Origin of the sequence: Stenotrophomonas sp. SMYL11 (genome assembly GCF_036320005.1) — a bacterium.
GTDB lineage: Bacteria > Pseudomonadota > Gammaproteobacteria > Xanthomonadales > Xanthomonadaceae > Stenotrophomonas > Stenotrophomonas maltophilia_A.
This window is the reverse complement of sequence record NZ_JAWIRS010000008.1, coordinates 25,862-140,701: the sequence shown is the minus strand read 5'-3', so window position 1 is coordinate 140,701 and position 114,840 is coordinate 25,862. Positions and strand designations below refer to the sequence as shown.

99 protein-coding genes, 1 tRNA gene and 1 pseudogene (1 of these 101 running past the window's edge) are annotated in these 114,840 nt (G+C 64.1%); 50 read left to right on the top strand and 51 right to left on the bottom strand.

Annotation, left to right across the window (positions count from 1 at the left end; translation table 11 throughout):
• The 5 genes from V3B46_RS13055 to guaA all read left to right on the top strand — a co-directional run.
• Positions 1-1,407 carry the 3' portion of a monovalent cation:proton antiporter-2 (CPA2) family protein gene (locus tag V3B46_RS13055; protein WP_329892092.1) on the top strand. 426 nt of this gene lie to the left of the window's left edge, so 1,407 of the gene's 1,833 nt are visible here — the last part of the coding sequence; its start codon lies beyond the left edge, outside the window; it ends in the stop codon at positions 1,405-1,407.
• 213 nt (positions 1,408-1,620) lie between these two features.
• Positions 1,621-2,499: a bifunctional methylenetetrahydrofolate dehydrogenase/methenyltetrahydrofolate cyclohydrolase FolD gene (gene folD / locus V3B46_RS13050; RefSeq protein ID WP_014036908.1), complete on the top strand. Its 879-nt coding sequence runs from the start codon at positions 1,621-1,623 to the stop codon at positions 2,497-2,499.
• 486 nt (positions 2,500-2,985) lie between these two features.
• The gene (gene guaB, locus V3B46_RS13045) at positions 2,986-4,443 is read left to right on the top strand and encodes an IMP dehydrogenase (RefSeq protein ID WP_005409308.1); all 1,458 of its coding nucleotides are present in this window, start codon (positions 2,986-2,988) and stop codon (positions 4,441-4,443) included.
• 107 nt (positions 4,444-4,550) lie between these two features.
• Positions 4,551-5,027: a hypothetical protein gene (locus tag V3B46_RS13040; RefSeq protein WP_329892091.1), complete on the top strand. Its 477-nt coding sequence runs from the start codon at positions 4,551-4,553 to the stop codon at positions 5,025-5,027.
• Positions 5,024-6,589: a glutamine-hydrolyzing GMP synthase gene (gene guaA / locus V3B46_RS13035; RefSeq protein WP_099474709.1), complete on the top strand. Its 1,566-nt coding sequence runs from the start codon at positions 5,024-5,026 to the stop codon at positions 6,587-6,589. Before V3B46_RS13040 ends, guaA begins: the two co-directional genes overlap by 4 nt.
• A gap of 1,124 nt (positions 6,590-7,713) precedes the next feature.
• Here the strand turns inward: guaA and V3B46_RS13030 are convergent.
• The 5 genes from V3B46_RS13030 to V3B46_RS13010 form a co-directional block, all read right to left on the bottom strand.
• The gene (locus V3B46_RS13030; RefSeq protein WP_329892090.1) at positions 7,714-9,306 is read right to left on the bottom strand and encodes an AAA family ATPase; all 1,593 of its coding nucleotides are present in this window, start codon (positions 9,304-9,306) and stop codon (positions 7,714-7,716) included.
• Positions 9,307-9,683: 377 nt separating this feature from the next.
• Positions 9,684-10,859, bottom strand: coding sequence for a hypothetical protein (locus V3B46_RS13025; RefSeq protein WP_329892089.1), 1,176 nt, complete (start codon positions 10,857-10,859; stop codon positions 9,684-9,686).
• Entirely contained in the window at positions 10,846-12,108 is a 1,263-nt protein-coding gene (locus V3B46_RS13020; protein WP_329892088.1) for a hypothetical protein, read from the bottom strand. Before V3B46_RS13020 ends, V3B46_RS13025 begins: the two co-directional genes overlap by 14 nt.
• Before the next feature lie 59 nt (positions 12,109-12,167).
• Positions 12,168-12,443 (bottom strand): hypothetical protein, encoded by a 276-nt coding sequence (locus V3B46_RS13015; protein WP_329892087.1) that lies wholly within the window; start codon positions 12,441-12,443, stop codon positions 12,168-12,170.
• Between the two features lie 27 nt (positions 12,444-12,470).
• Positions 12,471-13,094, bottom strand: a complete 624-nt coding sequence (locus tag V3B46_RS13010; protein WP_329892086.1) for a hypothetical protein — start codon at positions 13,092-13,094, stop codon at positions 12,471-12,473.
• Positions 13,095-13,120: 26 nt separating this feature from the next.
• Between V3B46_RS13010 and V3B46_RS13005 the strand changes: the two genes are divergently transcribed.
• The gene (locus tag V3B46_RS13005) at positions 13,121-13,273 is read left to right on the top strand and encodes a hypothetical protein (RefSeq protein ID WP_182474450.1); all 153 of its coding nucleotides are present in this window, start codon (positions 13,121-13,123) and stop codon (positions 13,271-13,273) included.
• Positions 13,274-14,388: 1,115 nt separating this feature from the next.
• On the opposite strand, the gene V3B46_RS13000 is transcribed toward V3B46_RS13005, so the two are convergent.
• Both V3B46_RS13000 and V3B46_RS12995 read right to left on the bottom strand, forming a co-directional pair.
• On the bottom strand, positions 14,389-14,745 hold the full coding sequence (locus tag V3B46_RS13000; protein ID WP_119007842.1) for a hypothetical protein: 357 nt from the start codon (positions 14,743-14,745) through the stop codon (positions 14,389-14,391).
• A 549-nt stretch (positions 14,746-15,294) separates the two neighbouring features.
• Complete coding sequence (locus V3B46_RS12995; RefSeq protein WP_329892085.1) at positions 15,295-16,212, bottom strand: LysR family transcriptional regulator; 918 nt, start codon at positions 16,210-16,212, stop codon at positions 15,295-15,297.
• 96 nt (positions 16,213-16,308) lie between these two features.
• Between V3B46_RS12995 and V3B46_RS12990 the strand changes: the two genes are divergently transcribed.
• The 3 genes from V3B46_RS12990 to V3B46_RS12980 all read left to right on the top strand — a co-directional run bounded on the left by V3B46_RS12990 (position 16,309) and on the right by V3B46_RS12980 (position 19,150).
• Positions 16,309-17,148 carry a type 1 glutamine amidotransferase domain-containing protein gene (locus tag V3B46_RS12990; protein ID WP_329892084.1) on the top strand — a complete coding sequence of 280 codons (840 nt, stop codon included), beginning with the start codon at positions 16,309-16,311 and terminating at the stop codon, positions 17,146-17,148.
• Between the two features lie 98 nt (positions 17,149-17,246).
• On the top strand, positions 17,247-17,978 hold the full coding sequence (locus tag V3B46_RS12985) for a hypothetical protein (protein ID WP_329892083.1): 732 nt from the start codon (positions 17,247-17,249) through the stop codon (positions 17,976-17,978).
• A 317-nt stretch (positions 17,979-18,295) separates the two neighbouring features.
• Complete coding sequence (locus V3B46_RS12980; RefSeq protein ID WP_329892082.1) at positions 18,296-19,150, top strand: S1 family serine peptidase; 855 nt, start codon at positions 18,296-18,298, stop codon at positions 19,148-19,150.
• A gap of 227 nt (positions 19,151-19,377) precedes the next feature.
• Here the strand turns inward: V3B46_RS12980 and V3B46_RS12975 are convergent, their stop codons facing one another.
• On the bottom strand, positions 19,378-20,721 hold the full coding sequence (locus tag V3B46_RS12975) for a hypothetical protein (protein ID WP_329892081.1): 1,344 nt from the start codon (positions 20,719-20,721) through the stop codon (positions 19,378-19,380).
• A gap of 159 nt (positions 20,722-20,880) precedes the next feature.
• On the opposite strand from V3B46_RS12975, the gene V3B46_RS12970 reads away from it, so the two are divergent.
• On the top strand, positions 20,881-21,663 hold the full coding sequence (locus V3B46_RS12970) for a 3-hydroxybutyrate dehydrogenase (protein WP_329892113.1): 783 nt from the start codon (positions 20,881-20,883) through the stop codon (positions 21,661-21,663).
• On the opposite strand, the gene V3B46_RS12965 is transcribed toward V3B46_RS12970, so the two are convergent.
• From V3B46_RS12965 to V3B46_RS12950, 4 genes are all read right to left on the bottom strand, one after another.
• The gene (locus tag V3B46_RS12965) at positions 21,660-22,424 is read right to left on the bottom strand and encodes a COG4705 family protein (protein WP_329892080.1); all 765 of its coding nucleotides are present in this window, start codon (positions 22,422-22,424) and stop codon (positions 21,660-21,662) included. The two genes, V3B46_RS12970 and V3B46_RS12965, sit on opposite strands and share 4 nt — an antisense overlap.
• A gap of 101 nt (positions 22,425-22,525) precedes the next feature.
• Positions 22,526-22,993, bottom strand: a complete 468-nt coding sequence (locus V3B46_RS12960) for an SRPBCC family protein (protein ID WP_329892079.1) — start codon at positions 22,991-22,993, stop codon at positions 22,526-22,528.
• 2 nt (positions 22,994-22,995) lie between these two features.
• A complete protein-coding gene (locus V3B46_RS12955) occupies positions 22,996-23,310 on the bottom strand; it encodes an ArsR/SmtB family transcription factor (protein WP_182267662.1) in 315 nt (104 codons plus the stop codon).
• An 11-nt stretch (positions 23,311-23,321) separates the two neighbouring features.
• The gene (locus V3B46_RS12950) at positions 23,322-23,777 is read right to left on the bottom strand and encodes an SRPBCC family protein (RefSeq protein ID WP_197615299.1); all 456 of its coding nucleotides are present in this window, start codon (positions 23,775-23,777) and stop codon (positions 23,322-23,324) included.
• A 165-nt stretch (positions 23,778-23,942) separates the two neighbouring features.
• Here V3B46_RS12950 and V3B46_RS12945 point away from each other — a divergent pair, with 165 nt between their 5' ends.
• Complete coding sequence (locus V3B46_RS12945; RefSeq protein WP_329892078.1) at positions 23,943-24,467, top strand: GNAT family N-acetyltransferase; 525 nt, start codon at positions 23,943-23,945, stop codon at positions 24,465-24,467.
• Positions 24,468-24,608: 141 nt separating this feature from the next.
• The gene (locus V3B46_RS12940) at positions 24,609-26,378 is read left to right on the top strand and encodes an oleate hydratase (RefSeq protein WP_329892077.1); all 1,770 of its coding nucleotides are present in this window, start codon (positions 24,609-24,611) and stop codon (positions 26,376-26,378) included.
• Between the two features lie 43 nt (positions 26,379-26,421).
• Here V3B46_RS12940 and V3B46_RS12935 read toward each other — a convergent pair whose 3' ends face one another.
• A complete protein-coding gene (locus V3B46_RS12935; RefSeq protein WP_329892076.1) occupies positions 26,422-27,666 on the bottom strand; it encodes a hypothetical protein in 1,245 nt (414 codons plus the stop codon).
• Positions 27,667-27,789: 123 nt separating this feature from the next.
• Positions 27,790-28,791, bottom strand: coding sequence for a helix-turn-helix domain-containing protein (locus V3B46_RS12930; RefSeq protein ID WP_329892075.1), 1,002 nt, complete (start codon positions 28,789-28,791; stop codon positions 27,790-27,792).
• A 261-nt stretch (positions 28,792-29,052) separates the two neighbouring features.
• On the opposite strand from V3B46_RS12930, the gene V3B46_RS12925 reads away from it, so the two are divergent.
• The 9 genes from V3B46_RS12925 (at position 29,053) to V3B46_RS12885 (ending at position 39,643) form a co-directional block, all read left to right on the top strand.
• The gene (locus V3B46_RS12925) at positions 29,053-31,629 is read left to right on the top strand and encodes a TonB-dependent receptor plug domain-containing protein (RefSeq protein WP_329892074.1); all 2,577 of its coding nucleotides are present in this window, start codon (positions 29,053-29,055) and stop codon (positions 31,627-31,629) included.
• 52 nt (positions 31,630-31,681) lie between these two features.
• A complete protein-coding gene (gene msuE, locus V3B46_RS12920) occupies positions 31,682-32,263 on the top strand; it encodes an FMN reductase (RefSeq protein WP_329892073.1) in 582 nt (193 codons plus the stop codon).
• A 157-nt stretch (positions 32,264-32,420) separates the two neighbouring features.
• Entirely contained in the window at positions 32,421-32,783 is a 363-nt protein-coding gene (locus V3B46_RS12915) for a DUF3088 family protein (RefSeq protein ID WP_154263306.1), read from the top strand.
• A gap of 14 nt (positions 32,784-32,797) precedes the next feature.
• Entirely contained in the window at positions 32,798-33,775 is a 978-nt protein-coding gene (locus tag V3B46_RS12910; protein ID WP_329892072.1) for an MsnO8 family LLM class oxidoreductase, read from the top strand.
• An 18-nt stretch (positions 33,776-33,793) separates the two neighbouring features.
• Complete coding sequence (locus V3B46_RS12905; RefSeq protein ID WP_329892071.1) at positions 33,794-35,137, top strand: LLM class flavin-dependent oxidoreductase; 1,344 nt, start codon at positions 33,794-33,796, stop codon at positions 35,135-35,137.
• 4 nt (positions 35,138-35,141) lie between these two features.
• Positions 35,142-36,362 carry a M20 aminoacylase family protein gene (locus V3B46_RS12900; protein WP_329892070.1) on the top strand — a complete coding sequence of 407 codons (1,221 nt, stop codon included), beginning with the start codon at positions 35,142-35,144 and terminating at the stop codon, positions 36,360-36,362.
• Positions 36,359-36,910: a GNAT family N-acetyltransferase gene (locus tag V3B46_RS12895; RefSeq protein WP_329892069.1), complete on the top strand. Its 552-nt coding sequence runs from the start codon at positions 36,359-36,361 to the stop codon at positions 36,908-36,910. The genes V3B46_RS12900 and V3B46_RS12895 overlap by 4 nt, the downstream gene beginning before the upstream one ends.
• Positions 36,907-38,652, top strand: a complete 1,746-nt coding sequence (locus V3B46_RS12890; RefSeq protein ID WP_329892068.1) for an amino acid ABC transporter permease/ATP-binding protein — start codon at positions 36,907-36,909, stop codon at positions 38,650-38,652. Before V3B46_RS12895 ends, V3B46_RS12890 begins: the two co-directional genes overlap by 4 nt.
• A gap of 16 nt (positions 38,653-38,668) precedes the next feature.
• The gene (locus V3B46_RS12885) at positions 38,669-39,643 is read left to right on the top strand and encodes an ABC transporter substrate-binding protein (protein WP_329892067.1); all 975 of its coding nucleotides are present in this window, start codon (positions 38,669-38,671) and stop codon (positions 39,641-39,643) included.
• 175 nt (positions 39,644-39,818) lie between these two features.
• On the opposite strand, the gene V3B46_RS12880 is transcribed toward V3B46_RS12885, so the two are convergent.
• A complete protein-coding gene (locus tag V3B46_RS12880) occupies positions 39,819-42,938 on the bottom strand; it encodes a discoidin domain-containing protein (protein ID WP_329892066.1) in 3,120 nt (1,039 codons plus the stop codon).
• A 198-nt stretch (positions 42,939-43,136) separates the two neighbouring features.
• Between V3B46_RS12880 and V3B46_RS12875 the strand changes: the two genes are divergently transcribed.
• Complete coding sequence (locus tag V3B46_RS12875) at positions 43,137-43,433, top strand: hypothetical protein (RefSeq protein ID WP_329892065.1); 297 nt, start codon at positions 43,137-43,139, stop codon at positions 43,431-43,433.
• A gap of 80 nt (positions 43,434-43,513) precedes the next feature.
• Here V3B46_RS12875 and V3B46_RS12870 read toward each other — a convergent pair whose 3' ends face one another.
• Positions 43,514-44,590, bottom strand: coding sequence for an MBL fold metallo-hydrolase (locus V3B46_RS12870; RefSeq protein ID WP_329892064.1), 1,077 nt, complete (start codon positions 44,588-44,590; stop codon positions 43,514-43,516).
• Positions 44,591-44,694: 104 nt separating this feature from the next.
• Between V3B46_RS12870 and V3B46_RS12865 the strand changes: the two genes are divergently transcribed.
• Positions 44,695-45,306, top strand: coding sequence for a TetR/AcrR family transcriptional regulator (locus V3B46_RS12865; protein WP_134951095.1), 612 nt, complete (start codon positions 44,695-44,697; stop codon positions 45,304-45,306).
• Here V3B46_RS12865 and V3B46_RS12860 read toward each other — a convergent pair.
• Positions 45,303-47,249, bottom strand: a complete 1,947-nt coding sequence (locus V3B46_RS12860; protein ID WP_049398556.1) for an EAL domain-containing protein — start codon at positions 47,247-47,249, stop codon at positions 45,303-45,305. The two genes, V3B46_RS12865 and V3B46_RS12860, sit on opposite strands and share 4 nt — an antisense overlap.
• A 63-nt stretch (positions 47,250-47,312) precedes the next feature.
• Entirely contained in the window at positions 47,313-48,215 is a 903-nt protein-coding gene (locus V3B46_RS12855; RefSeq protein WP_329892063.1) for a LysR substrate-binding domain-containing protein, read from the bottom strand.
• Between the two features lie 120 nt (positions 48,216-48,335).
• Between V3B46_RS12855 and V3B46_RS12850 the strand changes: the two genes are divergently transcribed.
• A complete protein-coding gene (locus V3B46_RS12850) occupies positions 48,336-49,847 on the top strand; it encodes an MFS transporter (protein WP_329892062.1) in 1,512 nt (503 codons plus the stop codon).
• Here the strand turns inward: V3B46_RS12850 and V3B46_RS12845 are convergent.
• The 3 genes from V3B46_RS12845 to V3B46_RS12835 are packed head-to-tail and all read right to left on the bottom strand — an operon-like array spanning position 49,841 to position 51,994.
• The gene (locus V3B46_RS12845) at positions 49,841-50,557 is read right to left on the bottom strand and encodes an SDR family NAD(P)-dependent oxidoreductase (protein WP_329892061.1); all 717 of its coding nucleotides are present in this window, start codon (positions 50,555-50,557) and stop codon (positions 49,841-49,843) included. The two genes, V3B46_RS12850 and V3B46_RS12845, sit on opposite strands and share 7 nt — an antisense overlap.
• A gap of 28 nt (positions 50,558-50,585) precedes the next feature.
• On the bottom strand, positions 50,586-51,314 hold the full coding sequence (locus V3B46_RS12840) for a GNAT family N-acetyltransferase (protein ID WP_329892060.1): 729 nt from the start codon (positions 51,312-51,314) through the stop codon (positions 50,586-50,588).
• Positions 51,315-51,328: 14 nt separating this feature from the next.
• Entirely contained in the window at positions 51,329-51,994 is a 666-nt protein-coding gene (locus V3B46_RS12835) for an ArsR/SmtB family transcription factor (protein WP_032129739.1), read from the bottom strand.
• Between the two features lie 55 nt (positions 51,995-52,049).
• Between V3B46_RS12835 and V3B46_RS12830 the strand changes: the two genes are divergently transcribed.
• Both V3B46_RS12830 and V3B46_RS12825 read left to right on the top strand, forming a co-directional pair.
• Complete coding sequence (locus tag V3B46_RS12830) at positions 52,050-52,553, top strand: DUF2938 domain-containing protein (RefSeq protein WP_329892112.1); 504 nt, start codon at positions 52,050-52,052, stop codon at positions 52,551-52,553.
• A 41-nt stretch (positions 52,554-52,594) separates the two neighbouring features.
• Positions 52,595-53,398 carry an APH(3')-II family aminoglycoside O-phosphotransferase gene (locus V3B46_RS12825; RefSeq protein WP_329892059.1) on the top strand — a complete coding sequence of 268 codons (804 nt, stop codon included), beginning with the start codon at positions 52,595-52,597 and terminating at the stop codon, positions 53,396-53,398.
• On the opposite strand, the gene V3B46_RS12820 is transcribed toward V3B46_RS12825, so the two are convergent.
• Entirely contained in the window at positions 53,371-53,796 is a 426-nt protein-coding gene (locus V3B46_RS12820) for a DoxX family protein (protein ID WP_329892058.1), read from the bottom strand. The genes V3B46_RS12825 and V3B46_RS12820 overlap by 28 nt on opposite strands.
• 143 nt (positions 53,797-53,939) lie before the next feature.
• Here V3B46_RS12820 and V3B46_RS12815 point away from each other — a divergent pair, with 143 nt between their 5' ends.
• The 3 genes from V3B46_RS12815 to V3B46_RS12805 all read left to right on the top strand — a co-directional run bounded on the left by V3B46_RS12815 (position 53,940) and on the right by V3B46_RS12805 (position 56,668).
• Complete coding sequence (locus V3B46_RS12815; protein WP_049398548.1) at positions 53,940-54,530, top strand: TetR/AcrR family transcriptional regulator; 591 nt, start codon at positions 53,940-53,942, stop codon at positions 54,528-54,530.
• Positions 54,527-55,561, top strand: coding sequence for a DUF418 domain-containing protein (locus tag V3B46_RS12810; RefSeq protein WP_329892057.1), 1,035 nt, complete (start codon positions 54,527-54,529; stop codon positions 55,559-55,561). The genes V3B46_RS12815 and V3B46_RS12810 overlap by 4 nt, the downstream gene beginning before the upstream one ends.
• A 99-nt stretch (positions 55,562-55,660) precedes the next feature.
• Positions 55,661-56,668: an aminoglycoside phosphotransferase family protein gene (locus V3B46_RS12805; protein ID WP_329892056.1), complete on the top strand. Its 1,008-nt coding sequence runs from the start codon at positions 55,661-55,663 to the stop codon at positions 56,666-56,668.
• 142 nt (positions 56,669-56,810) lie between these two features.
• On the opposite strand, the gene V3B46_RS12800 is transcribed toward V3B46_RS12805, so the two are convergent.
• The 15 genes from V3B46_RS12800 to V3B46_RS12730 all read right to left on the bottom strand — a co-directional run bounded on the left by V3B46_RS12800 (position 56,811) and on the right by V3B46_RS12730 (position 72,724).
• Positions 56,811-57,698 (bottom strand): DMT family transporter, encoded by an 888-nt coding sequence (locus V3B46_RS12800; RefSeq protein ID WP_329892111.1) that lies wholly within the window; start codon positions 57,696-57,698, stop codon positions 56,811-56,813.
• Positions 57,699-57,730: 32 nt separating this feature from the next.
• Positions 57,731-58,792: a UDP-N-acetylmuramate dehydrogenase gene (gene murB / locus V3B46_RS12795; RefSeq protein ID WP_329892055.1), complete on the bottom strand. Its 1,062-nt coding sequence runs from the start codon at positions 58,790-58,792 to the stop codon at positions 57,731-57,733.
• 8 nt (positions 58,793-58,800) lie between these two features.
• A complete protein-coding gene (locus V3B46_RS12790; protein WP_032127499.1) occupies positions 58,801-59,856 on the bottom strand; it encodes a quinone-dependent dihydroorotate dehydrogenase in 1,056 nt (351 codons plus the stop codon).
• Between the two features lie 8 nt (positions 59,857-59,864).
• The gene (locus tag V3B46_RS12785; protein WP_329892054.1) at positions 59,865-60,635 is read right to left on the bottom strand and encodes a class I SAM-dependent methyltransferase; all 771 of its coding nucleotides are present in this window, start codon (positions 60,633-60,635) and stop codon (positions 59,865-59,867) included.
• A gap of 5 nt (positions 60,636-60,640) precedes the next feature.
• A complete protein-coding gene (locus tag V3B46_RS12780) occupies positions 60,641-60,925 on the bottom strand; it encodes a DUF4190 domain-containing protein (RefSeq protein ID WP_010484694.1) in 285 nt (94 codons plus the stop codon).
• Between the two features lie 343 nt (positions 60,926-61,268).
• Complete coding sequence (locus V3B46_RS12775; protein ID WP_329892053.1) at positions 61,269-62,078, bottom strand: SDR family NAD(P)-dependent oxidoreductase; 810 nt, start codon at positions 62,076-62,078, stop codon at positions 61,269-61,271.
• 40 nt (positions 62,079-62,118) lie between these two features.
• Positions 62,119-63,651 (bottom strand): L-piperidine-6-carboxylate dehydrogenase, encoded by a 1,533-nt coding sequence (amaB, locus tag V3B46_RS12770; protein ID WP_329892052.1) that lies wholly within the window; start codon positions 63,649-63,651, stop codon positions 62,119-62,121.
• Between the two features lie 157 nt (positions 63,652-63,808).
• Positions 63,809-64,846: a UDP-glucose 4-epimerase GalE gene (galE, locus tag V3B46_RS12765; protein ID WP_329892051.1), complete on the bottom strand. Its 1,038-nt coding sequence runs from the start codon at positions 64,844-64,846 to the stop codon at positions 63,809-63,811.
• Positions 64,847-64,909: 63 nt separating this feature from the next.
• Entirely contained in the window at positions 64,910-65,458 is a 549-nt protein-coding gene (locus V3B46_RS12760; RefSeq protein ID WP_154263331.1) for an acyltransferase, read from the bottom strand.
• A 10-nt stretch (positions 65,459-65,468) separates the two neighbouring features.
• Positions 65,469-66,605: an EpsG family protein gene (locus V3B46_RS12755; RefSeq protein WP_329892050.1), complete on the bottom strand. Its 1,137-nt coding sequence runs from the start codon at positions 66,603-66,605 to the stop codon at positions 65,469-65,471.
• Positions 66,595-67,704 (bottom strand): glycosyltransferase, encoded by a 1,110-nt coding sequence (locus V3B46_RS12750; protein WP_164171466.1) that lies wholly within the window; start codon positions 67,702-67,704, stop codon positions 66,595-66,597. The genes V3B46_RS12755 and V3B46_RS12750 overlap by 11 nt, the downstream gene beginning before the upstream one ends.
• A 2-nt stretch (positions 67,705-67,706) precedes the next feature.
• Entirely contained in the window at positions 67,707-69,017 is a 1,311-nt protein-coding gene (locus V3B46_RS12745; protein WP_329892049.1) for a polysaccharide pyruvyl transferase family protein, read from the bottom strand.
• A complete protein-coding gene (locus V3B46_RS12740) occupies positions 69,014-69,835 on the bottom strand; it encodes a glycosyltransferase (protein ID WP_154263335.1) in 822 nt (273 codons plus the stop codon). The genes V3B46_RS12745 and V3B46_RS12740 overlap by 4 nt, the downstream gene beginning before the upstream one ends.
• 33 nt (positions 69,836-69,868) lie before the next feature.
• Complete coding sequence (locus tag V3B46_RS12735) at positions 69,869-71,203, bottom strand: oligosaccharide flippase family protein (protein WP_329892048.1); 1,335 nt, start codon at positions 71,201-71,203, stop codon at positions 69,869-69,871.
• Between the two features lie 99 nt (positions 71,204-71,302).
• Positions 71,303-72,724: an undecaprenyl-phosphate glucose phosphotransferase gene (locus V3B46_RS12730; RefSeq protein ID WP_154263337.1), complete on the bottom strand. Its 1,422-nt coding sequence runs from the start codon at positions 72,722-72,724 to the stop codon at positions 71,303-71,305.
• 310 nt (positions 72,725-73,034) lie between these two features.
• Here V3B46_RS12730 and V3B46_RS12725 point away from each other — a divergent pair, with 310 nt between their 5' ends.
• Both V3B46_RS12725 and V3B46_RS12720 read left to right on the top strand, forming a co-directional pair.
• Entirely contained in the window at positions 73,035-73,475 is a 441-nt protein-coding gene (locus V3B46_RS12725; RefSeq protein WP_049421330.1) for a low molecular weight protein-tyrosine-phosphatase, read from the top strand.
• Between the two features lie 38 nt (positions 73,476-73,513).
• Entirely contained in the window at positions 73,514-75,742 is a 2,229-nt protein-coding gene (locus V3B46_RS12720) for a polysaccharide biosynthesis tyrosine autokinase (protein ID WP_329892047.1), read from the top strand.
• Positions 75,743-75,925: 183 nt separating this feature from the next.
• Here V3B46_RS12720 and V3B46_RS12715 read toward each other — a convergent pair whose 3' ends face one another.
• From V3B46_RS12715 to V3B46_RS12690, 6 genes are all read right to left on the bottom strand, one after another.
• Positions 75,926-78,046: a YjbH domain-containing protein gene (locus V3B46_RS12715; protein WP_329892046.1), complete on the bottom strand. Its 2,121-nt coding sequence runs from the start codon at positions 78,044-78,046 to the stop codon at positions 75,926-75,928.
• Positions 78,046-78,819, bottom strand: a complete 774-nt coding sequence (locus tag V3B46_RS12710) for a capsule biosynthesis GfcC family protein (RefSeq protein WP_329892045.1) — start codon at positions 78,817-78,819, stop codon at positions 78,046-78,048. The genes V3B46_RS12715 and V3B46_RS12710 overlap by 1 nt, the downstream gene beginning before the upstream one ends.
• Positions 78,816-79,508 (bottom strand): YjbF family lipoprotein, encoded by a 693-nt coding sequence (locus V3B46_RS12705; protein WP_329892044.1) that lies wholly within the window; start codon positions 79,506-79,508, stop codon positions 78,816-78,818. The genes V3B46_RS12710 and V3B46_RS12705 overlap by 4 nt, the downstream gene beginning before the upstream one ends.
• A gap of 13 nt (positions 79,509-79,521) precedes the next feature.
• The gene (locus V3B46_RS12700; RefSeq protein ID WP_480981965.1) at positions 79,522-80,571 is read right to left on the bottom strand and encodes a polysaccharide biosynthesis/export family protein; all 1,050 of its coding nucleotides are present in this window, start codon (positions 80,569-80,571) and stop codon (positions 79,522-79,524) included.
• A 145-nt stretch (positions 80,572-80,716) separates the two neighbouring features.
• A complete protein-coding gene (locus V3B46_RS12695) occupies positions 80,717-81,025 on the bottom strand; it encodes a hypothetical protein (protein ID WP_049421333.1) in 309 nt (102 codons plus the stop codon).
• 109 nt (positions 81,026-81,134) lie between these two features.
• On the bottom strand, positions 81,135-81,725 hold the full coding sequence (locus V3B46_RS12690; protein WP_329892043.1) for a phosphatase PAP2 family protein: 591 nt from the start codon (positions 81,723-81,725) through the stop codon (positions 81,135-81,137).
• Positions 81,726-81,834: 109 nt separating this feature from the next.
• Here V3B46_RS12690 and V3B46_RS12685 point away from each other — a divergent pair.
• Positions 81,835-81,911, top strand: a tRNA-Arg gene (locus V3B46_RS12685).
• 36 nt (positions 81,912-81,947) lie between these two features.
• Here the strand turns inward: V3B46_RS12685 and V3B46_RS12680 are convergent.
• On the bottom strand, positions 81,948-82,838 hold the full coding sequence (locus V3B46_RS12680) for a dihydrodipicolinate synthase family protein (protein ID WP_329892110.1): 891 nt from the start codon (positions 82,836-82,838) through the stop codon (positions 81,948-81,950).
• Positions 82,839-82,945: 107 nt separating this feature from the next.
• On the opposite strand from V3B46_RS12680, the gene V3B46_RS12675 reads away from it, so the two are divergent.
• A complete protein-coding gene (locus tag V3B46_RS12675; RefSeq protein WP_329892042.1) occupies positions 82,946-83,419 on the top strand; it encodes a GNAT family N-acetyltransferase in 474 nt (157 codons plus the stop codon).
• Between the two features lie 7 nt (positions 83,420-83,426).
• Here V3B46_RS12675 and V3B46_RS12670 read toward each other — a convergent pair whose 3' ends face one another.
• Entirely contained in the window at positions 83,427-83,984 is a 558-nt protein-coding gene (locus V3B46_RS12670; protein ID WP_329892041.1) for a GNAT family N-acetyltransferase, read from the bottom strand.
• Between the two features lie 146 nt (positions 83,985-84,130).
• Here V3B46_RS12670 and V3B46_RS12665 point away from each other — a divergent pair, with 146 nt between their 5' ends.
• Complete coding sequence (locus tag V3B46_RS12665; RefSeq protein ID WP_329892040.1) at positions 84,131-85,024, top strand: helix-turn-helix domain-containing protein; 894 nt, start codon at positions 84,131-84,133, stop codon at positions 85,022-85,024.
• Here V3B46_RS12665 and V3B46_RS12660 read toward each other — a convergent pair.
• The gene (locus V3B46_RS12660) at positions 84,972-85,802 is read right to left on the bottom strand and encodes a universal stress protein (protein WP_329892039.1); all 831 of its coding nucleotides are present in this window, start codon (positions 85,800-85,802) and stop codon (positions 84,972-84,974) included. The two genes, V3B46_RS12665 and V3B46_RS12660, sit on opposite strands and share 53 nt — an antisense overlap.
• A 171-nt stretch (positions 85,803-85,973) precedes the next feature.
• Between V3B46_RS12660 and V3B46_RS12655 the strand changes: the two genes are divergently transcribed.
• The 3 genes from V3B46_RS12655 to V3B46_RS12645 all read left to right on the top strand — a co-directional run bounded on the left by V3B46_RS12655 (position 85,974) and on the right by V3B46_RS12645 (position 96,769).
• A complete protein-coding gene (locus V3B46_RS12655) occupies positions 85,974-86,540 on the top strand; it encodes a TetR/AcrR family transcriptional regulator (protein ID WP_329892038.1) in 567 nt (188 codons plus the stop codon).
• Positions 86,541-87,014: 474 nt separating this feature from the next.
• Positions 87,015-93,083, top strand: coding sequence for a CshA/CshB family fibrillar adhesin-related protein (locus V3B46_RS12650; RefSeq protein ID WP_329892037.1), 6,069 nt, complete (start codon positions 87,015-87,017; stop codon positions 93,081-93,083).
• The gene (locus tag V3B46_RS12645; RefSeq protein WP_329892036.1) at positions 93,080-96,769 is read left to right on the top strand and encodes a TonB-dependent receptor; all 3,690 of its coding nucleotides are present in this window, start codon (positions 93,080-93,082) and stop codon (positions 96,767-96,769) included. The genes V3B46_RS12650 and V3B46_RS12645 overlap by 4 nt, the downstream gene beginning before the upstream one ends.
• A 65-nt stretch (positions 96,770-96,834) precedes the next feature.
• Here V3B46_RS12645 and V3B46_RS12640 read toward each other — a convergent pair whose 3' ends face one another.
• Both V3B46_RS12640 and V3B46_RS12635 read right to left on the bottom strand, forming a co-directional pair.
• The gene (locus V3B46_RS12640; RefSeq protein WP_088025785.1) at positions 96,835-97,194 is read right to left on the bottom strand and encodes a response regulator; all 360 of its coding nucleotides are present in this window, start codon (positions 97,192-97,194) and stop codon (positions 96,835-96,837) included.
• Positions 97,184-98,347, bottom strand: coding sequence for a two-component system sensor histidine kinase NtrB (locus V3B46_RS12635; RefSeq protein WP_428999760.1), 1,164 nt, complete (start codon positions 98,345-98,347; stop codon positions 97,184-97,186). Before V3B46_RS12635 ends, V3B46_RS12640 begins: the two co-directional genes overlap by 11 nt.
• A 151-nt stretch (positions 98,348-98,498) precedes the next feature.
• On the opposite strand from V3B46_RS12635, the gene V3B46_RS12630 reads away from it, so the two are divergent.
• From V3B46_RS12630 to V3B46_RS12610, 5 genes are all read left to right on the top strand, one after another.
• Entirely contained in the window at positions 98,499-101,600 is a 3,102-nt protein-coding gene (locus tag V3B46_RS12630; RefSeq protein WP_154263352.1) for a response regulator, read from the top strand.
• Positions 101,597-102,421 (top strand): CheR family methyltransferase, encoded by an 825-nt coding sequence (locus V3B46_RS12625; RefSeq protein WP_032127427.1) that lies wholly within the window; start codon positions 101,597-101,599, stop codon positions 102,419-102,421. Before V3B46_RS12630 ends, V3B46_RS12625 begins: the two co-directional genes overlap by 4 nt.
• Positions 102,421-102,996 carry a chemotaxis protein CheB gene (locus V3B46_RS12620; RefSeq protein WP_329892035.1) on the top strand — a complete coding sequence of 192 codons (576 nt, stop codon included), beginning with the start codon at positions 102,421-102,423 and terminating at the stop codon, positions 102,994-102,996. Before V3B46_RS12625 ends, V3B46_RS12620 begins: the two co-directional genes overlap by 1 nt.
• Positions 102,993-104,126 (top strand): hybrid sensor histidine kinase/response regulator, encoded by a 1,134-nt coding sequence (locus V3B46_RS12615; protein WP_329892034.1) that lies wholly within the window; start codon positions 102,993-102,995, stop codon positions 104,124-104,126. The genes V3B46_RS12620 and V3B46_RS12615 overlap by 4 nt, the downstream gene beginning before the upstream one ends.
• 83 nt (positions 104,127-104,209) lie before the next feature.
• Positions 104,210-104,638 (top strand): BLUF domain-containing protein, encoded by a 429-nt coding sequence (locus V3B46_RS12610; protein WP_329892033.1) that lies wholly within the window; start codon positions 104,210-104,212, stop codon positions 104,636-104,638.
• Positions 104,639-104,641: 3 nt separating this feature from the next.
• On the opposite strand, the gene V3B46_RS12605 is transcribed toward V3B46_RS12610, so the two are convergent.
• Entirely contained in the window at positions 104,642-104,962 is a 321-nt protein-coding gene (locus V3B46_RS12605) for an ArsR/SmtB family transcription factor (protein WP_154263356.1), read from the bottom strand.
• A 44-nt stretch (positions 104,963-105,006) separates the two neighbouring features.
• Between V3B46_RS12605 and V3B46_RS12600 the strand changes: the two genes are divergently transcribed.
• From V3B46_RS12600 to V3B46_RS12590, 3 genes are all read left to right on the top strand, one after another.
• Positions 105,007-105,486: a YeeE/YedE family protein gene (locus V3B46_RS12600; RefSeq protein WP_489686291.1), complete on the top strand. Its 480-nt coding sequence runs from the start codon at positions 105,007-105,009 to the stop codon at positions 105,484-105,486.
• The gene (locus V3B46_RS12595; protein ID WP_154263358.1) at positions 105,483-105,896 is read left to right on the top strand and encodes a DUF6691 family protein; all 414 of its coding nucleotides are present in this window, start codon (positions 105,483-105,485) and stop codon (positions 105,894-105,896) included. The genes V3B46_RS12600 and V3B46_RS12595 overlap by 4 nt, the downstream gene beginning before the upstream one ends.
• A gap of 67 nt (positions 105,897-105,963) precedes the next feature.
• Complete coding sequence (locus V3B46_RS12590) at positions 105,964-107,016, top strand: linear amide C-N hydrolase (protein ID WP_329892031.1); 1,053 nt, start codon at positions 105,964-105,966, stop codon at positions 107,014-107,016.
• Here V3B46_RS12590 and V3B46_RS12585 read toward each other — a convergent pair.
• Positions 107,013-107,792 carry a DUF6491 family protein gene (locus V3B46_RS12585; RefSeq protein ID WP_329892030.1) on the bottom strand — a complete coding sequence of 260 codons (780 nt, stop codon included), beginning with the start codon at positions 107,790-107,792 and terminating at the stop codon, positions 107,013-107,015. The genes V3B46_RS12590 and V3B46_RS12585 overlap by 4 nt on opposite strands.
• An 81-nt stretch (positions 107,793-107,873) precedes the next feature.
• On the opposite strand from V3B46_RS12585, the gene V3B46_RS12580 reads away from it, so the two are divergent.
• Both V3B46_RS12580 and V3B46_RS12575 read left to right on the top strand, forming a co-directional pair.
• A complete protein-coding gene (locus V3B46_RS12580) occupies positions 107,874-108,572 on the top strand; it encodes a helix-turn-helix domain-containing protein (RefSeq protein ID WP_329892029.1) in 699 nt (232 codons plus the stop codon).
• Between the two features lie 156 nt (positions 108,573-108,728).
• Positions 108,729-109,678: pseudogene (locus V3B46_RS12575) on the top strand (DMT family transporter).
• Positions 109,679-109,687: 9 nt separating this feature from the next.
• Here V3B46_RS12575 and V3B46_RS12570 read toward each other — a convergent pair.
• Positions 109,688-110,008: a hypothetical protein gene (locus V3B46_RS12570; protein WP_329892028.1), complete on the bottom strand. Its 321-nt coding sequence runs from the start codon at positions 110,006-110,008 to the stop codon at positions 109,688-109,690.
• A gap of 27 nt (positions 110,009-110,035) precedes the next feature.
• On the opposite strand from V3B46_RS12570, the gene thrA reads away from it, so the two are divergent.
• The 3 genes from thrA to thrC are packed head-to-tail and all read left to right on the top strand — an operon-like array spanning position 110,036 to position 114,767.
• Positions 110,036-112,540 (top strand): bifunctional aspartate kinase/homoserine dehydrogenase I, encoded by a 2,505-nt coding sequence (thrA, locus tag V3B46_RS12565; protein WP_329892027.1) that lies wholly within the window; start codon positions 110,036-110,038, stop codon positions 112,538-112,540.
• The gene (locus V3B46_RS12560) at positions 112,537-113,451 is read left to right on the top strand and encodes a homoserine kinase (protein ID WP_154263363.1); all 915 of its coding nucleotides are present in this window, start codon (positions 112,537-112,539) and stop codon (positions 113,449-113,451) included. The genes thrA and V3B46_RS12560 overlap by 4 nt, the downstream gene beginning before the upstream one ends.
• A gap of 29 nt (positions 113,452-113,480) precedes the next feature.
• Positions 113,481-114,767, top strand: coding sequence for a threonine synthase (gene thrC, locus V3B46_RS12555; protein WP_329892026.1), 1,287 nt, complete (start codon positions 113,481-113,483; stop codon positions 114,765-114,767).
• Positions 114,768-114,840 lie beyond the last annotated feature (73 nt).

Sequence of the window (114,840 nt, the reverse complement as noted above, 5' to 3'; positions counted from 1 at the left end):
GACATCGCGCTGCCGTCGGGGCAGAAGATCGTCTCCATTCTGCTGTTTGAAGACCTGCTGATCGTACCGTTGCTGGCGCTGGTGGCGTGGATGGGCCCGAGCGCGGGCAGTGCCGACGGCGAGGGTTCTCGCTGGCTGTCGGTGGCGATCGGTGTCGGTGCCATCGTCGGCCTGGTGCTGGTCGGCCGCTTCCTGCTCAACCCGCTGTTCCGCGTGCTGGCCGAATCGAAGGCGCGCGAAGTGATGACCGCCGCCGCGTTGCTGGTGGTGCTGGGAGCGGCGCTGCTGATGCAGCTGTCCGGCCTGTCGATGGCGATGGGCGCGTTCCTGGCCGGCGTGCTGCTGAGCGAGTCGACTTTCCGCCACCAGATTGAAGCGGACATCGAGCCGTTCCGCGGCATCCTGCTCGGCCTGTTCTTCCTCAGCGTGGGCATGGCGCTGGACCTGAGCGTGGTGGCCGCGAACTGGCAGCTGATCCTTGGCCTGGTGCTGGCGTTGATGGCGGCCAAGGCGCTGTGCATCTACGTGGTCGCACGCATCATGGGTAGCGACCACGCGCAGGCGCTGGATCGCGGCGTGCTGATGGCGCAGGGTGGCGAGTTCGCCTTCGTGCTGTTCTCGGCCGCGGCATCGGCCGGCGTGATCAACCTGGAGATCAATGCCAACTTCACCGCCGTGGTGGTGCTGTCGATGGCGCTGACCCCGCTGGTGGTGCTGGTCTACAAGCGCATCGCGCCGAAGCCGACGGTGAACATGGACGGCGTGGACGAGGCCGATGGCCTGTCCGGCAGCGTGCTGCTGATCGGCTTCGGCCGCTTCGGCCAGGTCGCCAGCCAGTCGCTGCTGGCGCGCGACGTGGACGTGACCATCATCGACAACGATGTGGAGATGATCCAGAGCGCTGCGCGGTTCGGCTTCAAGATCTATTACGGGGACGGCACGCGACTGGATGTGCTGCATGCCTCCGGCGCTGCCACCGCACGTGCGATTGCGGTGTGCGTGGACAAGGCCGAGGCCGCCGACCGCATCGTTGAACTGGTGGCGCATGAGTTCCCGCAGGCCAAGCTGATGGTGCGTTCGTTCGACCGCGAGCATTCGCTGCGGCTGATCCATGCCGGTGTCGATTTCCAGATTCGCGAGACCTTCGAATCGGCGGTTTTGTTCGGCCAGGCCGCGCTGGTGGAACTGGGTGCGGACGAAGACGATGCGGTGGAGATTGCCGAGCAGATCCGCCGTCGCGATGCCGAGCGCTTCGAGCTGGAAATTGCCGGTGGTGGCTTGAATGCCGGTGCGCGGATGATCTATGGCAACAGCCCGCAGGGCGTGCCGACGCCGACGCCGTTCACCGCGCCCAAGCGGGAGAGCAAGACGCTGAACCCGCAGGATGTGCCGGAAGAGGAAGAATAAAGCCCGGTAGTGCCGGCCGCTGGCCGGCAACCTCAGCGCACCATCCGTCGGTAGTGCCGGCCGCTGGCCGGCAAATACGGAAACGTCCCGACGTCATGAGGTTGCCGGCCAGCGGCCGGCATTACCAGGTGGGGAATTACCCAAACCGTAGCGGTGGGCGAGGGGGCCTGAATCGGGGACAATAGCGTCCCCGCCGCCCCACGCCCGCTCCCGATGACCGATTCCGCCCCCCAGCTTCCTGCCCGCATCCTTGATGGCCGCCGTATCGCCGAGGACCTGCTCGACAGCCTGAAGGTGCGCGTCGACGCCCGCGTGGCCGCCGGTGGCAGCCGTCCGGGCCTGGCCGTGGTGCTGGTGGGTGGCGACCCGGCCTCGACCGTGTACGTGCGCAACAAGCGCCGCGCCGCCGAGAAGGTCGGCATCGAGGCACATGACTACGACCTGCCGGCCGGTACCACCGAAGCCGAGCTGCTCGACCTGATCGACCAGCTCAACGCCGACCCGAAGATCAACGGCATCCTGATCCAGCTGCCGCTGCCGGGCATCCCCGACGCGCGCCGGCTGATCCAGCGCATCGACCCGCGCAAGGACGTGGACGGGTTCCACCCGGAAAACGTCGGCCACCTGGCCCTGCGCGAGTTCGGCCTGCGTCCGTGCACCCCGCGCGGCATCACCACGCTGCTGGGCCACACCGACCAGCCGGTGCGCGGCCGCAACGCCACCATCGTGGGCGTCAGCAACCACGTCGGCCGCCCGATGGGCCTGGAGCTGCTGATTGCCGGCTGCACCGTGACCAGCTGCCACAAGTTCACCCCCAAGGACGTGCTGGAACAGGCCGTGCGCAACGCCGACATCCTGGTGGTGGCGGTGGGCCGCCCGGGCATCGTGCCGGGCGAGTGGGTGAAGCCGGGCGCGGTGGTGATTGACGTCGGCATCAACCGCCTGGATGACGGCCGGCTGGTGGGCGATGTGGGCTTTGAGGCCGCCGCCCAGCGGGCGAGCTGGATCACCCCGGTGCCGGGGGGCGTCGGCCCGATGACCGTGGCCACGTTGATGCAGAACACCCTGGAAGCGGCGGAAGCGCTGAGCTGACGACCGGCTCCTGGTGGGTGCCGACCGTTGGTCGGCACAATGCCGGCAGGCCGATGACCCGCTTCTGGTAGGTGCCAACCTTGGTTGGCACGATCCGTCCGGCGCCTGTGCCCCAGATGGGGTGAAGGCCGCTCCCTGTTTGTGCCAACCAAGGTTGGCACCTACCAAAGGCGGTTCCGAGGCGGTTCCATGTCCGTGGCGGTTCCGTGGGTGCCAACCTTGGTTGGCACGATCCGTCCGGCATCTGGACCCCAGATGGGATGACGGCCTCTTCCTGTTTGTGCCAACCAAGGTTGGCACCTACCAAAGGCGGTTCCGAGGCGGTTCCATGTCCATGGCGGTTCCGTGGGTACCAACCAAGGTTGGCACCCACCCAGGCCCCCTGAACCAATCACCGCCCGCGCGACACTGCGTCGCATCTACCCCCTGCCACACGGCGCGAAAACAGGGTAAAATGTCGCGCTTCCCCACATCTCGGGTATGCCGATGCTGCGCATCCAGGCTGAAGCACTCACTTACGACGACGTCTCGCTCGTCCCCGCCCATTCGACCATCCTGCCCAAGGACGTCAACCTCGAAACGCGGTTGACTCGCGACCTGAAGCTCAAGCTTCCGATCCTGTCCGCAGCCATGGATACCGTCACCGAAGCCCGCCTGGCCATCGCCATGGCCCAGCTCGGCGGCATGGGCATCATCCACAAGAATCTCAGCCTGGAACAGCAGGCCGCGGAAGTGGCCAAGGTCAAGAAGTTCGAGGCCGGTGTCATCCGCGACCCGATCACCGTCGGCCCGGAAACCACCATCCGCGACGTACTGGCCCTGACCCAGGCGCACAACATCTCCGGCGTGCCGGTGGTGGGCAGCGACGGCCTGCTGGCCGGCATCGTGACCCATCGCGACATGCGCTTCGAGACCGAGCTGGACGATCCGGTCCGCCACATCATGACCAAGAAGGATCGCCTGATCACGGTCAAGGAAGGCGCCGCGTCTGACGAAGTGCTGCAGCTGCTGCACCGCAACCGCATCGAAAAGGTGCTGGTGGTCAATGATTCGTTCGAACTGCGTGGCCTGATCACCGTCAAGGACATCCAGAAGAACACCGACTTCCCGAACGCTGCCAAGGATCTGTCGACCCGCCTGCTGGTCGGCGCTGCCGTCGGCGTGGGTGGCGATACCGATCGCCGCGTGGAAGCGCTGGTCGCCGCCGGCGTGGACGTGATCGTGGTCGATACCGCGCACGGCCACTCGCAGGGCGTGCTGGACCGCGTCAGCTGGGTCAAGAAGAACTTCCCGAACGTGCAGGTCATCGGTGGCAACATCTGCACCGGCGAAGCCGCACTGGCGCTGCTGGACAGCGGCGCGGACGCCGTGAAGGTCGGCATCGGCCCGGGCTCGATCTGCACCACCCGCGTCGTCGCCGGCGTCGGCGTGCCGCAGGTCACCGCCATTGACCTGGTGGCCGAAGCGCTGCAGGACCGCATCCCGCTGATCGCCGACGGTGGCATCCGCTACTCGGGCGACATCGGCAAGGCGCTGGCCGCCGGTGCCTCGACCATCATGGTCGGCGGCCTGCTGGCCGGTACCGAGGAATCACCGGGCGAGACCGAGCTGTACCAGGGCCGTTCGTACAAGAGCTACCGCGGCATGGGTTCGCTGGCCGCCATGGAGAAGGGGTCGAAGGACCGCTACTTCCAGGACGCCGCTACCGCCGACAAGCTGGTGCCGGAAGGCATCGAAGGCCGCGTGCCGTACCGCGGCCCGGTGGGCGGCATCATCCACCAGCTGATGGGCGGCCTGCGCGCCACCATGGGCTACGTGGGCTGCGCCACCATCGAAGACATGCGCAGCAAGCCCAAGTTCGTGAAGATCAGCGGCGCCGGCCAGCGTGAGAGCCACGTCCACGACGTGACGATCACCAAAGAGCCGCCGAACTACCGCGCCTGATGCGCTTGCGAACTGCTCTTGCGATTACGGGCAGCCTGCTGATGGCAGGCTGTTCGTTGTCCGAACCGCCGCCGCGCTCCGGGTCTCCGGGCGCGGCGGTTTCGCAATTGCAGGACGTGCCGGCGTGCCAGAACGCATTCTCGCTGCCGAAGGGCTGGCAGGTGCAAGCCGCCGGCGAGCAGCGCTGGCTGCTGAAAGGTACTGGCGAGCGCCCGCTGCAGGTCACCCTGCAATGCATTTCCGAGCTGCTGCACGGGCCGGATGATCCGGTGCTGACGCCGGTGTTGGGCGCGCTGGAGCCCGCACGGATGAGTGTGCGCTGGGCATCCTGGGGTGCTGCGGATTCGGGCGTCTCGATGGCGGCGCTGCAACGGCGCATCGTGCCCGGCACCGAAGTGCAGGAAATCGCCGAGCTGCCGCGCGCCGACCGCGCCAACCCCAATGCACCACACGGCCTGCTGATGCTGCGCTGGGACGAGGAAGACACCTCACATATTCAACAACGCGAGGCGTTCATCGCCACGCTGACGCAGAGCCTTGAAGCGCCGGGCGCTGCGAAAAACACCACTGGAACGGCACCATGACCAACATCCATAACGACAAGATCCTCATCCTCGATTTCGGCGCGCAGTACACGCAGCTGATCGCCCGCCGCATCCGCGAGCTGGGCGTCTACTGCGAAATCTGGGCGTGGGACCACAACCCGGCCGAGATCGCGGCGTTTGGCGCCAAGGGCATCATCCTGTCCGGTGGCCCGGAATCGACCACGCTGCCGGGTGCGCCGGCCGCGCCGCAGGAAGTGTTCGACAGCGGCCTGCCGATCTTCGGTATCTGCTACGGCATGCAGACCCTGGCCGCGCAGCTGGGCGGTGCTACCGAAGCCGCTGACCAGCGCGAGTTCGGCCACGCCGAAGTGAACGTGATCAACCCGGATGCACTGTTCAAGGGCCTGAGCGACCACGGCGGCGAGCCGAAGCTGAATGTCTGGATGAGCCACGGCGACCACGTCTCCGTTGCGCCGCCGGGCTTCACCATCACCGCCACCACCGACCGCATTCCGGTGGCCGCCATGGCCAACGAAGAAAAGCGCTGGTACGGCGTGCAGTTCCACCCGGAAGTGACGCACACCCTGCAGGGCCAGGCGCTGCTGCGCCGCTTCGTGGTGGATGTGTGCGGTTGCCAGACCCTGTGGACCGCCGCCAACATCATTGACGACCAGATCGCCCGCGTGCGCGAACAGGTGGGCGATGACGAGGTGATCCTGGGCCTGTCCGGCGGCGTCGATTCGTCCGTGGTGGCTGCGCTGCTGCACAAGGCCATCGGCGAAAAGCTGACCTGCGTGTTCGTGGATACCGGCCTGCTGCGCTGGCAGGAAGGCGACCAGGTGATGGCGATGTTCGCCGAGCACATGGGCGTAAAGGTCGTACGCGTCAACGCCGCCGACCGTTACTTCGCCGCGCTGGAAGGCGTGAGCGACCCGGAAGCCAAGCGCAAAATCATCGGCAACCTGTTCGTTGAGATCTTCGACGAAGAGTCGAACAAGCTGAAGAACGCCAAGTGGCTGGCGCAGGGCACCATCTACCCGGACGTGATCGAGTCGGCCGGCAGCAAGACCGGCAAGGCGCACGTGATCAAGAGCCACCACAACGTGGGCGGCCTGCCGGAGCACATGAAACTGGGCCTGGTGGAGCCGCTGCGCGAGCTGTTCAAGGACGAAGTGCGCCGCCTCGGCGTTGAGCTGGGCCTGCCGCGCACCATGGTCTACCGCCACCCGTTCCCGGGCCCGGGCCTGGGCGTGCGTATCCTGGGCGAAGTGAAGCCGGAGTACGCCGAGCTGCTGGCCAAGGCCGATGCCATCTTCATTGATGAGCTGCGCAAGGCCGACCTGTACGACAAGACCAGCCAGGCGTTTGCCGTGTTCCTGCCGGTGAAGTCGGTGGGCGTGGTGGGCGATGCGCGCGCTTATGAGTGGGTGATTGCGCTGCGGGCTGTCGAGACGATTGACTTCATGACGGCGCATTGGGCGCATCTGCCGTATGAGTTCCTCGGTACGGTGAGCAACCGGATCATCAATGAGTTGCGGGGGGTGTCGAGGGTGGTCTATGACATCTCAGGGAAGCCGCCGGCTACTATTGAGTGGGAGTGAGTTGAGAGAACTAGGGCGCCGAGAGGCGCCCTTTCTTTGACCACGGTAATTCTTTTAGTACCCGCAAGTCTTGGCGAGCTTGGCAAACGATTCAAATAGGACTTATCGCGATCGGCTCTTCGCAATTCGGAGTCCCGTGGAGGGGCATCCGTTGTCCGCTATCACAGGAAGTTAAGAGTCGAGCTCTCTAAATATGTCGCGAAGGCACAATCCTAAGGAGCGCTCTTCCGCGCTTCTTTCCAGAAATCCGAGCACAAATCTCTCTCGGCAAACGATGGAGCGAATGTTTCTATCAAGCTCCTTGTGGCTATCGTTTCTATCAATTAAGTCCTTGATTTCGTGGCGATACCATTTGTATCGATCTTGCAATCGGAATGCGTTTAGGTGATTGGACGAGGGTTGATCCAAGCCAGTTAAGGAGAGCACGATGTCGCTGGATTCAATTGGTCCGTTAATGCTTTTTCGAATTGTTCCCTGAATGGAGAATTTCACTAGTAATTTCGTCGAATCTAGTGGATGCGGAATCCCTTTGTCGAGGGGGTCATCCGCTGTCTTTACTCCGGAATTGCATTGAGTACAGCAAGGTATTAGGTTGCTGACGGATACTGAAAGATATGGATACAACGACCTTGGTAGATAGTGATCCAGTGGTGGTCGTAACTTAAAACTGGGTGAGCCTTTGCGAGGACGATTCTTCTCAATATGCAGATTTACATGATTCGCCTGACAGTATGGGCACGTTCTTAGGTTGTACGCCTGAACCAGTGCGTACGCTCCCCAATCGACCTGGGTCGAAAACCATTCGTAGTCGAAACACTCGTTAATTATATTCAGCGTGTTCTTATGCTTGATATGGTTTTTGTCATTGGGCTTTCTTTTGAGTGCGGCGTATGCTGAGAACTCGGGGAAATTAGTTACTGTATTCCTTGCAAAGTTTGCTATTTCTATATAATCTCCGATAAGAATTGTCTGAATTGATTCTTTGATTTTTTCAATTAGCTTAGATTCATAATCTTTTTCCTTTAGCCCTTTGGTAGATTTGAGAATTTTCTCGTCGAATCTAGATTTGAGAGCCTTGTAGTGCCGCTCCTTCTCTGTGGATTTTAGCGGTGGTATCTTAATCACTATCTTGCAGTCCTCATATGTAGTTCTGTGAGAAGGTATTCCCTTAGCTCCCGTGAGGCGATCTGGTCGATCAAGCTTCTTATTTCTATCTCGGCTTCTGCGGAGTCGTTGGATCGAGGTTGGCTGAGGAAATTGGTTATTATCTTGTATAGATTTTCAGCCATGCTACCTGAAAAGTCTTTTACTCCATAGACCCTGTCGAGAAGCTCCTTGGGGCCAAGGGCAAACCCGTTCTGCATACTTCCGGATTTGACATCAAATAATCTATTTGGAGGCGTGTCGCCCGCAACGATCAAGGAATGCGTTGCCAGAATAAGATGAATATGATCGAAGTCTCTACGATATCTTGAAATGAAGTTAAGAATGTCACGGAGATACTGGCGCTGCCAACTAGGGTGCATAAACATCTCCCCCTCATCAATGGCTATCAGAGCTGAGCGGATATTCCTATCTGCAAAATTGTTAAGTGCGCTGCTCAATGAGGCAAATAAGAGTAGAAGCGCAACTTGGCCGCTGCTAAGCTCAATGAATTTCCAGTTGATCAGCCCCAGTCGCTCTGCTTCCTGAAGTATTGGAGAAATGTTGGGTGATACAGAACGAAGCGTGCGTGCGTACTCCGACAATCCCTTTGGCGCAGTGGCGGAAATTGATCGCCTAAGCTTGATTAGTATGCTGAGGATTTGATTTGCCGTTGGGCGTTTCTCGTAGGCGCTTGCATGGTAGCGAAGGAAGCGGCTGATCGAGCGATTGTCGGCCATGGGCTTTTCTTTTCGATCAGAAAGCTCGTAAAGGAGCATATCCAAGGCCTTTGCGCCATCCAGCCTGGCGCGTCGGAGTTCAATTGCTAGTAATGTCCTGGATCGAGGACTCAATTCGAAGGCATCTTTTCTAAGTCTATCCAGCGCCATTCCCAGACTTGAGACTTTACTTGACCTTCTTCCTTTCGGGTGGTTGGACGACAAGAATGTACTGACACTTTCTATTTCAGTCTGTATATCAACTGAGGTTTCAATGTCAATACCAATTTTCGCGCGACGAATGAAAGGAATGTTTTTTGGCAACGACCCAGCCGCTAGGCACAAGGCTGCACCACTGTAAGATGCCGTGCCAGATTTTGGGGTTGAGTCTATGGTTCCGCTCGACTGAAGGCGTAGGCGCCGGTTCGATTCAAATGGAGATGTTGTATAAAAAATTGCCCCAAATTTATGGCTAAATTGCTTCTTCTTCTGTGAAGTTTCCGGACCTTCAAGTCGAAAGGCTTTTCGCACGCCCTCGTCATCAAGGTGGATTATTCCGGATTCATCTCTCCAGATTATTGAAAGCTGTCTTTGGTCGTAAAATTTCTTAACTACTGATTGGCACGCATCCAGAAGGAGTGCAGTCTTGCCTTCTCCGTTCTCTCCATAAACTACAGTGATCGAATCTACTGGTAAATCGGATGTGCGGCTATGTATGTGAGGGATTTTGCGAACTTTAATTGCCGTTGTTGAACTGGATTTATGGTTGCTGCCATCTACAGTGAATTCATAGTCGTCTGTAAGTGAAAGGACTGCTGGTGCCTTTCCTTGCCTTCGTTTGAAAGCCAGTGCCAAGATTATAGGAGGAGCCATAAGTTTGTTTGGTCTGCGCTGTGTTCAGCGTAATAAAATGTGCTCTGGTTGATCGGCGGGTGCGATGGGTGGGTATACGTCATTGCTATATATGGTGAATTTCTCTCCACTTAGAAAGCGTGCTGTCAATGGAGGGCCGCTCGCAGGTGGAAATCGATGTAATTCTCGCGCAATTGGTTTTAGCTCTTCTGCCAAGATGTCCTAAGGGTGAGCAAAGTGACATTGTTCTTGCCAGCACTAACGTCTCAATCATCGCAACCATCGGCATTCGGCCCGACTGTGAATTCCTTGCCGCTTTCGTCCCACCCTCGCCTTGTTTCGGCGGTGCAGGGGCGATTGGGTCAACAACAGGTCTACGGCTAGGGTTCCTCCAGTGGCGGCAGCGGGGAAAGCAGCGAAAATTGCTCGATGTTGCCTTGTTCATCTTGGCGGCGGTGTCCGCTCTCATCGGAGCTGGTCTCGGTAGCGCCGGCGAACAGGCCGATGATCGCAAGCGAAAAGCTAGGATCAAGGGAGTTACTCTTTACAAAGAGTGCAAGAATGTCAGAGGCCATCTTCGCCGAGAGGTTTGAATCATTACCGCCCAGGTGGCGTGGCAGAGCGCCTGCACCTGCCGCAAAGTAGTGCAATGCCAGATCTGTGATGCGCACCGCATCATTCAGAGCATAGCGCCTGATCAATAAGCGATTCACTTCTTCAAGCAATAGCGGAAAATCCTCATGATCGATGGCTAGCTGCGAATCGGCTTCCCCCGTCAAGCGACGGATGGCATCGGCAAATCTGACCTTCTGCGCCAGAGACTCGGGACCTCCATGGAGCTCCTCGCGTAGACGCGCTTCGACGTTCAGCACATCCACAACATTCAACTCGCTGATCAGCAGGCCTAGGCTGATAGCCAAGGCGCGCGTTGCGAACAGGACGAGACACACGTGCGCCCTATTGTCCGCGCGCAGCTTTCTATGCAAGCCATTCTGTCTTCCAAGATTGAGCAAGGTCAGCACCCGATGCGCCGGTTGAAGTGTCCACAGTGTCGTGCGCAGGAACTGCAGAAGGGTGCGATATTCGCTTCCCTTTGGGAAGGTCAGCAATGCTTCGATCCCTTCGTACCCGCAGCCATCAAAATAAGGACCTTTGAGACGGTTTAGTCCAAGACGACTGTCAAGCTCGTGCAGTTGGCTCTCATCAAGACAGTTGACCTTGAGTTCGTGAGCCAGCCAGCGCGCATTCTCTGGGAGCTTCTTCTTGAACAGATAGAGTTCGTCGAGATGTAGGACGTCTTGCAGGCCTCTGACCCACAACACCCGATCAACAGCCCTGCCTGAGGTGGTTTTGCAATCAATCAGCAGCCGCGAGACACCGCCACTGGGGCTGAAGCGAAAGCCATACACGTCCGCGTCCGTCAGATCTGTAGCTGCGCGCCATCGGGTGTTGGCTGGCAGGGAGACGGGGACGTTGAGCAGTGGCACATATCCAAGAGCCCACGCCATCCGCTTGCCCAGCAACTTGTACGAATGGTCTTGATCATTTGATGACACGGTGAATCCCTCGCAGGTCGTCCAGTAAGGCACGGCCCAAACGGGCGGCGGTGCGCGTGTTCGGGTCCAGCGTGCGCGCGGCGATGAGGTCGCGTGCGTGCTTGCGGTTTGCTTCTGGCAGGAGCAAACCGCCAGGCTCGCTTCTAGTGAAATAGCCTTTGACCTCTTCGGGCAATAGCAGGGACGAAGCAGCGTCTTCGCTTTGTCCGGAGCACATGGCAATCGCCAGATCCACCGCCGCGAGGTTGTCCTCGGTGTCGTAAAGGCGGAAGCGGAAACGCCCGCCGTCCGGTTCGATCCAGCCCACGCCCATGTTCGCCGCAGCCGCATATTGGGAATGGATATTGGAATGCGGTGTGCGCCCAATCATCTTGCGGTCCCTGAGCCCTTTCAGAATGGCACTGGGATCGGCAATTTTGGTAATCGAAGAGTAGCCCTCGCCATAACGTACACATGCCAAAATTATGCGAGCCTTCTCGACGATGGCACGGGGCTGGGTTGTCTTAAAGGGAGCAAATGCAAATGACTGAGTCCCGCCGGAAGAGATGATGGCGGGCGCACGCAGTATGTTTTCATTGACCAACTCGACGACCAGTGGCGTGCTCTGCTCCAGCATACTGATCGGGGCGCCAGGATGTGACTTGGCCGCGCGAAACACTGCTTCGATCTCTGTATGGGTGCCGGGGTTGCTGGCAATGAAGTTCAGCAGAGTCTCGGGATTCTCGTCAGAGAACAACGGCGCGTAGAGAATCGGGACGCGGTCCTTTGGCGAGTCGTACTGACGCAGGTAGCCCCCCAGATCACCGATGTCCACCACCGTTTGAATGTCTGCAGTCTTCAATCCGAGTTCGGAGACTAGCGTTTCAAGCGGCACGGGGGCCACAGTAAGCCGGTCGATGATGGCCATGGTCGCCTGCTCAAGTTCGCCTGGCCTGCGCGCGGACCATTGCTCGCCAAGCGCTCCGTAGACTTCTTGGAAGTAGGGGATGGTCTCTTCAATACGCTTGGGGGCGTAAGCATTAGGCACTACGCGGATCCAACCAATTTGCTCGAGTGTACCCAGCACCGTGGGCAGCGAATCTGAGGAGATACCCAAGTTTCTACAAAATCCGTGGAATCCTACGATATTCTCAATAGTTTCAAGTCCCCGAATATGGACAGCCAGTTGTGCTGCCATGCCGATCTGGCGCGTGATCGGTATCGTCGCGGATACGCGGAAATCCGAAACGTCACGCAGACCGGACTGCACGTCCTGGGCTCGCCTTCCTATAGCTTCACGATCCATAACAACGCCCTCTCGCTTCTTTATCAGTAATGTGCCTGCGGCTTCTTTTCTGCCCCTGAAATTGGGTGCACGTAAATGAGTCCCTTGGTCTGCGCTGCCTTCACCTTGCGATCAATTATGTCGCCCAACGTCAGGTGGCCCTCTGGCGCCAGTATTAGGTCTTCGCCGTCAATGAATAGCGTTTGGATCTCTTTGCCGATGACTAGACTCCTGATAACGTCTGGACTGAATCCATTGAGCGAGATGAATAAGCCCCGACCATATAATTTCGCGGATACCTTGCCCGCAAATTGATACACGGGCTCGTTGCTGGCACTTCGCTCCTGTCACTTGGCTTCGATGAGGTAGTGCTCACCATCGAACTTAACGACACCATCAATCTGCTCCCCGTTCACCCGAAAGGCTTCTGTTGCGTTCAACCCGGACAGGCGCGACAGCTCCGACAGAATCCCTTCCAAGGCGTATCGTTGCCGCCGTGACGTGGTATTGGCAAGCAGGCCAAGGTACTTCGTACGCAGCTGATGTAGCGAGGCGGTGGGACGCTGACGCTGTGCCTCTTGTGCTGCCCGGAGTTCGCGCTGCTGCCTGATCCTAGCTTCGCGAATTTCCTGTAGTTGGCGCAAGTGCTCCAAATTTCGGTAGGCGGTGCTCCGATCAAGCTTGCGGAGTCTGTCGAAGTAGTAGGTGTCGAAATGAGACCAGTTTAATAGCGATTGAAGCATTGCTCGAAAGGGCCCTATGCCGCTGTCTGCGCGCTGGTTCAACGCCGCGAACATCGTGTCGATGATCTCATGCCGCTTGATCGCGTCTTCGCCATCGATCGACACGCTAGCCAGTTCTGCTTTCGTACAACCATGCTTTTCAAAGAAACCGAGGATGTCCTTGCGAGGCCAGAACAAGGACTGGATGCAATCCTTCATACACCCTTGGATACCGGCCGGGAAACTCATGCGCAACTCCCCTCCGTCGATTGGATATGCCGCTGCTGTACCGTTTTATCGACGTGTCCTTGGCTGAGCGCGAATGTTGCTCCTTGATCGATGTTTTGGCGCTCGACCAGTGCGAAGGCAACAATCGACTTAGCGCCATCCTTGCTCAAGCGCTTCTTCATCTTGCCAAGGGTGAATAGGCTTCGCCGGCTGAATAGGAAGACCTGGATAGCTACCCACCGCTTGCCGGTCCGCGCCAGCATGAACGGCGCGGTTACGCAAGTTATGCCCGTATGACTGCGTTCGCCGCAATGGATTGGATCGTGCCTGCGCCTGCTGGCGACTGGCCGATCGCAGGCGAAATTAATCAGAAAGCTACAGTCTAGGAAATTTGTAGGATTGGCCATTAGAAGCCCCTGCTGCCGTTCAGGTAGGTCCCATGGGCGAAGAGATACGGGCTGACGCCATTGCTGTCGAAGCCGATTCGCGCGCATTGGAGTATTTCCCTTGCACCGGGAGAGCGGGAAATTCAGCAGCCACAAGCTCCAGCGGTTCGCAGGCTTGGCTGGTCGGGCCGGCGTGAGTTACAGACTGGAAATGTAAGATTGCTTGCAGAGCGCATCGCGCATAGCTTGGCTCGGTGGGGAGTATGAGCGCGAACGATTCGCTGGCACCGTGCCCTCCCCCCGTGACTGTCTTCCTTAGGTGGACCAACAGCGCACACGGTTCCAGCACTGCCTCGTCGTCCGGCAGTTTCCCTCGGGCGTCGACAAAGGATGCGATCAGCTGCTGTTCGATAAGGTGCGTGGGTGCAGGCATAGGGCAGGGTGGCTTGATTACCGTTTAGCACATGACCGAACTATAGCCAATATTGGGCGGCAAGCTCACTATTTCTGTGCAGTCAAAGCGTTGTCGTGAATCGGATCCGATTGCCATGAGCACTTTCCCGGCGGGGCCTGACCCAAATCCAAGGGAAAGCGGATGGAGTCTCCATGCATGCTCAGCGACATCCCGCGCGCCGATGCTTGATCAGGCAGGTCTCCCTGCGCTCCGCGATTTAGTACTTGCCATCTAGATGCCGCAGAGCAACATCGATCTCTAAGTCGCCGAGCGCGAGAGTAGTCCGATGTGAGCGCCAGTTGCATACAGTCTGTTGATGAATCAGTAGATCGAGCGCAAGGAGGGCTCTGCATCCTATGTAGGGCGGGACGCAGTGCAGGGTGAGGGGATGATGTTGCAGCAAGCTGAAGAGTAAGTCGGAGAAGGCGACGAGCTCAATTCCGGTATGTAGATGGCTACGGATGACTACTGGTGATCACTCCGGTCTAACCTCCCGACAAGCCCACTCAACCAAGCCCCGGCAGGCCAGAAACAGCCCATCCACAACCCCCTCATCCAAATGCCGCTCCGGGTCCGCTGCGACCCGGCAGCGGTCTGCCGCGTGCAACAGCTCCAGCACCGTCAGCGCTCCCACCATCGCGCGCTCGGTCCTCGCCAGGCTCACGCGTCGGCCGGGCGACACATCGGTTTCCGGCCAAGGATGCCCATCAGCCCCCTCGCAGCCGCGCATGCGCTTGAGGATGCCGAGCAGGGAGTTCAGGTCGGGCAGGGGAGTGTCGTCGTTGATGGGCTCAACAACGGTGTACGAGGAAAAGGTATCGGATTCGTTCATGGCGTCGGCTTCCGTGGCTGTGCTTAACAGCGCCACCGTGAAGAGGTGGCGGACGATGCGTGGCTGCAAACCGGGACGAAGCAACGAATGACCGGTGGGTCCGAAGACCCCCACGCACCGCCCGCCAGATAGGCCGACGGATTGCCCGCCGGCACCGGTTAAGGACGGTGCCGACGGGCAAGCGTAAACAACAGTCGTTGCTCATCGCGGGTTTGCAGACCCGGAGCCACCCGTTGTCGGTGGCACGTCATGGTGTTTACGCCGCCGCTTCGAATGCCAATAGAAATTCGCGAAGGAATCGCGGAATCCGAGAGCGAAGAACTATTGTTGCACGCACCACTCGTGCAGCACGCGACGCCAGCAGACGCATTCGCGCAGCTGCTCTGCTGATGGCGAATCAAACTGGCGCAATTGCCCACGCCGCAAGCGAATAGCGCGACGGCCTTCTTTGCAACAGTTCTTAGTTTGCTTCGGCAGGCAGCGGCTCCCGACAGGCCGCACACCCACAAAATCGGTTCAATCCCGACATCGCCAGCGCGCCTCGCGGCCTCAACAAGTGCGATCCTCAGCCGCATTCCCCACCAGCAACTCAATCATCGCCCGCGCAGCAGCCGACTGCCGTCGATGCGGCGCATAGATCACCGAGAACGGCCTTGACCGCCCTCGCAGCTGCGGCAGCACTTCCACCAGCTGCCCACGCTGCAACCGCTCGCGCACAATGAACGCATAGCTCTGGCAGATGCCGATGCCCTGTTCGGCCAGCGACACCACGCCCAGTACATCGTCGGAGGTCTCGATGGACGAACGCGGCAGCCAGTCCACGTCGCGCCCGTCGTCGCGGAACGCCCACGGCGCCAGCCGTCCGGTGCGTGGCATCACGAAGGGCAGGCACAGGTGCTGCTGCAGGTCGTCCAGCGTCTGCGGCGTGCCGCGGCGCTGCAGGTAGTCCGGCGCGGCCACCAGCACCAAAGGCGCATCCTCCAGCTTCCGCCCCACCAGCCCGCTGTCCGGCAGCTGGCCCAGGCGGATGGCCAGGTCGAAGCCTTCGGCCACCAGGTCCACGTTGCGGTTGGTGATGTTCAGTTCCACCTGCACCTGCGGGTACTGCTGCGCAAAGCGCGCCAGCACGGGCGGCAGCCGGTAGTGGCCATAGGTGGTGGGCACGCTCAGGCGCACGCGGCCGGCCAGCGCACCGTCCTGGGCCAGTACGTCGCGCTCGGCGTCGTCCAGCAGACCGAAGGCGGTGCGCACCTGGTCCAGATAGAGCCGCCCGGCGTCGGTCAGGCCCACGCGGCGGGTGGTCCGCTGCAGCAGCTGCCGGCCCAGCCGCGCTTCCAGGCGTGTGACCGCGCGGCTCAGCACCGAGGGCGTGGTGGACAGCGCCACCGCGCCGGCCGTGAACGAGCCGTGCTCGACCACCGCCAGGAACACCTCCACATCGCCCAGGTAGTCGAACTTGCGGCTCATTTGGCTCTCCGGGGAACAGATGTTTTGCGATGGGGGCAATTTATCGCCGCTGCGGCGATGAATAAAGTGGCCGCCATTCCCCGATAGGAGCTCCCCATGAACCTGATGACCCGTCTGGCCGCAGCGCTGGCCCTGACCCTGGCCGCGGCCGGCGCGCATGCCGCCAACGTGCTGGTGGTGCTGTCCGACGAGAACCACCTGGACCTGAAGGACGGCAAGGTGCTGTCCACCGGCTTCTATCTCAACGAGCTGATGCAGCCGGTCAAGCTGCTGCTGGACGCGGGCCACGCGGTGACGTTCGCCACGCCGCAGGGGCGGGCGCCGACGGTGGATGCGTCCTCGGTGACGCCGGCATACTTCGGCAACGATGCCGCGCAGCTGACGCTGCACAAGGACCTGTTGGAGAAGCTGGCGCTGACCTCGCCGACGGCCTCGCCGGTGGTCAGCCTGGCGCGCATCGAGCAGCAGGGCTACGCGCGTTTCGATGCGGTCTACATTCCCGGTGGCCACGCGCCGATGCAGGATCTGCTGAAGAGCCCGGCGCTGGGCCGGCTGCTGGCCGACTTCCACCAGCGCAACAAGACCACCGCGTTGGTCTGCCACGGGCCGATCGCGCTGCTGTCCACGCTGCCGGATGCTGCGGGTTTCGTGGCAAAGCTGGAGGCGGGTGGGATGCCGGCCACGCCGAAGTGGATCTACAGCGGCTACCAGATGACGGTGATCAGCAACCAGGAAGAAGAGCAGGCCAAGCCGCTGCTGGGTGGCGGTGAGATGAAGTTCTACCCGCAGACGGCGTTGCAGCGGGCAGGTGCGAAGTTCAGCAGCAATGCCACGCCGTGGACCGGGCATGTGGTGGTGGACCGCGAGCTGATTACCGGGCAGAACCCGGCTTCGGCGCTGGAGGTGGGGCAGCGGTTGGTGGAGCGGTTGAAGTAGGGCGGGCTCTGCATCGCATGCGGTGCCGTGGCACCATGGTGGACTGGCCTCGTCCTTCCGGGCGGGGGCGTTTTCCCAGGGAAGCCCTCGAACACGACATGCGAACGTCCTTCTTCATTCTCTCCGCCCTGTGCCTTGGCCTGCTGTCTGGCTGTGCCAGTGGCCCGGAGGAGCACGCCTCAAGCCGCGAGATCACCGGTGCGTTCGTGGCCGACGATGGCCAGCTGTACCTGCTGCCGCGCTTTGAGGAGCCGATGCGTTTCAATGCCGCGCCGTTCCGCGAGTACCGGGCGCTGATGGACAGCCCGCTGCGCGAGGCGGTGGCCTGCGCGCAGATGTACTTCCATGAGGACTGGCGCGACCCGGCCAACAAGGCCAAGGTGCACGGCAGCTATGCGCTGCTGCTGCGGCCGGAGCAGGTGACGCCGGAACAGGCCACGCAGTTCAAGCTTGAGCGGATTGAGGTGCTCCCGCGCGAGGCGAAGTATGTGGATGAGCGGGCGCGCTACTACCTGCCGCAGGATCGGAGCCGTTATGCGCTGGCGTTTGATCGGGCCTGCAATCTTTCAAAGAAGGGCGGCAGCTATTACAGCGCGCTGTTCGAGGGCGACGGCGAGCGGGTGAAGTTGCCGGACGCTGCAGCGTTGGCGGAGAAGGGGAAGCTGGCGCAGCCGATCAGTGCGCGGGCGCAGCGGATCCTGCCGGAGCGGGAGGACAAGCCGGGTGTTGGGACAGCGGCCGGGAAGGTGCTGGGCGCGGCGTTGATTCCTGTGGCGGTTCCGGTGTTTGTGTTGAGCCTGCCGTTCCTGGGGCCGGATCATTGGAAGTGATGGGACCAGAATGACGCCATTCGGATGGTGCGCATGGGGTGGGCCGGTGAGCCTCTATCATTACGGCTGCCGTCCCCCGTATATGGGCAGAAGACCTGTGGGCCTTTCATTTAGATGTGGTCGCACTTGAAAATTCTGCTAGCCTTTCCGGAACATCTCTGTGATTGAATATGGTCGGAGAGGTGTGGTTGTGTTTGTGGCAAGCGTTGATCAGGGGGGGGGCAGTCTTGAACATAATGGATGCAAAGGCATGGGGGTGAGGTGTGGTGGAGTGCGGAATTAGGAGTACGTACTCTCAGTGTCCGTTTGAAATTCGGATGCATGACGAGGATGGGTTGATATCGACGGGTACAGCCTTCTTCTATCAGCATGACAGAAGTTGGTTCATTATTACTAACTGGCATAATTTGTCGGGTCGGAATTTTTTGACCAAAGAGCCACTGTCGGTTCGCTTTCCAACATTCATTGAAGCGAATCTGTCGTCTTACGAAGTGCCTGGACATCAAATTCCGCCTGGGCATTTTACGACTGTCTCGCGACGGGTTGATATATACCGAAATTATCAGCCGGTTTGGTACGAACATCCTGTTCTGGGCTCGTCCTGTGATGTTGTGGCAATTCCATTCGAGCGGCCATCCGCTTGCCCGGAATTCATGCATAACGCTGCTAACTGTGTAAGCCGGACAAGGATCCCAGTAAAGCCTGGTGTGACCTGCTTTGTGATTGGTTTCCCATATTCGCTCAGTATCGGATTCGGTCTGCCTATCTGGAAGTCTGGTTTCATAGCTTCTGAGCCGTACTACGATATATGCATTGGCGGTCAGACTGCTTCGATTGGAGGTTCCCGCGGAGGAGCAAAGTTGCCGGCATTTTTTTTGGATACCCAAACTCGACAAGGCATGTCTGGGGCCCCGGTGTTCGCGAGCTATGTTGGGACATGGAACATGACCGATCCGTATCGGGAAGTTGATCCAGAGTCAGAAGGCTTCTGGGATCGGAATGATGTCGCAATGGGTGCGTCCGCAATGGAATTCGTTGGTTGCTATAGCGGACGAATTGGAAAGGTTGAGGAGGGCGCTGCGCTTGGGCTGTGCTGGCGTGCTGATGTAATCAAACTGATCTGCGAGAGCAGGTCAGCAGCGAAGCATCCGCATTTCAGCTCTAGCGAGTGACGCTGGCTGTTGTCCGAACGGTGGAGGTTCTCAGTGCCTTCATCGGCCGATACAGCCCGAGTCGCGTCACCCTGGATGCTGACTGTGCCGTCTTTTCGTGGATGCTATTGCTGGGGCTGATGGGCTGCATTATGCCTCAAAGTTCTTGAGACCTTTGGCATCAGCAGGCTTCATTAGTTCGTCGTTTAGAATTCATGAAACGAGCAGCGTCGTTCTGATGCACGAGTTCACTTTCGGCCACGACTTGCTGCGGATTTTTCCTTTGGCGGATCGATGATGGCGAGCATGGCCTGCCTGCCTCCCTTCTTGTTCGCTTTCAATACCTCGCTCAGTAATTTTGCCGATCGGGCGCTTGTGCCGATCCAGCCAGACTTTGCCAGTTGGATGAACTCCGAGTTGTTGAAGTAGCGCGGGCAATTTTGATAACCAATCGCTCTGCCCCCGCCGCTGTTGATTGATTCGGGCAACTGAAGAAATTCGTCTAGGTGATCGGCTGACATTGTGATGCCTGGAATCAGGCTTTCGTCGCGCGCGCCAGGGCGGAATTGCTCACAGAACTTGAAAAAGAAGGGATCGTCGCTAAGCCTGTAACTCCAAAGTGAAGGTGACGACAAGACGTTTTGCCGCCCTGCTGCGGCCTTGAAGTCCTTGGCCCTCTGTAGTTGTGTGAGCAAATTTGATGATGGTGGGATTGGGTAGCTCCAACTTTTTGGCTTCCTATGCATGCGCTTGTACTGAAGAAGGATGTAGTTCTCGTGGCAGCAGTTGTAGATGAGAAGATCGATACCAAGAACGGTTTCTAGATCGGTCTGGTCGGTCACGATTACCCGGACTGAACGCTCGTTGCTGTCGCCGAACGTGGCGACATTGACGGATTGTTCTCCCCAAAGAGAACTGAAGATCCTACGATCGTGTTCGAGTAGGGTGCGCTCATGCACAGGCAGGTCGTCTAGCAGATCCAGGACGGACGTGGCATTCGCAGCACGCTCGATGTTCATCGATTTAAGGACTTCTGCTCGGTCCAGGCCTCCAATGTCCAAAGCTAAGCCAAGTCCATCTCGCTGTTCGTTCAGACGAAGCTCGCGCTGACTATCTTCCGGTAAACGATGCTGTGAGGTACGCAGGGCGATGACGTCACTGATGCGCCTTGAGTCCGCGGGGCGCAGTGTTCGCAGAAGTTGTATGAATTCGTTCCAGGTTCGCCCATCCAGCCGTTTCAGACGCTCCGGCGTACTGACGAGTGATTCCAGTCCCAGTGACGCCAGCATTCTTGAGGTAATGGGCTGATCGAAGACAAGGAGCGGCTTGGCCATGCGCATCTTGCGCTTGCCCGAGCCGCCGCTACCATGCATGTGTTCCATCATGGCAAACGCATGGATTTGAAGCGGGTCCTGCTGCAGCACGAGCGCGACCAGCTCGCGCGACTGAATATCCCAGTCTAGAGCGGAGAACGAGTCTGAAAAGTCCACCTCTGGATGCAGGCGTTCTTGCAGCCATTGGGTGCGGCCAGGCTCGAATGTTAAGATAAAGCCGCCGTACTCGGTGGATGCGATCTTTTTCCTTCTTGGCACCGCGCTATCCCCTTGTCTTTTCTCGATGTTAGCTCCCTGTCGTCGTTGAGCAAAGATGCAAAGTCAGTGAGTCCGGTCTAATGGCGGCGGAGCTGTCTTGCAATGGCGTGGAACCGACAGCGGCTACACTCACTGCCTGCATCCGATGGAGTCACGCCCATGTTCAGTGGAAAGGTTGCGGTGGTCACCGGCTCCACCAGCGGTATCGGTCTTGGTATCGCCACGGCGCTGGCGCGACAAGGCGCGGACATCGTGCTGAATGGCTTCGGCGATGCAGCGGAGATTGAACGCATCCGTACCAACCTGGAAACCGAGTTCGGTGTTCGCGTGGCGCATGACGGTGCCGACCTGTCCCGTGGCGAGGCGGTGCGCGGACTGATCGATCGCGCCGTCGCGACGATGGGCCGCATCGACATCCTGGTGAACAATGCCGGCATCCAGCACACCGCGTCGATCGAGGAGTTTCCGGTCGAGAAGTGGGATGCGATCCTGGCGCTGAATCTCTCGGCGGTGTTTCATGCCACGGCGGCGGCCTTGCCCCACATGAAGCAGCAGGGCGCCGGCTGCATCGTCAACATCGCATCCGTGCACGGGTTGGTGGGCTCGGTGAACAAATCGGCCTATGTGGCGGCCAAGCATGGCGTGGTGGGGTTTACCAAGGTGACCGCGCTGGAGAATGCGGGCACCGGCATCACCGCCAATGCCATCTGCCCGGGCTGGGTGCGGACGGCGCTGGTCGAGCAGCAGATCACTGCGTTGGCCGAGCGTGAAGGCACGGATCAGGAGGCCGCCGCGCGCGCGCTGCTGGCCGAGAAACAGCCCTCGTTGCAGTTCGTGACGCCCGAGCAGCTGGGGGAAATGGTGGTGTTCCTGGCCTCGGACGCTGCGGCGCAGATCACCGGCACGGCGCTTCCGGTGGACGGGGGCTGGACCGCGCGCTAACTGGCGGGCTGTGCCCGCCGCTGCAGCATCGGCAGCGCTACCAGCGTGGCCAGGATGGTGAACAGCACCAGCGATGAACCCACCGTGCCGAAGCCCAGGCCGCCCTTTTCCAGCGGCTTGGTGAGCAGGTCGCCGAAGGTGGCACCGAACGGGCGGGTGAGCACGAAGGCGATCCAGAACAGGATGACCCGGTTGATGCCCTTGATGCGGGTGGCCAGCGCGGTAAGCGCGATGAGGCTTCCGATGAGCAGTGCGCCGCCAGTGAAGCCCAGCCCGGAGTCGTCGGCGAGGAAGTCGCCAAGGGCGGTGCCGAGCGTGTTGGAGAACAGCACGGCGGTCCAGTAGAAGCCTTCGGCGCGACGCGATTCGATGTTGCTGACCGAGATCGACTTCTCCGATACCCGCCAGGCCACCAGCACCAGCGCCAGGCAGCCGGCCAGCAGGCTGGCGCCGGTGGCGTAGCCCAGCCCCAGTGTGCGATCGATCAGGTCCGACGTGGTAGTGCCGGCGGTGCTGGTAGCCAGCACCACCGACCAGAACAGCACCGGGTGGAAGCGCCGCGCCGACAGCTGCACGGCCAACAGGACGGCGAAGATCGCCAGCAGGATGGCCGAGCTGGCCACGTAGCCCAGGTTGAGCGTCATCGACAGCAGGTCGCCGGCCGTCTCGCCGAGGGTAGTGGCGGCGATCTTCATCACCCAGAAGCCGAGGGTGACCGCCGCCACTTTGCTGTGCAGGGAGTCTGCGTCTGAAGCAATCATCGAACGTCGCCTGGGGAGTCTGTGGGCGATCGTGTCGGTGCGCGCGTCGGAACGCGGTCGAAGCGGCCTTCGTTCTGTGTCAACCGATTGCCGCGATTCAGCTAGCCGGCCACACTCGGCTTCGCGAACACATCCAATCCCCTGCCGGTCTCCAACAGCGACTTCAGGCTCGACAGCACGATCGGCCAGCCTTGGCGGATGCCGGTATCCATGCCACTGCCGGGTTCAAGCTCGTCGTGGGTAACCGTCAGCCGCACCATGTCCTGGTAGGGCACGATGTCGAAGGTGACGCGGCTGTAGGCATCCGGGTTTTCGGCCTGCGAGGCGGCGGCCCAGGTGATGACCAGTCGCGAGGGTGGGGTGCTTTCCACCACTTCGCCAACCAGTTCGACCGAGCGCGTTTCGTTGGCACGTACATGCTGCCAGCGCGAGCCGGGTTTCCAGTCCGAGACGTTTTCGTGGCCCCAGTAGCGGCTGGCGATCTCGGGGCGGGTGATGGCCTCGAACACCTTCTGCGGGGTGGATGCGATGTAGATCACGTGGATGAAGCAGGTGGACTCTGCGGACATCGTCATTCTCCTTCCAGTTCGCGTTTCAGGTCATGCAGCAGGCTCAGGCGCTGCTGCTCGAACTTGCGTACCCAGCGTTCGTACACCTCGTGCAGCGGCACCGGGTTGATGAAGTGCAGCTTCTCGCGGCCACGGCGCACGGTGCTGATCAGGTTGGCGTCTTCCAGCAGGCCCAGGTGCTGGGTGACCGATTGTCGGGCCATGTCCAGGTGCTCGCACAACTGGCTGAGCGTCTGCCCGTTGTCTTCGCAGAGCAGATCCAGCAGCGTCCTGCGCGTGGGGTCGGCCAGTGCCTTGAACACCTTGTCTGCATTCATGCGGGGCGTCTTCAGTTCCAGTTGTCGATCCTGATGTCGTGTGGGTTGGGCTGGCCCTTGCCGGTTTCCAGCAGCGCCTTCAGGCTCATCAGGAACACCGCCCACTTGGTACTGCAGTGGGATGTGAACTCGACGCGCTCTTTCCAGCCTTCATGGGTGAACAGGACGATGCAGTAGTTACCTTCCTGTTTCAGCACGAAGCGCGCGTGGGTGCCGATCCATTCGGCTGGGCCGGCGAGGAACCGCCAAAGCACGAGCTCGCCTGGAACAAGCTGCTCAAGTTTCATTTCCATGGCGCCGATTTCCTGGCCGTTGTTCGTGAAGCGAACCTTGACCGAGCCGCCGGCCACGCGGTCACCATGGGTGTCTTCGGCCCACCAGGCGGCGACGCCTTCGGGGGTTGCCAGAGCTTGGTACACCTGGCTTGCAGGGGCCTTGATGCCGACCCTGTGTGCGATATCGACCATTGCAGGTTCCTCGCGTGGGCGGACAGGCGCCGTCCTTGGGTGGACTATAGGCAGGTAAATGCCTGCATGTCAAATCCGGTGGACGGGGGGCTGGATCAATACACTGGGCACCTGCCAGGCATGGCCTGGCACTACTGGATCTACGGGACGTCAAGGAGTGCAGGCATGACTGAAGCTGGAAAGGAAATCTTGAACATCCGCCGCGCCAGCGAGGCCGATGCCCCTGCGGTGCTGACGCTCTTCGACGAAGTCATCGAATGGTTCGTATCGATCGGCAACCTGCAGCAATGGGGCAGTGAGCCATGGTCCACGATGCCGCGCCGGATCACCCAGGTGACCGATGCGTGCGCGCTGCCGGGTGCATGGGTGGCGCAGAACGAGCTGGGCAACGTGCGCGCGTTCCTGGCACTGGGCGAGTCGATGCCCTACGTGCAGACGCCGGACGGACCGGAGTTGTATGTGCGGGTGCTGGTGGCATCGCGTGACGCCCGTGTGCGTGGCATCGGTCGCCGCCTGATGGCGTTTGCCGATGAGCAGGCGCGCGCTGCCGGGCTCGACCATCTGCGCGTGGACTGCTACGGCGGTGGTAACGGTGATCTGGTGCGCTTCTATGAATCCTGCGGCTATGCGCGCATCGCGCCATTCAATGTGGATGGCTGGCCGGGGATGTTGCTGGGGCGACAGCTCTGACGTGGCTGCGTCATTCGGTCGCAGCGTGCGTGCAGGAAACGGTACATCGGTTCGGCGCTAGAGTAGGGGCATGACCTGCATGGAATGGCTGTGTCATTCCACTGCGGGTTCCTGATGACCCCCTCCAGGAAGGAGCAACGCATGTACTACAGCAGTGGCAACTACGAAGCCTTTGCGCGCCCGCGCAAGCCCGCCGGTGTCGATGACAAGCGGGCATGGTTCGTCGGTTCGGGCCTGGCCTCGCTGGCCGGCGCCGCGTTCCTGGTGCGCGACGGCCGCATGGCCGGTGAGCGCATCACCATTCTCGAGCAGCAGCAGATTCCCGGCGGCGCGCTGGATGGCCTGAAGGTGCGGGAGAAGGGCTTCGTGATCCGCGGCGGCCGCGAGATGGAAGACCACTTCGAGTGCCTGTGGGATCTGTTCCGCTCGATTCCGTCGCTGGAGATTGAAGATGCCAGCGTGCTGGACGAGTTCTACTGGCTGAATAAGGACGACCCCAACTATTCGCTGCAGCGTGCCACGATCAATCGCGGTGAGGATGCGCACACCGACGGCCTGTTCACCCTGACCGAGCAGGCGCAGAAGGACATCATCGCGCTGTTCCTGGCCACCCGGCAGGAGATGGAGAACAAGCGCATCGACGAGGTGCTGGGTCGCGACTTCCTGGACAGCAACTTCTGGCTGTACTGGCGCACCATGTTCGCCTTCGAGGAATGGCATTCGGCGCTGGAGATGAAGCTGTACCTGCACCGCTTCATCCACCATATCGGCGGCCTGCCAGATTTCTCGGCGCTGAAGTTCACCAAGTACAACCAGTACGAATCGCTGGTGCTGCCGCTGGTGAAGTGGCTGCAGGACCACGGCGTGGTGTTCCAGTACGGCACCGAGGTGACCGACGTCGACTTCGATCTGGCGGCCGGCCGCAAGCAGGCCACGCGCATCCACTGGACGCGCGAGGGCGTGGCCGGTGGCGTGGATCTGAGCGCGGATGACCTTGTGTTCATGACGATCGGTTCGTTGACCGAGAACTCGGACAACGGCGACCACCGCACGGCTGCGCGATTGAATGAGGGGCCGGCGCCTGCCTGGGACCTGTGGCGACGCATTGCCGCCAGGGATCCTGCGTTCGGGCGCCCGGATGTGTTCGGCGCGCATATCCCGCAGACCAAGTGGGAATCGGCGACGGTGACGACGCTGGACGCACGCATCCCGGCCTACATCCAGAAGATCGCCAAGCGCGACCCGTTCAGTGGCAAGGTGGTGACCGGGGGCATCGTCAGCGTGCGCGATTCGCGCTGGTTGATGAGCTGGACCGTGAACCGCCAGCCGCATTTCAAGAACCAGCCCAAGGACCAGATCGTGGTTTGGGTGTATTCGCTGTTCGTGGATACGCCCGGAGACTACGTGAAGAAGCCGATGCAGGATTGCACCGGCGAGGAGATCACCCGTGAGTGGCTGTACCACCTGGGCGTGCCGGTGGAAGAAATCGACGAATTGGCCGCGACCGGCGCGAAAACGGTGCCGGTGATGATGCCGTACATCACCGCGTTCTTCATGCCACGCCAGGCCGGTGATCGCCCGGACGTGGTGCCGGAGGGTGCGGTGAACTTCGCCTTCATCGGCCAGTTTGCCGAATCGAAGCAGCGCGACTGCATCTTCACCACCGAGTATTCGGTGCGCACACCGATGGAAGCGGTGTATACCCTGCTGGGCATCGAGCGCGGCGTGCCGGAGGTGTTCAATTCCACCTATGACGTGCGCTCGTTGCTGGCGGCGACCGGTCGCCTGCGCGATGGCAAGGAACTGGATATTCCCGGGCCTGCGTTCCTGCGCAACCTGCTGATGAACAAGCTGGACAAGACCCAGATCGGTGGTCTGCTGCGCGAGTTCAAGCTGGTGCAGGAGGACTGAGCGCGCGTCAGTGTGGAGGGGAGCGCGCCGGCAAGGCCGCGGATCAGTCGGCCAGCACGGTTCCCGCTCCTTCGCCATAGGTCGCCCTGGCGCTGCCACACACCGCGTAGGTGGCAGCGCTGGCTGGCAGGCCAGTGGCCTTGATGCCGCGCCGCGAATCGCCGTCAAAGACCTCGGCGTAGCGTTCGGCGGCCAGCGCGTCATCGGGCAGCATGTACAGCAGGACGCGCTGCAATGTGGACTGCCCGTGCAGTGGCTGCGGCTGCCGGAACGCGGGCACCTGCACGCGCGCGCTGTGCCACCGCGTCGGCGCGTCTGCAGTCTGCCAGCGCACCTGCAGGGGCAGGTTGAGCGGCAATAGCGCGGGGCTGACCGGGTGGCCGTAGGCTGTGCAATCCCGGGGCGCTTCCGGGATGTTCGCGATGGCCCCGTCGCCGATGTCCAGTGTGAGGCCATTGATTTCCACCCGAAGGATGGGCGCACTGCCGTAGTTGTGGATCTTGAACAGCGTCAGGCCTTCGAAGCGGCTGCGCTCCAGATCATCGGTGGTGAAGCCACTGAGGCGTGCGAGCGCGGGCGCGACCTCTACGTGATCGCTGTAGTGGTAGTAGATATGCACGAGCTCGGGTGTACCCGCGCGTCGCCAGGCCGCATTGAACGGTGCAAGATCGGGATACGGCCGACGGACCAGCGGCACATCGGTGACGGCGCGATCTCCAGACGGTGTGGCGTAACGGTAGTGGTCGACGGAGCGCTTCAGGCGCGCTTGTTCATACGGGAAGGCCCTGTCTGCATCGGACTGCGGGTTGGGGTAGCGGTGGAAGGCCAGGAAGCGCTGGGGCGTTTCGCCCTGCATGGGCAGGTCCGGGCCAGCGCCAGAACCGGTGGATGCATACGGCGAGGTGTCCAGCCAAAGGGGTTGCCCGCTGAGGTTGACGTGCAGCTCGGCGATGGATGCGCGTGAGCCGCCGGCCAGGCTGTCCACACTGCCTTGCAGGAAGTGCCACAGTGGAATGATGAGCATGGCGGCGGCGGTTGGCACGAACATCAGCACGTGTATGCGGCCCGGCACCTGCCCGCGCTGTCGCACCATGTAGCGCAGCCACACCAGCAGCAGGACCAGCAGCAGCGGGAGGCCGACCCAGATCGCGATGGTGGCCAGCGCCACAACGCCCCAACCCAGGTTGGGGCTGGCCACGGCAATCAACGAGAGCGTGGCGATCAGTGCCGCCAACAGCAGCGATACGCCGATTCCAACGCGGTAGGTCCTGTAGGGGCTGTCGGTCATCACCGGTCCGTCGGCAGTGCGGGGCATGCCCCTATAGTGCAGTGGTGGTGATGGCGTGGAAAGTCGTCGACGAAGAGGGCGGGGGGCCTTGCCTGCCGGCCAGAGGCCGGCATTACCCGGGGCTCAGCAGCCGACCAGGCGGTCCGCACTGATGCCGTTGCGATGCTGGCTGCGGTACTCGGTAGGGCTGGCATCGACCTGACCACGGAAATGGCGGCGGAACGACTCCTGCGAACCAAAGCCGGCCTGCTCGGCAATCCACTGCAGTGGCCGGTCGGTGGTTTCCAGCAGCTCACGCGCGAAGGTCACGCGCTCGCGGATCAGCCAATCGATGGGCGACAGGCCGGTGGCTTCCAGGAACTGCCGTTGCAGAGTGCGCTGGCTGAGTGCGGCCTGCTCTGCGAGGCTGCCTAGCGAATGTGGCTCGCGCAGGTTACGGCGCATCCACTCCATCAGCTTCGCCAACCGTGTGGGCTCGCCGTTGGGGATGGCCCGGCTGACGCGCTGGCTGCGCCCGGCATCACGCCAAGGTGCCAGCACCAATCGCTCGGCCACCAGATTAGCCACGCGCGCGCCGTAATCCTTGCGCACCATGTGCAGCATCATGTCCATGCCGGTGGCCGAGCCGGCCGAGGTGATGATGCTGCCGGTGTCCACGTACAGCACATCCTCGCGCACGTCGATGCGTGGGAAGTCGCGTGCCAGCGCTTCGGTGAGGCGCCAGTGAGTGGTGGCCTCGCGGCCATCGAGCAGCCCGGCCCAGGCCAGCACGAACGCACCGGAGCAGATCGACGCGATGCGTGCGCCGCGTGCATGGGCGCGGATCAGTGCATCGAGCAGGCCCTGCGGCGGACGTTCGCTGGGTTCGCGCCAACCGGGGATGACGATGATGTCGGCGTCATCGACGCTGCCGAGATCGTAGGGCAGCTGCACCTGGGTGTTGCCGAGCATGCGCAGTGCTCCGGGTTCGCCCGCGCACAGCTGGGTGCGGTACCAGGCCACGCCCAGTTCAGGCCGTATCGGTGCGAACAGGCCGACCGCACAGCCGAACTCGAACAGCCCCTGGCCGTGGCAGGCGACGATGGCGACGAGCGGCGCGGCGGGATCGGCGGGTGGGCTGGGCATGGCCTGATGCTACGGGTGAAGGTGCGTGGCGCTGCGTGGCGCGCGGGCATGAGGTGATGCCTGCGGGGCATATGGAGACCGGGGGCGGATCCCTTCCGGAGGAAGGGCTCTGACCCCGTGTACGCAGGCCTGCCTAACGTCATTACCAGCGGTCATGTGGGTGGCCGGATATGACGGTTGGGTGACGCGATCCCGCCTGTCGCGGTGGGTGAACAGGCCCTTGAATGGAAGCGTGTTTCCGGCCCACCCCCACGAGCCCCCATGCCTGCCGCCTACGCCCCAGTCCTGAGCACTCTTGCCGTCCTGATCGCGGCCGCCCTCTCTGCATCGCCCTGCCATGCGGCGGAAGCCGATGCAGACCCTGCCACCACTGCAGCCACTGCCAATGTGGCAGCCTCCACGCTGGATGCGGTGGTGGTCACCGGTTCACGCACCAGCACGCGTACGGTGAAGAACAGCTCCACGCCCATCGATGTGATCTCCGCAGAAGACCTCGCTGCTACCGGGCAGGGCAACCTGCTGGAAGCGCTGCAGCGCAGCCTGCCGTCGCTGAGCCAGATCGGCGGTTACCAGAGCGATCAGGAGAGCCTGATCCGCGGCTATCAGCTACGCAATCTGTCGCCGGGTTACACCCTGGTGCTGGTCAACGGCAAGCGCCGCAATGCCAGTGCCTATGTGAGCGGTGCCAATGGGGGCGGCTTCCCCGGCCATGCGTGGGCGGACCTGGCGTTGATTCCGGTCTCGGCCATCGACCATGTGGAAGTGCTGCGTGATGGTGCCTCCGCCATCTACGGCTCGGACGCGATCACCGGCGTGGTCAACGTGATCCTGAAGTCGCAGGCGCACGGTGGTGATGTGTCGGTGGAGAGCGGGCAGAGCACCGATGGTGATGGTTCGCGAACCAGCGTGCGCGCCAACGTCGGCCTGCCGTGGGGCCAGGATGGCTTCGTCAACCTGTCTGGCGAGACCACCCGCCAGCATCATGCGATCCGTACCCGCCACTACATCGATGGCTACCTGAGTTATCCGGCAGTGGATGGCAGCGGCAATCTGGTGGCGCTGCGGCCGAACAATCGACTGCCGGCCGGCGCGTCGCCGAATCCGGCCGAGGCCAACCGCGATGCCGAGGCCAACACCATCCTCAGCTCGCCTTCGTATGCGCTGAAGGCCTTCGCGGTGAACGTGGGCCATGGCCTGGGCGAGAGCGCGCAGTTCTACGCCAATGCTACGGCCAGTGATCGCACCGCGCAGGCGATCCAGAATTTCCGTCTGCCGGCGACCATCTTCACCACTTACAGGGCTCCCGGCGTTCTGAGCGTGTTTCCTGACGGATTCCTGCCGGTACTGGAAACCAAGGAAAAGCAGTACACCGGTACGGCCGGGGTAAAAGGCCAGATCGCGGGTTGGGACTATGACGTCAGCCTGACCGGCAACCGCAGCACGGTGCGCACATATACCCGCAACTCGGTGAACTACTCGCTGCCGTATCCCGGTTCGCCCACCGACTTCTATGATGGAAAGCTGGACTACCAGCAGGGCATCGCCAACCTGGACCTGCGCCGCGGCTTCGAGGTGGCGGCATTCGCTTCGCCGCTGGAAGTCAGCGCCGGCGCCGAGTACCAGCACGAGCAGTACGAGCGCGGGGCAGGACAGTGGGAGTCCTACACCGGCTTCGGTGCGGCGGCCTTCGTCGGCTATTCCACTGCGGACGCGGTGAAGGCGACCCGCAACAGCAAGGCGGTGTACGCGGGTGCGGCCACCAACATCACCTCGCGCTGGTACCTGGATGCGGCCGCGCGCTGGGAAGACCATTCCGATTTCGGCAGCGTTTCCACCGGTCGCCTGACCACCCGCTTCGATTTCACCGATGCGCTGGGCGTGCGCGCCACGGTCAGCAATGGCTTCCATGCGCCCAGTCTGGGCGCGCAGTACTACCAGGCCACCGGCAGCTGCCCGTGCGGCACCACGCTGGTGGCGCAGGTGTCTTCGCCGGCAGCGATTGCGTTGGGTGCCACACCGCTGAAACCGGAAAAGGCCACCAACTACAGCCTGGGCGTGACCTGGGACCCGAGCCCGGCGTTCCATCTGGCGGTGGATGCCTATCAGATCGACATCCGCGGCCAGCTCGGCCAGTCCAGCCAGATCGGCTACAACGCGCAGGATCCGGCGCGCGTCACCGACAACAGCGGCACGGTGCTGAGTGCGGCGCAGAAGAACACCATCGATGCACTGCTGGGTTCAGCCGGCATCAGCATCCTGCCGGGTGATGCGTTCTATGCCAGCTACTTCACCAACGTGGGCAACACCCGCACGCGTGGTGTGGAGCTGACCCTGGAGGCGAACCAGGACACCGCGTGGGGCAAGCTGCGCTGGAACTACGCGGCCAACGTCGGCCGTACCACCATCCAGAAGGTCAGCGACATTCCGGCGGCACTGCAGGGGTTGCCGAACATCAACCTGCTGACCAAATCCAGCGAGTACGCGCTGCGCTTCCGCACGCCCAGCTATACGCAGGTGGCAGGGCTTGGCTGGCAGAACGGGCGTTGGCGCTCGAATGTGGACTTCACCTACTACGGCCCCATCAAGCGCCTGAACAACGGCGTGGAGTACAAGCAGCCGCCGGTGCTGGTGACCAACCTGTCCGGTGGCGTGGAACTGGGCGAGGGTTGGGGTGCGGCGGTGGGCATCAACAACGTGTTCGACAAGCGCACCCGCAAGGTGCCCGAGTACGCGCGCAGTGCCACCGATGTGGCCAGCATCGAGACGACGTGGGATAGCGGCGATGTATTGAGCAACGTCGGTACGTATTGGTACGGGCGCGTCAGTTACCGGTTTTGAGGTTCAGGCGAAACGTCGCCGGGCATGGCCCGGCGCTACCGAGGAGTGGGTCATGTCTTCTGCATTGAAGGTGGTTGCATTGGTGGGGTCGCCGACAAGTTCGGCGACCTCGCGCACGCTGTTGCTGGTGCGACATCTGCTGGAGGCGCTGCAACAGCGGGTGCATGCGCGTGTGGACCTGGTGGAGCTGGCGCCGATCGCGCGTTCGCTGGGGCAGTCGCTGTCGCGCGAGGAGGCGGAACCTGAGGTGGAGCAGGCGTTGCGGACGATCGAGGCGGCCGAACTGCTGGTGGTGGCGGCGCCCGTGTATCGCGGCTCCTATCCTGGCCTGTTCAAGCATCTGGTCGATTTCATCGGGCTGGAGGCGCTGGTGGATACGCCGGTACTGCTGGCGGCAACCGGTGGCAGCGAGCGCCACGCGCTGGTGATCGACCATCAGCTGCGGCCACTGTTCAGCTTCCTGCAGGCGCACACGCTGCCGATCGGGGTGTATGCCACGCCCGCCGATTTCGAGGGTGAGCACATCAGTAGTGCGGCCCTGCAGGCGCGCATCGCGCTGGCGACCGAGCGTGCGGCCGGGCACTTGGCCACGCAGGCGCTGGCGGTAGCTGCGCCGCTGCGACGTATTGCCTGACGCCATAACCGGCGGCGCTTTGCTTATGGCTACGCCGCATCTGCATGGCCGGATCTGACCGCCAATTGTCGCCAGGCATCGCTGTCGCGGCCGTCGGCATCTCTAGCATCGATATCGAAGCGGCATCGCATTGCCGGCCCCGATAAGGACGACTCCAGTGACTTTCGACGCAGCAAGCAAACCCATCCTGTTCCTGCTCGACCGTGAGTTCGAGGACGGCCAGATTCCCGGCCAGCGCTTCTTCTGCCGGCACAGCCTGTTGCTGGAAGGCGCGCTGTCGAGCATCGACGGCCTGGACGCACAGCTGGACGTGCGCCGCATCGGCTTCGCGCGGCCGCGCCGTGAGGTAATTGCCGAGATCGGCGAGCAGGACCAGTCGCTGCCGAAGCTGGTGCTGCCGCAGGGCGTGCGTAGCGAACTGGCCAGTGGCGCACACGAGGACCGCCAATACATCTCCGGTGCCGAACCGATCCTGGCCGCGCTGAATGGTTTGCTCGGCATTCCCGTGGCCCACCCCTGAGCGAGGACACGACCATGAGCTATCTGATCAGCGTGTTGGACAAGAGCCCGGTGGCCGAGGGCGCTTCGCCGGAGCAGGCGCTGCGCAACAGCCTCCTGCTGGCGCAGCGCGCCGAGCAGTTGGGTTATCACCGGTACTGGTTTGCCGAGCACCACGCTGCGCCGACGCTGGCCAGCCCTGCACCGGAAGTGCTGGCTGCGTGGGTGCTGGCGCAGACCCGGCGCATCCGCATCGGCAGTGGCGGGGTGATGCTGCGCCACTACGCGCCGTACAAGGTGGCGGAGAACTTCAACCTGCTGGCGGCGCTGGCGCCAGGGCGCGTGGACCTGGGCGTGGGCAAAGCCCCCGGTGGCCTGCCGGCCTCGACCGCGGCGCTGGCAGCAGGGCGTCCGGCGTTCGCCGACTTCGACCAGCAACTGCGTGACCTGGAAGGCTATCTGTCCGGCGCCGAAACCGAGGCGCTGGCCCGACCGGTTCCGCAGCAGGCACCGGAGCGCTTCCTGCTCGGGGCCAGCCCGCAGAGCGCGCAGCAGGCGGCCGAGCTGGGCTGGCGCTTCGTCTACGCCGCGCACTTCGATGGTGACCCGAAGCATATCGAGGCCGCGTTCGATGCCTACCGCAGCGTTTCAAAGCAGCCGCCGCTGCTGGCCACGGTGGCGTTCGCCGCCCCAACTGCCGAAGCCGCAGCTCGTCATATCGGTGCGCTGCGCGTCTACAAGCTGCACCTCGGTCCCGGGCAGACGGTGAACCTGCCCAGCCCCGAAGCAGCTGCCGAGTATGCGCGGCAGGTGGGCGTGGCCGACTTCCGCATCGAGGAAACGCGCCCAAGCGTGTTGTCCGGTGATGCGCAGCACGTGCGTGACGAACTGGACGCACTGCACCGGCGTTTCGGTGTGGGCGAGTTCGTTCTCGATGCGCCGGTGGCCGACCTCGACGCACGTCTTACATCCCTTGAACTGCTGTCGCCCGCGCCGCGCGCGGCGGTGGCCTGACCTGCAGGAGCGATTCCCATGAGCACGACCCCGCGCCACATTCCGTTCGGCATCATGCTGCAGGGTCCTGGCAGCCACATGCATGCCTGGAAGCATCCCTCCAATCCGGCCGATGCCAGCGTCAACCTGCAGTTCTACATCGACATCGCGCGTACCGCCGAGGACAACGGCATCGCCTTCGGCTTCGTAGCCGACGGCCTTTACATCAACGAGAAGTCGATCCCGCACTTCCTTAACCGCTTCGAGCCGATCTCGCTGCTGTCGGCGCTGGCCACGGCGACGAAGAAGTTCGGCCTGGCGGGCACGCTGTCGACCTCCTACAGCGACCCGTTTACCGTGGCCCGGCAGTTCGCTTCGCTGGACCTGCTCAGCGGCGGTCGTGCGGGGTGGAACGTGGTGACGTCGCCGCTGGAGGGTTCGGGGCGCAACTACGGTCGCCCGCACCCGGAGCACGCGCTGCGCTACCAGATCGCCGACGAGTACCTGGACGTAGTGCAAGGGCTGTGGGATTCCTGGGACGACGATGCCTTCGTGCGTGAGCGCGACAGCGGCACGTTCTTCGCGCCGGACAAGTTCCGCCGCCTCGACCACAAGGGCCGCTTCTTCCAGGTGGAAGGGCCGCTCAACATCCAGCGATCCCCACAAGGCCAGCCGGTGATCTTCCAGGCCGGGTCGTCCGACGATGGCATTGCGCTGGCCGGCAAGTACGCCGATGCGGTGTTCACCCATTCGCCGTCGCTGGAAGAGACCCGTGCGTTCACCCAGAAGGTGAAGCACTCGGCGATTGCCCATGGCCGCAGCGGCAACGACGTGAAGATCTTCCCCGGCATCGGTCCGATTGTCGGGCGCACCGCCGAAGAAGCCGAGGCCAAGTACCAGGCGATTGCCGCACTGGCCACGCTGGAGGATGCACTGGCGTATCTGGGGCGCTTCTTCGACCACCACGATTTCAGCCAGTACGATCCGGACGCACCGTTCCCGGAGCTGGGTGACATCGGCAGCAACGCGTTCCGTTCCACCACCGACCGCATCAAGCAGGATGCGCGTGAGAAGGGCCTGAGCCTGCGCCAGGTGGCGCTGGAAGCGGTGAGCCCGCGACCGAATTTCATCGGCACGCCGGAGCACGTGGCCGATGAGCTGATCCGTTGGTTCGATGCCGGTGCCAGCGACGGCTTCATCCTTGGTTTCGCGGCACAGCGCGAAGGCCTGGACGATTTCGTGACCCAGGTGCTGCCGATCCTGCAGGCGCGTGGTTACCACCAGCGCGAGCTGGAAGGGCAGACCCTGCGCGAGCATCTGGGCCTGCCGTACAAGGCCAGCCGTCATTCGACCGATGCCGAACCGGCGCGGAAGGCAGGATAAGGCGATGAGCGGAGAAAACGCGGTAGCGCCGGGGCATGCCCAGCGGAATTTCCAAACGACGGGCATATTGCCCGAGATCGCGGCACGCGAAGAGGCGGCCATCGCGATCCGCCACGACCTGCATCGCCACCCGGAGCTGGCCTTCGAGGAACACCGCACCAGCGCACGCGTGGCCGAGCTGCTGCAGCAGTGGGGCTATGAGGTCACCACCGGCCTCGGCGGTACCGGCGTGGTTGGTACGCTGCAGCGCGGGCAGGGCAGCCGTCGCCTTGGGCTGCGTGCCGACATTGATGCACTGCCGATCCATGAGGACTCCGGCCTGGCCTACGCCAGCCAGAACGAAGGGTTGATGCATGCCTGCGGCCACGATGGGCATACCGCCATCCTGCTGGCTGCCGCGTACTACCTGGCCCATCACGGTCGTATCGACGGCACCCTGCAGCTGGTGTTCCAGCCGGCCGAGGAAACCGGTTCGGGTGCTTCGAAGATGATCGCCGACGGCCTGTTCGAACGCTTTCCGGTGGATGCGATCTATGGCCTGCACAACTGGCCGGGCGTGCCGGTGGGGCACTTCGGCTTCGTCGACGGGCCGGCGATGGCGTCGGTGGACTGGGCGCGGCTGAAGGTGATCGGCAAGGGCGGTCACGGCGCCGAGCCGCAGGGCAGCGTGGATCCGATCCTGGCGGCGGCGCATATCGTCACGGCGCTGCAGAGCGTTGTTTCGCGCAATGTGGATCCACGGCAGATGGGCGTGGTCACCGTCGGTTCGATCCACGGCGGGCAGGCCGCCAATGTGATTCCAGACGTGGTGGAGCTGAAGCTGACCGTGCGCGCCTACCTGCCGGAAGTGCGCGACACGTTGCGGCGCCGGGTCACCGAGATCGCCGAGCAGACCGCCGCCGCGTTTGGGGCGCGCGCCGAGATCGAATTCCCGCGCGGCTTCCCCAGCGTGATCAATCACCCGCAGCAGACCGCCTACATCCGCGAGGTGGCGGTGCAGGGCTTCGGTGCCGAACAGGTCGTTCCCGAGTTTGCGCCGCGCACGGCCAGCGAGGATTTCGCCTTCCTGCTGCAGGCGCGGCCCGGCAGCTTCGTGTTCGTGGGTAACGGTGACAGCGCCCCGCTGCACAGCCCGCGCTATGTGTTCAACGACGCAGCCATCGCACCCGCCGCCAGCCTGTGGGCACGGCTGGCCGAAGACTATCTGGTGAAGGACGCGACATGAGCAGCAACGAACGCTTCCTCTATACCTCGGTGGATGATCCGCTGGCACGGCCACTGTTCGATGGCCTGGAGCAGGAGTACGACAGCCGCTACGCCGACGTGCGCCGCCGCATCGGCGGCAGCGCCCGCGAGGAGCTGCAACGCTACCCGGCGCAGGCCTTTGCTGCGCCGGTAGGCGCGTTCGTGCTGCTGCTGCGCGATGGTGTGGCGATCTCCGGCGGTGCCTTCATGCCGCACCGCGATCCGGATACCGCCGAGTTCAAGCGCATCTGGACCCTGCCCGGGCTGCGCCGCCAGGGCATCGCGCGGCGCGTGCTGCAGGAGCTGGAAGATCAGGCGGCGCGCCAAGGATACCGGCGGGTATTCCTGACCACCGGCTTCCGCCAGCCTGAAGCCGTCGGCCTGTATCTCAGCCACGGCTACACCGCGCTGTTCGATCTGGAGGCCGACCCGGAAACCATCTCGCATCTGCCGTTCGAGAAGCACCTGAGCGTATCGACGCCGGTTGTTGTGCCATCACAGACCGTGCTGCACGGAGCCCACGCATGAGCACGCCTTCGACCGCGCTGGATGGCATTGCCGCACGCCCGGCGCCAGCACCGGCGTTGAAGATCGTGCCGGCGCGGCATCCGCTGCAGGTGTTCGGCACGGTGCTGGCCCTGGCGCTGATCCTGATCGGGCTGCAATCCGTGCTGGGCAATCCACGCTGGGGCTGGGGCACGTTCGCCGAGTGGTTCTTCGCGCGCCCGGTGCTGGAAGGCCTGGGCCGTACGTTGTTGCTGACCGCACTTGGCACCGGGCTGGGGTTTGCGCTGGGCACGCTGCTTGCGCTGGCCCGCGTGTCCGGCTCGCCACTGCTGTCGGCGGTGTCGTGGGGCTATGTGTGGCTGTTCCGCTCGATCCCGCTGCTGGTGCTGTTGCTGCTGCTGAACAACCTGGGCTACCTGTACAGCACCATCGAGCTGGGCGTGCCGTTCACCGCCATCAGCCTGTTCTCGTACCCGACCACGCAGTTGATCGGTGTGTTCACTGCCGCGGTGCTGGGCCTGATCCTGAACCAGGCCGCGTTCTCGGCCGAGGTGATCCGTGGCGGCATTCTTTCGGTCGACCACGGCCAGTACGAGGCTGCGGCCGCGCTTGGCCTGCCGCGCGGCCGCCAGGTGCGCCGCATCATCCTGCCGCAGGCGATGCGTTCGATCCTGCCGGCGGCGTTCAACGATGTGATCGGCCTGGCCAAGAGCACCTCGGTGGTCTACGTGCTGGCGCTGCCGGAGCTGTTCTACACCGTGCAGGTGATCTACCGGCGCAACCTGGAGGTGGTGCCGCTGCTGATGGTGGCCACGGTCTGGTACCTGGTGATCCTGACCGTGCTGTCGCTGCTGCAGCGGCGGGTGGAGCAGCGCTTCGCACGCGGCCAGCTGCAGCGCGAGCGTCCGGTATCGCGCGTATCGTCGCCGCCGCGCGCCACAGGCAAGGCTGCACCGCGCGTGGCCAACCGCCCGCGCATCGCCGCGCAGGTTGAAGCGGGCGAGGGCGCATCGGTGTCGCTGCATGGCGTAGGCAAGGCGTTCGGCGACCTGCCGGTGCTGGAAGAGGTGAACCTGGACCTGCGTGCTGGCAGCGTGACAGTGCTGATCGGCCCGTCCGGCGCCGGCAAGTCCACGTTGCTGCGGCTGATCAACCACCTGGAACGTGCCGACAGCGGTTACGTGACCGTCGGCGGGCAGCTGATCGGCTACCGCCGCGATGGCGACACCCTGTACGAGCTGCCCGAACGTGAGATCCGCCGCCGTCGTGCGGAAGTGGGCATGGTGTTCCAGGGCTTCAACCTGTTCCCGCACCTGACCGCGCTGGAGAACATCATCGAGGCGCCGATCGCGGTGCGCGGCGTGCCGCGTGCGCAGGCCGAGCAGCAGGCGCGCACGCTGCTGGAACGGGTCGGCCTGGCCGACAAGGCCGATGCCTTCCCGCGCCAGCTGTCCGGCGGCCAGCAGCAGCGCATCGCGATTGCTCGTGCGCTGGCCCTGCAACCGAAGGTGCTGCTGTTCGACGAACCGACCTCGGCACTGGACCCGGAGCTGGTGGCCGAAGTGCTTAGCGTGATCGAGGAGCTGGCCCGTTCCGGCACCACGCTGGTGATCGTCACCCATGAGCTGAGCTTCGCCCGTCGGGTGGCTGACCACGTGGTGATGATGGACCAGGGCCGGGTGATCGAGCAGGGCACGCCCGAGGCGCTGTTCGAGCGCCCGCGCCAGCAACGCACCGCCGATTTCCTGGCCAAGACCCTGTAAACCCGGAAGGAAGACCATGAGCCCTGTAGCACCGCGTCGCCCCTCGCGCAGCACCCTGTTGGTCGTGGGTGTGCTGGTCATTGGCATTGCCGGCATCGTCTATTCGCGCGTGCGTCAGGCACCGGATGCCGGCACCGTGGCCGCAGCCAGCCTGGCGGGTGCGAACACCGCCATCCTGAAGGGCACGCTTGATCCGAAGGCGCAGGCGTTGATCCCGGCCGACTATCGCTTTGTCACGCCCGGTACGTTCACCGTGGCCACCCATCCGGGGCAGCTGCCGCTGGCCGACTACGGCGCCGACAGCAAGGACGTCGTGGGCATCGAGCCGGACATCGCACGGCTGATTGCCGATGGGCTGGGCCTGAAGCTGGTGATCGTGCCGGTGGCGTGGGCCGACTGGCCGCTGGGTCTGGAATCAGGCAAGTACGATGCGGTGCTGTCGAACGTGACGGTGACCGAAGAGCGCAAGAAGAAGTTCGATTTCTCCAGCTACCGTTACGATCTGCTGGGAATTTACACGCGCACTGATGGGCCGATCCAGAAGATCGAAAAGCCGGCCGACGTTGCCGGGCTGAAGGTGGTGGTCGGTGCCAGCACCAACCAGGACCAGATCCTGCGGCAGTGGGACCAGCAGAACATCGCCGCTGGCTTGAAGCCGGTGGAGTACCAGTACTTCGATGACGCCGTGGTTGGGCGGCTGGCAGTGATCACCGGGCGCGCCGATGTCTCGTTCGAGCCCAACGCCACCGGCGCCTATTCGGCGCGCGATGGCAAGGTGCGGCGTGTGGGCCTGTTCCCGGGGGGCTGGCCGAACGCCGCAGCGATCTCGGTGACCACGCGCAAGGGCAGCGGCCTGGCTGATGCGGTGACGCAGGCGCTGAACACCCAGATCGGCAGCGGCACCTATGCGCAGGCGCTGAAGCGATGGAATGTGGCCGAGGAGGCCGTGCCGCAGTCGCAGACCAACCCGCCGGGGCTGCCGACGCTCTGACGCCGGGCATGGCCCGGCAGCTACCGCTGCTTTTGTAGAGCCGAGCCATGCTCGGCTGCAGTTCGCGTGGTGTGCGATGCGTCGAGCATGGCTCGACTCTACAAGAGCATCCACGCATGGCGTGGATCTACTCGCAGAGTCTGATTTCTGTAGAGCCGAGCCATGCTCGGCTGCATTACCAGACCGCTTCCAACGTCCGGAACGGTTTCGCCAGGCGCACGCCCTCGGCATCGAAGTCGGAAACGCTGCGTCCATCCACGCGCACAGACTTCGGCGCGGTCCGGTTCGGCCACCACATGCGCACGGCGGTGTCCTTGCGCAGCCCCTCGCCAATCACCACTGTCAGCAGCCCGTCGCGCTGCCGCGCCTGCATCTGCAACGTGCCATACGCGGTCGGCAGGCGCTCCACCGCCAACCCATCCCCGACCACCCAAGACGGCGGCGTGCCCGGCAGCAATGACAACGCATCATCGTCTTCGCGCATCAACATGCCGAACAGCGTGCGGCCGTATTCGGCACCGATCCAGGTATGCGGCATGTCGCCGAGGTAGCGCGGGAAGCGCAACCGCGAATGCACCACTTCGGCCAGCACCTGCCACTCAAGCGGGCGCCGATCATGCAGCAGTCCCTGCAGCAGTTCATCGGCTGCTTCGGGCTGACCAAGATGCACATAGCTCAGCACGTTGCGGATTTCGTAGGGCGTATAGGCGTATAGCGCGCCTGGCTGGTTGCGCTTGCGCACATCGTCCAGATAGCGGGCGAAGGTGGTTCGCAGCGCCTCTGCCGGTAGCACGCTCTGCGCGCCGGTGGGATCCAGCGCGATCGATACGCCGGTGGGATCACCATCGCCCAGATCCGCGGAGGAAGGAATGAAGTCGATGCCTTTCCACGCCATCGTTGCGCGGATCGACGCATGCAGGGCGTCGTACAGCGCCTTGTACTGCTCACGCGCCCAGCGTGCGGTCTCGTGGTCACCCAGCGATTCGGCCAGCCATGCACCGTCGTGCCAGCCCTTCAGTCCCCAGTAGTCATCCCAATAGCTGTGGGTGGGCGAAGGGTAGCCCTCGTGGCTGATCGACGGCGCAAGAATGCCCGCGAATCGCTCCGGCGCCGGCTGGTCGGCCTTGTAACCGGGCACCAGCGTGCGCTCGCGCAGTTCCTGCAGGAAGCGTAGTGCGGCCTTCACTTTCGGCAGGTACGCGCGCACCGACTTCGGACCACCATCAAGGCGGGCGACGTCGGCGACCAGCGCCACATACTGGCCCTGGCTGTCGTACTCGATATCCGAACCGAAGCCGGTGTTGACGCTGCCATCGTCGTTGAGGATGGGCGAGACCAGGCCGTTGCCGTGCACGCCATGTTCGCTGTACCAGGCCAGATAGTCGCGTGCGACCTTGGCCTCGCCCATGCGCAGCAGCACTGCCGAGGTGGCCATGCCATCGCGGATGAAGGAGCGGTTGTAGTTGCGCGGGCCCGGTTGCATCGCCGGGCCGGTCTGGTTGATCAGCATGTAGGCAGCCTGCGCGCGCAGCATGTCGACCAGCGAGGGATCGGGCAGGCGCAGGCCGACCTGGCCCAGCCGCGCCTGCCAATCTGCGGACGCCTGCGTGGCCAGCGTATCGAACGCCGCATTGGCATCAAGGGGCAGCGTGGCCAGGTCAAGCGCAGGCGCTTCGGGCAGCACGCCATTGGCATCGGCAGCGGCGGTGCCGAGTGGGAACGCCACGACCACCGCATCGCTGGCACCGGGGGCGAGGCGGATCCGGTAGCTCAATGCGCCTGCGGCCAGTCCTTGCTCGTCACGTGCCTGCTGCGAGGAAGGCAGTTCGCCGGCAGCGATGTCCGCGGTGATCTCCGTTGTGCCGTCCTTCCCGAACGGCGCCACGCCGGACGCAGCCACCGGCGTGAGCGAGTGCAGCAGCGAGCGGCCATTGATGCGCACCGCCTGTCCGTCGATGCGCACCTCGCGGATCGGCGACAGTCCGCCGTTCTGCCACGGCGGGTTCATCTGCATCGGTCGTACCGCCAGGGTCAGCGTGCCGTCGATCGCCGTGGTGCCGGAGTTGCGCAGGCGATGGCGGAGAAAGGTCACCGGCTGGCCATCGCGCTCGATGGCGAACACCTCACTGCGCAGTTCCAGTCCGGGTTGCGGTGACCAGGTGGCCGAAGGCATAGGCTTCCAGCCATCGCGCAGGGCGTGCTGTACGGGCTGACCGGCGGCACCTGCAGCACGCCCGTCGGCGCTTCGCCAGAGCGGCTGCACCAGCGGCGCACCCTTGAACGCTTCCAGGTTGCCGTATTCGTCGAAGATCGATTTCTGCCGACCCGCGTGCACACCCACGGCGGTCCAGTAGGTCTGCTGCATCTGCAGCGAGGCGGGGAACAAGGCACGTTGCGCACCGCTGGCGGCGATCTGGTAGCGCTTCATCGGCGTCATCACCGCTTTCGGGCCGAGCAGGCGCAGGCGCGCGATCTGCGGGGCAGCGCCGTCCACGCTCAGGCGGAATGTATGTAGAGGTTGTGCCGTGTCAGCAGCCAGCCAACTCTGCCGATGGCTGGCCGCCTGTGCATCGTGTGCGAGGTCCTGCCATCGGCCCTGTGCGTCCTGCGCCTGCAAGCGGGCGGCGCCGCGCCCGCCATCGGCCCAGTCGACCGCGAGACCGGCCGTGGACTGGGTGCGAGGCAGCATGATCTCGAGCGTATGGGATCCACCTTTTCCGGCTGGAACCGCGACGGTGCCACCGCCTTGCCAGAGCGCCGCCGCCTGCGCTGCATCGACACCGCTGATGCGTGCGCTGAGCGTGCTGTCCAGCGGCTCCATCTCGAAGATCGACACGCCCCAATCGGAGGTGCGCTGTGGGCTGGCCAACCGCAGGTAGCGCGCCTGGCGTGGCGCGAAGTACAGCGTTTCCACGTCGCCCAGCGAATCGGCCATGGTGTACGCGGTCTGCCACTGTGTGCCGTCCAGCGAGGTCTGCAGTGAATAGCCCTCTGGATTGGAGACATCCCAGGTGATCCGTGCGCCCGCCAGCATCGTCGGTGCACCCAGATCGATCTGGAACCAGTGGCCCGGACTGAAGGCGCCGCCGGTGACGGTCCTGGGGTCGCCGTCGATCAGGTGGCTGATCGCCATCGCCGGTACCTGCTGCGAGGACGCGCTGGCCTGCCATTGGCTGCGTGGTGGCAATGTCTGTGCCTGCGCGGAGGATGCCAGGACGGCGAGCATCAGAGTGGCGGCGGGTCGCCATGGGGCAGGTGGGCGGGAGACCTTGGAGCGTTCGGCGCGCAACGTCATTACGGACAGCCTCGCAGGTTCGACCGGAATCGGGCGAGCGCTACGCTAGCAAGGGATGTAATCGGTTACATGACGCACTGCAGCGCCGCCGGGCGCTGGCGCTGCCATCGCGGGAGCGCTGACGGATGTGGCTCTGGACGGCTGCCGGCCTGCCCCTATGCTGATTGGCAACGACCACCGATCTGAAATGGATTGATGATGGAATTCAGTTTCACGCTGATGTACCGAGTACCTGATACCGGAAAAGATCTCAGTGCATTTGAGCGAGCTCTTGCAAAGGTGGGGTGCGACGATGCGCTGCTGGGCAGTGGTTCGCCGGGCGTGTTGGCGTTGCGATTCCAGCGAGAAGGCACAGCCGCAGACGATGTCGCGCGTGCCGCATGCGTGCAGGTTCAGAGTGCGCTACCGGAAGCCGAATTGATAACCGTGCATGTCGATGTCAGCAATGCTGCCGGCGTCTCCAATTGCGGTGCCTCCAAAGCTGAGCCTGTTTGACGTCCACGGCGCACTTCTCAGAAGCAGCCGAGCATGGCTCGGCTCTACATGGTTTCCGGCAGGTCAAGCGGCATCCCCCATTACAGCTCCACCGTCTCCCACCAGCGTGTACCCGCCTGCGGTGCCTGCATGTCCAGTGCTTCGCCCATCATCGGCGTGGCCACCGGCACGTTCTTTGCGCCAGCCAATGCAGTGATGCGCTCGAACGGCTGTTGCCATGTGTGCAGCGCCAGATCGAAGGTGCCGTTGTGGATCGGCAGCAGCCACTTGCCGCGCAGGTCCAGGTGCGCCTGCAGGGTCTGCTCGGGCTGCATGTGCACGAAGGCCCAGCGCGGGTCGTAGGCACCGGTTTCGATCATGGTCAGGTCGAACGGGCCGTACTTCTCACCGATGGCCTTGAAGCCGTCGAAGTAGCCGGTGTCGCCGCTGAAGAAGATGCGGAAGTCATCGTCCTGGATCACCCATGACGCCCACAGGCTGCGATCGCTGTCGCCCAGACCGCGGCCGGAGAAATGCTGGCCCGGGGTGGCGGTCAGGCGCAGGCCGCTGGCTTCGGTCGATTGCCACCAGTCCAGCTGTTCGACCTTGCTGGCGTCCACGCCCCACGCAATCAGCTGGTCGCCCACACCCAGCGGTGCGATGAAGCGCGCGGTCTTGCCGGCCAGCTGCATCACTGCGGCATGGTCCAGGTGGTCGTAATGGTTGTGCGAGAGGATCACGCCGGCGATCGGCGGCAGTTCGTCGATGCTGATCGGCGGTGCGTGGAAGCGCGCCGGGCCCAGCCACTGTACCGGCGAAGCGCGCTCGGAGAACACCGGATCGGTCAGCCAGTATTGGCCACGCAGCTTCAGCAGGATCGTGGAATGCCCGAGCCGGAACAGGCTGCGATCAGGCGCGGCGTCCAGGGTTGCACGGTCCAGCGGCAGCACCGGAATGGGGTGGGCGGGCACGGTGCCCTTGGGCTTGTTGAACAGGAACGTCCACCAGATCTCCGCGCCATCGCGCAGGCCCATCGCCGGACGCGGCAGGGGATTGCGGAACTTGCCGTCGCGGTACTGCGGCGAATCGGGGAAGTCGGGGAGGGACCAGGACTTGCAGAAGGTGTAGGCGGTCACGGCGAGGATTCCAAGCAAAAGGACAAGGAGCAGGCGCTTCATGGGTGACGTCCGCTGGGTACACTGCACAGTGTAGTTTCGTGTTTTTCAAAAGTACACTGCCGGGTGTAAAATGGTGGCGTCCGTTCAGCTATCCGGTTTCCGCCATGTCCCGTGCCCCGCAACGCCTGACCGACCGCAAACGCGAAGCCATCGTGCGTGCGGCGGTGGAGGAGTTCCGTGCATCGGGCTACGAGGCGACCAGCATGGACCGCATCGCCGAGGTGGCCGGGGTCTCCAAGCGCACCGTCTACAACCACTTCCCGAGCAAGGAAGCGTTGTTCTCGATGATCCTGGAGGAGCTGTGGGAGCGCAGCGTGGCCAGCGACGCACTGCCGTACCGCGCCGACCAGCCGCTGCAGGCGCAGCTGATGCAGCTGCTGGGGCAGAAGCTGGAGCTGCTCAGTGATGCCAACTTCATCGACCTGGCGCGGGTGGCGATGGCCGAGATCATCCATTCGCCGGAACGTGCGCAGGCCATCGTCTGCCGCATGGGCGAGAAGGAAAGTGGCGAGAGTGCTTGGATCCGCGCGGCGATCGCCGACGGCCGGCTGCGCAAGGTGGATCCGGAGTTCGCCGGTCACCAGCTGCACGGCCTGGTGAAGAGCTTTGCGTTCTGGCCGCAGGTGACGATGGGTCAGGCGCCGTTGAACGAACAGGAGCGCGCACGCGTGGCCGAATCGGCGGTGGCGATGTTCCTGGGTTACTACGCGGTCTAGCTGGCGGCGAAGCGGCGGAACTCGTCGGCCGGCAACGCGGCCGAGTACAGATAACCCTGGCCGACATCCACGCCCAGTGCGCGCAGTTGCTGTTCCTGTGCCAGGGTTTCGGTACCCTCGGCCACCACGATCGCGCCGCAGCGGTGCGCGACTTCGACGATGAAACGCACGATCGACTGCGACTTGGCATCGGACAGGGTGGCAATCAACGCCTGCTCGATCTTGACCTCGGCAATGGCCAGCTGCGAGAGCAGGATCAGGGTTGAATAGCCGGCACCGAAATCATCCAGTGACAGCGTGACCTCCGCCGCCAGCAGCTGTGCGATGTTGGCATCGACCACGTCGCGCTCGACGATCTCGGTCCATTCGACGATCTCCAGTCGCAGCATCACGCCGGGCACATCGTGCAGTGCCAGCAATTCCTGCAGGCGCAGGCCGAAGTCGGGCAGGCGCAGTGACTCGGCCGAAACGTTCACGGCGATCTTCAGCTGCGAGCCATCGCGTCGGCACTGCTGCAGGAAGTGGATGGCCGACTGCAGCGTGGCCCATTCCAGTTCAGCCAACCGCCCCTGCCGGCGCAGCAGCGAGATGACCCGCATCGGCGCGATCAGCCGGCCCTCGCCGTCGCGCATGCGCAGCAGTGCTTCGGCGCCGACCAACTGGCGATCCTGCAGACGATGCTTGGGCTGGTAGCACAAGGGGGCATCTCCCTGCTGCAGCCAGCGTTCGAGGGCGACTTCGATCAGGGCGTCGATCTCGCTGTCGCGCTGGATCGGGTCGTCGAAGAACACGACGCCGGATTCGATCGCACTCAGCGCCACGGTGATCGCGCGGAACGGAAGATGTCCTTCGTCGGCATCGGCGGGGGGCTTCAATTCGACCACCGCACAGCGGAACAGCGGCCGGAAGCCGGGCCAATCGCGGCCGACCCGATCGGCCAGGTTGCTGGCCAGCTCGGTGATCTGCGGCTGCGTGCGCAGTTCGAACAAGGTCAGGTCGCGCACCAGGATCGCCAGCGCGGCATCGCCGAACTGGTAGATCTCCAGCTGCCCGGCTGGCAGCGAGGGCAGCAGCCGATGCACCTCGTCGGTGCTGTCGCGCTGCCACAGGCCGTTGTCCTGCAGCGGACCATAGCGCAGGCGCAGATCGCGCAGGTTGCCCATCTCGGCCACGATCAGGCAGGCCTTGCCGATGCCGTCGTTGTCGCGCCAGTAATGTTGCAGGCGTTCGCCAAGTGCACGCATGTTGGGCAGGCCACTGATCGGATCGATGCGCAGCCAGGCCTGTTCGCGCTGACGTTGTGCATCGATCTGCGCATCGTTGTAGACCAGCGCGAACACCGCGCCGAGCATCAGCAGCGATAGTGGCAGTGCCAGCAGCCGCTGGATTGCCAACTCCTCCACGGGCAGCTGATTGGCGCCGATGATTGCGACGCCCAGTGCCAGGCCCAACGCAGTGACGGCGATACGCACGCCCCAGGCCTGCAGGATCACGCGCAGCGAGAGCTCATTGAGCATGCGCGGGTGCAGGCGCCTGCGCAGCCAGACGCCGGCCAGCATCTGAAGCGTGGCCTCGAGGCCGGCCGGCAGGAAATACTGGGTGCCGGCAAACTGGTAGCGCGCCAGCAGGCTGGCGGCCAGGCAGGTAAGGCCGCCGCGCCAACCGCCCAGCAGGCCACTGACCAGCAGGATGTCGAAGCCGAGGTGCAGCTTGACCACACCCTGGGTGTAACGGGCCACGAACCAGGAATTGAACAGGTAGATCAGGCCCAGCGCCACGCCGACATACAGGCGACGGCCTTCAATGGCGTGCCCGGCGCGGCGGGTGGCGATCAGCAGCACGCCGATCATGCCGATGACCGCCGTGGCCTGCAGCAGGTACAGCGGCAGGCTGGGCAGGGCGCTGTCCAGGACCTGGGCCGAGACCCGTGAAAGCGCATCCATAGCAGGTTCCCGCCTGTGACCGACGGCCAGTGACGAGCAGCGTAGTCGCAGCAGGGCGCAGGTTCAATTGCACTGGCGGGGTTCGGGCAGGAGGTGGTCGGCCATGAAATCGACAAACGCCCGTACACGCGGCTGCTGATGGCGATGGCTTGGCCAGAGGGCCCAGAAGGTGCTGCGCTCGGTGCTCCATGGGTCCAGGACGCTGACGAGTTCACCGCGGTCCAGCGCATCACGCGTGGCGAAGTCGGGCAGGCACGCAATGCCATGGCCGTCAATGGCCATGTGCAGGATTGTCTCAAGATGATTGGCAGTCATTGCGGCAGTCAGCCGCGGCTCAGTGCCTCCCTCATGCGTGGGCAGCGGCCAACGTTCGATCAGGCCGGTGCCGGGAAAGCGATGGAGGAGGCATGCGTGGCCGCTCAGATCATCCGGGTGCTGTGGCGTGCCGCGCTTGGCGAAGTACGCAGGGGCGCCCACGCAGAGCAGGCGGGCACTGCCGAGGTTGCGGCCGTGCAGCCTGGAGTCGGCGGGGTTGCCCGTGCGGACAACGGCGTCGAAGCCCTCCTCGATGACATCGACAAGACGGTCGCTGAAGTGCAGGTCGAGTTCGATGGCCGGGAAGCGGTGCGCAAAGGCCGATAGCACCGGCAGCATCAGTCCGCTGGCGAGTGGAAGACTGACCTTCAGGCGACCGCTGGGCGCGGCCTGGGCGTCGGTCAGCTCGCGCTCCGCTGCGGCGACCTCGGTCATGATGCGACGGCAGCGTTCAAGGAACTGCTCGCCTTCGGCAGTCAGGCTGACGCTGCGGGTATTGCGATTCAGCAGGCGAGCGCCCAGGCGCTCTTCCAGCCGGGCGATGGTCTTGCTTGCCGCCGAAGGGGTGATGCCACGCTGTCGTGCTGCGGCCGCGAAGCTGCGTGCCTCGGCGACCAGAACGAAGAGGCTGAGACCGGCAAAGCTGTCCATGACATGGCAATTGATGACGTTAATGTCATTAAAGCACGGACACAACGATGGATTCTTAGGCGATAGCGTCGTCGATAGCATCAATGGGGTGGCGCCTGGCCACGCTGGAGCTTCATCGACATGTCAGTTGCTTCTGTTGAGACGGCCGGATCATCACGCTTTGGAGTGGTGCTGGCGGGCTGCCTGACGGCGCTCACCATTCCGTTGAGCATTGCCAGTCCCGCCGTTGGCATTCCCGCCATCCGGGACGCGCTCGGTGGTTCGCCTGCGGCGTTGTCCTGGATCATCAACGCTTATCTGTTGACCTACGGCTGCACCACGCTGGTGGCCGGTGGGCTGGCCGATCTGCATGGCAGGCGCCGGATCTGGATTCTGGGCGGCGCGTCGTTTGCGCTCGTCACCGGCCTGATCCCCTTGATGCCCGGTGTGGCGTGGATCAATGCTCTGCGACTGCTTCAGGGAATGGCGGCGTCGGCTGCGTTTGCCGGTGCGATGGCGTCGCTGGCGCAGGTGTTCGACGGCCAGGCGCGGGCAAGGGTGTTCAGCCTGATCGGCACTACCTTTGGTGCAGGAGCCGCAGGCGGTCCGCTGCTGGCAGGCGGGTTGATTGATGCGCTGGGCTGGGAATGGGTGTTCTTCCTGCCTGCGTTGCTGGCCGCCCTGACCGTACCGTTGGTCGCCCTGTCATCCGTCGAATCGAAGAGCGCCGGTTCGCCTCGCCTGGACTGGCTTGGCGCCGTCACCTTCATGCTGGCGCTGGGGTCACTCACCTACGCCATGATCGTGCTGCCGGAACGCGGCCTGTTGCATCCGCAGACGCTGGTACTGCTGGCGCTCTCGATGGTGTTGCTGGCCGCGTTCATTGCCGTCGAGCGCTCCCATCGAACACCGCTGCTGGATCTCGGGCTGTTCCGCAACCGGCGCTTTGTCGGCGTGCAGATTCTCGCCGCTGCGCCTGCGTTCTCGTACGTCGTCCTTCTGGTGGTGCTGCCGGCGGGGTTCATCGGTGTTGAAGGGCTGCGGCCCACCGAAGCCGGACTGGCGATGGCAGCACTGTCTGCGCCATTGCTGGTTGTTCCCCTGGTTGCCGGTTACCTGCTGCGCTGGATTCCGGCGCGGGCGCTGTGTTGTGCGGGCCTGTTGATCGGCGCGCTTGGGCTGGCATGGCTGGCGCAGGTGTTCCAGCTACCTTCGGTGCGCTGGATGCCGATGCTGGTCATCGGGATCGGCATCGGCCTTCCCTGGGGGATCATGGATGGACTGGCGGTCAGTGTGGTCGGCAAAGAGCAGGCGGGCATGGCCGCTGGCATTTTCAATGCGATGCGACTGGCAGGTGATTCCATTGCCCTCGCGCTTGTCGGCATCATGCTTTCTGCCCGGATTGGCGGGAGCGTAGCGCTGGAAGCCGGCGTCGTGGCCCGTGCAGCTGTGCACCGGCTGTCCACGGGCGACCTTGGCGGAGCGGTGGAGGCATTGCCCGGCGTTTCGAGAACGGCGCTGGCCCAGGCATACATGGAGTCCGTCCGTGGCCAGCTGTTTGTCCTGGCGATGGCGACCGTGCTGACCGCCATCGTGCTCGGGTACCTGTTGCGCGAAGAGGTCGAGCCTGGCCTGCGCAGAGTCGGTCAGTAGCGCGGGTTGGCGATGGCCGGCAGCACCAGTTCGCGCACGAAGCCGGACGGTGACAGCTGCAGCAACGCGCGCACCACCGCAACGACGTCGTGCACCGGCACCAGCTCGCCGTCGCCGCGCGCTGCGGCCTCTGCCACCGGCACCGACAGTGCATCGTCGGTGTTGAGGTAGCCCAGCTGCAGGCTGGTCACCGCCAGGCGGCGATCGCGGAAGCCCTCGCGCAGTGCATCGGCGATACCGTTGAGCGCGAACTTGGATGCGCCGAACGCCACTTCCGGGCGGCCGCTGCGTGGCAGTGCCGAGGTCGAGCCGGTCAGCACCAGCTGCGGGCGTGGCGCGCCCAGCACCCGCGGCAGCAGGCGCTGCAGCAGCACCAGGGTCGCGGTGATGTTGACGTCGACCAGTTGGGTGAGCGCGGCATCGGTTTCGTCGAGGAAGGCGTACTCGTCGCTGAAGGCGGTCTGTTCCCAGATGCCCAAGTTGTGGATCAGCACATCCAGATCGGCCGGTGCCTGCGCTGCGATGTGATTCGCAGCCAGGGTCGGCTGGGACAGATCGGCTTCGATCCACTGCAGGGTGACGCCCTCGGGGCATTCAATATCGCGCGGTCGGTTGCGTGAAACGCCGATGACGGTGTCGCCTGCACTGCACAGGCCTTCCACGAACGCCCGACCGAGGCCCCTGCTGGCGCCGATGACCATCAATTTCATGTTGCTTCCTTGTTGTACTGCGGCGGCCTCAGTCGACCGCCAGAACGGTGTCCCAATCGGCGAACGCACGCAGGCCGCTGCGTTCGGCGGTAATGATCGAGGCGGTGTTGTCGAGCTGGCAACGGTACTGCGGCTGCAGCCCGGCCGCCCGTGCGGACACGGCCATGACGTGTACCAGCTGGCGCGCGTGCCCGCGACCGCGGGCCTCGGGCAGGGTCAGCACGCCCATGTCGGCCAGGGCCGGATCCAGGCTCCACGGGTACATGCTTCCCGCGGCAACCAGCCGCTCGCCATCGAAGGCGCCGAACACCTGCCAGTGGTCCAGCTCGATCCAGGCGGCATCCAGATCCTCCTCGCTCGCGCTGGCCTGGAACCCGTCGAACGCGGCTGCGTCGGCCGGGCCAAGACGGCGGATATGTGGCGGTGCAGGGCGCTCGGCCAGGGCCGCAAGTTCTGCGGCGGGGAAGTAGAAGACGCGATCCGCGCCATGCGTGCGCTGGCCGAGCTGTTGCAGGCGCAGTTGCAGCTGCGGGAGCGTCCAGTGCGGCTGCGCGTGCAGTTGCAGGCGAGCGGCCAGGGCCGGGCGCAGCAGTGCGCGCGCGGGGCCCGCGACCGGCTGCAGCAGCATGCCGTCCTCGCCCTCATCGAAATCATCGCTGCACGCCAACTGCAGCAGTGGATCATCCTGCAGCATGCGCTGCCCGGAGAACACGCTGCGCCAGGTCGCATCGATCAACGGGGCAAACACATCATCCATGACCGGTGTCTCGCTCAGTGCCGGGGCAGGTCCACCTGCAGGCCGGCGGCCTTCCATTCGGGGTAACCGGCGGCAAGCCGCTGCGCGGTCAGTCCGGCCTCGCGCAGCATCGCCACCGCATCGTTGGACAGCACGCAGTAGGGACCGCGGCAGTACGCGACAATGTGGACGGCACGCGGCAGTTCGTCCATCCGTGCACGCAGTTCCGTAACGGGAATGTTCAGCGCGCCGGGCAGGTGTCCCAGATCGAATTCCTCACGCGGCCGCACATCCAGCAGCACCACGCTGCTGCGTTGTTCCAGCAACTGCTCGACAGTCAGGCCTTCCAGAGCATCGCGGCGCTGCAGGCTGTCGTGGATCACGCCGTGCATCTCGCTGCGCTGGTGGTCGGCATAGTCGCGCAGCGCGGCCAGCAGGTTGCCCAGCGGACCCTCACCACTGCGGTAGAGGATGCGCTTGCCATCGCGTCGGGTCTGAACCAGGCCGGCACGGCGCAGCTGCTGCAGATGCTGGGAGGTATTGGCCACCGACAGCCCGGTCAGTTCGGCCAGGCGCTCCACTGCGCGCTCGCCCTGGGCGATGTGCTCCAGCAGGGCCAGGCGATGGGCATGGCCGAGCGTGCGGGCGATTTCGGCCAAGGCTTCCAGCGGTGAGAGCGGTGGCTCTGTTGCAGCGTTCATGCGGCGCACGCTAGCATCGCTCTATCATTCAAGCAAATAATTGAAGGTGAGCGATATGGCTGGCCTGGCGACATTCGTGATGGATGCGGTGGTAGTCGGCGTGGGAGCGACTGCGGTGATGGATCTGTGGGCCCTGCTGCAGCGGCGGTTGCTCGGCATTCCCTCGCTGGATTTCGCGATGGTGGGCCGCTGGCTGGGGCATCTGCCGCGCGGTCGCTTCCGCCACGATGGCATCGGCCGCTCGGCAGCGGTCAGTGGCGAGCGCGCGCTGGGTTGGACCGCGCATTACGTGATCGGTGTGGTCTTCGCCGCGTTGCTGCTGGCCGTGGTGGGGAACGGTTGGGTGCAGGCGCCGACACTGTGGCCGGCGCTGGCCTTCGGCATCCTCAGCGTCGCCGCACCGTTCCTCATCCTGCAGCCGGGCATGGGCGCGGGCATTGCCGCTTCAAAGACCCCGGCGCCGGGCAAGGCGCGCCTGCGCAGCCTGGTGGCGCACAGTGTGTTCGGCCTGGGCATGTACCTTTCCGCGTTGTTGTTGGCTGCGGTCCATGCAGGATGAGCGAGAATCCGTGGGGTCACCGGCAACAGGAACACCTCGGCATGGAAGCACCCGAATCCATCACTGATGACATGCCGCTGCCGTGGGCTTGGCAAGAGGCGTTGGCCGATGCGCGCATCGAGCGGCAATCGATCGGTGTGTCGCGTGCGGATGTTGCCCGCGTGCATCGGCCGGGCCAGGCCGATGCCTTCCTGAAGTCGGAAGTGATCGACGCCTTCAGTGAGCTGGGCGATGAGATCGCACGCCTGCGTTGGCTGCAGGCACAGCGACAACCGGTGCCAACGGTGATTGCCACTGCCGAAGAGGCGGGCCGGCGCTGGTTGCTGATGAGCGCGCTGCCTGGCCGCGACCTGGCCTCGTCGCCGGAGCTCGCGCCGCAGCAGCTGGTGGAGCTGCTGGCCGACGCGCTACGCGGGCTGCATGCGTTGCCGGTGGCAGCCTGTCCGTTCGACCAGCGACTGGCGTCGCGCGTGCAGGTCGCGCAGGCCCGCGTTGAAGCGGGCCTGGTGGATGCCGATGATTTCGATGACGAACGCCTGGGGCAGAGTCCACAGCAGGTCTTCGCCGAACTGTGCAGTACCCGGCCCGACCATGAAGACCTGGTGGTCAGCCATGGAGACGCCTGCCTGCCGAACCTGATGGCGGTCCAGGGTCGCTTCAGTGGTTTCATCGACTGTGGCCGGCTGGGTGTGGCCGACCGCTACCAGGACCTGGCGCTGGCCGCGCGCAGCCTGGTCCACAACTTCGGCGACACGCGTTGGGTCGCGCCGTTGTTCCAACGCTACGGCGCGGTGGCCGACGAGCGCCGGCTGGCGTTCTACCGGTTGCTCGACGAGTTCTTCTGAGCCCGCGCATGGCTGGCGATGGCCGCGCAGATCAGGCCACCGACCACGCTCAGGTGCTCCAACGCGAAGAACAGGGCCAGCTGCTGTTCGGCGCCGTGCTTGTTCCAGAAGGTATGCACGATGACGATGGTCAGCAGCATGAACACCGCCAGCGCGCCGCTGCCCAGCCAGAGCAGGCGATCAAGCAGCAGGCACAGTGCGCCGCCCAGCAGCACCACGGCGCTGGCGATGTTGAACAGCACAGGCGGTTGCAGCCCGGCCGCCTGTATTTCGGCCACGCTGTTGTCCCACGCCAGCAGCTTGGCCAGGCCCGAGGACAGGAACACCACGGCCAGCAACAGCCGCGCGAGGAACCACAGCACGCGGCTGTCGAGCAGGGTGATGATCATCCGTGGCATGCAGGAACTCCGGCTTGAGCGTGGGACAGGCCGCGCAGCATCGGGCCTCAACCGCAGTTGAGGTCAAGGCTGGCTGAACGGAGCCCGGCGTTGGCCGGATTGCCAGCTTCTAATTGGACGAACGTTCGTTCACTATTTGCGCCATGAACCGAGCCGACCGCAACGAGCAACGCATCGCGCAGATCCTGCAGGCCGCCCTGCAGTGCTTCCTCGTGAAGGGATTCCACCAGACCAGCATGCGTGACATCGCGCAGGCGGCCGGCGTCAGCCTGGGCAATCTCTACAACCACTTCCCGGGCAAGGAAGCGATCATCCTTGCGGTGGCGGTGGCCGAGAGCGAAGAGCTGGCACCGTTGCTGCAGCGACTGGCCGCGTCCGATGGCGAACGCACACAGGTGATGGCCTTCCTGCAGGACTTCCATGCGCTGTGCCGGCAGCCGGAGTGGGCAACACTTGCAGTGGAGGTGCTGGCCGAGAGTGCACGCAATCCGGCCGTCGCCGAGGCCTTCGCGGCCAATCGCAGGCAATTGCAGGCGACGCTGGCCGAAGCCCTGCAGCAGATGGCACAGCGCGAACGTCGGCGTCCCGTACTGGCGCCGGCACTGCAGGCGCAGGTGCTGCTGGATGCCATCGAAAGCGACGCACTGCGTCGGGGGCTGGGCGAAGCCGATGGCACCAATGAGGCATCGCTGGATCTTGGCCTGCTCGCGCTGCTGCTCGGGGCACGCGCATGAATGCTGCTGACCGGCGGTTGCACGGTCTGGACCTGGCGCGTTACCTGGCACTGGCCGGCATGGTGCTGGTGAATTTCCGTCTGGCGATGGCCGTGCCGGCAGAGGGTGAGGGTTGGCTGGCAGGGTTCTTCCATCTGCTGGAAGGCAAGGCTTCGGCGACGTTCGTTACGCTGGCTGGCTTGGGCCTGGTGTTGGCCACGCAGCGGCAAGGGTGGTGGCCGGCCAGCGTGCAGACCTGGAGGCGCGCGCTGTTCCTGATGGTGCTGGGCCTGCTCAACCTGACCCTGTTCCCGGCCGATATCCTGCACTACTACGCGGTGTATTTCGCGTTGGCAGTACTGTGGCTGCGTGCCTCGCCGCGGGTGTTGCTGGCCAGCATCGTGGGCCTGGCGGCCTGTTCGTTCTGGGCGTTGCTGCATTGGGATTACAGCCAGGGATGGAACTGGCAGACGCTGGAATACGCCGGTCTGTGGCAATGGCCGGGCGCGGCCCGCAACCTGCTGTTCAATGGCTTCCACCCGTTGATGCCGTGGCTGTGCTTCTTCCTGCTGGGCATGCTGCTGGCGCGCCTTCCGTTGTCGCAGCCGCGGGTGCAGCATGCATTGCTGGTGCTGGGGCTGTTGCTGATCGGCGCCGGCCAGGGCGTGCAGCATATTGCGCAGGGAACGCCGTGGCAGGCGTGGCTGGGTACGCAGCCGATGCCGCCAGGACCCGCCTACGTGCTTACCGGTGCGGGCGCGGCCTGCAGTGTCATCGCCGCCTGCCTGTGGCTGACGCGCGTGCGACCGGGCGACTGGCTGGAGCCGTTCACCGCGGCCGGGCGCATGACCCTGACCCTGTATGTGGGTCACATTCTGCTGGGCATGGGCACGCTGGAAAGCCTGGGCCTGCTTGATGGCAGTGCCTCGCTCGCGTCGGTGCTGTTGTGGGCGCTGCTGTTCCTGATGCTGGCGACCGCTGCGGCGTGGCTGTGGTCATGGCAGTTCGCGCGCGGTCCACTGGAGGCGGTGATGCGCCGTATTGCAGGCTAGTTCTCTGGTCGTGCCGACGCGATGTTGTGACGGACATGTCTGTGTCGTGGCGAGCGCATCTGCGATAGTGGCGGCAGGTAACACTTTCCGCTTGCATCCATGTCATTCGCTTCGGCGCAGCATCTCGGCGAAGTCCTGCAACAATCCTATGGCATCACCCCGACCGCCGTGGTGCCACGCCCGGTGGGCGCCGACGCCAATGCCAGCGTGTATCGCGTCGATGCGCGGCACGGGCAGTGGTGGTTGAAATGCCGCACCTACCAGGTCGACCCATCGGTGTGGGACAGCCTGCACTGGATGCGCGGCACGTTGGGTATCGATGAGATCGTCGCGCCGTGGCCGGCACTGACCGGTGGTGCGTCGGTACAGCGCTGGGGATTGCAGTTCACCCTGTTCCCTTACGTGGAAGGCCAGTCCGGGTTCGAGGCAGCGTTGAGCCGCACCCAGTGGAAACGGCTGGGTGAGGTGCTGCGGCGCCTGCACGGCGCGCAGCTGCCGGCGGAACTGCAGCAGGCGCTGCCGATCGTCCGGCTGGAAATCGCGGCGCTGGAGACCGTTGGGCAATGGCTGGCCGGCGAGGGCCTGGCGGCCGCGAAGGACGGGCTGGGCCGCGCATTCGTTTCGGTATGGGACCAGCAGCACGCGCGCATCACAGCGCTGCATGTACAGGCACGGGAACTGCTCGCGGCCTTGCAGGACGTGCCGGTAGACCTGCATCTGTGCCACACCGATCTGCATGCCGGCAACCTGCTGATGGGCAATGACGGTGGGCTGCACCTGATCGATTGGGATGGCCTGTCGCTGGCACCGCGCGAGCGCGACCTGATGTTCATCGGTGCGGCGGTTGGCGGGCGCTGGGGGCGCGAGAATCCGCTGGGCTTCGAGGACGGCTACGGCAGCGACCGCGGCGATCCGCGCTGGATCGCCTGGTACCGGCACTGGCGCATCCTGCAGGATCTGATCGAGTTCCAGCAGGTGCTGCTGGGCAGCGATGGTGAGGAGCGCTCGCCGCAACTGCGCCGGCAGTCGCTGCATTACCTGGGCGAGCAGTTCGCGCCGGGCAATGTGTTCGATGCGGCGGAGCGGGTGTATCGGGCGCTGGATTAGGTTATGGGCCGTTGCCAGGATCGCGCCGGGTAGAGTCGACTGTTAGTCGACTGCTCTTCGATTGGAACAGGCAAAGCCCGCGCTGCGCGCGATAGCCGACTAACAGTCGACTCTACCAAGGGCTTGTCCATCGAGGCGGTTGTCATTCGGCGGGCTTGGCTGCCGCCGAGGCCGCTGCGCTTGCGGCGCGGCGCGACAGCACGGCCTCGCGATGGGCGATGTAGGCGTTGGCGGCGAGGATGATGCCGGCACCGATGATCGTCCAGCGGTCCACCGTTTCGTTGAACAGCAGCCAGCCGAACAGCGTCACCAGTGGCAGTTGCAGGAAGCTGATCGGGGTCAGTGCCGAGACTTCACCCAGGCGCAGCGCACGCGTCCACAGCAGCTGGCCGACGGTGCCCAGCACGCCGGTGGCCAGCAGCCACAGCCACGCCATGCCGGTGGGCCAGACCCACACGAACACGGCCGGCACCAACGACAATGGCACCCAGAACACGTAGGTGTAGAGCACTACGGTATCGGCACTGTCGATGCGGGTGAGCTGCTTGATCTGGATCGCCACCAGCGAACTCAGCACGGCGGCGGCCACCGCGACCAGACTGCCGGCGGTGAAGCCGGCGGTGCCGGGACGCACGATCACCAGCACGCCGATGAAGCCGACAACCACCGCCGCCCAGCGACGCACGCGCACGGTCTCGCCCAGCCACAGCACGGCGGCGATGGTGACGAACAGAGGCGTGGAGTAGGAGAGCGACACCGCCTGCGCTAGTGGCAGGTGGCCCAGTGCCCAGAATGCGCACAGCATCGAACCCAGGCCGATCGCACTGCGCACGAAGTAGCGCGGCAGCTGTTGGGTCTTCAGCGGCGCGTGGCCTGGCCGCAGCAGCATCGGCAGCAACGCCAGCAGGCCGAAGGCATTGCGGAAGAACGCCACTTCCTGGGTGGGCACGTAGCGCGTGGCATAGCGGATCGCCACCGCCATCAGGCCGAAGGCCATCGTGCTGCCGAGCATCAGCAGCGCCGCCCGCATCGGGGTGGCGCTGGGGGAGAGGGCGGGGATGTTCACCACTGTGCGCCGAGCAGGCGGGGCTCCGGTTCGATCGGCACGCCGAACTTCTCCAGCACGGAAGCAGAGATGCGTCGCGCCAGCGCCAGCAGTTCAGCGCCGGTGGCGTTGCCGTGGTTGACCAGCACCAGTGCGTGGCTCGGCGCCACGCCAGCATCGCCTTCGCGGAAGCCCTTCCAGCCGCAGGACTCGATCATCCATGCCGCCGAGACCTTGCGCTTGCCGTCCTGGTCGGACGGGAACACCGGCAGCTCGGGGAAGTGCTGCAGCAGCACGTCGACCTGTTCCAGCGGCAGCACCGGGTTCTTGAAGAAGCTGCCGGCGTTGCCCAGTACATCCGGGTCGGGCAGCTTGCGGCGGCGGATCGCGATCACCGCATTGGCCACGTCCACCGCGCTGGGCAGCTCCACACCCTGTGCCTGTAGTTCCTCGCGGATGCCGGCGTAGTCCATGCGCAGGTCGTGCAGCAGCGGCAGCTTGAGTTCGATGGCGGTGATCAGGTAGCGATCAGGCTGTTGCTTGAACACGCTGTCGCGGTAGGCGAAGCCACACTGTTCGTTGTCCAGCCGCACCCAGGCCTGTTCCTGGCAGTCCCAGGCTTCAACGGCCTGGATGAACTCGCCGACCTGCGCGCCGTAGGCGCCGATGTTCTGGATCGGCGCGGCACCGGCGGTGCCGGGAATCAGGGCCAGATTTTCCAGGCCGGACAGGCCTTCCTGCAGCGACCACATCACCAGGCCATGCCAGGGCACGCCGGCCCCGGCGCGGATCACCGCATGGTCGGCGCGGTGCTCAAGGAAACTGATGTCACGGTTGCCGAACACCAGCACGGTGCCCGGCAGATCCTCGGCGATCAGCACGTTGCTGCCGGCACCCAGTACCAGCAGCGGGCCGTTGGCCACCTCGGGCAGTGCCAATACCTCCGGCAGCAGCGCGGCATCGTGCAGTTCAAGCAGCTGAGCGGCGCTGGCCTGCACATGGAAGGTGTTCAGGGCCTGCAGCGGCGCATTGCGGGTGAGCGTCCAGCGCAGCGGGGCGTTGCCGTCGACGGTATCCATGGGCGCGCTCACAGTGGGGCCACCGCGCCGCGGCTCGGCGCTTCGCGGCGGCGACGGATCGCCTCCACGCATTCGGAGACGAGGGCCGGGCCACGGAAGATCAGGCCGCTGTAGCACTGCACCAGGGCCGCACCAGCAGCCATCTTGGCCACCGCGTCGGCACCGGACAGGATGCCGCCGACCCCGATCAGTGGCACCGACTCGGGCAGGCGCGAACGCAGGCGGCGCAGTACCAGGGTGGACTGCTCCAGCACCGGCGCACCGGACAGGCCACCGGCCTCGTTGGCCAGCGGGTCGCCGGCTACCTTGCTGTGGTCGATGGTGGTGTTGGTGGCGATCACGCCGTCCACCTGCAGTTCGCCCAGTACGCGGGCAGCGGCATCGATGTCGCGCTCGCTCAGGTCGGGTGCCACCTTGACCAGCATCGGTACGCGGCGGCCGTGGCGGGCCGCGAGATCTTCCTGGCGGTCGCGCAACTGGCTGACCAGCTGGCGCAGCGCGGTTTCTTCCTGCAGCTCACGCAGGCCGGCGGTGTTGGGCGAGGAAATGTTGACAGTGATGTAGTCGGCCAGCGGGTACACCTTGTCCAGGCAGGCGATGTAATCGTCCACGGCCTGTTCGTTCGGGGTGTCCTTGTTCTTGCCGATGTTGATGCCGAGCAGGCCGCGGCGGTTGCGCGCGCGCTCGACGTTGCGCACCAGCGCGTCCACGCCCGCATTGTTGAAGCCCATGCGGTTGATGATCGCGTTGTGTTCCGGCAGGCGGAACAGGCGCGGCTGCGGATTGCCGGCCTGCGGGCGCGGGGTGATGGTGCCGATTTCGACGAAGCCGAAACCCAGCGCGAACAGCGCATCAATGTGCTCGCCATTCTTGTCCAGGCCGGCGGCCAGGCCGACCGGATTGGGGAAGGTCAACCCGAACACCGTGCTGGGCATCGGCGCGATGCGTGCGGCCAGCAGCGGCGTGGTGCCGGTGCGGTAGGCCAGGTCCAATGCGGACAGGCCAAGGCCGTGGGCGCGCTCGGCGTCGAGCGAGAACAGGAAGGGGCGGGCAAGCGAATACATGCGTCGGTTCAGTCCAGCGTGCCGAGGAAGGCTCGGGTTCGATATTCAAAAGCAACCTGGCCGTCGACCGCGTGGGCGGCGAACAGGTCCTGCAGAGCGTCGATCATCGGCGCGTGGCGCGGATGACCGGCTTGCGGGGCATAGGAGGAGGACAGCAGGCGCCCGCGCAGGGCGTCGAAGTCCAGGTGCTGCACGTTCGGCAGCTCGACCATGCCGCGCAGGCCGGGGCCGAACCAGGCCTGCATGGTGGCATCGTCCTGGTAGCGCTCGGCCACGGCGGAGTAGTCGGTGCCGTAATCCAGCAGCAACTGTTCGTAGCAGACCAGGAACGGACTGGCATCGAGCAGGCGCGAATTCCAGTAGATCAGTGCCAGGCCACCCGGGCGCAGGATGCGCTGCCACTCGGCGCGTACCGCTACGGTGTCGAACCAGTGGAAGGCCTGCGCGACGCTGACCAGATCGACGCTGGCGTCGTCCAGTGTGGTGGCCTCGGCGCGGCCGTCGACCGCGCGGAACTGCGGGTACTGCGGTGCCAGCCACTGTTCTGCGGCAGCGCGCATGGCGGCGTTGGGTTCAACCGCGACTACCGGATGGCCGCTGGCCAGGAACAGGCGACTGGAAATACCGGTCCCGGCGCCGATGTCGGCGACCAGCGCCTCGCGGCTGACGCCCATCGGGCCGTGCAGCCACTCCAGCAGCGCGGGTGGGTAATCGGGCCGGTAGCGGACGTAATCGGCGACGCGGCTGCTGAAGCGTTCAGTGCTGTCGGAGGCGGTCATGGCAGTCAGTTCGACATCGCAGCGAGCCAGGCCAGGCCGCCGAAGAACAGGATGAAGACCAGGATGGCGGCGATCACCGCGCCGACCATCACCCAGCCCAGTACCAGACCGGTGACGGCCAGGCCATCGCCTTCCAGTTCATGCGGGCGGCGGCGGATCTCGGCGCGGGCCATGTGGCCGGTGATGATGGCCACGATGCTGGCCACGAAGGGCAGGACGGTCCAGCTGGCGATGCCCATGACCAGGCTGACCACGGCCAGGGCGCTTGTCTGTCGGGGTGCCACGCTCATCGGGGTCCTCCTTGGCAGTGTGCACATGATAGTGCCTCTGCCCGGGCAATCCCATGCCCGGCGGATGCGATGGTGGGCGTCGACCTTGGTCGACGAAGGGCATTCCAGCCGAGGTAGGCGTCGACCTTGGTCGACGAAAGGCATTTCAGCCGTGGTAGACGTCGACCTTGGTCGACGAAAGGCATTCCAGCCATGGTAGGCGTCGACCTTGGTCGACGAAAGGCATTCCAGCCATGGTAGGCGTCGACCTTGGGCGACGAAAGGCATTCCGGCCATGGTAGGCGTCGACCTTGGTCGACGAAAGGCATGCCAACCAAGGTTGGCAACTACCGGAGTGCCGGTGTCAGCCCATCAACACCTGGCCACCATCCACGTTGAGCACATGGCCGGTGATCCAGCGCGCCAGCGGCGAGCACAGGAACAGGGCGGCATCGGCGATCTCACGCGGGTGGCCGAAGCGACCGAACGGAATCTTCGCCAGCGTACCGTGGTACAGGGCGGGATCTTCGATGCGGCGGCGGTCCCAGAGGCCGTCATCGAACTCGATCGAGCCCGGTGCGATCGCGTTGACGCGGATCCGGTCCTTGGCCAGCGCGAGGGCCTGCGAGGTGGTGTAGTGCGACAGCGCGGCCTTGGCGGCGGCGTAGGGCGCACCACCGGGACGCGGCTGCTGCGCGGCGATCGAAGACAGATTGAGGATGCAGGCGTCGCTGGATTTGCGCAGCCAGGGCAGGGCCAGGCGAGAGGCCCGAACCGCCGCCATCAGGTCGATCTGCAGGCTGGCGGCCCAGCCGTCCTCGTCGTCGGCCATGCCGTAGCCGGTGGCGTTGTTGACCAGCACATCGATGCCGCCGAGCGCGTCGGCGGCGGCCTGCAGCCAGGCCTGGATCTGGCCGGGGTCGGCCAGATCGGTAGAAAACGCGTGCAGTTCGAAGCCCTGCGCCTGTGCATCGGTGCGCAGGGCATCCAGACCGGCCTGGCCGCGCGCGCAGACCGAGACCTGCGCACCAGCGCCGGCAAACGCCAGCGCCATTTCACGGCCAATGCCCTTGCTGCCGCCGGCAATCAGCACGCGGCGGCCGGTGAAATCAATCACCGGCCTGCCACCCTGTAGAGCCGAGCCATGCTCGGCTGCATTTCCTGCGGTGTTCATGATGCATCCTGCCGAGCATGGCTCGGCATTACAGAAAGCGTTACAGGTCGAACTTGATGCCCTGGGCCAGCGGCAGCGAATCCGAATAGTTGATGGTGTTGGTCTGGCGGCGCATGTAGACCTTCCACGCATCCGAGCCGGACTCGCGGCCACCGCCGGTGTCCTTCTCGCCACCGAAGGCGCCACCGATCTCCGCACCGGACGTGCCGATGTTGATGTTGGCGATGCCGCAGTCGCTGCCGGCCGCCGACAGGAACTTCTCGGCGGTCTTCAGGTTCTGGGTGAAGATCGAGGACGACAGGCCCTGCGGCACGCCGTTCTGCATGTCGATGGCTTCGTCGATGCTGTCGTACGGCATCACGTACAGGATCGGCGCGAAGGTCTCGTGCTGGACCACGGCGTCGCTGTTCTTCAGGCCCGAGACGATCGCCGGCAGCACGAAGTTGCCTGCGCGGTCGATGCGGGTGCCGCCGGTTTCGATGGTGCCGCCGGCCGCCTTGGCCTGGGCGATGGCATCGAGGAACTGCTGCACGGCGCCATCGCTGTTCAGCGGGCCCATCCGGTTGGCGGCATCGGTCGGGTCGCCGATCTTGCCTTCCACCTGCTTGTAGGCCTTGACCAGCGTGGCCAGCACGTCGGCATAGATCGAGCGGTGCACGATCAGGCGGCGGGTGGTGGTGCAGCGCTGGCCGGCGGTACCGACCGCGCCGAACACGATGCCCGGCACGGCCAGCTTCAGGTCGGCGGTTTCGTCCAGGATGATGGCGTTGTTGCCACCCAGCTCCAGCAGGCAGCGGCCGAGGCGGCGCGCAACCTTTTCGTTGACGGTGCGGCCAACCTGGGTCGAGCCGGTGAAGCTGATCAGCGGCACGCGGCGGTCATCGACCATCTTTTCCGACAGCGCGGTGCCGGCATCGTTGATCAGGAAGAAGATGTCCGGGAAGCCGGCTTCACGCAGGGCGTCGTTGCAGATCTTCAGCGAGGCGATGGCGGTCAGCGGCGTCTTGTTGGACGGCTTCCAGATGCACACGTCGCCACAGATGGCGGCCAGGAACGAATTCCAGCTCCACACCGCGACCGGGAAGTTGAAGGCCGAGATGATGCCGACCAGGCCCAGCGGGTGGTACTGCTCGTACATGCGGTGGCCGGGGCGCTCGGAATGCATGGTGTAGCCGTACAGCATGCGGCTCTGGCCCACGGCGAAATCGGCGATGTCGATCATCTCCTGCACTTCGCCGTCGCCTTCCGGCTTGCTCTTGCCCATTTCCAGGGCGACCAGCGAACCCAGCGCATCCTTGTGCTTGCGCAGCGCTTCGCCGCACAGGCGCACGGCCTCACCGCGGCGCGGGGCAGGCGTGGTGCGCCAGACCTTGAAGGCTTCCTGGGCGCGGGCGACGACGGTCTCGTACTCGGCCTCGGTGGTCGCGCGGACCTGCGCGATCGGCTCGCCGGTGGTCGGGTTGACCGGGGTGATCAGCTCACCGCTGGTCGCGCTCGACCACTCCCCGTTGCCCAGGTACGTGCCAGCGTTGATCGCGTCCAGGCCAAGGGACTTGAGCAGCTCGGAAGACATGCAGACTCCTGTGTTTCGTTACGTTGTTTGGCGCCATCGCGGGCAGGTGGGGGACGCGATGAACAGAACCGCCGATGGTAGCAGAGGGAGGTTGCTGGGCTTTGGTGCGGTGCGGGGTGAAACCGCACCGATAGGCCGTCCCCATACGGGTGCCTGTTCAGGCAGGCAGGGCTTCGTCCAAGCTGCGCGCGGTGTCAGGAATGGCCGGCTGCGGCGACCATGCGGGAGGATTGCGATGCCACTGCCAGGCACTGGCGATGATTGGCGCCAACTCGGTCCATATGGGTCGCCAACCCAGCACTTGCCGAGCGCGGGTGGAGGAGGCGACCAGGCTGGCTGGATCGCCCGGCCGGCGGTCCGCCAACTCGAATGGAATGCTTCGCCCACTCACCTCTGCGGCAGCGGCGATGACCTCGCGGACAGAGAAGCCCTGACCATTGCCCAGGTTGAAGGCGTGCGCGCCGGGCGTGTGCTCCATGTACTCAAGAGCCAGTGCGTGTGCCTGGGCCAGGTCCTGCACGTGTACATAGTCGCGCACGCAGGTGCCATCGGGCGTTGTGTAGTCATCGCCGAACACCTTCATGGCGTTGCCGATGCCCAATGCGGCACGCAGGACATTGGGAATCAGGTGGGTTTCGCAGGCATGGGCCTCGCCGATGCCCTGGTCGGGCAGGGCGCCTGCGGCATTGAAGTAGCGCAGGCAGGTTGAACGCAGGCCGTAGGCTGTGGCTGCGTCAGCGAGGATCCGCTCTGCCATAAGCTTGCTGGCGCCATAGGGGTTGATGGGCGCCTTGGGGTGGTCCTCATCGATCACGTCCGACTGTGGATTGCCGAACACCGCAGCGGTGGAGGAGAACACGATGCGATCGATGTTGTGGCGGCGCATGGCGGCCAGCAGGTTCAGTGTGCCAGTGACGTTGTTGGCGTAGTAGGCATAAGGATCAGTAACGGACTCACCGACCAGCGAGCGGGCAGCGAAGTGCATCACGGCATCGAACTGGCGACCATGGAGAGCGCGTTCGAGCGCTTCGGGATCCAGCAGGTCGGCTTCCAGCAGTTCGCCCCAACGGACCGCGTCGCGGTGGCCCGTGGACAGGTTGTCGAGCACGGTTACGGAGTGGCCGGCCTCGGCCAGGTACTGGGCCATGTGGCTGCCGATGTAGCCGGCGCCGCCGCAGATGAGGATATGCGTCATGAGGTTTCCGTCCTTGATGTTACTAATTCACGAGAGGGTGTCGGTTTACTTCAGGCGAGGGATTTAGCCTACCTTTGAAAGGTTCGTGAGCTGCTTTGCGACGTAGACGCCAGGCTCGGAGATCGACTTGCGGACAACTGCTCCCGCTCCGATGGTTACGCCATCACAAATTCGCACGCCCTTGAGGATTAATACGTTGGATCCAACCCAGCAGTTACTGCCGATCACTATGGGGGCGGTCAGGAAGCTATCCTTCAGCGGTATGCCCGTTTCTGAAATGGCGTGATCGTGATCGTAAATGCGAACCCCTTCGCCAAAGAGCGTGTTCTCTCCAATGTCTACCCTGCTCATGCAGTTGAGAGAGCATCCATTATTAAAGAATACGCCCGACGAAATGATGACCTTTCCTCCGTCACAGAATATCGAAAGATCGCTTCTAGAAATTATTTTTCCAATGGATACGCTTCCTCCCGATCTTATTTTTATATTCAGGCGAGGGCCGAATCCGATGGGATGTGCCGCCAGTGTGCTAGGGCCGTAGCACATACTCAGCAATATGATCTTCAAGGCGGCTAGTACCAACTCCACTAGCCTCATGACTCTATAGGTCATTTCAATTTCCCTACAATTTGTAGCCAAGCGTGTGCTGGGAACTTTCGGCGAGTAATACGAGCGCAGAAAGGACGATGAATGAGTAGAGGTACAGGGCGCTCTTAAGAGGGGAGGGTGCTCTTAACCTGTCAACCAATAGCGCTGCCTGGAGGGGGGCCGCCAGCAACAAGAATGGCATGTACCGTTCGGCAAAGTCTGCTGTGTTTACGCCAAATAGAATTAGCGATAGAAAAAGGCAGGTGTACTTGTGTAGGAAGCTGTTACTTAGAGATCTTGGGTTAATGAAGGAAAGGAATGTTGCTGACAATAGGGTGCATATCCAGAAGTTTGCCGTCTTCCATACCGCTCCTACATGCGATTCATGTGTCCCTGAGAAATACAGATTGAACTTGTCAGTCAAGCTGGATATGCCAATAGCGGCGACTAGGTCTCCTATGATCTTGGAGGCCAGCGTGGAGAAGATAAGTGCGCTGAGAGCAACGATCAGGTAGGCCCTGTCTCGATCAAGAACGCGTAGGTTGAACAATGGAGCTGCGAGGAACGCCACGCTGGACCAGTGCAAGCCAATCGCTACGGCAATGAGGAGGGACGCAGAGATGCGGCGCCTCTGGAAGAACAGGAAGAATCCAAGCGCGCCCAGCGGAGCCGCAAGCGCCTGTCGCATGATGTTCCCTGAGTACACGAGGAAGAACGTAAGAAAAACCAGGGCGAATATCGCGCTTGACAGCCCTAACGAGCGGGCCGCGCTACGATAAAAGAGCCATGTTGCGACGAACACCAATACGAAATTGGCGATCAGCCAGTTCGAGGCATTAAGAAAAGTTGCCAGAATGCTCTGAAGCGGCCACCAGAGAAATTCCGTATTGCCGTAGTAAAGGGTCCCGATCGCGATTGCGCTAGTTGGCCCATTCAGATTGGAGTAGGTGAGGACGTAGCGAAATGTGTCATTACCGGCGTCAAGGGGTCTTAGTGCGACTAAATAGAACCCGTATACAAATACCGGTGCTGCCAGAAGCATCAGTTTCAGCGCCCTCGCGCTGGCGCTTGTGGTCGCTGCATACGCTGGCGTGTTGCGAATGGTGAGGCAAATAATTGCAGCGCCAAAGAAAATCGGAAGGAATAGTGAGAGCAAGACTTCAGTGCTCATTGTAATAGGCTGTCTTGTCGGATTTCAGAGGGATGCCGTAAAGTTCGTGTAGGCGTTTGTCAAAGGCGGACAGCGAGAAACGGGTCTTCGCTTCAATATTTGCCGCGCGCTTGATTCGATTGAAATCAAGGCTGTCATTGACGATGCTCTGAATAAACTCCTTCGCTTCGCGCGGATTGGAGTAGAGTAGCCCAGTTCTCCCATGATCGATGACATCGACATTCCCTGCACATTTGTTGGCAATTACCAAGGTATTGCTGGTCATTGCCTCGATGATGGATACAGGAAGGCCCTCCCATCGTGCGGTTGAGAGGTAAATGTCTGCGGCGTTCAGCTCGGCGTAGACGCCAGTCTTGGGTAACCATCCAGTAATTGAAACGCCACTGTCGGCTAGCTTATCAACTGCTTCAAGCTCCCCGTGGCCAATCCATTTGAATTCTACGTCGATGCCTTCATCCAGGCACGTTCTTGCAATGGTCGCAAATTCCTCGGGTCCCTTCTGTAAGCGCACGCCCCCTGCTGTCACGACCTTTATCGGGCCGTTGCGTGGCGTGGCGTCAATTGATTCAACTGTCGAAACGGACTCTACGGCATTCTCTAGAAGCTTGGCGTTGGCGCCGGTCCAGCGAAGAATTTCATTCTTCTCACTCATTGAGCACGCGAGGTATGTGCATCGCCTAATGCTGGCCAGGCGTTCCAGACCTGCGAATATGAATCGCTTGGCGCCGATATCCTGGCGCATGACAGAGATGCAGTGAGGGCTATAAAAAATCTTTGCTTTCCGCAAAATGCCAAATGTGGCGAGGCGTCCGATGAAGCCCGCAAAAGAGGAGTGCAGGTGGACGATATCCGGTCCTAGCTGAACTATCTTCTTGCGCAATGGCCAAATCGCTCTGAATGCATTCGAGCCTCCCATCGGAAGCTCGTGGAGCTTGATATCTTGATGAAACAGAGTGGCGACATTGTGTGGAGTTTCAGGTCGTCTGGAGTAGATAACATGAACATTTAAGCCTCTAGCTGCCGAAAGATTCGCTGCGGCACATACCATGGTGAGAGTGCCAGTAGCGGTCGCTTCGACGACGTGAACAACTCTGCTCATGGTCAATGCCTTCCTGTGCGCTTGAAAAGCTCGGCCATGCGCTCGAAGTCGGCATCCAGAGTGATCGGTGCTGCACCTTGGGGGAATTTCGACAGCATCGCTGACGCTTTCTCCAGGATCTCTTCCGTACTGGGGCAGTCGACCGCCGTGATGTAACTGGCCTGTTGCAGCCATGTCTCAATGAGATTTCGGACTTTCCCGTTGAGGTTATCCATTGCAACGCAGGGTGTGCCCGTAATTGCGCAGAATATGACACCATGCAGTCGATCAGTGATTACCAGTCGGGACGAAAGATAGGCGTCCCAAATTGCTGATATCGAGCCTTCGCGCTCGTTCAGCTGATGATGCATGTTGTCAACGTTGGTGTCACGGTGTATGACTCGAATTCCGGCCTTCAGCAGCTCATGCTCCACTGAATTAATCATTTTTCCATCGAGTCCCGACTCGATATCTCTGCGAATCGAAAGTACTACCTGGTTTCTTCTGGGTTCTGTGGAGGAAACTGGTGCCAAGCTGATGACGGTATCTGGGTGAAGCGCAATCTCATTTTGTGGGAAGCTGGACTTCATCTCGTTGTAGCTGGTCTGATCTCTGGCAATTAACGTCAATCTGGTGTGCTGCGAGTAGATGCGTTTGGATTTGGCAAGAAATTCTGCGCCGGCCGAGGAGCGCTCGAAGAATACTGATTGCGGAAACTGATAGATGCGGTTTCTTTTAAATAGACGTATCAAGAATCGGCGTTGCTGTTCCGCATCCTTGTAGATGGTCCCCATATTTCCGCCACCTGTCAGAAATATAATGTCATCCACGGTGGAGTGCTTCTTGGCCACTCGGGCCGACTCGTAAGTGTTGCTGTGAGTAATTTCAACCACGTCGTAGCCGTGGAGATTCTTTTCTAGGAAGGATTTCTGTGCAAGGCCAATTGCCAGGTCGCCAATATTGCCTAGGTCAGGGACCATGAAAATATACGCTGTACGGCCCTTTCGCTGGTGGCTAGAGGGGAGCTTTGCCGGGAGGAAGTGATACTTAAACAGATTGACAATTTGAGAAGGGATTAGCCGTTTGGCGTCCTTCAGCATTGCGAGTTCAAGAAGAATTAGCGCAGCGGCCAGTTCGTTCCCAAGAAGAAATACATAAATTCGGCCCTTGATGCCGAGCTTACTCTGATCCGGCTTCCCGACTTCGCGAAGCGACTTCAATTCATGTCTTGTTTGGTTGAACTTACTGCGTAGCGGAATTTTTGCGTCGGACACGATGCGCTTTATCTTCCACTTGACGTCCATGTAAGTATTGAGGGCCTGATCATGTGTCATGCGCCGGGTTCCTTCTTGGGGCCGAGTACAAACAGATTGCGTAGGCTGATCACCAGCTTGGTTGGGAGAATTCCGGCGACAATTGATCTGCAGATATGAAAGTAATCAAATGGAGAGGCGCCCAGTGCGGGGTAGTAGTGCAGACGCGCCTTGATTTCGCCGCTGCGATTCTTCAATGTTCGCTTCCTGAAGTCGCCCGGGTTGACGCGATAGTTGAGCAGGATTTCGTCCATAACGAAGATTCGCTTCCCAGCTACGACGAGCTTGCACCAAAGTGCCAAATCTTCCGCGCGGTGATAATTGTCGTACATTCCTTCCGAAATGACGTCGCTACGACGATAAATTACCGCCGGATGAATTGGGGCGTCGCCGTGCATGAGCTGCTTTGGTCCCTTCTCTCCGGGCTTTCCGAGAATATGGCCATTGCCGGTTTCATTGGAAAACTCTATTGCAAGAGAGGCTGCCACAGTGAATTCTGGGTGGTCGCACATGAATTTATAAAGCTTTTCAATGCGATCATTCATTGCTATGTCATCAGTATCCATTCTCACGATGAGCGGCGCCCTCGCGGCTTGGATTGCTAGATTTAGCGAATAGACGAAGCCTCTATTTTCGCCGTTGTGGATAACCCTGATCCTGCTGTCGCCAATTCGTGCCTTCAGTTCTTCGAGGTCATTTCTTCCGCCATCGTCCACAATGATGAGCTCAAAATCATCAAACGTTTGAGTCGTGATACTCCGTACCGATGCCTCAAGATGTCTTGGATCCGTATTAAATTCAGCCATGATGACTGAGATGGCTGGATTCCTGGTTTCCACTGTAGTTCCTGTTAGGATGTTATTCTATTTAGATTAGTGCGCATACTGAGTGTGCGCACTCCTGAAAATAGCGGTGCGTCTAACGTAGATGGCAATCGAAAAAAGCAGTAGTAATCCTATTTCGGTTCCGAGGGTGGCAACCGCCGCTCCCGTAGCTCCGTGCCCCGGAATAAGTAGCACGTTGAGGGCCACGCAGAGGGCAGCGCAGAGTGCTTTGATTGTCACGCGCATTCGCATTTGAGAGCCGGTAGTCAGAATCGCACCGATACTGGTGCTGACGAATCGAATCGGGGCGCAGATCGCCAGAGTCACAAGGACGGGCTTGGCGTCCTGGAATCTCGAGCCATACAGGACGTTGATGATGAAGTCGCTGGCGAGCCAAATGGCAAGTCCGCATGCGGTACCGGCCGCGAGCATCGAGGCGCTTCCGGCTTTGAGCGCGCGGAGCAGCTTGGTCTGATCATGATGAGCCCATCGATGAAGCTTCGATAGAAGAAACTTGGTGTAAAGCGTCGTCGGCAAGAGGTACGTCGCATTCATTATCGTGAAGGCGGCAAAATATATGCCTGCGTCGCGATCCCCGGCGAGATACAGCAGCAGAATATTGCTGCATTGGAAGTAGGCAAGGTAGAGAAGGGTGTCGGCGCCATAGGGCCAGACGTGTACGAGCGTCCTCAGTGCTCCTGGGGCTTCCTCTGTGTCCTCGCCCGCCCGGTTGCCGTGGTGCCCGAGCGGTTCAAAATCATTGCGCAGCATCCGGCGCAGCTGCTGGATTGCGATAGCAACAATGATCACTGCTGCTAGCGAGTACGCTGCGCTGGTCTCAAGCAGGATTTCGCCAGTGGCAGTCATCACAATGGGAAAGATGAGCGCGAATCTCAGCCCGTGATGAATCACCTGCCATGCTGCGACTGATGCGAATCGTTCCTCAAGCTGAAGCTTGGCTGCCACAAGCTCGACTGCTGCGAAGCCCAAAATGCTTGGCGCCATTAAAGCGAGTGTTTCGGCTGTGCGATGTGAGCCTGGGCCAAGAGCTGCGATGAGGAACAGTGTGAGCACCGCCAGTGTCGAGGATGCTGCAAGGAGTTTCAGGCTGCCGGGAATCCATCTTGCCCCATGACGCCCTTCTCGGCCATAAACACTGAGCCAAAAAGTTTGGAGGCCAAGCCCAGCTACCTGTGAAAGCAACATGCATTGCGCAAGCGCATTGCTGAAGATGCCATAGTCGCCTGGCCCCATATGTCTGCCGAGCACGACCTGGGTAAGGAAGGCCAGTCCTGCTCCCGCCAGTGAGCCGCCCCACAGGAGGCAGATTTGAATTGCGGCTGTAAGTCGAGGGGACTTGGAGGTGCGGGGTGGGCTGCTCACAATGTTCTTCTTGCGTCTTGCGAACGGTCGCAAGCTGGGATATCGGTTGCGATATTGCCTCGTGCTCGGCTGTAACCTGCACTGGCTTGCGGTCGAGATTTAGTATGCGTTCTTGTTGACAAATCCCTTGAACAGAGTCATGACGACAATCTTCAGATCAAACGAAAGCGACCAGTTCTCAATATAGAAGAGGTCACATTCAATGCGCTTGTGAAGATCGGTAGAGCCCCGCCAGCCGTTGACCTGTGCCCAGCCGGTGATGCCCGCCTTCACCATGTGTTTTTTCATGTAGGACGGAATCTCGTGCTTGAACTTGTGCACGAAGACCGGCCGCTCCGGCCGCGGTCCAACGATCGACATGTCGCCCAGTAGGACGTTGATGAACTGTGGCAGTTCATCGAGACTGGTCTTCCGAAGGAAACTGCCCACGCGGGTGGCGCGGTTTTCGCCGGCCTTTGCCCACACTGCGCCAGACGCGCCTTCTGCGTCGACCGGCATCGAGCGGAACTTCAGCATCCAGAACGTCTTGTTGTTCCAGCTCATCCGTTCCTGCCGATAGAAGATCGGGCCTGGGGAGCTCAGCTTCACCGCCACCGCAATCGTGAGCATGATCGGGGAGATCATGAGCAGGATGAGGCCGGCAAGGATGCGGTCTTCCAGAGCCTTGATCAGGCGGGCGCCGCCCTGAAGGGGGGTCTGCTGGAGATTGATGACGGGAAGGCCCGCGACCTGCTCGACGGAGTGGTTCAGCAGGTGCAGCCCGAACATGTCAGGCACGAACTTGATATCGGCAGTGGAATGCTGCAGCTGATTCAGGGCAATTGCGATGTTGTCTTCGTCGCGCATCGGCAGGGCAATCCACACCTGGTCGATATGATTGGCCTCCACGTACGCGCCGAGCCCTTCCAGATCGCCCAGTCTGCTTGCGTGCTGCACGCTGCCTCGATCAGATGGGGTCGCGAACCAGCCGCGCACATCGATGCCTGCCCAGGTCGCCGATCGCAAGGAGCTGACAATGTGCTCGGAGTCGGTAGTGGCACCGACGATGACAGCGCTGCGGAGGTCTGCGCCGCGAGCGCGGATCCAGCCCGCGATGCCGCGAACGCCAACTCGGAGGGCGAATGCGCCAGTCAGGCTCAAGGCAAACCAGGTAGCAAGCCAGATGCGCGAAAGCTCATCCGTGACTTGGATTGCGGTCGAGTAGGCGAGAAGGCCTCCGAAGATCACGGCAAGCTTCATCACGACCTTGCCGAGTTCCGCGAGCAGGCCGCGCCCGCGCCAGCTCTCGTACAATGACGAGGATCCAAGGACCAGAAGTGCGAAAAGAACTGTGATGGAGACCAGTCGGGCGTAGTTCATCGGCATGTGCAGATCGCCGAATCTCATTGCATAGGCTGCCAGTGCAGCCGCCACCAGGACGACAGGATCCCCGATCCTCAAGGCCAAGCTGAGCGCAGGAGTGAACCTGTTTCCCGAGACGTTCCAAAGCCCGGCCTGTTGCCGTGCGGGCATGTAAGACATGTCGATTTCTTCCTTGTTGAGGATCCGTGCATCCAGCAATCGCCTCGCTGCCCGGGGGGGCTGGCGGCGCCGATCCGGCGGTCAGTCCAACCAGTTAGCTGTTACAATCGATCACACGATGATAACAGAACCTTCACCCAAACGTGACCCGAGTCAGGATTTCCGGGGTAGGGTGCCGCTTCGGTGGCCTGGTAGGGCTGGGTTCAGTTACAGCCTTATGTCAGGTATGCTGCTTGGCTAACTTTCTTTCGTATGCGTAGCGTTGCCTGCTGGCGTACGCGCTCCACGTCGCCCGCCAGAGGATTGGCTTATGTTCAACAAGGTGCTGCTGGTCTGCATCGGAAACATCTGTAGAAGCCCAACCGCAGAAGTGCTCATGCGGCACCAGCTTCGGGACCGCACGGGGGTAGAGGTCTCATCTGCAGGGCTTCAGGCATTGGTCGGTCGGCCGATAGATGAAACCGCAGGAGAGCTGCTTCGGGAGAAGGGGCATGATCCCAGCGCCCATCGAGGGCGTCTGGCGACGCCATCAGTGCTTGCGGCGGCTGACCTGGTGCTGGTGATGGAGCAGTCCCATGTGGCGCGAATCGCCCGCGAGGTTCCTCAGGTAAGTGGCAAGACGTTCCTGTTGGGGCATTGGGATGGAAGGTCGGAGATCCCTGATCCCTACCGTCAGCAGCGAATTGCGTTCGAACACGTCTACGGTTTGATCGAGCAGGGCGTTGCCCGCTGGGCCAGCCACATCAAGTAATTGCCGCACTGGTGCGGTTTTTTCAAGAAATGGAAGCTATGACCAAGGAAACCAGTGCGCGGCCCGCCCGCGAAGACGACGAGATTGATCTGCGGGATCTGCTGGGCGTTCTCATTGACCGCAAGTGGTGGATCCTGGGAACAACCTTCCTGTTCGCGCTGGTTGGCGCCGCCTACGCGATCCTGACGCCGCCAGTGTATCGGGCTGAGGCCACGGTGCAGGTTGAGTCGAAGATGCCCACCATTCCGGGTCTTGCAGATCTGACCTCTCTGGGCGGAGGCGGTAGTACTGCATCCACCACCGAAGTTGCGCTGCTGACCTCGCGTACGATTGTCGGTACTGCAGTCGACAAGATGCAGCTCGAGACGGTCATCGAGCCCCGGCGTTTCCCATTGGTGGGGGGGCTGATTGCACGTCGTTTCTCGGGTGAGGCCGGGGGCGAAGTAGCGGCTCCGGTTCTGGGGCTTTCCAGCTATGGCTGGGGCGGTGATGAACTGAAGATTCACCGCCTGGATGTTCCGGTCCGGTTGCTCGACGAACCGATGACGCTTATCGCCGGCGACAAGACTGGGGAGTACTCGCTGCTTGATGACGAGGGCGAAGCCATTCTTGCCGGCAAGGTCGGTATGCCCGCCGAGGCGCGGGGAATCAAGATTGAAGTCGCGAGCCTGAATGCCAATCCGGGCATGCGCTTCACGCTGACCAAGCAGCGTCGCCTCGATGTCATCGCCGGGCTGCAGGAAAACATCCGTGCATCCGAACAGGGCAAGGACTCTGGAATCCTTCGCGTCAGCTATGAAGACACCGATGCGGATCGTGCGCAGGCGCTGGTGCAGAACATTGCCGAAGCGTACGTCCGGCAGAATGTTGATCGAGGCTCTGCTGAAGCGGCAACGCAGCTTGCCTTTGTGAAGGATCAGCTGCCAACCGTGCGCAAGCAGGTTGAGGATGCGCAGGCGGCAATGGCGGCTTACCAGTCCCGTTCGAATTCCGTCGACATTACGATGCAGACCAAGGGGCTGCTCGAGCAGGAGGTCGCCGTTGAGGCCAGCATCCAGCAGCTGCGCCTGAAGCAGGCGGAGATGGATCGCAGCTTCACGCGTGAGCATCCGGCCTACCGTGCGATGCTGAACCAGATCGGCGAGCTTGAGGCTCGCAAGAGTGGCTTCCGTCGTGAAGTGAGCGCACTGCCTGATACGCAGCAGGAGCTGCTGCGACATACCCGTGATCTGCAGGTCAGCAATGAACTGTACACCGCGCTGTTGAACCAGGCGCAGCAGTTGGATGTTGCGCGGGCCGGTACGGTTGGTAATGTCCGGATCGTTGATGACGCGATCGTCGATATCAGCAAGCCGGTGAAGCCTCGCAAGCCGCTGATTGTTCTTGTGGCGTTCCTGTTGGGCGCATTCCTGTCCACGGCCGCGGTTTTCCTGCTCCGCATGCTTAATCCTGGCGTGGAGGATCCGGCGCAGATCGAGGAACTGGGGCTGCCGGTGTATGCGGCCATTCCGCTGAGCAACTCGCGGAATCTACTGAAGGTTCAGAAGGGCAAGGGCGGCAAGAAGCGCGTGGTGGCAGATGGCCGGTCCCACCTTCTGGCCGCCGCCGAGCCTGCCGACCTGGCAGTGGAGGCATTGCGTAGCCTGCGCACAAGCCTGCACTTTGCAATGCTCGAGGCCAAGAACAACATTCTGGCCATTTCGGGCCCGCGGCCCGGTGTCGGCAAGACCTTCATTTCGGCGAACCTGGCGGCTGTCGTCGCTCAGGCGGGGCAGAAGGTTCTCGTCGTCGACGTTGATATGCGAAAGGGTACCCTGCACAAGGTGCTGGGCGTGTCGCATTCCGGGGGCTTGTCTGATGTTCTGGCCGGTAAAGTGACCCTGCAGGATGCGATTCATGCTTTCCCGGGCCTGGAGAACATGCATTACATCACCCGCGGTGATATTCCGCCGAACCCGTCCGAGCTGCTGATGCATCCGCGATTCCTGCAGCTGCTGGAGGGTCTGGCCAAGGAATACGACCTGGTGATCGTCGATACGCCGCCGATTCTTGCGGTCACTGACGCCGCCATTGTCGCCAACCACGCAGGCTCTACCTTGATGGTGACTCGATTCGGCGTGAACCAGCCGAAGGAGATCGAGCTTTCGATGAAGCGCTTCGAGCAGAATGGCGTGAAGGTGAAGGGCGCGATCTTCAATGCGGTGGAGAAGCGTGCCACGGGCTACTACAGCTACGGCTACTACGAGTACGCCTCAAGCGAGAAGTGATTGCTCGGATGGGGTGAGCTGAGGAGCTTTTCCCTCCGAGAGACAGAAAGGGTCGGTTGCACGTGCAGCCGGCCCTTTCTTTTGGTTGAGGGATACTGGAGCAGAACAGGCAAACGAGAAGGGCCGGCTGCGCTGGCAACCGGCCCTTTCTAGGTCACTGTCGAATGAGGTGGGTGCCCGCCGTCAGTCGTCAATTCTGTCGAGATTGTCGAAGAAGAAGTCCGGATCCCGCTCTGAAGTCAGCTGGTAAAGCGCATAGCTTCGGCTCAGGCGTGCGCCGCCGTCCCTGTACAGCGGATTCCATGCGAACGTTGCGCGCGCGCGCGTCGAGCGAGGCAGCAGGAAGTCGAAGGGAATCGAAATGAAGATGCCTTTGTCGAAGCTTCCTTCGCCAAAGTCCTTGGACGAAACGTCGGTCTTGGTGGCGTACGCGCCCATGTTGACGCCATTGTCAAAGGCGCGCGCGACCGAAATCGTGGCGCCCCAGTCCTTCGCCAGATAGCGGCCAGCGCTGATCATGCTGGTGATCTTGTGCTCATCGCCCCACTGATAGTAGAAGCTGGCGTGGCCGGTGGTAGTGCTGTAGTCGCGGAAGCTGAAGCGCTGATCGAAATCGCGCTGCTTCACCCAGTTCAGCTCGGCACCCACCGCCCAGCGCTCGTTGAGGGGGCGATAGAGGATCTCGCCACCGACGCCGCCGTACATGGCCTCGAACAGGCCGGCGTAGGCCGAACCATACAGGTCCTTGCCCAGCTGATGATTGCTGGTGAGCTGCAGGTTGGTCAGAGTCAGGTCTTCCGTTGTCAGGTACTTACGGATGTTGGTGCGGACCCGGGGCAGGTTGCTTGGCGCGTCGTAGCGGAAGCGGTCGTAGTTGTTGTACGCGTTGTAGCTGGCCGTTCCACTCAGCCAGGTATTCCGCGTGAAGTGGAAGTTGGCCGAGTAGGTGCCTGCGACCTGGAACAGGAAGAAGCCATCCGGTCCACCCAGCTGCTGCTGGTATCCAATATTGAACGCGCCGTCGTAGCGTCGAAGTGGTGCCGCATAAAGGCTCTCGCGGCGCTGCTGCGCAGGCGCTGCCTGCTCGATGTGGCCGGCCAATTCGCTCAGCGGGGTACGATTGTCCAGGTAGCTGTTGAAGGTGCTGCGCTCGATGCTGCTTTCCACGACGGGTACGCCCAGGCGGGTATTCTCGATCGTGAACCAGGTGGTATCGGATGGCAGTTCGGAATCCAGGATGCGCGCCGCACGGCCAACACCCTGCGCGGGGTAGTAGAACCGACGCTGTTCACCGCTGACGATGACTTCCGATCCACGTCGGCTGATGCCCGTGACACGGAGGCCGGCGTTCTCTTCCAAGGTCCGGCTCAAGGCGGGCCAGTCGATGTCATCCATTGACTGCGCCGAGGGTGCCGCGGATGCTCGGGCAACCGGAGGCGGATCCAGCAGTTTGGGCGTGGACTTCGCTCGTGCCACATTGCCGCGCAGGGTAATGCCGAACATGGCTGTGTCGCCGCGTTCCCAGCCAAGATGCAGTTGCACGTTGCGATTCACGGCATAGCTTGCGCCCAGGTTGATTGGGCTCTTCTGCGTTTGATTGTTGTTCTGTGGTTCGCGCTTGTAGTCGTTGCCGTCATACTCAAGCTTCAGCTGCAGGGGTTCCCAGGGTGTCTGGTAGGCGATGCCGCCGAAGATGCCGACGGGACCGCGGAACATGCCCTTGCTGTTGAAGTTGCCAGTGCCCTGCGCGCGCGGGCGCTCTTCAAAGCGATCGCTGATCACCCGAAGCGGATTCGAGAAGTCTCCTCGATTGCCGATGTAGCCAGTGGCAAGACCAAGGCTTGCATCGACCGGTCCGAACCGCTTGCTTGCAACCAGGTACTCGCTGGAGAACAGGCCGGTACCACCGATATCGCGGAAGCCTGCGGACACCTCGGGGGCCCATCGGCTTTCCTGCCACAGCCGGACCTTCAGGTCGATGGATTTGTCCTTGTAGTTTTGCTTGCCGCTCAGCCACTCCGGGCCATAGCGTCGATTCGCTACCGATACATAGCGGAATGCGCCTTCAACCCATGGCAGGGGCTGCATCACCACGTTGTAGCGACTGTAGGGCGAAGTATGGCTTGCGGTGAAGCTCACCTCGCCGTCGTCGGCCATGCGTGCGGTGGGGGTCTGCAGCAGGCCGACGCCGCCCCAATCGCTCGCGGTGGGGGCAGGGGCGGTTTGTGCGTGCAATATAGCGCTGACGCTCAGGCTGAGAAGGGCAACACTGGCGCGTGCCAGTGGGATGGAGCGATGGCGCATCAGTATGAAACTCCGGGTGCATCCAGCACCTGGGTGGCAAGGAAGCGCACGGCATCCTCGTTGACATCCGGGGCAATCGTGCGGATTCTGGCGGCGTCCAGCGGCACGTAGATCACCGCGCCAGGAGCAAGGTACACGGGCGTGCTGCGGTTCCACAGGGCCACGCCGAGTTGCTGCACTTTGCCGTCGGGCTGGATGACGTAGAGATCATCCAGGCTCGCTGCTGGCAGCAAGGCACACGCGTTGCGGTAGCTTCGCGCATCGAGCATGGCTTGATGCTGCAGCTTGCAAGGCTGTGCCACTGCGCCAACAACCTGCACGGTTTCGGGTCGGCCGGGATAGACGACGCGGTCGCCGGCCAGCGCGGGTCGATTTTCCGCTGCACTGGCTTCCAGGCGGCGCGGATCAAGGAGCTGCGGTTCGCGCCCGGTCACTGGCAGATCGCCGAGTTCGCGCGCAAGTTGTGCGGCCGCATCGGCGAGCTCCGGGGCATCCTCCTGAGAGGCGAGCGTTTCCAGATCGAATAGCAGGCCGGCCTTGAGACGGGTCTGGGACAGCAGCGAGCGTTGCCGAAGAAGGGCGGCGCCCAGCATATAGGCTTCTTCATCCGGCGCTGCAGCGAGTGCGGCTGCACTGAGGCGGGCCTCGGCGGGAAGCGTGTGCATGCCGGGATTGCGAACATGGCCGACCGCTTCGACGTTGATCGGCGATGAGGCGTGCGCATGGGGAGCCAGCCCCAGTGCCAGCGCAAGAATGATCGGTCGCAGTGTCATCGGTTCTGCAGGTCCTGCGAGTAGGGCTTGAGCTGGACAACTTCAAGGCTGGTGTCGGGTGCGATGGCCTGGATGCTCTTCCAGATGAACCCGTTGGCAGGGTCGACCCAGTAGTGGTTGTCGCGCTTCCAGCCGTTGCCCTTAAGCTGCTCCCGCACGTGCAACAGCTCGCGCTCGCTCTCCAGGATCTGGACCTTCTCTTTGCCCAAGGTGGCCAGGGTGCCGGTGACGTTCATTCCATACCTGTAATCAGGCATGACGTCATAGCGACGCTGCACGGTCGTGCCGTCTGCTATCCGGTGCAGTGCGTGGAAGGGGGAATCCCCTTCGAGCGTCATGTCCTGCAGTTCCGGGTTGCTGCCGTGGGTGCCGACGACGATGCCATCCCTGAGAAAGACGATGCTTCGCTCGGAGCTGTACCACGCCTGGCGCCCGGAATCGACGTTGCCAAGCACCAGGACCGCGCCACCCGCGGGCCCGGTGACCTTGATCTGCGGGAATCGATTGGCAGCAACCTCGGCAGCCGTTGGCTCCACATCGGGCTTGCCCTGCAGTGCGATCTGCACCGACTTGACGCTGGTCTTGCCCACGACACCGCAACTGGTTGCGGTGATGAGAATAAGCAAGGCCAGCGCCACGGGGCGCTGGCGGGTTGCATGTCCGGTGGCAGCCTGAGCGATCCTGCTCATGGTGCGGACCACCTTACTTGTCCAGGTCGCTACGCGCGCTGGCGGCGTTGCTGATGATGGAGGTGAATGGCAGCAGCTGGTTCACGAACCGGCTCCAACGGGTCACGCCAGCGGCACCGACGAACACCACATCGCCGGGCTGCAGGTCGAACTGGCTGGCCACAGCGAACGCAGTCGGAGATTTGGCTTCTAGGTGGAACACCTTCGAGGGGGTGCTCTGCAGGTCATTCGAACCGCGGATCACGTACACAGCATTGCCGTTGGAAGTGGTCTGCAGCAGGCCGCGCGCGCGGCCAAGTGCCTGGCTCAGGGAAATCTCGCCGGTCTTGAAGTTCATTGCGCCGGGCTGGTTGACTTCGCCGACCACGAAGACTTCTTTGTGATCGAGGTAGGGCACGTAGATGTGGTCCCCTGCCTTGAGGAATACGTTGGTGTCACCGCCGCCGCTGCGGCCCAGTCGGTCGAGGTCGATGGTGTACGTTGTTCCATCGCGGGTCAGGCGAATGCCGGACAGATCGGCCTGTGTCGGATCCAGGCCTGCCTGGCTGATGGCATCGCCCATGGTCAGCGGGGTTACCGTCAGTGGAACGGTGGCTGCCTGGCGCGAGGCGCCGGTGACCCAGACGCGCTGGCTGGCGTAGGTCAGCATCGACACGTCCACCTGCGGCGCTTCGATGTAGCGCGCCAGCTTGGTCGTGATCTCTTCGCGCAGTTCGCCGGGCGTTTTGCCCGTGGCGGTGATCTTGCCGATGTAAGGGTAGAAGAGCGTGCCGTCGGACTGCACCAGGCGACCCGCGGCGTTGAGCTGCTGCTGCGGACCTGCCGGCACCGTCAGTTCCGGATGATCCCAGACAGTGATGTAGAGGATGTCGCCGGCGCCAATGCGATACGGGCCCGGTTGATACTGGGTCAGGGCAGTGGGGATCGTCGCGACATCGCGGGTGGCGCGCTCCATGGCAATCAGCTTGGGCGTGATCGGAATCAGATCGATCTGGTCATTGCCGATGGGCTGATCATCGCGAGCGAAAGTGCTCGAGCGAAGATGCTGACCTGGAGCCCACATGCAGCCGGTCAGGGTGAGTGCCACCGTCATTGTGGCTACGAAACGCTTGCAGTCCATCGAAATCTGTTCCTGGCCCGAACGGGCATGAAAAAACCCTCGCCGAACATCGCCCGGCGAGGGCGGGGGTACCGCTTCGGCTGACCGATCAGTTGGTGCCGGTGGTGCCGGTGGTGCCGGTCGTACCCGTGGTGCCGGTCGGCGGGTTGGTGGTGCCGGTGCCGCCGTTGTTGCCCGCGTCGTCCTTGCTGCTGTCCGCAGCAACGCTGTACAGCACGCCAGCAGCGGCAACGCCCAGGCCCACGGTGGCAACGGTGGTCAGGGTGCCGGTGGCGGCAGCGCCAGCAGCTTCAGCGCCAGCAACTTCAGCGCTGGTTTCGGCGGCGACAGGAGCTTCCTGAGCGAACACCGGCGAGGACAGGCCCAGCAGGGCCAGGGCGGCAATCATCTTCTTCATCTACGGGGTCTCCTACTCCGTGAGGGAAATTTTTCCACCGCTATGTTGGCTGCTATTCATTTGCCCTGTCAAGGAACGTGAAGGAAATGTGGAGTCGCATTGGCGATTCTTAGAAGTTTTGGAAGATCTCAGCCCTGCCGGAGATGAGCTTTGCCAGTGCAATGACGAGTTGGTGCGTGTGGACGTCCGGCAAGGCGAGGGGCAGGACCATCCCCGCGAGTACGGCAGCGACAACAGCCTTCACACGGGCACGGCCGACGGGTGATGCGGCGTGCAGTGCCCATGTGCTGCAGCTCAGCCCAAGTGCCAGTCCGGCAATGACTTCTGAAAGGCTATGGGCATGCAGCGGGATTCGTGACCAGGCAATAGCGCTGGCCAACAGCACGCCGATTACCAGGCCGATCGCCCGTGCGCGCTTGCCGGGGCCGGCAAGCAGTACACCCACGACCGGATAGACGACACTGGACATTGCCGCGTGCCCGGAGAAACCGGTGAAGTGCACGCTCTTGATGCCAATCCCCCAGCCCATGAAGGCCAGCTTTGAGGCAAGCGTGACGCCGGCGGTGACGGCGATGGCCAGCAGCCATCGCCATTTCAGGCGTGCGTCTGCACGGGGCAGGGTGATCAGCAGCACCAGGGCCATCGGCAGCAGCCAGCGGCTGTCGCCAAGAGCGGAGAGGGTTCGCCAGACGTCGGACATCCAGTTCACAACGGGTCGCGGCGGGCCAGCATATCTACTCCGAGGGCCCTGCAGAACGCCCCGCGCTTGGTCCATTCAGCCAGACGAGGTATCCTTTCCCGCTGCCAATGGCCCCGTAGCTCAGCTGGATAGAGCGTCCCCCTCCTAAGGGGAAGGTCGCCCGTTCGAATCGGGCCGGGGTCACCATCTTCCGCAGGCGCATGGCAGCCGCACTCCGGGGCTCTACAACAACCCCAGCCCACCCAGCACCGCCTCCACCTCCTCGCGCTCACCGTCCCGCAGCCCCTGCAACGGCAACGGCAGGCAGTTCTCGCTGCACAGTCCCAGCAGGGCCGCCGCGCAGGCCATCACGCGAATCCCGCCGAACCGGTCGTACAGGGACCACAGCGGCGCCAGCCGCGCAGACAGGGCAATAGCACCCTCTTCATCGTCACTACCCACGGCCCGCATGATCTGCAGCGCAACCTCGGGGAACAGTCCGGCGGTCACCGAATACCAGCCATCGCACCCCGCCAGCAGTCCACGCACCGCCGAGGCGTCACCACTGACGCCCAGCGTCACATGCGCGGGAACGCATGCACGGAGTGCAGCAACGCGGGCGGCCGCCTCGGCCGGATCATCAGCGAGGCGCGGAATCTTGATCGAAGCGATGTTGGGCAGCGCGGCGATCCGGCCATGCAAGGCATCGGAGAAGCGGAAGTGCGTGGTGCCTGGATTGTCGTAGACGCAGATCGGTGTACGCACCGCCGTACAAATGGTCTCAAACAGTGCTTGCACCTCATGGTCCTTCAGGAGCTGGTAAGACACGGGGGCGAGCAGCAGGCCTGCAGCACCTGCATCCTCGGCGTCCAGGGCCAGTTCCAGCACATCGCGAGTACGCAATGCACCGATGCCGGCGATCACCAGAACACCCCCGGAGTGCGCGAGCGCTTCGCGCAACGCGCGCTTGCGCTCGTGCTTCTCCAGATAGGCATAGCTGCCAGTGGAGCCAAGCACGCCCATCGAATCAACACCGGAATCGGCCAGGCGCTCGACCAGTCCGGCAAACGCACGAAAGTCGATGCCGGCTTCAGAGAGCGGGGTCAATGGAAACGCGCTGAGGCCTTTGAACATGGGATCTCCCGAAGGGGGAATGGGCTGGACGCTTGGCATTTTTATTGTCCTATGACAAAAATCAAGTGCCGTCCTGCAGCGTGTCTGTCCAGTGCAAATGGCGCACCATGAGCGTCATGAAACCAAACCTTTGCGCCGTCCAGCCTTTCCACTACGCCACCATTGCCGATTGGCTTGATTCCGGCGAGGCCACCCAGCGCTGGGCGGGCCCCGGCGTGCCGTTTCCCTTGTCGCAGGAACGGTTCGCGCAGGTGCTCGAACTCGGGCCGAGGCCGGGCTGGGCGCTGCTGGACGAGCAGGGCCAGTGCCTGGGCTTTGGCCAGTACTGGATGACCGACGCCGGCACCGCGCACCTGGGTCGCATCATTGTTTCCCCCCTGGCACGCGGGCGCGGCTTTGGCCGGCTGCTCATGCACGCCTTGAGTGCACAGGCCATGCGCGAAGACGGTGTGCAGCGCCTCACGTTGCGCGTCTATCGTGACAACACCGCCGCCGTGACCCTGTATCGCGACCTCGGTTTCCAGCAGGTTGATGCGTTCTCGACGCCGGAACTTCTGTTCATGCAGCGCACGTCGGCCTGAACTCCGCTCATGCTGGCAAGGTGGCCTGCAGGGCAAACCATTGCTTGCGGGTGATGCGGCTGATGTGCTCTGTGCGGTAGTCGCCGAGGAAGCTGTTGAACTTGTTCACTTCGGTATGGTGATGCTGGAAGCCGCATTTGCTCTGCGCGCTGAGCGATTGCAGGTTGTCAGCGAAGTAGCCGCACCACAGTGCGTCCAGTTCCAGCTGCATGAAGGCGTGTCGCATCACTTCGCGCACCGCTTCGGGCACCAGTCCGCGACCCCAGTACGGGACGCCGATCCAGTAGGCGATCTCACCCTCTCGATCGCTGATCTCGAAGTTGCTGTCGGTGCCGATCAGGATGCCGACACAGCCGATCGCGTGGCCGTCCTCGCGGCTCTGCAGCGCGTAGACCTCTGGCCGGTTGAAGACGGTGCGGATGATTTCGGTACTTTCCTCAACGCTGGTGTGCACCGGCCAGCCAGCGATCGGCCCGACCCGCGGGTCGCGGGCGTACTCGTACAGATCGGCAGCGTCGGTATCGCGCCAGGGGCGAAGGATCAAGCGTTCGGTGTGCAGCTGCATGTCAATTCCACGGGAACAAAGAGAGTGCACAGGCTAGGTCGCCAGGCGCGATCGGCCCAGAGCGGGACCTTGATGGTTTCGGTACTTTTCACAACGGGTGGTCGAGCCCGGGTATGCTGGGGCCCGGAATACAGCCGGATCGGCCGATGGACCGCGTACCCCAGCTCCTGGACCAGGACGAATCCATGCGCCTGGAGGTCAGTACGCTGGCCGAAGGGCAAGGCGTCCCGTTGTCGTTCGGCCACGCTTATCTGGCGCTGCTGGTATGCGTATCGGGGCGCGCACGCTTTGCACTGAACTTCCGCGAGGTAGCGGTGCAGCGGCACGATGTGCTGGTGCTGGCAGAGGACACGCTGGCGCTGCTGCGGCAGCGCTCACGCGGCTTTCTGGCGGTGGTCTGCCTGATGCCCAAGGCGCTGGCATCGGAGGTGGCCTATGTGCTTCCCAATGCACTGTTCAAGTTCCTGCACGATCAGCCCCACTGCGTGCCGTCGCCGCTGGACGTGCCGCTGCTGCAGGGCTGGCTGCAGCAGTTGATGGATGCGCAGCACAATGGCGGCCGCTATCGTCACGTGATGCTGCGCAACCTGCTGCAGACGTTCTTCCTCAAATTCGCAACGCTGTTGCCGGCGCGCAGTGTGGCCGTGGCGCAGGTCAGCCGACGCGAGCGCTTGGCCTGGAATTTCTGGGAACTGGTCGGTGAGCGCAGCACGCGCCAGCGCGACGTGCAGTCCTATGCCGACGCGCTGTGCATCACCCCGTTCTATCTTTCGCAGCTGACCCGCGAGTGCTTCGACGAAACGCCAAAGGCGTTGATTGATCGCCAGGTGGTGCTGGAAATCAAGGCGCTGCTGACCTACAGCGAATTGCCGATCGGTCGCATCGCCGAGCGACTGTGCTTCGAGGATGCATCCTACCTGTGCCGCTACTTCCGGCGGCACACCGGGCAGTCGCTGACCGGCTATCGCCGGGCAGGGCAGGGCGGTACTAGTGCGACACGAACAAAGGCGCCGGTACTTCGGCCAGCAGATCCTCGGTGACCCCGCCGAGCACACGCTCGACCACCCGGCTGCGGCTGTAGGGGCCCAGCACCAGCAGGTCGGCGTCGGCATCGAGCACGTGCTGGCGGATGGTCGCGGCAACGCCGCCCTGGCTTGAACTGATCGCCTGAATCTCTACTTCGACGCCGTGCCGCGCCAGGTGCTGGGCCATCTCGGCGCCAGGTGTGGCCTCGGCCTTGGGCGTGTCGACCATCAGCAGGTGCACCGCTTTCGCACGTGCGAGCAGCGGCAACGCATCGGCTACCGCACGACGTGCCTGCTTGCTGGCATTCCAGGCCACCACGATGCGATGGCCGACCTGGTCGCCTTGCCAATGTGGTGGTACCAGCAGCATCGGCACGCCGGTCTGGCGCAGCGTTCCCAGCGGGTGCCAGCCAGAAGGGGCGCCGGCAGTACGCGGATAGCCAGCGATGATCAGGTCGCAGTACAGCGACTGCAGGGCCAGGTCGGCGCCGCCCAGATAGTCCGAGACGATGCGCAGTTCGGTGCTGATCTGCAGTGGCTCGGACACGGCACGCAGGTTCTGCATCAGCTGCGCGGTGCAGGCGGCATCCGCGCGCGCCTCGTGGTCGAGTGCGGCGGCGATGCCGGCACCGCGCGCAAAGCCGTTGGCGATGTCGGTGGGATGCTGGGCGGTGGAGACCGCGACCAGATGGGCCTGCTGTGCCTGCGCCAGATGGGCGGCGATGTTGAGAACGCGGTCCCCGATGTCGCTGGCGTCGAACAGCACAGCGATATCGCGTAGTGGATGCAGCATGGCGTTGTCTCCTTCGATGCCTGTGACGCGTTCCCTGTCGCGCACCGACCCGGGTGCACCGGACGCATACCCGTTTTAGCGCAATGGTGATTCGGATGAATCACCCATGATTCAGTTTATTAATTGATGATTCATGCTAGCGTGGGGGCGAACCCACACCTCAGCGCTTTCATGCGACCTGCTGCAGCACGCACCCGCCGCGACCTGCCCCACGCGCTGGCGGCCACCCTGGTCAGCCATCCACGCTGCACCCTCAGCGAACTCGCGCGCGGGGCCGGTATCAGCCGCGCGACTCTGTACCGGTTTGCGCCCACCCGGGAGGCGATCGACGAGGCACTGTTCGCGGCCGGCTTCGAGCGCGTGGAAGCGGCGGCGGTCTGGTTCGATGAGGGCGGTGATGCGCGCCACGTGCTGGAGCAGGTCACCGCCACACTGCTGGCGGATTGGGAACTGGTGACGTTGCTGTTCGCGCGGATGATGGAAGAGCAGCAGCGCCAGGGTGACCTGCATCTGCTGCCAGAGCGCTGGGCGCCGATCGGCGAGCGTTTCGAGGCGTTCTTCCTGCGCGGCCAGAAGGCCGGCGTGTTCAACGTCGAGTTCAGCGCGGTGTGGCTGGCCGATTTCTACTGGACCTGCTTCTACGGCATCACCTGGTCACTCGCACGCGGTCGGCTGGCCCCGGCCATGGCGGCCTCCACGCTGCTGGCGTCGTTTCAGCACGGTGCGATGAAATCCTGATCGCGATGCCCGCAGCGCATTCTGCGCGGATCCGGGCCTGCACTGCACCCTGCGCCGAATTCGCGTGACGTCTTGCCGGAAAGGGCGTTCGCGCTGCCGGAATCGTGCACGGTGTCGCACTTCCGGGTTGCTACAACTGTGCTCGTCGAATAACGCCGGGATCGGCAAACCTAAATGAGATGTTCATCACACTTTTGCTGCAGTGCGGTATCGTAGTCGCTGAACTTCATACCTGACCAACGGGTCCAGGGACGGTTGTAGTGGCCATGGAGCCGGCAGAACGTGCGACGCGCGTCGCCAGGCTGATGAGCTCGTCCCAGGCGACCCACTGAACAGCGGCTCCCACGCGGGCCGACCGGGGAAATCACCATGTGGCAGTCGACGACGTCGCGCATTCGCGCGGGCGGTGGATGCGTTCATCCCAAGAAAACCCAGCAGTGCCCGCAGCCATGCCGCTGGATGGTACTTGGCCTGATGCTGCTGCTCCTGATGGGCGCACCCTCGCTGGCGTGGGCGGCCGCGTATGCGACCGGCGGCAGCAGCCCGTATCGCAACACGGTGTTGTGGTTGACCTGGGGCGGCGGTGCCAACGGAGTGAACAACGTCGTACTCAACGATGGTGCGACGTCATCGATCGACCTGCCCATCGCATCGGGCATCAACCTGCGCGTCGACTGTCGGTTGAACACGGCCGAGACCAACGTGCTGCGCAGCTATCGTCCCGGTAATTTTGGCGGTGACAGCCTCGACGATCTGTACAACATCGGCGGTACCGGCAGCAGCAACCAGCTGATTGCCGGCATTGCGCGTGCCGGTGGTACATCCAGCTTCAGCATCACCTGCACCTCGACCGTGGGGGCGGCGCCTTATCGCCTGCGTGGCGTGGTGATGGCCGACGCCGAGTCGATCAACAACAGTGGCGAGTTTGTTGAGGCCAGTGCGCAGGGCACCTGGAACGTGGTCGAGGTCCGCAAGAACCTGGCCAATTCCACGCCGTACCTGGTCAACAAGTCCACCAGCGGTGCCAACCAGGTCATCCGCTTCGGTCCCGGCAACGACGACAACACCGCGGCGGTCACCTTCCTCAATTTCGACAACGCCGCGCACGCGCCGGGCGATCTGGCAGTGAACATGGGCTTCTCGATGCGCGGCAGCGGGACCACCGCCATCGCCATCGGCCTGTTGGTGCCGTACGCCGACTTCGGCGATGCGCCGGCCAGTTATGGCGACGCCATGCATGTGGTGGACGATCTGCAGTTCCGTTCCGACGGCATTCCGCAGGGCAGCAGCAACTTCAACATCAACACCGCTGCGTACACACCGGGTGGCCTGGCACCGCCGTTGACCGATTTCCTTGGCAGCCTTGGTCCGGATACCGAACAGCGCAGCAGCTACAGCCTGGATGCGCTGGGTGACGATAACTCGCCCGTTGCTGGCAGCCGCGAAGAAGATGCATGGCCGACCAGCTACCGCTTGACCGTGATGCAGGCCGGCACGCAGATCAACCAGGCGGTGGCTTGCGTGGGCAGTGGCAGCGTGGCCGGCTGGATCGACTTCAACCGCAATGGCAGCTTCGATGCCAATGAGCGCAGCACTATCGCGGCGTGCAGCGGCGGGCAGGCCAACCTCAGCTGGAGTGTCCCGAACACGGTGAGTGCTGGCACCAGCTATGTGCGCCTGCGCTATGCCACCAACGCGGCACAGATCCAGAACCCGACCGGCGTGGCCGACGACGGCGAGGTGGAAGATCACCGGATCACCATCACCGCGCCATCGCTGAAGGTGGTGAAGAGCAACAATGCCACCGGCGGCATCTGGAACTACGGCCAGGCCGGAACCCAGTACACGCTGACGGTGAGCAACACCAGCGACGTGCCGACCGGCAATCCGCCGAACGTGCCTGCGGGCGTGATCACCGTGCGCGACCAGCTGCCTGCCGGCATCGTCGCGAACTGGGCGGGCGTGCATGTGAGCGGCAACTGGAGTTGCACGGCCAGCGGCCAGGATGTCACCTGCACCAGCAACCAGGTTCTCGCGGCAGCCGGCAGCGCAGGATCCACGTCGGCGTTCACCCTGCCGGTGACGGTCACTGTGGCGGCGACCGGTGTACTGACCAACCACGCCAGTGTGGGCGGTGGCCACGATCCGTTCAACAACGGTACGCCGCCAACGCCGGGCAGCAGCTGCACCGACGCCGACCACTGCACGCGCAGTGACGTGACCGTGCCGGTGACGCGCGTCAGCTATGCCAAGCGTTCCAACACCGCTGGCCCGGTCGCGGTGGGTGCGACGGTGAGCTACACCGTCGACGTCACCGTGGCCGATGGCAATACCCGCGATGTGTTGACCCTGACCGACACGCTGGGCACGGGCCTGGATTTCGGCAGTGTCAGCAATGCCGGCTCGTTCACCTGCAATGCGGCCAATCCGTTGGTGTGCACGCTGCCGGCCGGTACGGTGCCGGGCACCTACAGCCTGAGCTACACCGCTACCGTCAACGCGCAGGCCAGCGGCCAGGTGGTCAACACCGTGGTCGGCACCGGCACCGATACGCCGACCTGCAGCAGCAACTGCACCACCACCACCCCGGTGGCGGCACCGAAGATCTCGGTCTCCAAGGCCAGCAGTACGACCGGTCCGGTGGCGGTGGGCGACAGCGTCGCCTACACCGTCACCGTGTTGGTGGCTGATGCCCGTACCACGGCGGTGACCACCCTGACCGATACGCTGGGCACCGGCCTGGACTTCGGCAGCCTGACCAACGCCGGCGGTTTCAGCTGCGTGCCGGGCAACCCGCTGGTGTGCACGCTGCCGGCCGGCAGCGTGCCGGGCAGCTACGCGTTTTCCTATACCGGCATCGTCAACGCGCAGGCCAGCGGCCAGGTGCGCAACGCGGTGGTGCCGAGCGGCACCGACAACCCGTCCTGCGTGGGCAGCTGCGATACCACCACGCCGATGGCCAGTCCGCAGGTGGTGTACGCCAAGCAGGCGTCCACCGGTGGCCCGGTGCGGGTCGGTGACCGCATCGACTACACCCTGAGCGTGACCGTGACCCGTGCACGCACGACGGGTGTGCTCACCCTCACCGATACCCTCGGCAACGGCCTCGACTTCGCGGGCGTGAGCAGTGCGGGAGCCTTCACCTGCAATGCCGCCAATCCATTGGTCTGCACACTGCCGGCGGGCACCGTGCCCGGTACCTACAGCCTCACCTACGGCGCGACCGTCAACGCGCAGGCCAGCGGCAGCGTGCGCAATGCCGTGCTCGGCAGCGGTACCGACACGCCGTCGTGCAGCGTGAACTGCGACACCACCACGCCGGTGGCAACGCCGGGCGTGAGCTACGCCAAGTCGGTGAACAGCACCGGCCCGGTCGCCGTGGGTGATCGCCTGACCTACACACTGACCACGGTGGTGACCAACTCGCGCACCACCGATGTGGTGACCCTGACCGATACCCTGGGCACGGGTCTGGACTTCGGTGCCGTGACCAGCACAGGCGCATACAGCTGCAATGCCGCCAATCCGCTGGTGTGCACGCTGCCGGTCGGTACCGTGCCGGGGAGCTACAGCCTGTCCTACACCGCCGTAGTGAATACGCAGGCCAGCGGCCAGGTCACCAACGCGGTGCTGGGCAGTGGTGGCGACAATCCGTCGTGCACGGCCAACTGCGATACCACCACGCCGGTGGCAGGCAGCGAGATCGATTACCGCAAGACCTCGGCCGCTGCAGGTGCGGTGAAAGTGGGTGACAGCATCGCCTACACGCTCACCGCCGTGGTCAGCCGTTCGCGTACCACGTCCGTATTCACCCTGACCGACACCATGGGCCCGGGTCTCGATTTCGGTGCGGTCACCGCCAGCCACGGCTTCAGCTGCAACGCCAGCAATCCGCTGGTGTGCACGCTGCCGGCCGGTACCACGCCGGGGACCTATACGGTGGATTACACCGCAAAGGTGAACGCGCAGGCCAAGGGTAGCGTCAGCAACGCGGTGCTGGGCAGTGGCACCGGCACCAATACCTGTACCAGCAACTGTGGCACCACCACGCCAGTGCTGTCGGCGGTGGTGACCTACCGCAAGCAATCGAGCACGGTGGCGCCGGTCGATATCGGTGATGCGGTGGACTACAGCGTCGAGGTGACCGTCGCGAATTCGCAGACGCTGGATCTGGTGACCCTGACCGATACCCTGGGCCGCGGCCTGGACCTGCAGTCGGTCACCCAGCCCGGTCCGTTCACCTGCAACAGCAGCAATCCATTGGTGTGCACGCTGCCGGGCGGGACCGCACCGGGCACCTATACGTTGGGCTATCGCGCGCGGGTCAATGCACAGGCCGCCGGCAGCGTGCGCAATGCGGTGCTCGGCAGTGGCGGTGATACGCCCACCTGCAGCGGCGACTGCAGTACCGAACATGCGTTGGCCGATCCGCGCGTGGTACTGGAGAAGCAGTCCGGTCCGGCCAGCGGCACCGACGTGCGCCCTGGCGACCGCCTGCGCTACACCCTGGTTGCCACCGTTGAGCGCGCTGCCCTGCGCCAGCCGCTGCAACTGGTCGATACACCTGATGCAGGGTTGAGCATCGAAAGCCTGCCGGCCGGATGTGCACAGCAGGGCGCGGACATCGTCTGCACGGTGCCGAGCGGTACACCGGTTGGTCGCCACGAGTATGTCTACCAGGCGATCGTCAACCAGGAAGCGCGGACCCAGGTGCTGAATCGTCTACGCGGGCAGTACCCGGATGGCTCGCCGCCCCCGGAGTGCACGACCTGCGAAACGCATCACAAGGTGATCTCTGATTTCTCGCTGCGCATCACCAAGACCGCCAGCCCGCGCCGGGTGAAGGTGGGCGACCTGGTGCGCTACCAGCTGGTGGTGGAGAACGTGGGGGGCAGCCACTGGCGCGATGGCGTGGTGGTGGACACGCCGCCGCCGGGCTTCAGCTACGTGGATGGCTCGATGCGCGTGGCCGACGATGACGGTGCGTTCGCGCTGGCCAGCAGCCAGTCGCCGCTGCGCATCGGCGCGGTGGACATCGCGGTCGGTCGCAGTGCCACCATCACCTACCTGCTGCGGGTGGGCGCCGGCGTGCGTGCCGGCACCCATGTGAACCAGGCCGTGGCGACGGCGGAAGACGGAAGCGCCGTGTCGAACGTGGCCACCGCCGAGGTGGCGATGGATGCCGACCCGCTGCTGGAAGACAGCCTGGTGTTCGGCACCGTGTTCGACGATCGCGACGGCGACGGTTGGCAGGACAGTGCCGAGCTGACCGGTGTGCGTGTACAGGGCGGATTTGCGGCCTCGGCCTATGTGGCCGGCTCGACCACGCTGGATCGGGGCGACGGCCCGCAGCCGCTGGCCGATGCTAGTGCGCCCCTGCTGCACGGCGTGCAGATCGGCGTGGTGCACGGACGCGCGTCGACTTCCGACACCGTCGAGGCCCATCAGGTGGTGCTGCGCCAACGCCTGCGCGAGCTGGCCTTCAGCGATGACTTCGTGCTGGAGAGCGCGCAGGGACATCGCTTGCGGATGGATGCGCAGGGGGGCACGAGCGTGCAGCTCAGTGGCGACGCCGGCAAGGGCCTGACCGCTGCCGCGCCGACCGTACGCCGTGAGGTCGCACGCGTGGCCGACGGCTACGAAGTGGCTTACGTGATCGGCAACGAAGGCATCCAGGAGCAGGGCATCCCCGGTGTGCGCCTGGCCACGGTGGAAGGCCTGCTGGTGGAGACCGATCCGTTCGGGCGCTACCACCTGGCCGATGTCCACGGCGGTGATGCACGCTTGGGGCGCAACTTCATCATCAAGCTGGACCCGGCCACGATACCGGCCGGCGCCGAGCTGACCACCGAGAATCCGCTGCTGCGACGGGTCACCCAGGGCGTGCCGACCCGCTTTAGCTTCGGCGCGCGCCTGCCACCGTCGCCACGGGCGGCGGCCGAACGCATGGAGCTTGCCCTCGGCGAGGTTCTGTTCGCTCCGGGTAGCAGCGAACTGCGTGCCAACTATCGCTCCGTACTGGCGAAGATGGCCGAGGTGGTGGACCGCTACCAGGGCGGGGACGTGGTGATCGCGGCCAATGGCGAAAGCCAGGCGCTGGCCTTCGCCCGTGCGGCGGTGGTGCGCGACGCACTGCAGGGCGAAGTGGCAGAGAGTGCGCGCGCAGGCCTGACCGTTCAGCTGCGTACCGATGTGCAGGATCCGCACTCGCTACTGGCCGGTGTCGATGCCGCTGGCGCGCTGCTGGGCAACGTACTGTTCGACACCGACAAGGCGGTCGTGCGCGAGGAGTTCAAGCCGCTGCTGGCGGCCATCGCCGCGCGCTTGGAGAAAATGGGTGGTGGCCAGGTCAGCCTGGTCGGGCACACCGATGTGCGCGGCAGCCATGCCTATAACCAGGCGCTGGGCCTGCGCCGGGCCAGTGCCGTGTTCGAGGCGCTGCGCAGCCAGCTCGGCCCCGCCGTGCAGCAGCGCCTGCGCGTCCGCAACGAGGAGAGCGCCGCCACCCGCGCGGCCGCCCGCCAACAGGAGGCCCGCCGATGAGCGCGCATCACTCTGCCGCCCGCCGTGCGGCCCGCCTGCCGCGCGCTGCCCTGTACCAGGCCCTGCTCCTCGGCCTGGCCGGTGCCGCCCAGGCCGCGCCGCCCGCCGCCGAACCGGCGCCGATCCGTTGTGACGGCAACCAGTGCAACGCCGAGGGCGAACTGTTGTTCAGCCTGCGCTCGCGCAGCTATGACGAACCCGTCACCGAGGGTACCTCGACGCGTTCCAGCTCGCAGGCGCTGCAGCCGGATCGCCGGGTCAGCGTGGCGATCGATGAGCCGGGCAAGGCCACCGTGCGCGGTGAGTTCATGATCCGCCTGCCGGAAGGGGGCGCGATCTGGGCCACCGAAGACCCGGCCATGGGCCAGCCCGAACTGTCGGTGTCGGCGCCGGGCATGGTCGCCTTCGACGAAGGCCGCATCGTGCGACCGGTCGAATTCTATGTGCGCGGCAACTACACCGCCTTCATCCAGCGCCTGGAAGTTAGCCTCTATCGCGGCAGCGACACAGATCGTGTTGCACCGCTGGCGCAGTTCGAACTGCCGGTGGCCGCCGTCGCGCAGGGCAGCTGGGATGGCACGCTGCCGGCCTCGACGCCGCTGCGTCGAGGCGACCGCCTGGTCTATGTGCTGCGTGCCTTCGATGCCGAGGGCAATGTGGATGAGACCACCGCGCAGTCGATGCAGCTGGTGACCCCGGCGGAGTTCGAGCGTGGCAACCAGCAGTTGCGTGACGCACTGGAGGATCGGCGGGGCACCGCTGTCGATGCCAGTCAGGCGGCATCGTTGTCGCTGCTGCAGCAGGTATTCGACAGCAACGGCCTGCGCCAGCAGAACATCCCGGTGTACGGCTCGCGGGTCCGCCTGCGTGGCCGTGACCTGCCGCTCGGTGCAGCGCTGAAGATCAACGGCGGCAGCTATCCGCTGGACCAGGACCGCAAGTTCGCTGCCGAGTACCTGATGCCGATCGGCCATCATGCCTTCGACGTGCGCGTTGAACGGCCGGATGCGCCGGCCATCGCGCGCACGCTGGAGGTGGATGTCAGTGGCCGGTACCTGTTCGGTGTCGGCCTGGCCGACATCACCGTGTACCAGAACAAGGCCAGCGGGGCAGGGCAGGATCTTGCCCGCGGCGAGCGCAACGATGACGTGCTCAGCGATGGCCGTCTGGCCTTCTACCTGAAGGCCAAGACGCGTGGCCGCTACCTGCTGACCGCGCAGGCCGACACCCAGAACCGTCCACTGGACGAGCTGTTCACCGGCTTCACCACCGCCGATCCGCGCGACCTGTTCCGCAGCCTCGACCCGGACCTGTATTACCCGACCTATGGCGATGATTCGCTGACCCAGCGCGATGTCGACAGCATGGGCCGCTTCTACCTACGCCTGGACTGGGACAAGAACCAGGCGTTGTGGGGCAACTACAACACCGGGCTGACCGGCACCGAGTACGCGCAGTATGTGCGCTCGCTGTACGGTGCGGCGCTGTCGTGGCGCTCGCGCGGCGCCAATGCCTGGGGTGACGCACGCAGCGAGTTGCGCCTGTTCGGGTCGCAGGCGGAGACGGCGCCGGGCCACAGCGAGTTCATCGGTACCGGCGGCAGTTTGTACTACCTGCGCCATGCCAGCATCCTCAGTGGTTCGGACCAGGTGGTGCTGGAAATCCGTGACCGCACCACCGGCCGTGTCGAGCAGCGGGTGCCGATGGTGCGTGGCGCCGATTACGAGATCGATGCCCTGCAGGGCCGCATCCTGCTGACCCGGCCGCTGGCCCAGGTCAGCCGCGAGAACCTGCGCCGGATCAGCCGCGACGTGCCGCTGGACGGCTACGAGCAGCGCCTGATCGTGGACTACGAATGGGTGCCGACCGGCTTCGACAGCGATGACATCACCGCCGGCGTACGCGGCAAGCACTGGTTCGGCGATCACGTAGCAGTGGGCGCCACCTATGTGGACGAACAGCGCGCCGGTCAGGACTACTCGCTGAAGGGTGCAGACCTGACTCTGCAGGCGGGCCGCGGTACCTACCTGAAGGTGGAGCACAGCCGCAGCGAGGCGACCAGTGCGCCGGTGTTCTTCTCCGACAACGGCGGACTCAGCTTCAGCCGGCTCAATCCAGAGGGGCCGCGCCAAGGTGAGGCGACGGCGGTCGAGGCCCGCATCAACCTGCGCGAGCTGGGTTGGACCCAGCGCGACTGGAGCGCCGGTGCCTGGTGGCGCCAGGTGGACGGAGGTTACTCGGTCGGGCGCTTCGACACTGGCCAACGCGTGCGCGAGCAGGGCGCCGAACTGCTCGGTTACGTGACCGACGATTTCAGCCTGTACGCGCGCTACAGCGAGGCACGACGTGGCGCGCAGTCGCTGATCCAGGCGCAGGCCACCGCCGAATGGCGGATCGGCGACAACGATCGACTGTCCGCCGAACTGCGCCGGGTGCAGGAGAACCGGGACAGTGGCGGCAACGTAGCCGGCCTGCTGGCGGCCGCACGCTACACCCATCGCATCGGCACCTCGCTGGATGTATATGGTGGGGGCCAGTTGACCGTGGACGACGACCACGGCCGTTATGCCGACAACGATGCGGTGGTGGCGGGTGGTACCTGGACGTTCGCCAATCTGTCCACGGTCGGCGCCGAAGTCAGTGATGGTGATCGCGGGACCGCCGCACAGGTCAATGCCGAGTACCGGCTGACCCCTCAGCACAGCTTCTACGGTGCGTTTACCCAGTCGACCGACCGCAGCGAGTACGACCCGTTGTTCAGCCCCAATGCGCAGGATGGATGGACCCTGGGCCAGCGCTGGCGGCTGTCCGACCAGGTCAACGTATTCAACGAAAGCCAGTTCCTGAAATCCGGGCAGGAGTCCGGGCTGGCGCACACCTTCGGCATGGATTTCTATCCGGCGGTGGGCTGGAACGCGGGCTTCACGCTGAGCAACGGCAAGCTGGATGCCAGCAGTGGCGAGGTTGATCGCAAGGCGGTGAGCCTGTCCGGCGGTCGCACCTCGCCGGGCACCGAGTGGCAGAGCAAACTGGAATGGCGTCGCGATACGGGTGCCGAGCGGCGCACGCAATGGGTGAGCACCAACCGCCTCAGCCATCGCCTCAATGACAGCTGGCGCATTGCGGCGCGCTTCAACTACGCCGACACCGATGATGCGATCAACCCGGTGGCCGGCGCGCGCTTCATCGAGGGCAACCTGGGCTTCGCCTACCGCCCGTGGGACAACGACCGCTGGGCGCTGTTCGGTCGCTACAGCTACCTGTACGACCTGTCGACGATGGGCCAGGTCAACGGCGTGGACTATGACCAGCGCACCCAGGTGCTGTCGCTGGAGGGCGTGTACCGCATCGATCAGCGCTGGGAAGTGGCGGCCAAGGCCGCCCGCCGCGAAGGCGAGGTGCGCTATGGGCGTGGCACCGGCCCGTGGTTCGATTCGGCTACCAGCTTCGCCTCCGGGCAGCTGCGCTATGACCTCTACTACCAGTGGCATGGGCTGCTGGAGTACCGGCTGCTGGATGTGCGTGACGGCGGCACGAAGCAGGGATGGTTGGCCGGTGTCGACCGCGATATCGGCCGTAATTTCCGCGTCGGCGTGGGCTATAACTTCACCGACTTCAGCGATGACCTGACGAAGTTCGACTACACCCACCGCGGCTGGTACCTGAACCTGGTGGGACGTTATTGATGAAAGCAGCCGAGCGACGGCCCGGCGCTACAGGAGCGGAATGCCGGGCCATGCCCGGCGAGCCGTCAGTCCTGCTTCAACAGCTCGACCAGCTGGCGCAGGCGATAGGGCTTGGGCAGGAACTCCACTTGCTCCGGCAGCGGCGGCAGCTGCGAGCGCGCATAGCCTGAGGACAGGATCATGCGTGCCTGCGGTTGTTCGCGGGCTACGTGCTCGCTCAGTTCGATGCCGGACATGCCGTTGGGCATGCTGATATCGCTGAACACCACATCGAAGCGCGCCTCACCCTTGAGCAGTTCCGCCGCCTCGTGGCCATCGGCGGTGGTGGCCACCTCGATGCCGAAATCGCGCAGGGCCAGGCCGATCATTTCGCGAAGATCGGTCTGGTCTTCCACCATCAATACGCGGATCGGGTCATCGGTCATGGGTTGCTTCCTCTGTTGCGGGTAGCAGCAGGCTGACCGTGGTGCCGACACCGGGCGTGGTGGACACGTCGACGAAGCCGCCGCTCTGGGTAGTGAATCCGAACACCTGGCTCAGGCCCAGGCCGCTGCCTTTGCCGATGTCCTTGGTGGTGAAGAACGGCTCGGTCGCCCGTTCGGCGATGTCGGCCGCCATCCCGTGGCCCTCATCGCAGACGCTGAGGGTGACATAGCCACGTTGCAACGTGGAGTCCGCATCCGGGTCGAGGCGATGCTCCAGCGCGGTGCCGATCAGGATGTGGCCGCCTTCAAGGGTAGCATCCGCGGCATTGGCGACCAGATTGGCCAGCGCCGTCTGCAGCTGCAGCGCATCGGTGCTCACCTGCGGCAGGCCCGGCGTGAGGCGGGCGTCCAGCGTCACCGTGGGCGGGCAGGCGCGCTGCAGGTCCGGCAGCCATTGCCGTACCAGTGCATTGATGTCCACCGGTTCGCGGATCAGCGTCTGGCCGGTGCTGAAGGCCAGCAGCTGGCGGGTCAGCAGCGCACCTCGGTCGGTGGCCGCCTGCGCAGCGCCCAGCAGCTCGGCGGCGCGGACATCGTCACCGTTGACGCGCAGCGACAGCAGGTCCAGTGCGTTGCCGATGGTGGTCAGCAGGTTGTTGAACTCGTGCGATAGGCCACGGCTGAGCCGGCCGACCGTCTCGAACTGCTGGGTGTTGCGCAGTGCACGCTGGGCATCGCGCAGCAGTCGCTGTGCCTGCCATTGCTCGGTGATGTCACGGGTGATCTTGACGAAGCCCAGCAGCTCGCCGGCCTCGATCACCGGCTCGATGACCACGCTGGCGCGGAACGACGAGCCATCACGGCGCACCCGCCAGCCTTCACTGGCAACGTGGCCATGCTGCGCTGCATGACGGAGCAGGCGTTGCGGTTCACCGGCCTCGCGATCGGCAGGTAGATAGAAACGGCCAAAGTGGGTGCCAACCACTTCATCGGCTGAATAGCCCTTGATGCGCTCCGCGCCCGGATTCCAGCTGCAGACGATGCCTTCGGGATCAAGCAGGTACAGCGCATGATCGCGCACGCTCTCGATCAGCAGTCGCAGTTGTCGGGAAGGGTCCGTCAGCACGGACGTCGTAGAAGCGGCAGCGTCCACGTAAAAATAAGTGTTACCCCCTGTGAGGGACGTGAAGCTAGGCATTCAAGTGTGAAGGCGGCGTGGAGGCGCGACACGTGCCATTGGTCCTGTGCGGCTGAATGCGACACGGAGTACCATCACCCACCCTTTGCTTCTGGAACCGACCTGCATGCGTCCTGGTGCGACTACGCGTGACCGCTGGATCTGGATGACCTCTGCCGTACTGCTGGCAGCGACCATCGCGTTGGAGCTGGTGGTGCCGCTGGGCTATGCCGTCTGGCTGGCGTATTTCCTGGCGGTGGGTGTGACGGTGTTCCAGCGCAGTGCGCGCGCGCCGTTCATCGTGGCCGTCGTCGCCTGCATCCTGTTGATCATTGGCTACAACGTCGCCCCGGCCAGCTCGAACTCGGCGTTCTCGTTCGTCAACCGCAGCGTAGGCGGGTGTGCGTTCCTGATGATCGCGCTGATCGTCTCCCGTGCCATCCAGGCGCGCCGTGAGGCAATGCGGGCGCTGTGGCTGCAGGAGGCCGAGAACGCGGTGGCGATGAGCCTGCGCGGTGATCTGGGGCCGGAGCAGATCGCCGAGGCGGCGGCAACCAGCCTGGGGGCCCAGCTGCAGGCGGACGTCGCCGCGGTCTACCGCCTGGAAGGGGGAAGACTGCAGCTCACCGGCGGCCTGGCGTTGCCGTCCGGCATGCCGGCGTCGCTGGCATTGCAGGAGGGCGTGGCCGGGCAGGTGGCGCGCGACGAACGCATCCGCCACCTGCATGGGAGTGATGATGCGGTGCTTGAGCTGCAGACCAGCCTGGGGCGGTTGCCGGTGCGCGAGCGCATCCTGGCGCCGATCAGCAGCGATGGTGCGGTGGTGGGCATCATTGAACTGGGACGCACCCGCGCCGGCGAACAGGATCGACTCGATGTCGAGCTGCTGGAGCGCTGTGGCGAGACGATCGGCATGGCGCTGCGTGCCTCGCTGCTGCGCGCACAGCTGGTGGTGCTGCTGGAGGAATCCCAGCGCCAGGGTGAGGAACTGCAGGCCCAGCAGGAAGAGCTGCGCGTGGCCAATGAGGAGCTGGAAGAGCAGAGCCGCAGCCTGCAGCACTCGCAGACTCATCTGGAAGAACAGCAGGCGGAGCTGGAACAGAGCAACGTCCAGCTGGAGGAGCGCACCCACGAGCTGGAGGCGCAGAAGCAGGCGCTGCTGGTCGCGCAGAGCCAGCTGGTGCGCAACAGCAACGAACTGGCTGCCACTTCGCGCTACAAGTCCGAGTTCCTGGCCAACATGTCGCATGAACTGCGCACGCCGCTGAACAGCTCGCTGATCCTGGCCAAGCTGCTGGCCGATAACAAGGACGGCACGCTCACCGAAGAACAGGTGAAGTATGCGCGTGCGATCCTGTCGTCCAACAACGATCTGCTGGCGCTGATCAATGACATCCTGGACCTGTCGCGCATCGAGGCCGGCCACGTTGAGCTGGCCGATGAAGTGGTGGTGACGGGCAGCGTGCTGCAGCGCCTGCGCGAGACCTTCGAGCCGATGGCGCGGCAGAAGGGCCTGGCCCTGCAGATCGAGGCCGATGCGCTGGCCCCCAGCCAGCTCGTGGTCGACAGCCAGCGCCTGCAGCAGATCCTGAAGAACCTGCTGGCCAATGCGGTGAAGTTCACCGAGCATGGCAAGGTCAGCCTGCACGTGCGTGCGGGCGGCCAGGGGCGCATCCGGTTCGAGGTCTGCGACAGCGGCATCGGCATTGCCCGCGAGCAGCTGGATGTCATCTTCGAAGCCTTCCGCCAGGCCGATGGCAGCACCCGCCGTCGCTACGGTGGCACCGGCCTGGGCCTGTCGATCTCGCGCGATCTGGCCGAGCGCATGGGTGGCAGCATCCAGGTCGACAGTGAACCGGGTCGCGGCAGCTGCTTCATCCTGGAGCTGCCGTTGCAGGGTGCGCCCGCGTCGAACGCCGCTGACATTTCCGCCGCCCCCGTGGCGTCGCCAGTTGCGGCCGCTGCGCCGGCGATGCCGGTGCCTGCAACGGCTGCGGTGGCACCGACCACCACGGTGCCCAGCGTGGCCGATGACCGCGGCCGTCGCCAACGCGCCGGCCGCTTGATCCTGGCCGTCGAGGACGACGCCACCTTCGCCGAAGCGCTGGTGGCCCTGGCCCATGAACTGGACTTCGACTGTGTGGTGGCCGGGACCGCCGAAGAGGCACTGACCCTGGCCAGCGAACTGCGCCCGAACGGCATCCTGCTCGATATCGGCCTGCCGGACGTGTCCGGCCTGAGCGTGCTGGAGCGCCTCAAGCGCAACCCCGATACCCGGCATATCCCGGTGCACGTGGTCTCGGCGATGGACCGCAGCCAGGTGGCGCGCGAGCTGGGTGCGATTGGTTTCGCGATCAAGCCGACCACGCGCGAGCGGCTGGTGACGGCCATCGAACAGCTGGAACAGACCAGCCAGCGCGACGTACGGCGCCTGCTGATCGTCGAGGACGACAGCGAGCTGCGCCACAACCTGGAATTGCTGCTGGGCCGTGATCAGCTGCAGATCGTTGCGGTAGGAACGCTGGCCGGCGCGCTGGAGCAGCTCAGCACGGTCACTTTCGACTGCATGGTGATGGACCTGTCGCTGCCCGACGGCAGCGGCTACGACCTGCTCGAGCACATGGCCGGCAATGATGATGTCGGCTTCCCGCCGGTGATCGTCTATACCGGTCGCGCGCTCGGCCGCGAGGAAGAGCAGCGCCTGCGCCGCTATTCGAAGAGCATCATCATCAAGGGCGCGCGTTCGCCCGAACGCCTGCTGGATGAGGTCACCCTGTTCCTGCACAGCGTGGAAGCCAGCCTGCCCACCGACCAGCAGCGCCTGCTGCGCGAGGCCCGCCGTCGCGACACCGTGCTCGACGGACGCACTGTTCTGCTGGCCGAGGACGATGTGCGCAACATCTTCGCGCTGTCCAGCGTGCTCGAGCCGCTGGGCGTGACGCTGGAGATCGCGCGCAACGGCCAGGAAGCGGTGGATCGCCTGGCTGAGCGCGAGGTCGACCTGGTGCTGATGGACATCATGATGCCGGAGAAGGACGGCCTGGCCGCGATGCGCGAGATCCGTGCGCAGCGCCACCTGCAGGACCTGCCGATCATCGCGCTGACCGCCAAAGCCATGCCCGATGACCGCGAGCGCTGCCTGCAGGCCGGTGCCAACGACTACATCGCCAAGCCCATCGACGTCGACAAGCTGGTCTCGCTGTGCCGGGTCTGGTGCTCGCGGCAATGAACGAACAGGCGTTGTTCGACCTGGAGCTGAAGGTCCTGCTGGAGGCGCTGTACCAGCGCTACCACTACGATTTCCGCAGCTATGCGGTGTCGTCGCTGCGCCGGCGCATGCGCCAGGCGATGCAGCGCTATGAGTGCGAACGGCTGGTCGACCTGCAGTACCGGCTGCTGCACGAGCCGGAGCTGTTCGCCCAGGCCATGCAGTTCTTCACCGTGCAGGTCTCGGAGATGTTCCGTGACCCTGCGTACTTCCGTGAGCTGCGCGAGCAGGTGGTACCGGTACTGCGCACCTATCCCTCGGTGAAGCTGTGGGTGGCCGGTTGCAGCACCGGTGAGGAAGTGTGGTCGCTGGCGATCCTGCTGCATGAAGAAGGCCTGCTTGATCGCAGCATCGTTTATGCCACCGACATCAATCCAGCCGCGTTGGCCACCGCCGAGGCGGGCGCCTATGGCATCGACCGGATGGCCCAGTTCAGCCGCAACTACCTGGCTGCCGGTGGCACGGCGTCGCTGTCCGACTATTACGCCACGGCCTACGACGGCGCGGTGTTCGACCGTCAGCTGCGCCGCAACGTGGTGTTCGCCGACCACAGCCTCGCCACCGATACCGTGTTCTCCGAAGTGCACCTGGTGTCGTGCCGCAATGTGCTGATCTATTTCAACCGCGACCTGCAGGACCGCGCGGTCGGCCTGTTCCGCGAAGCGCTGGTGCACCGGGGCTTCCTCGGTCTTGGCAGCAAGGAATCGCTGCAGTTCGGATGCCACCATGACGCCTTCGAGGTCTGTTCGCGCGAGCACCGCCTGTACCGGAAGGTGGCCTGATGGCGCTGCCGGCGCGTCCTGCACTGCTGGTGATCGGCGCGTCTGCCGGTGGCGTGGGGGCCCTGCAGGCGGTGCTCGGCGCGCTGCCGGCGACGCTGCAGGTACCGGTACTGGCCGTGCTGCACCTGCCGCGTGACCGCACCAGCCGCATCGCCGAGGTGCTGGCGCCTTACTGCGCGCTGCCCGTGCGCGAGGCGGAGGACAAGCAGCCGTTGCAGCTGGGCACGGTGACGTTCGCGCCGCCGGATTACCACCTGCTGGTGGAGGACGAGGGGACGGTGGCGTTGTCGGTGGATGCGCCGGTGCTGTTCTCCCGTCCGGCCATCGATCCGCTGTTCGACTCCGCTGCTGCGGTGTTCGGCGGGCAGGTATTGGCCCTGCTGCTGACCGGTGCCAGCAGTGATGGAAGCGAGGGCGTTGCCGCCGTGCGCCGTGCCGGTGGCCGTGCCTGGCTGCAATGTCCCGAGGAAGCCGAAGCGTCGATGATGCCGGCCTCCGCCCTGCAGTACGCCGGTGCCGATGCCGTGCTGCCCCTTGAACTGATGTGTCGTCGCCTGAAGGAGTTGTTTGCATGAACCTGCTGCCACCGGACCCTGCGCAGTCGCAGTCCCCGGTCAACCTGCTGATCGTCGATGACGTGCCGCAGAACCTGGTGGCCATGCAGGCGCTGCTGCAGCGCGAGGGCGTGAATCTGCTGCTGGCCGGTTCCGGCGCGCAGGCGTTGGAGCTGCTGCTCGAGCACGAGGTGGCACTGGCGCTGCTGGACGTGCACATGCCGGAGATCGATGGCTTCACCCTGGCCGAACTGATGCGCGGTTCGCATCGCAGCCGCGACGTGCCGATCATCTTCCTGACCGCCTCCCCGGATGATCCCCTGCGCGTGTTCAAGGGCTACGAGAGCGGTGCGGTCGATTTCCTGCACAAGCCGGTGGCGCCACAGGTGATCCTGAGCAAGGTCAACGTCTTCATCGAGCTGTACCAGCAGCGGCAGCTGCTGAAGGCGCGCAACGAGGCGCTGGAACGCGCGCTCAAGCTCAACGAAACAATGGCAGCGGTGCTGACCCACGACCTGCGCACGCCGCTGTCGGCGATCCTGCTGTGCAGTGACAAGCTGGCGCTGGAGCTCCCGCAGGACAATGCGGGTGCGCAGCAGACCCTGCAGTACCTGGAGGCCAGCACCCTGCGCATGGCACGCATGGTCGAACAGCTGCTGGACTTCTCACGGATCCGCAGCGGTGGCCTGCGCCTGCAGGCCAGTGCCTGCGATCTGGCCGACGTGACCCGCGCGGTGGTGGCCGAAGCGGGCAGCGCGCATGGCGCGGACCGGATCCATCTGGACATGCATGGCGATACGCGGCTGCAGGGCGATCTGGACCGTCTCGGCCAGGTTGCCGCCAATCTGGTCGGCAACGCGCTCACCCATGGTAGCGAGGCGAGGGTGGAGGTGGACGGGCGCGATCCGCGCAGCGTGCTGCTGCGGGTCAGCAATGCCGGCCGGATCGACGACGCGCTGCTGCCGCGGCTGTTCGAACCGTTCAAGGCCAGCTTCCACCAGAGCAAGGGCCTGGGGCTGGGCCTCTACATCGTCGATCAGTTCGTGCGCGCGCACGGAGGGCACATCGCAGCGCGCAACGAGGCCGGGCAGGTGGTGTTCGAAGCCCTGCTGCCGAGACGCGCAGAAGGGCTGCCTGCAGCGGCAAACTGAATTCTTCAGGAAACATGCACGGGCACTGAGACGGACTCGTCCGCAACTGCTACCGTGGGTGTACATCTTGTCAAGGAAGCACCATGCCACTGCGTGCCATCGCCTACGTCAGCCAGGCGTTGCCGGATCTTTCCGCTGAACGGTTGCAGGCGCTGGTCGACGATGCCGCCCGCTTCAACAAGATGGCGGGCGTGACCGGTGTGCTGCTGCATGACGGCGGGCGATTCCTGCAGTACATCGAGGGGCCGCCGGACGGTATCGATTCGGTGTACGAGCGCATCCTGCATGCCGGCAGCCATGTCGACATCATCGAGCTGGCGCGCGGCCGCCTGGGCCAGCGTCAGTTTCCGTACTGGTCGATGCGCGCGTTGCCGGTGGATGCAGCCCTGCTGCGCCAGCTGTCGGCCAGCGACTGGTCGGGTTTCAGCCGGGCGCTGGAAGGTGATCGTTCGGCGCCGACCCCGGTGGATCTGCTCGACAACGTCGTGCAGCCCGCCCTGCACGCCGGCTGAGCGTCAACGCGAAGTGCCGCCGCAGTAGGCGGCATGCAGCGCCTGCAGCACGCCCAGTGCGGGCCCTTCAATCACGCGGTAGTGGATGGCCTGCGCTTCGCGACGCGTCGCGACGATATCCAGTTCGCGCAACACCGCCAGATGCTGTGACAGCGCCGATGCGCTGAGGCCGGTCAATGCCTGCAGTTCCGGTACCGGTGCCTCACCTTCGACCAGGCGGCACAGCACGCGCAGCCGCGCAGGATGGGCCAGGCTTTTAAGCAGCGTTGCAGCCTCGGCGGCGTGTTCGGCGATGGCGGCGCTGTCGAGCGGGGTGCGGGCCATGGTTGACCTTTTTGTTTAGAAGTGCCTAATTTAGATAAATCTAAATCAATGGGCAATCCCATGAGCAGCGTGAAAGAGGGCAGGGCATGAACCTGCCATGGACTGCGGTGGCTGGAGGGGCGCTGATCGGCGCTGCCGCGGTGTTGCTGCTCGCCACAGTCGGGCGTGTGGCCGGTATCAGCGGGATCGCCGCGGGCAGCCTGCGCGCGGCGGAAGGCGAGCGCGGCTGGCGCTGGGCATTCCTGCTGGGGCTGCTCGCAGCAGCGGGGCTGGTGCTGTGGTGGCAGTCGCTGCCCGAGGCCTCGCCACGTGTGCTGCTGCGCGATGCCTTGCCTGCCTGGCAGTTGATCAGCACTGGCCTGCTGGTGGGCTTCGGCACGCGCCTGGGGAGTGGTTGTACCAGTGGTCATGGCGTCTGTGGCATGGCCCGTGGCTCGAAGCGCTCGCTGCTGGCAGTGCTGGTGTTCATGGCCTGCGCGATGCTGACCACGTTCCTGGTCCGTCACGGCGGAGCCCTGGCATGAGCCGCGCGGTCGTGGCCGCCGCGCTGGCAGGTGCGCTGTTTGGCGCGGGGCTTGCGCTCTCGGGAATGACCGACGCGCGTCGCGTACTCGGCTTCCTCGATGTGGCCGGTGATTTTGATCCGACGTTGATGTGGGTGCTGGGCTCGGCACTGCTGGTCAGTGCCGTCGGGCAGCGCTGGGTACTGCGACGCGCGCAGCCGTGGTTCGCGCTGCGCTTCCAGCTACCCAGTGCACGTGATGTCGATGCTCGCCTGCTGCTGGGTGCTGCACTGTTCGGTATCGGCTGGGGATGGGCTGGTTACTGTCCCGGACCGGCCATCGCCGGGCTGGCTGTCGCATCGCGTGAAGCGCTGTGGTTCGTGCCTGCCATGGTGGTGGGCTTCTGGCTGCACGATCGCTTCGTGCGCTGAGGCTTCACCCCTGTGTCACCATGGATCGGGTCAGATCGACGGACCACGGGGAAAGGAGCGTAACGACATGGCAAGGATGAAGTGGAAGGGAAAGGCAATGATGGCCATGGCGCTGGCATCTGCAATCACGCCGGCACTGGCCTGCACGCGTGCGGTGTATCGGGGCGACAACGGCGATGTGATCACCGCGCGCTCGATGGACTGGAAGGTCGATGTAGCGACCAACCTCTACGTGTTGCCGCGTGGCATCGCACGCACCGGCCTGGCCGGTCCGAAATCGCTGGCCTGGACTGCGCGCTACGGCAGCGTGGTGGCCACCGGCTACGACGTGTCGACCACCGATGGCATGAACGAGAAGGGGCTGGTGGCCAACCTGCTGTGGCTGGTGGAATCGGAGTATCCGCAGCAGCGAGGCAACAAGCCGGGACTGGCGATCTCGCTGTGGGCACAGTATGTGCTGGACAATTTCGCCACCGTGGACGAGGCGGTAACGGCGCTCAAGCGTGAGCCGTACTCGATCGTCACCGACAAGGTGCCGGGCGAAGACCGCCAGGCGACGCTGCACCTGTCGCTGTCCGATGCCACCGGCGACAGTGCCATCGTCGAGTACATCGGCGGTCGCCAGGTGATTCACCATGACCGGCGCTATCAGGTGATGACCAACTCGCCGATCTTCGAGCAGCAGCTGGCCCTCAACAGTTACTGGCAGCAGATCGGCGGCACGGTGATGCTGCCGGGCACCAACCGCTCCGCCGATCGTTTCGCGCGCGCCTCGTTCTACATCAACGCCATACCCAAGGCCGAAGACCCGGTGGAGGCCCTGGCCAGCGTGTTCAGCGTGATCCGCAACGCGTCGGTGCCGTATGGCATCACCACGCCGGGTGAGCCGAACATCTCATCCACGCGCTGGCGAACGGTGGCTGATCACAAGCGGCGGCTGTACTTCTTCGAGTCGGCGTTGACCCCGAACACCTTCTGGGTCGATCTGAACAAGGTCGATTTCGGCGGCCAGGTGCTCAAGCTCGATCTTGGCAAGGACCAGCGCAATACCTTTGCCGGCGATGCACTGGGCCAGTTCGTGCCCAGCGCACCGTTCACCTTCCTCGGCGTAGACGGTTAGTTCGACGCCTGGCTGGAGGCCGGGTAGACCGCCTGAATCGCGCAGCTGCCGCGGGTGTACTGCGGCAGTGGCGCCAGCGCATCGTTGCGCAGGTCGCCATTCTCGAACTCGGCAGTCATGATCCGATCGCCGGGATTGCCACAGATCAGGCCGTTCTGCATGCCGGAGCGGAAGCTGAGCTGCGGCGCACGATCGAGCTGGCGGCAGTGGCTGCCGAGCTCGACACGGTAGTAGCGGTGGCCCCCATTGCGGCGCGGATTGGTCTCCACCAGCATTCCCTGTGGGTCGGACGACCATGCGCGGACGTTGCGGGTGGCGAAGCAGTATGACGGTGAGCCGCCGAAGCTGCGGCGGATTTCCCTGCGCTCGCGGATGGTCACGGCGGGCAGGGTGGCCGTGCGCAGGCGGTCGCTGTCGCGGGCGACGCTGGCGTAGTCACGATCCTGCAGTGGGGTGACCGCGGTGACGGCGCAGCGGCGGCCGTCGACCACGACGCGTTCGCTGGGACGACCGCAGGCCCAGCCGGCGGGGGCTTCCAGTTTCAGCGAGGTGGCACCGCGGACGCCGGGACAATCTTCGTTGAAGTCGATCCGATAGGCCCGACCGGAGGCGGCGCGCAGTGCGATCGAGCGCGGTGATGCCTGCTCCACTTCCTGCACGCCGACCGCGTCCATGCAGTGCGGGGCCGGGGGCGTACGCTCCTGTGCGGAGACCGAAGCTGCGAGCGCCAGGCCGAGGCTGGTGGCGAGCACCAGTGACACCTGCCGATGGGTCATTTCCTGCACTCCCTGCGTTGGATGACGGATCGACTATAGCAGCGGTTTGCACGGCCGTTGTTACACGCGCACACTGCCCGGATGGGCGCCATCTTCCATCTGCGGCACTACGGCCAGGCCACCGGCCTGGACCGCCATGACTATGCGCAGTGGGTGCTGCCGCTGCAGGGCGAACTGCAGTTCGAGATGGAAGGCCGCGGCGGTCGCTTGGACCTGCTGCAGGGTGCCTTCGTGGCTGCCGGTGAGGCACATGACCAGATGGCCGATGGCCCCAACGGTTTCGTGATCGTGGATTGTCCTCCGGGCGTGCTTGATGACAGTACGCAGGAGCACCTTTGCCGGCAGCGCTGGCTGCACCTGCCGCTGGCGCTGCGACAACGCCTGGCGGGCGTGCAGGACGGGCAGCCGATGCCGGCGCTGCTGCCGCAGTTGCTGCAGGTGTTTGCACCTGCCGGCAGCGGCGCGCGCATGCAGGGACTGTGTGCAGCGGTGCAGGCCGATCCAGGCCAGGCGTGGCCGGTGGCGCGCATGGCCGCGTCCGTCGGGGTCAGCGAGAGCCGGTTGCACGCGCTGTTCCAGCGTGAGTTCGGGCTCAGCCCGCAGGCCTGGCTCAGTGCAAGCCGGTTGCGTTGGGCCAAGCACAAGCTGCGCACCAGCACGGCGGCGATCAGTGATATCGCGCTGGCCGCAGGCTATTCCGAGCAGAGCGCACTGACCCGCGCGCTGCGCCGTGAGTGTGGGCAGACCCCGGCCGCTTGGCGCAGGGCCGCCGGATTGTAGAGTCGAGCTTGCTCGACTGCCGTTCGCGAGGGGCCGTGCAAAAGCAGTCGAGCATGGCTCGACTCTACAAAGGCGGGAGGGCAATAGCCTCGGTCAAGAGCGCCCAGCGGCCAGCGCTTACACTGCGCGGCCTGTTCTCCCCCCCGAAGAACCCGAATGCGCAACAACCCGATGGCCCTGGGCATCGCCAATGGCGTTGCCGCTGGCGCGCTGTGGGGCGTGGTTTTCCTCGCGCCCGCCGTGCTGCAGTCGTTCAATGCCCTGCAACTGTCGGCCGGCCGCTATCTGGTCTACGGCCTGATCGCCGTCGCCCTGCTGTTGCCGCGCTGGAAGCGGCTGGCACCGCGGCTGGGCCGTGCCGAATGGATCGGCCTGCTGTGGCTGAGCCTGGCCGGGAACCTGGTGTATTTCCTGCTGCTGGCGACGGCGGTGCAGTGGGCCGGTGGCGCGGCGGTGTCCCTGATTGTGGGCCTGATTCCGGTGGTGGTGACCCTGGTTGGCGTGCGCGAGCAGGGCGCTGTACCCCTGAAGCAGCTGCTGCCGGCACTGGGGCTGTGCGTGCTGGGCGTGGCACTGGTTGGCTGGGAAGCATTGATGTCCGAGCACCTGGCAACCCCGTGGCGGCAGCGCCTGATCGGCCTGCTGTGTGCGTTCGGCGCGCTGTTCTCGTGGGCGTTGTACTCGATCGGGAACAGCCGCTGGCTGGCGCGCCGACCGGACCTGTCCAGCCACGACTGGTCGCTGCTGACCGGCGTCACCACCGGTGGCCTGGCCCTGCTGCTGGTGCCGATGGCCTTCATCGGCCACACCGGCGGCCACACGGCGGCACAGTGGGGGGCTTCTGGGCGATCAGCGCTGGCGTGGCGGTGGTGGCCTCGATCCTCGGCAACGCGTTCTGGAACCGCGCCAGCCGCCTGCTGCCGTTGACCCTGACCGGGCAGATGATCGTATTCGAAACCCTGTTCGCGCTGCTGTATGCCTTTGCCTGGCAGCAGCGCTGGCCCTCGCTGCTGGAAGCGCTGGCGATCGTGTTCCTGGTGGCCGGCGTGATGCTGTGCGCGCATGCCCATCGCACGCCACGGGCGATCGCCGAACATGCCGGCTGAATGCGGCCGTCAAGCGTACTGATGGCCGCTTTGTCTCAGATGCAACCAAATGCCGGCACGTTGGCCGATGATCGCGGCAACGATTTTTTGCATCGCAGCACTTGACAGCGGCCCGGCGCACGGTGTTTTCTGTGCGTCATGGTTCTTGATGCCGCCCACGCCAGCCTGATCGCCCCCGCCACCGCGGGCCGTTCGACTGCGCCGGTCGCCACCACCACCATTACCACCACCACCGTCACCACTGCCCTGGTGCGGCCCGTCGTCTTCGTGTAACTCCCGAAAACCACGGCCCCGCACCATACAGGTGGCGGGGAAACTCGACACCTGCATGCGACGGGGCCTCCTACCGAGGTCTGCATGTCTTCCCAAGCTACCGCTCATCCCGTCGCCCCGGCCGATCTGGCTGCACCGTCCATCGTCGTGCACAAGTTCGGCGGCACCTCGGTGGCTGATGCCGAACGCTACCGCCATGTTGCCGGCCTGCTGCAGGCCCGCCCCGAATCGCTGCAGGTCACTGTCGTCTCGGCGATGAAGGGCGTCACCGACGCACTGATCGATCTGGCCCAGCTGGCGGCCAAAGGCGACGAGAGTTGGCGTGAGGCTTGGCATGCGCTGCGCGCGCGCCATCGTGGCGCCGCTGTGGCGCTGCTGGGCGAGCAGGTGGGCGAGACCGTCGAATGGATCGACGCCCGCTTCGATCAACTGGCCGAAGTGCTGGCAGCGTTGGCGGTGATCGGCGAGCTGCCGCGCGAGGTCCTGGACCGCGTGCAGGGTCTGGGCGAAGTGTTCTCCGCGCAGCTGCTTGGCACGCACCTGCGTGCATTGGGCGAAGACTGCGCGGTGCTCGACGCACGCGATGTACTTGTGGTCGGGCATGGCGAACTGGGCGTGGATGTGGACTGGGAGGCCAGTGCCGACCGTCTGGCCAAGTGGCGCCTGCAGCACCCGCAATCGCGCCTGGTTGCCACTGGATTCGTCGCGCGTGACCGCGATGACCGCATCACCACGCTTGGCCGCAACGGCAGCGATTACTCCGGCGCGATCTTCGCCGCGTTGTTCAATGCCGATGAACTGCACATCTGGACCGACGTCGACGGCGTGCTGTCGGCCGACCCGCGGCTGGTGCCCGAGGCGGTGCAGCTGGAGTCGCTGAGCTACGACGAGGCCTGCGAGCTGGCTTACTTCGGCGCCAAGGTGGTGCACCCGCAGACGATGTCGCCGGCGATCCGCCTCGGCCTGCCGATCTTCATCCGCAACACCTTCCAGCCGGCGCATCCGGGGACGCGCATCAGCGCCGAGCGCTCGCCGCGCGGGCCGGTGAAGGGCCTGACCCTGAGCCCGGGGCTGGCTCTGCTGAACCTGGAAGGCACCGGTCTGATCGGTGTGCCGGGTACCGCAGAGCGCGTATTCGCCGCCCTGCGCCAGGCGCAGGTGTCAGTGGTGATGATCTCGCAGGGTTCATCGGAACATTCGATCTGCTGCGTGGTGCGTGCTGCTGAAGCCGGCCGTGGCCGCGAGGCACTGCTGCACGCGTTCGCGCATGAGCTGTCGGTGGGCCAGGTGCAGCGCGTGCAGGTCAGTGAGGGCGTCAGCGTGCTGGCCGCTGTCGGTGACGGCATGGCCGGCCAGCCGGGTGTGGCCGCACGCCTGTTCGAGGCACTGGGCCGTGCGCAGGTGAACATCCTGGCGATCGCGCAGGGCTCGTCCGAACGCAACATTTCGGTGGCGGTGGACAGTGCCGATGCCACCCGCGCCCTGCGCGCTGCACATGCCGGCTTCTGGCTGTCTCCGCAGACGTTTGCGGTCGGTGTGATCGGGCCGGGCAATGTCGGTGCCGCGCTGCTGGACCAGCTGCTGGCGGCCCGCCCGCAGCTGCTGGCCAAGGCCAATGTGGATCTGCGCCTGCGCGCGCTGGCCTCGCGTTCGCGCATGCGCCTGGAGGTGGATGGCCTGCACGCCGACTGGCGGGAGGCCTTGCGCGAAGCGGGCGAGTCCAGCGATCTGGATCGCTTCACCGAACACCTGCTGGCCGCGCACCTGCCGCATGCGGTGGTGATCGACTGCAGTGGCAGTGCCGAGGTGGCCGAGCGTTACGAGGGCTGGCTGGCGGCCGGCATCCACGTGGTCACCCCCAACAAACAGGCCGGCGCCGGGCCGCTGCCGCGTTACCAGCGCATCCGTGCTGCAGCGGCGGCCAGTGGGGCGCGTTTCCGCTACGAGGCCACGGTCGGCGCCGGCCTGCCGGTGATCACCACGCTGCGTGATCTGGTCGATACCGGTGACGAGGTGCTGGCGATTGAAGGCATCTTCTCCGGCACGCTGGCCTGGCTGTTCAACCGCTTCGATGGCAGCCAGCCGTTCTCGCAGCTGGTCGCGCAGGCGCGGTCGATGGGCTACACCGAGCCGGATCCGCGCGATGATCTTTCAGGCGTGGATGTGGCGCGCAAGCTGGTGATCCTGGCCCGCGAAGCCGGCCATGCGCTCAGCCTGGAACAGGTACAGGTGGAAAGCCTGGTGCCGGCACTGCTGCGCGAGGGCAGCGTGGATGACTTCATGGCGCGGCTGGGCGAGTCCGACGCCAGCTTGCTGCAACGCCTGCAGGATGCGCGGGCGCGGGGGGCGGTGCTGCGCTATGTGGCACGGCTGGGTGCCGACGGCGCCTCGGTCGGCCTGCAGGAACTGCCGGCCGATCATGCCTTCGCCAACCTGCGGCTGACCGACAACGTGGTCCAGTTCCGCACCCGCCGTTACTGTGACAACCCGCTGGTGGTGCAGGGGCCGGGCGCCGGCCCGGAAGTCACCGCGGCGGGTGTGTTTGCCGACCTGCTGCGGGTCGCGGCCGGTGAAGGAGCGCGCCTGTGATCGCACGTGCGTTCGCGCCTGCTTCGGTGGCCAACGTGGCGGTGGGCTTCGACATTCTCGGGCATGCCATTGCGGGCATTGGCGATACCGTGAGCGTGCGCCGCATCGATGAGCCTCTGGTGCGCATCGAGGCGATCCGTGGCAGTGCCGTCGAGTTGCCGCTGGATGCCGCCGGGAACACCGCGGGTGCAGCGTTGATGTCGCTGCGCGCAGGGCTGGGCCTGGACTTCGGTTTCGCGGTGGAGATCGACAAGGGCATTCCGTTCGGTTCCGGCATGGGCGGTTCGGCAGCGTCGTGTGTCGCTGCACTGGTTGCCGCCAACGCGCTGCTGGATGTGCCGCTGTCGCGCGAGGCGCTGTATCCGTTTGCGCTGGATGGCGAGGCGGTGGCCAGTGGTGGCCGCCACGGTGACAACGTGGGGCCGCTGCTGCTGGGTGGTCTTGCGCTGTGCACGGCCGATCGGCTGCTGCCGATTCCGGTGCCGGCTACCTGGCACAGCCTGCTGGTGCATCCGCACGCGGTGCTGGAAACGCGCCGCGCACGCCAGGCGCTGCAGGGCAGCTATGCGCTGGGTGAGTTCGTGGCGCAGAGCGCGAACCTCGCGCTGGTGCTCAGTGGTTGCCATCGCAGCGATGCCGCACTGGTGCGCGCGGGGCTGCGCGACGTGCTGGTGGAGCCGCGCCGGGCCGGATTGATTGCCGGCTTCGAAGCCGCCCGTGATGCGGCGCTGTCGGCCAATGCAATGGGCGCGGGCATTTCCGGTGCCGGTCCCAGCGTGTTCGCCTGGTTCGAGGATGCCGACCAGGCGCGTGCCGCCGCCACACCGGTGCAGGCCGCATTTGCAGCCGCAGGTTTCGACAGCGATGCCTGGGTGTCGCCGCTGGATGCATCGGGAGCCCGCTTGTGCTGAATCCTTCCCCTTTACTGGATACCGAACCCATGCAATTTGTTTCGACCCGCGGCCAGTCTCCGGCCGTTGGCCTCAGCGCGGCGATCGCCGCCGGATTGGCGCCCGATGGCGGGCTGTATGTTCCGCAGATGCTGCCGGCGCCACGTGAGCTGCAGGCCGGCGCGACGCTGGCCGATACCGCCGCCGATCTGCTGGCACCGTTCTTTGCTGGCGACGCACTTGAGGCCGCGCTTCCGGCGATCTGCCGCGAGGCGTTCGACTTTCCGGTACCGCTGCGCCCGTTGGGCGACGGTGACCATGTGCTGGAGCTGTTCCATGGGCCGACGGCGGCGTTCAAGGACATCGGCGCGCGCTTCCTGGCCGGTACGCTGTCGCGGCTGCAGGCCGGCAAGGACCGCGATCTGACGATTGTCGTCGCCACCTCCGGCGACACGGGGGCTGCGGTGGCAGCGGCTTTCCATCGCCAGCCGGGCGTGCGTGTGGTGGTGCTGTATCCGGATGGCCGCGTATCTCCGCGCCAGGCGCATCAGCTCGGTTGTTTCGGCGACAACATCCAGGCGCTGCGTGTGGCTGGTGCGTTCGACGATTGCCAGGCGATGGTCAAGCGGGCGCTGGCTGACCGCGAACTGCAGGCGCAGGTGCCGTTGAGCTCGGCCAACAGCATCAGCCTGGGCCGACTGCTACCGCAGATGAGCTATTACGCGCATGCGGCGTTGAGCCACTACGCGGCGCATCGTCGCCGGCTCAACCTGGTGGTGCCGACCGGCAATCTTGGCAACGCGATGGCGGCCGTGCTGGCGCGAGCGCTGGGCGTGCCGATCGGGCAGGTCGTGCTGGCCACCAATGCCAATGCCGTGCTTCCGGCGTACTTCAATGGCGGCGACTACCAGCCGCAGGCCAGTGTGGCTACGGTGGCCAATGCAATGGACGTGGGGGCGCCGAGCAACTTCGAGCGACTGCGCTGGCTCTACCACGGCGATGACGCGGAACTGCGTGCTGCGTTCCGCGCGTTCGCGGTGGATGACGTAACCATCCGCGCGACGATTGCGGCCGCGCATGCCAGCCATGGTGAGCTGTTCTGCCCGCATACGGCCACCGCAGTGAAGGTGCTGCAGGACCTGCGCGCGCGCGGTGCCAAGGGCGACTGGGCGGTGGTGGCGACTGCGCATCCGGCCAAGTTCGAAGCCGTGGTCGAGCCGTTGATCGGCGAGGTGGTGGCGGTGCCGCCGGCATTGGACGCATTGCTGCAGCGACCGGCGCGCGCCGAGCCATTGGCGGCCGATTACGCGGCGTTGCGCGAGGTGTTGCTGCGCTGATCGGAGATGGACGCGGTTGCCGGGGGCCCGGCCGGCCAACACAGGGGGCTAGGAGACGGGTGGCCAGCGGGGG

Bases quoted from the DNA above. Each gene is read 5' to 3' on its own strand.
- folD (WP_014036908.1), top strand. From the start codon at position 1,621: ATGACCGATTCCGCCCCCCAGCTTCCTGCCCGCATCCTTGATGGCCGC.
- guaB (WP_005409308.1), top strand. From the start codon at position 2,986: ATGCTGCGCATCCAGGCTGAAGCACTCACTTACGACGACGTCTCGCTC.
- guaA (WP_099474709.1), top strand. From the start codon at position 5,024: ATGACCAACATCCATAACGACAAGATCCTCATCCTCGATTTCGGCGCG.
- V3B46_RS13010 (WP_329892086.1), bottom strand. From the start codon at position 13,094: ATGAGTTTCCCGGCCGGTATCCAAGGGTGTATGAAGGATTGCATCCAG.
- V3B46_RS13005 (WP_182474450.1), top strand. From the start codon at position 13,121: ATGCCGCTGCTGTACCGTTTTATCGACGTGTCCTTGGCTGAGCGCGAA.
- V3B46_RS13000 (WP_119007842.1), bottom strand. From the start codon at position 14,745: ATGAACGAATCCGATACCTTTTCCTCGTACACCGTTGTTGAGCCCATC.
- V3B46_RS12995 (WP_329892085.1), bottom strand. From the start codon at position 16,212: ATGAGCCGCAAGTTCGACTACCTGGGCGATGTGGAGGTGTTCCTGGCG.
- V3B46_RS12990 (WP_329892084.1), top strand. From the start codon at position 16,309: ATGAACCTGATGACCCGTCTGGCCGCAGCGCTGGCCCTGACCCTGGCC.
- V3B46_RS12985 (WP_329892083.1), top strand. From the start codon at position 17,247: ATGCGAACGTCCTTCTTCATTCTCTCCGCCCTGTGCCTTGGCCTGCTG.
- V3B46_RS12980 (WP_329892082.1), top strand. From the start codon at position 18,296: ATGCATGACGAGGATGGGTTGATATCGACGGGTACAGCCTTCTTCTAT.
- V3B46_RS12970 (WP_329892113.1), top strand. From the start codon at position 20,881: ATGTTCAGTGGAAAGGTTGCGGTGGTCACCGGCTCCACCAGCGGTATC.
- V3B46_RS12965 (WP_329892080.1), bottom strand. From the start codon at position 22,424: ATGATTGCTTCAGACGCAGACTCCCTGCACAGCAAAGTGGCGGCGGTC.
- V3B46_RS12960 (WP_329892079.1), bottom strand. From the start codon at position 22,993: ATGTCCGCAGAGTCCACCTGCTTCATCCACGTGATCTACATCGCATCC.
- V3B46_RS12955 (WP_182267662.1), bottom strand. From the start codon at position 23,310: ATGAATGCAGACAAGGTGTTCAAGGCACTGGCCGACCCCACGCGCAGG.
- V3B46_RS12950 (WP_197615299.1), bottom strand. From the start codon at position 23,777: ATGGTCGATATCGCACACAGGGTCGGCATCAAGGCCCCTGCAAGCCAG.
- V3B46_RS12945 (WP_329892078.1), top strand. From the start codon at position 23,943: ATGACTGAAGCTGGAAAGGAAATCTTGAACATCCGCCGCGCCAGCGAG.
- V3B46_RS12940 (WP_329892077.1), top strand. From the start codon at position 24,609: ATGTACTACAGCAGTGGCAACTACGAAGCCTTTGCGCGCCCGCGCAAG.
- V3B46_RS12935 (WP_329892076.1), bottom strand. From the start codon at position 27,666: ATGACCGACAGCCCCTACAGGACCTACCGCGTTGGAATCGGCGTATCG.
- V3B46_RS12930 (WP_329892075.1), bottom strand. From the start codon at position 28,791: ATGCCCAGCCCACCCGCCGATCCCGCCGCGCCGCTCGTCGCCATCGTC.
- V3B46_RS12925 (WP_329892074.1), top strand. From the start codon at position 29,053: ATGCCTGCCGCCTACGCCCCAGTCCTGAGCACTCTTGCCGTCCTGATC.
- msuE (WP_329892073.1), top strand. From the start codon at position 31,682: ATGTCTTCTGCATTGAAGGTGGTTGCATTGGTGGGGTCGCCGACAAGT.
- V3B46_RS12910 (WP_329892072.1), top strand. From the start codon at position 32,798: ATGAGCTATCTGATCAGCGTGTTGGACAAGAGCCCGGTGGCCGAGGGC.
- V3B46_RS12905 (WP_329892071.1), top strand. From the start codon at position 33,794: ATGAGCACGACCCCGCGCCACATTCCGTTCGGCATCATGCTGCAGGGT.
- V3B46_RS12900 (WP_329892070.1), top strand. From the start codon at position 35,142: ATGAGCGGAGAAAACGCGGTAGCGCCGGGGCATGCCCAGCGGAATTTC.
- V3B46_RS12895 (WP_329892069.1), top strand. From the start codon at position 36,359: ATGAGCAGCAACGAACGCTTCCTCTATACCTCGGTGGATGATCCGCTG.
- V3B46_RS12890 (WP_329892068.1), top strand. From the start codon at position 36,907: ATGAGCACGCCTTCGACCGCGCTGGATGGCATTGCCGCACGCCCGGCG.
- V3B46_RS12885 (WP_329892067.1), top strand. From the start codon at position 38,669: ATGAGCCCTGTAGCACCGCGTCGCCCCTCGCGCAGCACCCTGTTGGTC.
- V3B46_RS12880 (WP_329892066.1), bottom strand. From the start codon at position 42,938: ATGACGTTGCGCGCCGAACGCTCCAAGGTCTCCCGCCCACCTGCCCCA.
- V3B46_RS12875 (WP_329892065.1), top strand. From the start codon at position 43,137: ATGGAATTCAGTTTCACGCTGATGTACCGAGTACCTGATACCGGAAAA.
- V3B46_RS12870 (WP_329892064.1), bottom strand. From the start codon at position 44,590: ATGAAGCGCCTGCTCCTTGTCCTTTTGCTTGGAATCCTCGCCGTGACC.
- V3B46_RS12865 (WP_134951095.1), top strand. From the start codon at position 44,695: ATGTCCCGTGCCCCGCAACGCCTGACCGACCGCAAACGCGAAGCCATC.
- V3B46_RS12860 (WP_049398556.1), bottom strand. From the start codon at position 47,249: ATGGATGCGCTTTCACGGGTCTCGGCCCAGGTCCTGGACAGCGCCCTG.
- V3B46_RS12855 (WP_329892063.1), bottom strand. From the start codon at position 48,215: ATGGACAGCTTTGCCGGTCTCAGCCTCTTCGTTCTGGTCGCCGAGGCA.
- V3B46_RS12850 (WP_329892062.1), top strand. From the start codon at position 48,336: ATGTCAGTTGCTTCTGTTGAGACGGCCGGATCATCACGCTTTGGAGTG.
- V3B46_RS12845 (WP_329892061.1), bottom strand. From the start codon at position 50,557: ATGAAATTGATGGTCATCGGCGCCAGCAGGGGCCTCGGTCGGGCGTTC.
- V3B46_RS12840 (WP_329892060.1), bottom strand. From the start codon at position 51,314: ATGGATGATGTGTTTGCCCCGTTGATCGATGCGACCTGGCGCAGCGTG.
- V3B46_RS12835 (WP_032129739.1), bottom strand. From the start codon at position 51,994: ATGAACGCTGCAACAGAGCCACCGCTCTCACCGCTGGAAGCCTTGGCC.
- V3B46_RS12830 (WP_329892112.1), top strand. From the start codon at position 52,050: ATGGCTGGCCTGGCGACATTCGTGATGGATGCGGTGGTAGTCGGCGTG.
- V3B46_RS12825 (WP_329892059.1), top strand. From the start codon at position 52,595: ATGGAAGCACCCGAATCCATCACTGATGACATGCCGCTGCCGTGGGCT.
- V3B46_RS12820 (WP_329892058.1), bottom strand. From the start codon at position 53,796: ATGCCACGGATGATCATCACCCTGCTCGACAGCCGCGTGCTGTGGTTC.
- V3B46_RS12815 (WP_049398548.1), top strand. From the start codon at position 53,940: ATGAACCGAGCCGACCGCAACGAGCAACGCATCGCGCAGATCCTGCAG.
- V3B46_RS12810 (WP_329892057.1), top strand. From the start codon at position 54,527: ATGAATGCTGCTGACCGGCGGTTGCACGGTCTGGACCTGGCGCGTTAC.
- V3B46_RS12805 (WP_329892056.1), top strand. From the start codon at position 55,661: ATGTCATTCGCTTCGGCGCAGCATCTCGGCGAAGTCCTGCAACAATCC.
- V3B46_RS12800 (WP_329892111.1), bottom strand. From the start codon at position 57,698: ATGCGGGCGGCGCTGCTGATGCTCGGCAGCACGATGGCCTTCGGCCTG.
- murB (WP_329892055.1), bottom strand. From the start codon at position 58,792: ATGGATACCGTCGACGGCAACGCCCCGCTGCGCTGGACGCTCACCCGC.
- V3B46_RS12790 (WP_032127499.1), bottom strand. From the start codon at position 59,856: ATGTATTCGCTTGCCCGCCCCTTCCTGTTCTCGCTCGACGCCGAGCGC.
- V3B46_RS12785 (WP_329892054.1), bottom strand. From the start codon at position 60,635: ATGACCGCCTCCGACAGCACTGAACGCTTCAGCAGCCGCGTCGCCGAT.
- V3B46_RS12780 (WP_010484694.1), bottom strand. From the start codon at position 60,925: ATGAGCGTGGCACCCCGACAGACAAGCGCCCTGGCCGTGGTCAGCCTG.
- V3B46_RS12775 (WP_329892053.1), bottom strand. From the start codon at position 62,078: ATGAACACCGCAGGAAATGCAGCCGAGCATGGCTCGGCTCTACAGGGT.
- amaB (WP_329892052.1), bottom strand. From the start codon at position 63,651: ATGTCTTCCGAGCTGCTCAAGTCCCTTGGCCTGGACGCGATCAACGCT.
- galE (WP_329892051.1), bottom strand. From the start codon at position 64,846: ATGACGCATATCCTCATCTGCGGCGGCGCCGGCTACATCGGCAGCCAC.
- V3B46_RS12760 (WP_154263331.1), bottom strand. From the start codon at position 65,458: ATGACCTATAGAGTCATGAGGCTAGTGGAGTTGGTACTAGCCGCCTTG.
- V3B46_RS12755 (WP_329892050.1), bottom strand. From the start codon at position 66,605: ATGAGCACTGAAGTCTTGCTCTCACTATTCCTTCCGATTTTCTTTGGC.
- V3B46_RS12750 (WP_164171466.1), bottom strand. From the start codon at position 67,704: ATGAGCAGAGTTGTTCACGTCGTCGAAGCGACCGCTACTGGCACTCTC.
- V3B46_RS12745 (WP_329892049.1), bottom strand. From the start codon at position 69,017: ATGACACATGATCAGGCCCTCAATACTTACATGGACGTCAAGTGGAAG.
- V3B46_RS12730 (WP_154263337.1), bottom strand. From the start codon at position 72,724: ATGTCTTACATGCCCGCACGGCAACAGGCCGGGCTTTGGAACGTCTCG.
- V3B46_RS12725 (WP_049421330.1), top strand. From the start codon at position 73,035: ATGTTCAACAAGGTGCTGCTGGTCTGCATCGGAAACATCTGTAGAAGC.
- V3B46_RS12720 (WP_329892047.1), top strand. From the start codon at position 73,514: ATGACCAAGGAAACCAGTGCGCGGCCCGCCCGCGAAGACGACGAGATT.
- V3B46_RS12715 (WP_329892046.1), bottom strand. From the start codon at position 78,046: ATGCGCCATCGCTCCATCCCACTGGCACGCGCCAGTGTTGCCCTTCTC.
- V3B46_RS12710 (WP_329892045.1), bottom strand. From the start codon at position 78,819: ATGACACTGCGACCGATCATTCTTGCGCTGGCACTGGGGCTGGCTCCC.
- V3B46_RS12705 (WP_329892044.1), bottom strand. From the start codon at position 79,508: ATGAGCAGGATCGCTCAGGCTGCCACCGGACATGCAACCCGCCAGCGC.
- V3B46_RS12700 (WP_480981965.1), bottom strand. From the start codon at position 80,571: ATGTGGGCTCCAGGTCAGCATCTTCGCTCGAGCACTTTCGCTCGCGAT.
- V3B46_RS12695 (WP_049421333.1), bottom strand. From the start codon at position 81,025: ATGAAGAAGATGATTGCCGCCCTGGCCCTGCTGGGCCTGTCCTCGCCG.
- V3B46_RS12690 (WP_329892043.1), bottom strand. From the start codon at position 81,725: ATGTCCGACGTCTGGCGAACCCTCTCCGCTCTTGGCGACAGCCGCTGG.
- V3B46_RS12680 (WP_329892110.1), bottom strand. From the start codon at position 82,838: ATGTTCAAAGGCCTCAGCGCGTTTCCATTGACCCCGCTCTCTGAAGCC.
- V3B46_RS12675 (WP_329892042.1), top strand. From the start codon at position 82,946: ATGAGCGTCATGAAACCAAACCTTTGCGCCGTCCAGCCTTTCCACTAC.
- V3B46_RS12670 (WP_329892041.1), bottom strand. From the start codon at position 83,984: ATGCAGCTGCACACCGAACGCTTGATCCTTCGCCCCTGGCGCGATACC.
- V3B46_RS12665 (WP_329892040.1), top strand. From the start codon at position 84,131: ATGGACCGCGTACCCCAGCTCCTGGACCAGGACGAATCCATGCGCCTG.
- V3B46_RS12660 (WP_329892039.1), bottom strand. From the start codon at position 85,802: ATGCTGCATCCACTACGCGATATCGCTGTGCTGTTCGACGCCAGCGAC.
- V3B46_RS12655 (WP_329892038.1), top strand. From the start codon at position 85,974: ATGCGACCTGCTGCAGCACGCACCCGCCGCGACCTGCCCCACGCGCTG.
- V3B46_RS12650 (WP_329892037.1), top strand. From the start codon at position 87,015: ATGCTGCTGCTCCTGATGGGCGCACCCTCGCTGGCGTGGGCGGCCGCG.
- V3B46_RS12645 (WP_329892036.1), top strand. From the start codon at position 93,080: ATGAGCGCGCATCACTCTGCCGCCCGCCGTGCGGCCCGCCTGCCGCGC.
- V3B46_RS12640 (WP_088025785.1), bottom strand. From the start codon at position 97,194: ATGACCGATGACCCGATCCGCGTATTGATGGTGGAAGACCAGACCGAT.
- V3B46_RS12630 (WP_154263352.1), top strand. From the start codon at position 98,499: ATGCGTCCTGGTGCGACTACGCGTGACCGCTGGATCTGGATGACCTCT.
- V3B46_RS12625 (WP_032127427.1), top strand. From the start codon at position 101,597: ATGAACGAACAGGCGTTGTTCGACCTGGAGCTGAAGGTCCTGCTGGAG.
- V3B46_RS12620 (WP_329892035.1), top strand. From the start codon at position 102,421: ATGGCGCTGCCGGCGCGTCCTGCACTGCTGGTGATCGGCGCGTCTGCC.
- V3B46_RS12615 (WP_329892034.1), top strand. From the start codon at position 102,993: ATGAACCTGCTGCCACCGGACCCTGCGCAGTCGCAGTCCCCGGTCAAC.
- V3B46_RS12610 (WP_329892033.1), top strand. From the start codon at position 104,210: ATGCCACTGCGTGCCATCGCCTACGTCAGCCAGGCGTTGCCGGATCTT.
- V3B46_RS12605 (WP_154263356.1), bottom strand. From the start codon at position 104,962: ATGGCCCGCACCCCGCTCGACAGCGCCGCCATCGCCGAACACGCCGCC.
- V3B46_RS12595 (WP_154263358.1), top strand. From the start codon at position 105,483: ATGAGCCGCGCGGTCGTGGCCGCCGCGCTGGCAGGTGCGCTGTTTGGC.
- V3B46_RS12590 (WP_329892031.1), top strand. From the start codon at position 105,964: ATGGCAAGGATGAAGTGGAAGGGAAAGGCAATGATGGCCATGGCGCTG.
- V3B46_RS12585 (WP_329892030.1), bottom strand. From the start codon at position 107,792: ATGACCCATCGGCAGGTGTCACTGGTGCTCGCCACCAGCCTCGGCCTG.
- V3B46_RS12580 (WP_329892029.1), top strand. From the start codon at position 107,874: ATGGGCGCCATCTTCCATCTGCGGCACTACGGCCAGGCCACCGGCCTG.
- V3B46_RS12570 (WP_329892028.1), bottom strand. From the start codon at position 110,008: ATGCAGGTGTCGAGTTTCCCCGCCACCTGTATGGTGCGGGGCCGTGGT.
- thrA (WP_329892027.1), top strand. From the start codon at position 110,036: ATGTCTTCCCAAGCTACCGCTCATCCCGTCGCCCCGGCCGATCTGGCT.
- thrC (WP_329892026.1), top strand. From the start codon at position 113,481: ATGCAATTTGTTTCGACCCGCGGCCAGTCTCCGGCCGTTGGCCTCAGC.